A 97,157-nucleotide genomic window follows, 5' to 3' on the forward strand; every position below is an offset into this window, starting at 1 on the left:
CGGTTCGGCTACAAGAATATGTTGCACCTTCTAATAAAGCAGAAAAACAAATAGCGAACGCCTGGGCGGAAGTATTAGGAATTTCAAAAGTTGGAGTGCATGATGATTTCTTTACAATTGGTGGACATTCATTAAAAGTATTACGAGTCTTAACATTGTTAAAAGAAGATTTCTCACATTTAACAATTCAAGATTTCTTTAAAGAAAGAACGATATATGGATTAGCTCGAATTGAGCGAGAAGTAAAAGTAGAGAAAGAAGAAGTATTTCGTGAATATAAAGTGATTCACGAACCAGATACTATCACGTATGCAAACGTTTTGGAAGAAAACCAGATTTCAAATGTCTTTTTAACAGGAGCTACTGGTTATTTAGGATCACACATATTATATGAATTGTTGAGAGATACATCTGCTACTATTTATTGTTTAGTAAGACCAACTAAAGATGTGCAGCAAAGAATTATAGATACATTAACAGGCTACTTTAATGATATATGTGAAGAATGGTTACAGCGTATACAGGCCGTAGCTGGTGATCTTGGAGAAGAGTATCTTGGGATGAGCGAAGAAGAATTTATGTTCATCAGTTCTAAGATGGATACGATAATTCATTGCGGTGCAGATGTAAGACATTTTGGAGATGTAAAACAATTTGAAAATATAAATGTCCAAGGAACTAGCCGTATGCTAACATTAGCGGAGAAAGGTGCTACATTCCATTTTATTTCTACAATTGGTATCCCGTTAGAATTAGCGGTAGATCAATGGGATACATACATGAAAACTGGTGATTTTAATTACAGTGTAGACTTAGAGAATGTATATTCAAATAGTAAACTACAAGCGGAAAACATTGTTCGTGAAGCAATGAAAAATGGTTTGCGTGGAAATATTTATCGTGCAGGTAATTTAGCATGTCATTCAGAAACAGGTTCGTTCCAACAAAATATTGAAGGAAACGCATTTTATCGTCTTATTAAAACAATGCTATTAATTGGGAAAGCACCAAATGTGAAGTGGAAAGTTGATTTCACACCAATTGATTTTGCTAGTAAATCAATTGTATCGTATTTGCAAGATGCGCAAATTATAGGAGAGACGTTACATATTTGTCATCCACATCAAATTGAGTTTGAACAATTTATACAGCTAATTGGAGAGTGTGGATACAATCTTGAAATGGTTCCACTTTCAGAATATGTAAATACCGGACTTGCATTAGCGAAGGGAAATGAAGTAATAGCAGAGTTAATTGCTTCTCAAGTTGCAGGAGATGGAGCGCAGCAATCTGAAATTGTAATGGGTACGCGTAGAACGAATAAATGGATTAAGAAAAAAGAATTGATAGTACCAGCAATTAATAAAGAATTTATTCAGCAGTTATTAGCTCATGGTGAAAAAGTTGGTTATTTTCCAAAAATAATGAAATGATTATGCATGCTTTTGTTTGTTCAATAAAATAAATCATGCTACAATGAAAACGAATTAAGGACCGGGGAGCCAATTGGCTGAGAGGATGTAAGTAAACATCGACCCTCAACCTGATCTGGATAATGCCAGCGTAGGGAGTTACTTAAAGTGATGTAGCATATGTTATTCTGTAATAACTTGCATACAAGGCTTTCCTACGCAGTAGGAAAGCCTTTTCTTATTTTTGAAATTTATTTTTGAAATTTATTTTTATAAGGGGGATTTTATTATGTCACAACAAGTTACAATGTCATTTTCAGTAGTACCACAAGCAAAAACGAAAGATGTATATTCTGTTGTCGATAAAGCAATTGAAGTTGTGCAACAATCGGGAGTTCGTTATGAAGTAGGGGCAATGGAAACAACTTTGGAAGGAGAATTAGATGTACTTCTTGATGTCGTTAAACGTGCGCAACAAGCTTGCGTCGATGCTGGAGCAGAAGAAGTGATTACTTCTATTAAAATCCATTATCGTCCAAGCACTGGTGTAACGATAGATGAAAAGGTTTGGAAGTACCGTGATGAATATGCAAAACCAGAAGCAATCTAAACTTATTACAACTATTTGGCTTATCCTTCTCATTGCGATATGGGAAGGATCTGTTTCATTATTTAAAATCGAACCGTGGATTTTACCAAAGCCTTCTGCCATTGTTCAAGAATTAATTGGGATGAAAGATTTACTATTACCAAATACGATGCAAACACTGCAGGAAGTTATAATTGGACTATTCTTTGCAATTTTATTGGGGACGAGCATCGCAATTATTATGGACGTTATACCGTTATTTCGTATTTTAATAAATCCATTGCTCGTTATTTCGCAAACAATTCCAATTGTTGTACTTGCACCGCTATTTATTATTTGGTTTGGATATGGGATGTTGCCGAAAGTAATGGTCGTAATACTCGTTTGTTTCTTCCCAATTGCGCTTAGTATTTTAGAAGGTTTTCAAACAGTAGATAAAAACATGTTGAAACTGTTACAAACAATGAAGGCGACAAAATGGCAAGTTTACCAGAAAGTAAAATTTCCAGCAGTGCTTCCATACTTTTTCTCAGGTTTAAAAATTGCAGTTACATATAGCGTAATGGGGGCAATTATCGGAGAATGGCTCGGTGCAAGTGAAGGATTAGGCGTTATGCTTACGAGGGCTACAAAATCCTTTTTGACTGCCCGAGTATTTGGTGTTGCAGCAATCATCGTTATGGTGACATTATGCCTGTATTTTATCGTAGAGTTTATGGCAAGAATAACAGCACCATGGATATATAGAAAGGACGGCAGAAAATGAAAAAAGGTTTGAAAGTTATGTTAGCTGCCTTAGTAGCGGTAGGTGTGGCTGGATGTAATCCGGCAAAGAAAGAAGAAAGTGCAAGTAAAGATCAAAAAGTAAAAGTAGTATTAGATTGGTTTCCAAATACGAATCATACTGGCTTGTATGTAGCGCAAACGAAAGATTATTACAAAAAGCAAGGATTAGATGTAGAAATTATTCAACCAGGTGACAATGTAACAGCAGAGCAAATGATAGCATCAGGAAAAGCAGACTTCGCAATAAGCGCACAAGAAAATGTAACGTTAGCTCGTGTGGAAGGAATTCCTGTTGTATCTGTAGGAGCGATTATTCAGCATAACACTTCAGCGTTTGCATCGCTTAAGAAAGATAATATGACGTCACCGAAAGATTTTGAAGGTAAACGTTACGGCGGCTGGGGAGGACCAGCGGAAGAAGCGACATTAAAGACGATTATGGATAAACATCAAGCTGATTTTAATAAAGTTGAAAAAATCATCTTAGGACAAACAGATTTCTTTAAATCAATCGGTCGTGATGCAGATTTCGAATGGATTTATTACGGTTGGGATGGTATTGAAGCGAAGCGCCAAGGAAAAGAGTTAAATACGATTATGGTGAAGGACTTAGATCCAGCGCTTGATTTCTATAGTCCTGTTATTATTACGAGTGAAAAACATACGAAGCAAGATAAAGACTTTGTGAAAAAGTTTATGAGTGCAACGACAGAAGGTTATAATTTTGCAATTAAGGAACCGAAAGAGGCTGCTGATATTTTAATTAAAGCTGTTCCAGATGTAAATAAAGATTTAGTTCAAGAAAGCCAAAAATGGTTAAGTACGAAGTATCAAGATGATGCTAAAGCATGGGGAGTACAGAAGGAAGAAATTTGGACGAATTACATGAATTTCTTATATGACAACAAAGTTATTAAAAAGAAAATCGATGTAAAAGATGCTTTTACAAATGAATTCCTTCCAAGTGAAAAATGAGCGGATTACAAATAAAAAATATAGTGAAATCTTTTGACGGAAAGAATGTATTAGAGAATATTAGTGCCTCTATACAAGAGGGAGAGTTTGTTTCCTTTGTAGGACCGAGTGGTTGCGGGAAAAGCACATTATTAAACATGATTGCAAATGTTGAAAAACCAACAAGCGGGAACGTAACGTATAACGATAAGCAAGTACAAGAGCAAGATGTTGTTAGTTATATGCCACAACAAGATTTATTACTACCGTGGCGATCAGCTTTGCAAAATATCGTTCTTCCGTTAGAAATTGAAGGAAAGCCGAAAAAACAAAGGCTGACAGAAGGAATGGAAGCATTAAAGCAGTTCCAACTAGATGAATATGCAGACCATTATCCAGATGAATTATCTGGTGGTATGCGTCAAAGAATTAGTTTTCTGCGCACATATTTATGTGAAAAGCCAATTATGCTGCTGGATGAGCCTTTTGGTAAATTAGATGCATTTACAAAAATGGAAGTACATAGCTGGCTTTTAAACTCTTGGCATCAAGAAAAGCAAACAATCGTTATGGTGACACATGACTTAGATGAGGCAATCTTGCTTTCAGATCGCGTATTTATTTTATCTCAAAGACCAGCGTCAATAGTTGGCGAGGTACAAGTGAAATTACCTAGGCCGAGAACGATGGATATGTTAACATCACTCGAATTAAAAAAGGATAAAGAAGAGATTTTAAGTGTGTTAGCTCCTTATATGAAAAAATAGAAAAAGCTGATGTTTTAATTTTAGACGAACCGACTAATCATTTGGATGTAGAAACTAAGATGGCTTTACAGGAAGCGTTACAACAATACAAAGGAACGGTTTTAATTGTCTCACATGAACCTTCTTTCTATGAATCGTGGATAACAAAAGTATGGAATATAGAAGATTGGAATACTGAACAATATGAATAAAGAAAAGGCATTAGCTTTTAGGAGCTAATGCCTTTTCTTTGTGATTAACATGATTTTCGAGAACTCTTACATGAGAATTGTATGAAGAAGCACTCTTATGGTGCGCTTATAAGCGTGCTTTTTCTTTTGTTATATTTATAATACGAAAGCCTTTCCCTAACAGGTGACTATCTTTCTTTATATATATAGATAGTTCAAAATGGAATGAAAATAATTCCTTTATGTAAAGGATAATATGGATATTATAGGAAGACAATAGAAATTAAAGGAAATTCATGTAAAATTCAAATGAACTTCATATAAACTTCATATTAGAAATTAAATATAATTATAATAGGTTATTATGATATTTTTGATTTTTCGTAAAATTAAAAGTTTGAATTTAGGAGGTATTGCTCAAACCTAAATTCAAACTTTAGTGAATTAATTAATGGATATTACGTCTAGTTTTCGCTAATGACGGTATTTAAAAGTTCGGCAGGATTACCTGTTCCTGCACCGCCAATTGTAATAAATCCACCAGGAGGAATTTCACCATTCCATCCTGCGTTCGTAATTACATAATGATTATTTGTTTTACTACTAATTTTAGAATCCCAAACTTGTGTTAAATTACCGCTATAATCAAATTCTAATTTCCAATTTTTAATAGGAGTCGTTCCATTATTTTTGATTATAATCGAGAAGTTATAACCGCTGCCCCAATTCGAAGTGACTGAAAATGTAGCAGTACCATTTCCATCAGGAGGTGTCGTATTAGCTTCATCCGTTTTGACAGTAAGAGCGGTAGGTTGTGATTTATTTCCAGCAGCATCTTTGGCAATTATTGAAAATGTGTATTCCGTATTAGGTTTTAAGTTTTTAATTGTAATGCTATTTGTTGTTGTACTCCATTTCTCTTCTCCAGCAGTAATTTCATATTCCATAACTCCTACGTTATCAGTAGATGCAGTCCAGTTTAATTGAACTGAGTTTGAATTTTTATTCGTAACTACAACGTTTTTAACATTCGTTGGTGGCTCAGTATCTTTTTGACTAATAGGTCCACCAAGTAATTCTTTTACTAGCGTATCAAGTAATTTTGGACCACTGCAACTATATTTTGGACTTGTACGGCAATCTCCGCTTAGTTCCCAAAACATTGCTCCACTTAAACCTTTCGTCTTTATATAGTCTGTTTTGTATTTCATAGATTCATTGTCATCGTAGCTAATAAATGTGCCTGTAGTTGCATTATATAAATAAGGTACTTTAGCTGTGTCATTCCAGTAGCGTACAAAACCATTTTTATTAACGTAATTGGCTGCTAAATCACCGTAATCATACACACCTGTGTCACCGGTAGAATAATCATCCCAAGTACCTTTAGAAGCAAGTTTCCCATCACTACCTGGTTTGCAAGGTTGATATTGTCCGTTATTTTCTTTGCCACAACTTTTCCAGCCACGTCCGTAAAAGGGTACGCCTAATACTAGTTTATCGACTGGAACACCTTCATTTGTATAAACATTTATAGCACCATCTACGTAAAAATTCGTATTTGCTGCTGGGTCATTTGGATCCTTATATAGAGCTGCATTATGATTAGAAGTAGCTTCCCATCCGCCGTGGAAATCATATGTCATAATATTAATCCAATCGAGTATTTGAGAAATTTTCTTTAGCTCTGTATGATCAGCGTAGCGTTGGCTTGCGCCTGAAGCGATTGTTAGTAAATATTGTTTGCCATCTTCAGCACCTGCTTTATTCAAAGCATTTCGGACATCTTGAAGAAGGAGAGTGAAATTTTGTTTATCTTCAGGACGATAACTACCACCAGGAATCGTTTCAACGCCCGGATATTCCCAGTCTAAATCTACGCCATCAAACCCATATGCGCGAAGAAAAGCTACTGTAGATTCAGCAAATACTTTTCTTGTTTTTTCATCAGCGGCCATATCAGAAAAGCGGTTAGACCAAGTCCAGCCACCAACGGAAATAATTGTTTTTAAGTGAGGATATTTAGCTTTTAATCGTTTTAGTTCCCCGAAATTTCCGCAACGGGCATATTTATCGCAATCTTCCCAAGTTGTCCCTGAGCCAGGATACGATTTGGTAACATCAGCCCATGGTTCACCGAGTACGAGAGTACCATTAGGAACCTCTTTATTTTGCAATGGTACACCAGATTCTTTACAGTTCCACGTTTGTTTATTTGGATTATCAGGATGAGTAGAAGGGTTTCCATGTTTTCCATTCCAACAAATATCCGCGAAAGCATAGTTAAGGTGAGTAAGCTTTGATGCATCAATGTCAGCAACTTGATAATTACGTCCGTAAACGCCCCACGAAGGAAAGTACCCAACAATTTTTTGACTTTGCTTTGGTGAATCTGCTAATGCGAGATTTGGAGTAATAAAATTTGTGAGAAAAAGAGGTAAGAAAAGTAGTAGAGATAGTAATAGCAGTGTGAATTTTTGAGACCTCATAGCCATTTCTCCTTTCAAAATAAAAGATATATTTAAAGGCATACGCCAATAAACCAAAATGAATCTAGACGTATGAAACGTCTAGATAAAATGATCAGACATCACGAAGTCTATACAAGGGAGCTGGGGGTGATTAAATCGTAACAAATGTAAGATTTAGTGTAAACGCTTTATTAAGTTGAAAAAGACTTTCTCAATACAAAAAGGCTTGAATACAAACTATATATGAAAACGAAAGATTGGTATGGGAAGAAAAAGCTCATTATAAATAAATTTGAGAAAAAATTGTATGGAGCCAATTATTAAAGACGTAGAAAGATAAGGAAATATCATGTAAAATAATAGTAAAAATATGTAAAGGAGGGAATGGTGTGGATGTGTTTTTGAACATTGCTGAAGAAAAAATTCGACAAGCAATACGGAATGGTGATCTTGATTATCTTCCGGGAAAAGGAAAACCACTACAATTAGAAGATCTTTCAATGGTACCTCCAGAACTTAGAATGAGTTATAAAATTTTAAAAAATGCGGGAATGATTCCACCAGAAATGGAACTACAAAAAGATATATTAAAAATAGAGGATTTAATTGCTTGCTGTTATGATGAAGAAGAGAGAAAGAAATTACGAGAAGAGTTAACAGCAAAAACTCTTCGTTTTCAGCAGGTAATGGAAAAGAGAAAGATTAAAGATAGTTCAGCTTTTCGTATGTATCAAGGCAAATTATTTCGTAAATTACGCTAAGAGGGATAAGATGACTACATTTAAAACGATAGAAGAATTAGCGACCTATATCGAAGAACAACAATTGGTACTTCTGTTTATTAAAACGGAAAATTGTGGTGTTTGTGATGTTATGCTAAGAAAAGTAAATTGCGTATTAGAGAATTATGATTACGTAGAGAAAATAGAAATATTACTACAAGACATGCAAGAGATTGCGGGGCGATATGGAGTATTTACAGGGCCAACAATTTTATTATTTCATAATGGAAAAGAAATTCTTCGTGAATCACGCTTCATTTCACTTGAAAATCTAGAGAGGATCATTCAATTATTAGAGGAATAGGGGAGGCTTTTATATGGGATTTATTATTGTCATACTATTATTTGTTGTAGTTGGAATAATCGTAACAGCAGTTCGATCGAACAAAAAGAAGGTGAACTTGGCGAAACAAAATAACATACATAATTCATCTAACAGCTCATCACCATTATTTTTCTTTGCTGGATCGGATAATGATAGCTCGCATGATGGCGGTTCACATGATTGTGGAGGCTCTTTTGGGGGAGATAGCGGAGGAAGCTGCGGTGGCGGTGGGGATTGATGAAAATGCGCCTTATATAGGCGTATTTCTTTTTAAACAAACGTTTGATTAGTCGGCTTACATATACATAAACACAGTTAAACAAACGTTTGATTAATATTTTTAACATACTAAGGGGAATGGAAATGAAAAGGGAACCGAAAGTGAAAAATAAGGGGAAAGTAGTGTTATTTTTATTAGCTGCGGGAGGCGTATTTCTTGTTAAATTAGCATTTAAATTTGGAACAATACATATGATTCGAACTTGGTTTGAAAGTACGTTTTCTTAAATAAGGAATATAGCCTCTTGCGATAGAGGTTTTTGATTTGTTATTATTAGACTGAACGGTCGGTTTAAAGAGGTGTGAATATGAGAAGAAGCGCAGAAGAGATAAAGAAAGAAATTGCATACAAAGCAGAAAGTCTATTTTCACAGAAGGGCTACGCAGCTACATCTATGGAAGAGATTTGTGAAATTACAGAGCGAAGTAAAGGAAGTATTTATTATCACTTTAAAAGTAAAGAAGAATTATTTTTATTTGTAGTGAAACAGCATACGTATGATTGGCTTGAAAAATGGAATGAAAAAGAGAAGTTGTATAGCACTAGTACTGAAAAACTATATGGTCTCGCGGAATATCATGTAGAGGACATACAGCAACCAATTTCAAATGCCATAGAGGAATTCTCTATGAGTCAAGTTGTAAGTAAAGAGATTTTGGAGGAACTATTAGCTTTAACTAGAGAATCATATGTTATGTTTGAGAAATTAATTGAAGCAGGTATACAGTCTGGAGAGTTCCGTGAAGATAATACTCGTGATCTTATGTATATTGTGAATGGATTATTATCAGGGCTTGGAGTACTTTACTACGAGCTAGATTATAAAGAGTTGAAGCGTATTTATAAAAAGGCAATAGATGTATTGTTAAAAGGAATGGCAGCTGAATAATAGGTCAGTTGCTTTTCTTACAAAATAAATTAGACTGAACGGTCGGTTTGTGAAAGGGGAATGAAAATGAACGCTTTATTTAAAAACCGAGCATTTATGCTCGTTATGGCGTCTGATATTTTACAACAATTTGCAATTTGGATCAGAAATATGGCTCTTTTGTATTTTATAATGGAGCGAACGAATAATGATCCGGTTTCTGTTTCTTTGTTATCAGTTATGGAATATGCACCTATTTTTATTTTCTCGTTTATCGGTGGTGCGCTAGCTGATCGCTGGAATCCGAAAAGAACAATGGTCACTGGAGATGTGTTGAGTGTACTGTCTATTATAGGAATTGTCCTGTTGTTAAAGCTGGATTATTGGCAGGCTATATTTTTTGCAACACTCATTTCCGCGATTGTAGGTCAGTTTTCTCAACCCTCATCTTCCCGTATATTTAAGCGCTATGTAAAAGAAGAACAGGTAGCAAATGCGATTGCATTTAACCAAACATTACAGTCATTATTTCTAATTTTTGGACCAGTGGTAGGATCGCTTGTGTATACACAACTTGGTTTATTTACGTCACTATATAGCTTAATCATTTTATTTTTGTTATCTGCTATCGCCCTTTCATTTTTACCAAAATGGGTTGAAAAAGAGCAAGTGGCGAGAGATTCATTAAAAAATGATATAAAAGAAGGTTGGAAGTATGTTCTTCATACGAAAAATTTACGTATGATTACGATCACTTTCACCATTATAGGCTTAGCTGTTGGATTAACAACTCCATTAGAGGTGTTTCTTGTAATAGAACGCCTTGGAATGGAAAAGGAAGCAGTTCAATATTTAGCTGCAGCTGATGGAATAGGTATGTTAATTGGTGGTATTGTTGCTGCAATTTTCGCTTCAAAAGTGAATCCGAAAAAAATGTTTGTATTCGGTATGGGCATATTAGCAATGTCATTTTTAGTAGAAGGGCTATCTACATCATTTTGGATTACTAGTTTCATGAGGTTTGGAACAGGTATTTGTTTAGCTTGTGTTAATATTGTTGTCGGTACGCTTATGATTCAACTTGTACCAGAAAATATGGTTGGAAGAGTAAATGGGACGATTTTACCACTGTTTATGGGGGCAATGCTAATTGGAACTTCACTAGCTGGAGGATTAAAGGAACTAACTTCACTAGTTACTGTGTTTTGTATAGCAATGGCACTTATTTTATTAGCGATAGGGCCAGTTCTACGTATGCAAATAAAAAAAGAAGATGTTGCTAATAAAGAGGCACTAACAAATTCGTTAGCTTCGAAATAACTATTGTAAGGGAGCAATATTGCTCCCTTTTTCTTTGAGGAACTTTTGACAACTATATGAGCCAATTATATACTGATGTTGTAAAAACGATTTTACAGGTTAGGAGCAATGGTGTGAAAAATCAAATCTATGAATTACGCACTGAAAATAATATTTCACAAGGCGCATTAGCTGATAAATGTAAGGTTTCTAGACAAACGATAAATGCAATTGAGAATAATAAATATGATCCAAGTTTAGCGTTAGCATTCCGTTTAGCTGAAGTATTAGGAACAACTGTTGATAAATTATTTTTGTACAAGCAGTAGAGTCGTTCATTATAAGTCGCACCTTTAAAAATAAAAAAGATCCTCTTCTTATGAGAAGAGGATCTTTTCTTATAGCGTTTTAGTCTTTGGACTAGGTGGTGTAACGGATGTATTATTTTCTGGAACTCTAGTTAGTAAGAATCCTCCGATAATAAACAGAACAATAATACTAAGAACACCAGCGTTTGTTTTTCCTGTTAATTGGGTTGTAACACCGACTAATACCGGACCCATAATTGCGGCAAACTTGCCAAATATATTATAAAATCCGAAGAATTCATTAGCAGATTCTTTAGGTACTAGTTTTGCAAAGTATGAACGACTTAGTGCTTGAATACCACCTTGAGATGTAGCAACTAACATTGCTAAAATCCAAAAATCAAGTGTCGTTTTTAAAAAATAAGCATATGTGCAAATAATGATATAAATAATGATACCGACATATAACATTTTTTTACCAGTAAATGTTTCAGATAATTTTCCGTATAGTAAAGCAAATGGACAAGCGACAATTTGTGTTACAAATAATATGATTAATAGATTCGTTGCACTAATACCGAGATCGGTTCCGTAAGCGGTAGACATAGTAATAATTGTGTCGACTCCGTCAATATAGAAAAAGTAAGCGATTAGAAACATAAATACAGTTTTATATTCTTTAATATTTTTAAAAGTATCAGCAAGACGTTTGAAGCTCATTCTAATAGGTCTTGGATGACGCTCAATATAGTGTGTTTGCTCTACGTTTTTTAGCATTGGAATTGTAAATAATCCCCACCAAAGAGCTGTTATTGCAAAGGAAATTTGACTAGCAATGCCGACCGATAAGGGAATAGTTCCTTTTTGGGAAAGAATAATAAGAGCGATACAACCGATAAAAGGAATTGTACTCCCGATATAACCTAATGCAAATCCTCTTGTAGAAATTCGGTCCATTCTATCTTCAGAAGTGACGTCTACTAAAAATGCATCATAGAAAATGTTTGCTCCAGCAAAGCCGATTAAGGCGAGCATATAGCACCCTAGCAATAAGTACCACTGAGAGGTTGGAACGACTGCTAACATACTTGTAAATACGATACCGAGTCCAAAGAAGAATGTGAAAAAACGTTTTTTAAATCCTTTATAATCAGCAACTGTGCCAAGAATAGGAGCAAGTATAGAAATTAAAAGTGTTGCGAATGAGTTTGCATATCCCCAATATGCTGTTGAAGTTGCCCCAGATAAACCCGCTTCTTTTGCAGCTGCTTTAAAGTAAATTGGAAATAATGCAGTTGTAATGACGAGCGAATATACGGAGTTCGCCCAATCGTATAATATCCAGCTTTTTTCTTGTCTGGACATTTTTTTCATATAATGTTCCCCCTCAAATTTGTTTTACTAACAGTGTACAAAAATAAAAATTATAAAAAGAGAAACAATGATGAATTTTACATAACTTTTACATATATACACAGTTCTTTACAATTGGAGTAAATCCTCTACAATTGATCCGTCTGTTTCACCTAAGTGTAGACCGAGTAGTCTAGCGATAGTTGGGCCCTCATCAATAAGTCTCATATACGGTATGGTAATGCCGCTTTTTATCCCTTTCCCAGCAGCTATAAAAATTGTTTCATAGTTAGGTTTTGTTGGAGAGTATCCATGCGTACCAAATGTATATTTTTTACTAGGCGTAACATCTTTTGCAGTAATTTCTTTTATAAAATCTCCTGTATAGTTTTCAGTGAAATAATACCCCTCTTGTGCTTCTAACATAAATAAACAATTACCGTCTGCACCGCAGTCTTTCGCAGCTTCATCATGAAGTATAAATTCAATTCCGTTTTGTTTATTTTGAAGTAGTTCTTCAAGGAGTAGTTGTACCTCCCGAATTGTATCCGTATCATTTTTGTCCTTTACATATACATAGGCAGAGCCGTCGCAACTTTGGCAATAGGCTTTCCAGTCTACTAATTTTCTTTTTTTATTAAGAGATATAAGTCCTCTTTGATGGAATAGCACATTTAATTGTATGGATTTGTTTTCACTTAAAGCGCTATGATCACCAAGGGCAATAATTGTACTTTCTTCGTATAAGTCACTTTCTTTTAGTGCTTGAATAATTTTCCCTAGACGTTCGTCGTGTCTCTGGATAGCAGCTATTGTTTCGTTAGATTCAAAGCCGTGATAGTGTCTTTGTGTGTCTAGATCGGTGAAATGTACGAACATGATATTAGGCTTTTTCGTCTGGATTGTATGCACAGCAGAGGCGAGGACGAAATCATCCAGCTCTGGTTGTGATAAACCATTTCTTATATGGCCGAAACGACGATTTAAATCTAATTGGTATAGTGGGCTACCGCTAAATAAGGAAACTAACACTTGATTTTGCCAAGGTCTATTTGGAAAAATTTCTGGTAAATTGTAATCGATGTTCGCTCTTCCAGTAACAGGCCATAGAAGGGCAGCTGTCGTTAAATTTGCTTTGCGCGCTTCATCATACAATGTTGTTCCTTTTATTGATTTTCGGTACCAATGCCAATCAGGTGATTCACGCCCTGGTTGAAGTAACGTATTGCTAACAACACCGTGCTTGTTAGGGTAATTACCGGTTACGATTGTTGAGTGGCTTGGATATGTTACAGAAGGATAAATTGGTTCTACTTTTTCGACAACCGTGCCCTTTTTTATTAGAGATTGGAAATGAGGTAGTTTTTGTAGTATAGGAAAATCTAAAGCTGATAAACAGTCGAATGATAAAATAATGACATGGTTTGTTAATGCTTTATCCATAAAGTTCCCTCCTGATTATATAAAACCTATTCTTATATATTACTATTAATACCTAGTAATAAAAATATATTTTTATGTGAAAATTTATTATTTATTTTCAGAAAAATTAAACATATAATTAAGTATAAGGGAATCTATGGAAGGAGGAAACACTATGGATTGGTTAGATGGATTTGGTATCTTTTACATCATTGGCGGAATCACGATTATCCTTGTATTTGCTATTTCATATTTACTAAAGAAACGGTTTCCAGACAAACAGTTCGATATTATATTTGCACTTAGTTTAATACTTCTTTGCTTAGCGTCCTTTCCCGTTACAATGATTGTTATTGGTGGGTGGGAAGGAATGGGATATGGATTTATTGGTTTCTTCGTCCTACTTGGTACACTTATCGGTATGATTGCACATCAACTTGTGAAAATTACGCGGAAAAGCTACGTATAAAACTGCAAAAAATGAAAAGAATATATAAAAATAAGAAAATTAGCTATTGTTTTAAAAAAGAATTTGTATTATGATAATCAACAAATTTATTTCGTTATAACGATGAAAAAGGACTAGTACATGTTCAACCTTTTTAGCAGAGAGAGAATCCGTCAGGCTGAAAGATTCTTAAAAAGGCAATATGGAACCTGCCTTTGAGTTCTGCATATGCAGCGGGAATTTCCCGTTATCAAAAAGAGAGCATGCGCAATTTTTGTGCATGAATCAGGGTGGTAACGCCGACAAAGCTCGGTCCCTATTTAGGGACGCGGGCTTTTTTGTATTTTCTAGAAGGAGGAAGACTGACTATGGCAAAAGAACAAGTGCAAGCCATTACGAAGATGGAAGAGGACTTTGCGCAGTGGTATACCGATATTGTAAAAAAAGCCGAACTTGTTGATTATTCAAGTGTAAAAGGATGCATGATTTTACGTCCGTATGGTTATGCCTTATGGGAGAATATGCAGAAGGTGATGGATGAGAAGTTAAAAGAAACTGGCCATGAAAATGTATATATGCCAATGTTTATCCCAGAGAGTTTATTGCAAAAAGAGAAGGATCATGTTGAAGGATTTGCTCCTGAAGTAGCATGGGTTACGCATGGCGGAGATGAAAAGTTAGCGGAAAGACTTTGTGTACGTCCTACATCTGAAACTTTATTCTGTGAGCACTTTTCAAAAATTGTGCAATCCTATAATGATTTGCCAAAGTTATATAATCAGTGGTGTTCAGTAGTTCGTTGGGAGAAGACAACTAGGCCGTTCCTTCGTACGACTGAATTTTTATGGCAAGAGGGTCATACAATCCATGAAACGGCAGAAGAATCGCAGGCTGAAACATTAAATATTTTAAACTTATATGCTTCTTTCTGTGAGGATTATTTAGCAATACCAGTTATTAAAGGACAAAAAACAGAAAAAGAGAAGTTTGCTGGAGCAAAGGCAACTTATACAATTGAAAGTTTAATGCATGATGGAAAAGCACTTCAAACAGGAACCTCTCATAACTTTGGGACGAATTTCTCAGAAGCATTTGATATTAAGTTTTTAGATCGTAACGGTAAGTGGCAATATGTGCACCAAACATCTTGGGGTGTATCAACAAGAATGATAGGCGGGCTAATAATGGTTCATAGTGATAATAATGGACTTGTAATGCCACCAAAAGTCGCTCCAGTGCAAGTTGTTATTGTACCAATTGCTCAGCATAAAGAAGGAGTTTTAGCAAAAGCAACAGAGTTACAAGCACATATTCAAAAGGTTGCACGAGTAAAAATAGATGCTAGTAATAAAACACCAGGCTGGAAATTTAATGAGTATGAAATGAAGGGGATTCCAATTCGATTAGAAGTTGGCCCTAAAGATATTGAAAAGAATCAAGTTGTACTTGTAAGAAGAGATACGAAAGAAAAAGAGTTTGTACCAATGGATCAATTAGAAGAACGTATTCCAGCATTACTTGAAGAAATTCATATTGCTTTATTTAATAAAGCAAAAGCATTTCGCGATGAGAAGACGTATGTTGCGACAAATTTCGAAGAGATGAAAAAAATAGCTGATGAAAAGCAAGGCTTTATTAAGGCAATGTGGTGCGGGGAATTAGCTTGTGAAGAAAAACTAAAAGAAGAAGTTGGCGTATCTTCACGTTGTATGCCTTTTGAGCAAGAGTATTTAGCTGAAGAATGTATTTGTTGTGGTAAAGAAGCTAAACAAATGGTGTATTGGGGAAAAGCGTATTAATACTTTTTCTGATAGGTGATAAAAGGACTTTGGGCTGCATAATAAAATGTAATCCAAAGTCCTTTTTAGTTTTATACAGTATTTCATGTACTTTTTAGATGGAAGGATGTTGTTCTTATTTTACGTTTTTACGACGAATAAACAGTAACATACCAATTAGGAATGTTGAAAGCCCCATTAAAATAGATATAGGGTAATGCGTTGCAGTATTAGGTAATTTATCACCTTGTTTTTTCGTATTATCTTTTACATTACCCCCTTGAGAACCGTTGCCCTCCTGAGAATTGCTATCGCCTTTAACACGATTGCCACCTTGAGAGCCATTACCCCCTTGAGAACTGCTATCACCTTTAACACGATTGCCGCCTTGAGAGCCATTGCCGCCAGAACCGTTACCACCAGAACCGTTACCGCCAGAACCATTGCCACCAGAGCCATTGCCGCCAGAACCGTTACCGCCAGAACCATTGCCACTAGAGCCATTGCCGCCAGAACCGTTACCGCCAGAACCATTGCCACCAGAGCCATTGCCGCCAGAACCATTACCGCCAGAACCGTTGTCACCAGAGCCACTGCCGCCAGAACCGTTGCCACCAGAACCATTGCCACCAGAACCGCTGCCGTCAGAGCCACTACCACCAGAACCGTTACCGCCAGAACCATTGCCACCAGAACCGTTACCGCCAGAACCATTGCCACCAGAACCGTTACCGCCGGAACCATTACCGCCAGAACCGTTGTCACCAGAGCCACTGCCACCAGAACCATTGCCACCGGAACCGCTGCCGTCAGAGCCACTACCACCAGAACCGTTACCGCCGGAACCATTGCCACCAGAGCCACTGCCACCAGAACCGTTACCGCCAGAACCATTGTCACCAGAACCGTTACCGCCGGAACCATTGCCACCAGAACCGTTACCGCCAGAACCATTGTCACCAGAACCAGTATCGTCCTGAGAATCGTTATTTCCTGGAGGTATATTATTATCCTTTGAGTTTCCTTCTGCAAAATGATCGCTATTTTGTACAATAGCGTTTGTTAATGGTTGGAAGTTTTCAGTTGCAGCATTACCGATATTTAAACCGCTAAAAAAAGATAAAGAGAGTGTTGATGCTAAAATGAAGATTTTCGTCATGGTTTTCCTCCTAAGAGATTAATGTTCCATCTAAAATACATCCCTTTGTAATATTTCTTAGGAAAAAGAGTTTTATGCAAAAAAAACTATATATAGAAAAAGGTGGTGTATTTGTCAAAGCAGAAAAGAGTTAATGTAGATTTCCTACAAATAGTAGAGGGGGAGAATTTACATTCATAACGGTAGAGGAAGTGGCAGCAGATGAAAGAGTATATAGCGTTTGATATTGGCGGTACGCAAATTAAGTATGGTATTGTTTCAGAAATAGGGAGAGTATTAAAGCGTCAAACAGTTGCAACAGAAATTCATTTAGGCGGAGAACAAATTATTCAAAAACTTATATATGTATCCAAAAAAATAATGAATGAACATACTATTGCCGGAATCGGTATTAGCACTGCGGGAATTGTTGATATTAATAAAGGAATTGTGACGGGAGGTGCGGATCATATTCCGGGATATAGTACTATTCCTATTATTGATAGATTGCAAGAGATATTAAAAGTTCCAGTATCGATTGACAATGATGTGAATTGTGCAGCGTTTGGAGAAAAGTGGAATGGTAGTGGAAGAGAGAAAGATAACTTTATTATGCTCACCCTTGGAACAGGGATTGGGGGAGCAATTTTTATAGATGGAAAATTGTACCGAGGACATTCATTTAGTGCTGGTGAATGGGGGAATATGTTAATAGAAGAAAAAACGTTTGAAGAGGTTGCTTCGATTTCAGGATTAATTCGACTTGTAAGCAAATATAAAGGCAAAGGCAAGTGGAATGGGAAAAGAATTTTCGAGTTGTATGATAAAGGAGATCGGGAAGTTGCTCAAGCAGTTGGGATTTTCTTTAAACATTTGGCAATCGGAATTAGTAATCTTGCTTATATTTTTAATCCAGAAACGATTATTATTGGTGGAGGAATTACCGATAGAGGAAATGAGTTTTTAAAAGAAGTAAAAGAAGAGGTCAGTAAATACTTAAATCAAGAGATTTATAATAATTGTGAGATTGAACTTGCGCAAAACGGTAATTGTGCAGGAATGATTGGTGCTATTTACCACTTCTTACATCATCATAAGTAAATTATATGAATGTTTTCATATAACTGAGAATTTATCCTTTTTATCGCTAGGTAAATAATGCTACAATATAAGAGAAGAATACAATATTTTCCGATTCGGAAAATGCTTTGTAGAAAGGGAGAAACTTCATGCCTATTATTTTAGAAAAAGGTCAAAAGATCGATTTAACGAAAGGACAACCAAAAGTAGCAAAACTACAGGTTGGCTTAGGCTGGGATCCAATTGGGCAATCAGGTGGATTTCTGTCTTCATTATTTGGAAGTAAACCAAATGTAGATTGTGATGCATCTGTTGTTATGTTAGAAGGAGATCGTTTTTTAAACAAAAATGATTTAGTTTACTTCGGAAATAAACTTTCTACTTGTGGTAGTATTATTCATTCAGGAGATAATTTAACAGGTGAAGGCGCTGGTGATGACGAAACAATTTTCGTAGAATTACATAAAGTTCCAAGCCGTATTAATCGTTTAGTATTCGTTGTAAATATTTATGACTGTGTAAATCGTCGTCAAGATTTCGGGATGATTCGTAATGCATATATTCGTATTCAAAACCCGCAAACTGGTGAAGAATTAGCACGCTATAATTTATCGGATAATTATGCTGGCAAAACAACTCTAATTGCAGGTGAAATGTATCGTCACGGAAGTGAATGGAAGTTTTCAGCAGTTGGAGAAGGCACGCAAGATAAAAACTTAAGTGAGATTGTATCACGTTATCAATAAAATAACCGAGGAGGAATTGTATATGGCATCAATTTCATTGAAAAAGGGACAAAAGGTAGACTTAACAAAAACGAATCCAGGTCTTTCGAAAGTTCTTGTAGGACTTGGTTGGGACACGAATCGTTATGACGGACAAAACGATTTCGACTTAGATGTTAGTATTTTCTTAGTAGGCGCGAATGGTAAAGTTTCAGGAGCTGAAGATTTCGTTTTCTATAATAATCCAAAAGGTGCGAATGGTGCTGTAGAGCATTTAGGAGATAACCGCACTGGTGAAGGTGAAGGCGATGACGAAGCGATTAAAGTAGATTTGAAAAATGTTCCTGCTCACATCGAACGTATTTGTTTCACAATTACAATTTATGATGGAGAAGGCCGTAGCCAAAACTTCGGACAAGTTTCTAATTCTTTCGTACGTATTCTTGATGAAGAAAAGAATGCAGAATTAATTCGTTACGATTTAGGAGAAGATTTCTCTATTGAAACAGCCGTAGTAGTAGGTGAATTATATCGTCATGCAGGTGATTGGAAATTCAATGCAATCGGAAGTGGATTCCAAGGTGGATTAGCGTCTCTATGTAATAACTTTGGTTTAGATGTAGAGTAATAGATTTGATTTATATATCCATCGGTGAAATGTATGTTTACTGATGGATATATTTTTAAAGATAAAAATATAGAGGTGAATATAGATGGTTATTCAATTACAAAAAGGCCAGAAAATCGATTTAGGTAAGACAAGCCCTGGTTTAACAAAAGCAGTAATTGGTCTTGGATGGGATATTAAATCTTATGACGGCGGAGCCGATTTCGATTTAGATGCATCTGCCTTTTTATTAGATGCAAACGGAAAATGTGCGAAGGAAACTGATTTTATCTTCTATAATAATTTACAGTCTCCTTGTGGATCTGTTTTACATACAGGAGATAACCGTACAGGTGAAGGTGAAGGTGACGATGAGCAACTTGTTGTGGATTTGAAGAAAGTTCCAGCAGATGTGCACAGAATTGCTATTACAGTTACGATTTATGATGCAGAAGGCCGTAGTCAAAACTTTGGGCAAGTAGGAAATGCGTTTGTTCGTTTAGCGAATGAAGAAACGAGTGAAGAAGTTCTTCGTTTTGATTTAGGGGAAGATTTCTCCATCGAAACAGCAGTTGTCTTTTGTGAATTATACCGTCATAATGGACAGTGGAAGTTTAATGCAGTAGGAAGTGGATTCCAAGGTGGTTTAGGTGCGCTTGTAAGAGCGTATGGCTTGGATGCATAGAAAGGAAACGATATTCGTTTCCTTTTTTTGACCTTTCTATAAATCTAGCAAAGAATAGGGGATAAAGGTAAGATGAGTATTTTGCAAGGAATCCTTGATACGTATGCTCAGTTTTTCGACTTGGACATGTGGATTAAAGTGTTGCAGGATCCAGTATCTTGGGGATTAATTGGTACACTTGTTGTACTTGAAGGATTATTATCTGCTGATAACGCACTTGTGTTAGCGGTAATGGTAAAACATCTTCCGGAAGAAAAACGTAAAAAAGCATTATTCTATGGACTTATTGGAGCTTATGTGTTCCGCTTTATTGCGATTGGAATCGGAATGTTCTTAATTAAATTATGGTGGGTAAAACTTCTTGGTGCACTTTACCTTGCTTGGTTATCAGTAAAATACTTTATTGATAAGCGTAAAGGTGCAAGTGAAGAAGACGAAGCTCACGGTATGAATCAAAATAGTATTCTCTTTAGAATGTTTGGTGTCTTCTGGGGAACAGTTGCGATGGTTGAATTAATGGATATCGCATTCTCTGTAGATAGCGTACTTGCTGCATTTGGTGTATCTAATGAAGTTTGGATTTTACTATTAGGCGGAATGCTAGGTATTTTAATGATGCGTGGTATTGCTGGTGTATTCTTAAAATTGTTAGAGCGTATTCCAGAGCTTGAAACGACAGCATACATTTTAATCTTAATTATTGCAGCAAAAATGTTACTGTCTTTAATCGAGATTGAGATTAGTCATACACTATTCTTTATTATTTTAGTTGTAGCATTTGGAGCAACATTTATACTTCACTACATGAAGAATTCTGGACAAGCTAGAGAAGAAGTTGCAGCTACTAAAGAAGACAATAAATAATTGAAATGGGTTTGCTCGTTTTGCGAGCGCCCATTTTTTATAACCAAAAATAGTTTATAATAGAAGAAGGACTTAGAAAAAACGTAAATGTTTTTGGAGGTGAACTGTTGTGTTTTCACGTTTTACACTTCAACCATATGCATTAAAAGATGAATCAGATTTAAAGCAATTTGAAACGCTTTTAGAAAAACGCCCACAATATGAGCTGACAGAGAATGAGATGAAATTTAGTTATATAGCATGTCGAATCCTTGGCGTTCCTAATGATGTAGATGAATATTTTAATGAACTGTTTGATTATAGTGAAGCGAAAGGAATCGAAGTTTTACACGAACAAAATTTAAACAAAGTGATTGATTCGGAAAAGCTTCGTCATATTCAAGAAGTGTTCGGATTACATCAAGAAGCACCAAATGGTCTGACAGTAAATAGGCTAGTTGCACACTTATCTGGGAAACAACTTTTACCGAAAGTAGACAATCCTGATTTACAGCATTACATACATACGACGTTTATTTCACTATTGAAATTATATGAGAAGCAACATAATCAGTCGTTAAAGACAGAAGGCTTCCGTCGTTTCTTAATCGACATAATTAAACTAAGCGAAAATTACGTAGCGAAGTGGTTCTCTACGATTAATTATAAGAAACAAATGCCGCGTATCATTTGGTACGGTGATGCACAGGAAAGCCGTATATATTTCTTATACTTTCTTATTATGCTCGGTTGTGATGTGCTTTATTATCACCCAGAAGGAAAAGATGGATTTGAAAATATTGATGAAGAGGGAAGAACTTTTGTTGTATCTCATTCAAGTCGCATTTCGCTTGAACCATTCCCTGATCGTCGCCGTGAGCGTGTTGCAACAGTAGCGTATCAAGCTTCGAAAGAAATTGAACAAGTACTTCACCACGATAATTCACTGCTGTACAAGCCGTGGCAATTCCGTTCCTATACGCCTGTAGCTCGTACGTTAAAAACGACATATGATGAACTCTTTTTAATTACGAAAGAAAAGGCATTTGTACGCCCAACATTCTTTGTTGAAAATAAACATATTTATATTCCTTCTTTATTTGCGAAAATATCAGGCGTTTCAAAGAATGATAAAGAATATTTTCAACGATTAAAGGCTGTTACATCATTTGATAACAGTTTATTAATTAATACATTCCCGTTTACGAAAGAGCAAAAAGCAAACTTCCAATATCATTATCGAGATGCATTGGACCGAGCTGGAAAATTGCATCCTGATCTAATTATGAATAGCCATTGGTGGCCGCATAAGCGTTTACCGGAAGGTTTACAGCATGGGATTGCAGAGGCGATTATCCATACGTGCGAAAGTGAAATGTGCAAACCAATTGCGAAAGAGACGAAACAAGATGTAGCGCTATATGTTTTCGCACAACTTTCTCAAATACCACCGAATATTTTAGAACAGCTTGAGAAATTTGATTATTCACAAGATGTACCGAAAATTGTTATATTTAATAATGAGAAGAGCGGAGAATTAACTCGTTCTGACGCTGTTTTATTACTATTTTTGAATCAAATTGGAGTAGATGTATTCCATTTCAATCCAACGGGAAGAAACGATATTGAACCGTATATTGAAGCGGGGGCATTTGATTCACATTGGCTTGAAGAGGTTAATTTCGATCTTGAGTTTCATGGTTCATCAGCCTATAAAAATTTATCACAAACAATAAAAGGACTATTTCGTCCATTTTTATAAGGAAAGGGAGAATACCATATGAATAACCCAGTCGTACTAGATCCGAAAACAGAATTAAATGAACAAACAGCACAAGATGTTCGCTTACAACTTAGACAAGATGCGGATGTACAACGTATTTATAATGCGGTAGATATTAAAGATCAATTAGAATTAATTGAACTTGGAAAAGAACCTTCTATGGAAATTTCACGTTTTGCTGATCAAATTTTACATACAATGTCATTATCAAAGATAGAAGATTCTGGTGAATTATTAAAACAGCTTGGTAAAATTATGGACCGATTTGATAGTAAAGACTTTGCGGAAGAAAAAAGTGGTTTCTTCTCACGTATGTTCAAAAAAGCAGATAAAATGATAGAACAAATCTTTAGTAAATATCAAACGATGGGCCGCGAAATTGATAAAGTTTATGTGGAAATTACGAAGTACCAAGATGAGATGAAAAAATCAATTGGTACGTTAGATGGCTTGTATGAGCAAAACTTAAAATATTATTTAGACTTAGAGAAGTACGTAGTAGCAGGAGAAATGTTATTAGAGCGTTTAAATACAGAGTTAGTTCCGATGTATGAAGAGCGTGTACGTAATAATGATCAATTAGCAGGTATTGAATTAGAGTCGCTTAAAAACTCTGTTGAAATTTTAGAACAGCGTATTGACGATTTAGAAAAAGCACGTATGGTTGCGTTACTTACAGCACCACAAATTCGTATGATTCAACGTGGTAATAATAAATTAATTGGTAAAATCAATACAGCATTTATTACAACGATTCCTATCTTTAAAAATGGTATCATTCAAGCGGTAAATGCCAAGCGCCAAAAGCTTGTTGCAGATTCTATGGCTGAACTGGATCGCCGTACAAATGAATTACTTAAGAAAAATGCACAAAATATCGCAACGCAAAGTGTAGAAGTAGCGAGATTATCAGGTTCTTCTAGTATTAAGATGGAAACACTTGAGGAAACTTGGAACATTATTTCAAGAGGTATGCAAGAAACACAACAAATTGAAGAACAAAATAAACGTGAGCGTGAAGAAAGCCGCAAGCGTATGGCTACATTAACAGAGAATATCAAAAAAGAATTACAAGGATAAAGTGAAACTTTAATCAGTGGGGTTTTGTTCATCCCCACCGATTATTAGCCTTCACCAATTGGACATTTATGGGCAGTTAATCCATCACCTAACTTCTTTGCTCAAACTGAATTTTGAGGTGGGAGTTTTACTGCACGGAAAATAGTAGGATAAATGAAAAGGCAATGAGGACTATTCCTCATTGCCTTTTAGTTTCTCTTCACTAATTTAATAATCTCATTCAGAATAAGTGGAATGATACTTAATAAGAGAACAAATCCCCAATCTCGCATCGTTAATGCATGTACACCGAATATATTTGCAAGGGGCGGGATGGAGATGATACAAACTTGCATAAGAACACCGATAAGAAGGGAGAAAACTAAATATTTATTTGTAAAGATCCCAATTGAAAAAATTGATTTCGTTATTGAACGCAAGTTAAATGAATGAACGAGCTGAGAAAAACTAAGAACGACAAATGCCATCGTTTGAGCGTGTAATAGAGCATCGTCATCAATTCGCTCTGGGAAAAGAGGAAATAAATTTGTATCTCCAGTATAGAATTTTGCTCCGGCGATAAAAGCTATTAGCGTTAAAAGTCCAATGATAACTCCATTGAAAATCAGGAAAGGAACGCTGCCGCTAAATAAGCTTTCTTTTGCATGTCGTGGTTTTTCCTTCATCACATCTGGGTCTTCAGGATCAACCCCAAGTGATAATGCAGGCAGTGTATCTGTAATTAAATTCACCCACAAAATGTGAATAGGTCGTAGTGGTGTTGCCCAGCCGAGTAAAATGGCTAAAAATAAAGCGATAATTTCTCCGAAGTTACAAGAGAGTAGGAAGAGAATTGATTTTTTTATGTTGCGATAAATATTTCTACCTTCTTCAACGGCTTTCACGATAGATGAGAAATTATCATCTGTTAACACGACATCTGCTGCCCCTTTTGCAACGTCTGTTCCTGTAATGCCCATCGCTACGCCAACATCAGCTTGCTTTAAAGATGGTGCATCATTGACACCGTCACCAGTCATAGAAACGATATTTCCTTTCGCGCGTAATGCCTTTACAATTTTCACTTTATGCTCAGGAGAGACTCTAGCGAATACATTTAAATGATTAATTTTGCTAGCTAGTTCTGTATCAGAAACGTTATCTAATTCAGTTCCAATCATAATTTCCGATATTTCTTCAGCAATGCCAAGTTCTTTGGCAATTGCAAAGGCGGTATCTTTATGGTCACCAGTAATCATAACTGTGCGAATACCGGCTTTTTTACATTCTTTAATTGAATCTTTCACTTCAGTTCGTGGTGGATCAATCATACCGACAAGACCAATAAAGATAAGATTTTCTTCAAGATGATTTATATCCACATCGTTTGAATCGTATTGTTTAAATGCGAATGAAAGTACTCTTAAAGCTTCTTGAGACATTGATCCGGCAGCTTCTAATATTTGATTTTTATCAGAATCAGTTAAAATCTCGATTTTGCCGTTTTTAAAAATATGGGTACATCGAGGTAAGAGCTTATCAATAGCGCCTTTCGTCATGCTATAGTAACTTTCATTGTACATATGTACGGTTGACATCATTTTACGATCTGAATCAAAAGGTACTTCGTTAACACGTTCATGTATTTTTTCTAAATGATCTTTTTGCATGTTAAAAGTGGTTCCAGCAACGAGAAGTGCAATTTCAGTCGGGTCTCCCGTTTGTGATTCGTTATTGTAAGACGCATCATTACATAGCACCATATTTTCTAACAATAGACGTTGCGCATCATTATTTACATTTAAACTTTCTAAGCGATCATATGTGTTATCACTATAAAAGTGAGTAACGGTCATTTTATTTTGCGTTAACGTACCTGTTTTATCTGAACAAATAATTGTGACAGAACCGAGGGCTTCAACAGCTGGTAGTTTCCGAATGATAACGTTTTGTTTAATCATACGTTGCACACCAATTGCAAGAACGATGGAAACGATAGCTGGCAAACCTTCTGGAATAGCTGCAACGGCTAAACTAATTGCAGTCATAAACATTTCTAGTGTATCTCGTCCTTGTAAAAAGCCTATGAGAAACATCACGATACAAATAGCTACAGCAACAAAGCCTAAATACTTTCCGACTTGTGCTAAGCTTTTTTGAAGTGGTGTCATATCATCGTCAGCTTCATGTAACAAGGTAGCAATCTTACCAATTTGTGAGTTCATTCCAGTTTCAACAGCAACACCGACGCCTCGTCCATATGTAACAAGAGTAGACATAAAGGCCATGTTTTTTTGATCGCCGAGTGGTACTTGCTCATCACGTTGCATGGAAGGGTGGTAGATTGCATCTTTATCAACAGGGACAGATTCACCAGTTAGAGCAGATTCTTCAACTTTTAAATTTGCGGTTTCAATAAGGCGTAAATCGCATGGGATATATCGTCCGGCGTCGAGCATAACGATATCCCCTGGAACGACGTGCTCAGATGGAATTTCTTTTAGTTCACCATTTCTCTTGACGATAGCTTTAGGTGTTGCCATCTTTTTCAATGCCTCTAAAGCTTGTTCTGCTTTCGATTCTTGGACAACACCGATAACAGCATTTAAAACTACAACAAGCGCGATAATACTGGCATCCGCCCATTCACCTACAAAGGCAGAAATAAGGGCAGCAATAATAAGGACATATACGAGGACGTCATTAATTTGGGCGAAAATACGCTGCCATAAAGTGCGTTTTTGTTTTGTAGCTAATTCATTAGAACCGTATTGCTTTAAACGTTCACTTACAATCTCATCTGTTAAACCGTTTTGTTCGTTTGTTTCTAGGTCAATCAATGTTTGATCTTTCGTCTTACTGTACCAATTGCTCATAAGTAAGCACCTCCAGTAAAAACAGTTAGCAATGGTAGTGTTGCTATTATTTGTGAGTAGTATGTATGGAGAAAAAATCTAAGGTGAGGTTCTACTTCTATTGTACAATATTTTACAGTTGGTTGAGGGAAAGAGAAGAGTTGTCATGAATTTGTTGGAAATAAAAAAGAGCCTCATAATAAGAGAGGCTTTTTTACTTTTTAATTAATGTACCTAATTCTTCTGTAATAGCTTGCATTTCACTAATGCTGAATGTTTCACGTTTCATAACATGATCATAAATGTCACGTAAATCTTCGTACATTTCTTCGTTAAAACTAGCAGCTCTCATCGCTCCAGCATTAACCATACGTAATTTTTCTTTAATAGCTTCGACCATGTATTCAACGTTTTCTTCTGACTTTACGGATAAATCCACCGAAGTGTCCCCCTTTAAAATAACATAAGGCTATCTTAACATTTTTTATCATTTTCGTTAATGGATCTTTTCAATCCTATTAAATTAGTAGGGATTTCCTTTATATTTCATAATTGGTTGTTTATACTATAAGTATATATGAAGAAATGCACCAAGAAGGGAAGAAACAAAAACATGGTTCAAGTATTGTTTGTTTGTCTTGGGAACATTTGCCGTTCTCCGATGGCAGAAGCGATTTTTCGAAATCTTGTCGTAAAAGAGGGACTTGAAGAGAAAATTGTCATTGATTCTGCAGGAACTGGAGATTGGCATGTTGGTCATCCGCCACATAAAGGAACACAAAAAATTTTAAAAGAAAATGCAGTCACTTTTGAAGGAATTAAAGCAAGGCAAGTAGAAAAAGAAGACTTAACAAAGTTTGATTATATTATTGCCATGGACAACAAGAATATAGCAGATTTAAAAAGTTTAGGTAAAACTGGAGGCTATATTGGTAGGCTGTCCGACTTTGTTCCAGACGGTGGCTGGACAGACGTTCCTGACCCTTACTATACAGGGAATTTCCAAGAAGTATATGACCTTGTAACAGAAGGGTGTGCAAAGCTATTAGCTTTCATTCGAAATGAACAAGGAATATGAGGAAGCTTAGAAAGAAATACTTTCTAACATAAGAAATGAAAGGGTGAAGGAATATGGCAAAGAAAAATAATATTGCTCGAAACATTGCGATTGGTGTAGCGGCAGGTGTAGCTGTATCCATGTTAAAGAAAGAAAACCGTGAAAAAGTAAAAAATACAGCAGAAAAAGCAAAAACAAAGATGATTGAAATTGGTGAAAATGCAAAGATCAAAGAAAAAGTGCAAACTGTTACAGATAAAGGACGCGAACTTGCAGATTTCAATGTGGTAAAAGCGAAAGTAGCAGAAATTAAAAAATTAACGCCATCTGTTGTAGAGACGTTAAAAGAAACGAAAGAAATTTTTAGTAAGAAAAAAGTTGAGCCAGAAGAAAAGCCAGAAACGATTGAAATTCAAGCTGTATCTCCAAAGGTAGATGAGTTGAAAGTAGAAGAAGAGCCAATAGTTGCTGAAGATGGTGGTATGAAAGAAGCGCGTGAATTATTTATGAAAGACTCAAATGCAGTGGAAAAAAAAACTGAAGCGTACATTGAGTTAAAGCAAGATAAAGAAGAGAAGAAAAGCGTTTAAACATATATGAGAAAAATTTTAGAAAAGGTGAGAAGAAATCGTACTTATTCGTTTGGTAAAGATTTATATGACCGGACGATGCGCGATGATGTAGCGGGCTTGGCAGCACAGCTCGCTTATTTCTTCTTGCTTGCAATTTTTCCTGGGCTCGTTTTCTTAATTACGCTTCTTGGATTTATTCCCATTCAAACAGAGGATGTGCTTAGTTTATTAGAGGTTTATGTACCAGATGATGCAATGAACTTAATTGAGGTAAATGTAGATAAAGTTGTAAACCAGCAAAATGGTGGTTTATTATCATTTGGTTTATTATCCATGTTATGGTTTGCCTCAAATGGTGTTAATGCGGTTATGAATGCTTTTAACCGCGCTTATGACGTAAAGGAAACACGTTCTTTTATTACAACAAGAGCGTTATCAATTGTGTTTACATTAGCTATTATTTTTATGATTGTCTTTGCGTTAATTGTTCCGGTATTCGGACAAGTTATTGGAGCAGCAGTGTTTAAAGCACTCGGTTTATCAGATAGTTTTTCTTTCGTATGGAGCATTACACGATTAGTAGCGAGTTTCTTCGTACTATTTGCTTTGTTTAGTTTCTTATATACATTTGCACCAGATCGAAAGTTAAAAAGAAGAGAAGTTATTTCAGGGGCGTTATTTGCTACTGTAGGATGGATTGTGGTGTCTTACTCATTTGCTTATTATGTAGATAAGTTTGCGAATTACGCCAATACATATGGTGGTCTCGGTGGTATCATTATTTTAATGTTATGGTTTTATTTAACTGGATGGGTAATTTTACTTGGCGGTGAAATTAATGGTTTACTCCACCATTATAGAACCGGTGACAATAATTCCCGTAATGAATAATGAGTTCTTGTTCCATAATAAAAAGGAACAGGGGGGATATTTCATGAGTAATAATAAAAAGAACCATAATAATAAAAGTAATAATAAACAAAAGAGCAGTTCGCATCCAAAGCATAAAACGAGTAGCAGTGCGAACGGTCATAATAGCTATCACTAAAAAAAACGGGTCCTCTATGAGGGACCCGTTTTATTTGCTTCCTTTTAGTAATCGTAAGCCATTCAAAATGACAAGAATCGTACTTCCTTCATGACCAATAACACCGAATGGAAGAGCTAAAAATTGCAAGAAGTTTGAACAAATTAGCATGGCAATAACGGCTAGCGAAAAGATTACGTTTTGCTTCACAATACGGTTCATTCGTTTTGATAAACGAATTGCTTGGGAAAGGCGAGATAGTTCGTTCTTCATCAGTACAACATCTGCAGTTTCTAAAGCTACATCTGTTCCTTCTCCCATTGCGACACCAATGCTAGCAGTAGCTAGGGCAGGTGCATCATTTATACCGTCTCCAACCATTGCTACTGTACCGTATTTTTCTTTTAACTTTTTAATCGTTTCAACTTTTGTTTCTGGTAAGCATGATGCGTAATATTCCTTTATATTACTTTCAGAGGCAATTGCTTTTGCCGTTTCTTCATTATCTCCAGTAATCATAATTGCTTCGACACCAATGCTTTGTAAATCACGAATAGCAGCTATTGTTTCTTGGCGAAGCGTATCTTTTAAAGCGATAAGTCCAAGAATGCCTCCCTCATCACTAATATAAACGACAGTTTTACCTTCCTTTTCAAGTGAGGCAGAAATACCATTATGAAATGTTTTTGTTTCTTCACCGATAAAATCAGCTTTACCTATTTTATAAGCGTTGTTTTCGAATATTCCTTTTAGCCCAAAACCAGTTACATCTTCAACCTTTTCTGGTTTTTTTAATGTAATGTCGTACGCATGTTGTGCATATTTAACAATAGATTCAGCCAAAGGATGTGTAGAGTGACTTTCAATTGATGCTGTAATAGAAAGCACTTCTTTTTCTGTCATATTTTCTCGAACATATATATCTGTTACGGTAGGTTTTCCTTCTGTTAATGTTCCTGTTTTATCAAAGGCGATTGCTTTTACTGAAGCGAGACGTTCTAAATGTATGCCACCTTTAAAGAGAATCCCATTTCTTGCTCCGTTAGAAATGGCTGATAACGTTGCTGGTGTAATGGCAGCAACGAGTGCACAAGGAGATGCGACTACAAGTAAGATCATAGCGCGATAAAACGTTTCATTCCAGCTCCAGTCAAGTAAGAAATGAGGAACGAACATCATAAGCGCAACAACGAGTAGTACACCTTTTACGTATGTTCCTTCAAACTTTTCGATGAATAGTTGTGATGGTGATTTTTCACTTTGTGCACTTTGTACGAGACGGATAATCTTTTGGAATAATGTTTGATCGCTCGGCTTCGTAATTTTAACTTCGATAGCACCACGTAAATTTACAGTACCTGCAAATACTTCATCGCCATATCTTTTCTCATTTGGAATAGGTTCTCCCGTGATTGCTGCTTCATCGATATTTGTTTCACCGTTATGAATCGTACCGTCAGCAGGAACACGTTCACCTGGTTTAATTAAAATAATGTCGTTAATTTGTAACTCTCCAACAGGAATACGTTCCTCTGTTCCGTTGGAAATGCGTAATGCTTCTTCGGGTTGTAAGTCAAGAAGAGCGGAAATTTCTTTTTGGCTCTTACTTAATGTATAAGATTCCATAGCACCGCTGAGCGCAAAGATGAAGATTAAAATAGCCCCTTCTGCCCAGTAGCCAATAATTGCAGCACCGATAGCTGCAAAGAGCATTAGCATTTCAACATTTAGCTCTTTTTCTTCAATCGTATCTTCAATGCCTTCTTTAGCTTTTGCATATCCACCAACTATATAAGCAAGGATATAGCAAGTAATACCTACATTCATTGCATCGTTCTTTGTGAATAGCCAGCCAGCTAAAATAAAAATACTAGATGCCACTGCAAATACAAGTTCATAATGTTTTTTTAATGTGTCCCATAAAGAGGGATGAGAAATTGTTTCTTTTGCGTGTAACGTTTTTACTTCTGAGTTCATTACTACTCGCTCCTTCCGAATTCTTATTGAGAAAAATAATCAAAATCGAAACCCCTATAAAACGACGAAAGCTGCCATCCATAATGGATAGCAGCATTTCTGTTGAATCTGTTTTTAATAGTTATTATGTTGTAATTATTCTATAGTATATCATATGTTTTTATGAGATGGTACGGTTTTGTTTCAAGTATAAACGGAAAACTTGTGTTTTCGCAATTCCTTTGGTATATATGAATATTGTTCATAAAAAGGTCGGAAAGGAAGACAACAAGTGAAGACAGAGAAATTTTTTACCCATCCGATTGGCGTATTTATTGCTGCAATAGTAGCAACTTTTTTATGGGGAAGCGCATTTCCTTTTATTAAGTTAAGTTATGCTGAACTTGGAATTCAACCACAAGAAGTTGGAGAACAAATATTATTTGCCGGTTATCGTTTCTTGTTATCTGGAGTCATGCTCTTATTATTCTTTAAAGTGTTAGGAAAAGATATGAGCTTCAAAAAAGGAACGGGGAAACAGTTAATACAAATTGGTTTATTCCAAACGTTTCTTCAATATATATGTTTTTACATTGGAATGAGTTATAGTTCAGGAATTGAAGGAGCTATCATTTCAGGGACATCATCATTCTTTCAAATTTTACTCGCCCATTTTTTATATAAAGATGATGCTCTCAATATAAGAAAAATAATTGGGGTATCGATTGGTTTTTGTGGCGTCATTTTAGTAAATGTGCCGAGTGATGGTAGCTTATCATTTCATTTTGGAATCGGAAGCTTATTACTTCTTAGTGCAGCAATGCTGTATTCATATGGAAACATATTAGCAAAAGAAGGTAGTAAAACATTAGATGTTGGCTATATGACAGCATACCAAATGATGTTTGGTTCTATAGGATTATTATGTATAGGGGCTTTACAAGTTGGAGTCATGCCATTTACATTTAGTCTACATGCACTACTTATGCTGATTTATTTATCTTTCTTATCTGCAGCTGGTTTTTGCATTTGGAATACAATTATGAAGTACAACAAGGTTGGAAAAGTATCTATGTATATGTTCTTTATACCCGTATTTGGTGTGTTATTATCGAGCATGATTTTAGGTGAAGCAATTCATTCATTTGTGCTACTCGGTTTAGCATGTGTAGCCGCGGGAATTATTGTGGTAAATCGAACGCCAGCTAAGCAAAAAATGGAGCAAGAAAAACAAGTAGCATAGAGAGCAGAAAAGCGATTACAATGGAAGAACAGTACTGTTCTTCTTTTTTTTCATAGAAAAAGGATAATAGACTAAGTGTAACGAAAAAAGATACAAAAAGCATTTATTGAGGAGAACATGTTATGAATCTACTTTACATGGTGTTAATTGGGCAAATACTTCTTTTTTTAATTGGTGCAATTTATGCAATGCGGCAGACAAAAAGAACGAAAGATAATATGCCGTTACCTTTAGTAATCCGTCTTATTCTTAGTTTTTCTTTAACAGGTAGTGCAATTTGGATATGGTTACAAGATCCATCTGTAGAGTATAGTACGTGGGTTGCACTTGGTATGACTTTATCGACTGTGGGAGATTTGTTTATGGCTGGGCTGATTCCAATTGGTCACAGGTTAATTGGTGGGATGGTTACTTTCGCTCTTGCTCATTGTTTTTATGTAAAAGCATTTTTGCAAACAGGAATTTCGTGGAATGGTTTTTGGATTGGCTTACTCGTATATGGGCTCTTTCTAATTGTAGGATGGTTCTTCTTTATCCGAAATGATAAACAGGATAAATTGTTTACGATAGGAGCTCTAATTTACGGATTGTGGGTTGGAGGAATGGCTTGCTTTGCATTCGCCTTATATTATGAAAATACAGGAATATGGTGGATACCAGCGTTTGGTGGTTTACTGTTTGTGATTTCTGATTTTATTATTGGCGTGACAGATATCGGAGGACGTAAATTGAAGTATGAGCCACTTTGGATTTGGTTTACATATGTAGCTGCTCAAATGTGTATTGTATATGTGGGATTATAAAAAGATACTCTCAAAATAGTGAATAGACTATTTTGAGAGTATCTTTTTTGCTTGTTTAATTTGATCAGTATTACCATTTTGAAATTTCTAATATTATAATTTTATAATTCAGAATTTTGTAGAAAATCATCGGTCGTATTATTTATAATGAAAGTAAAAAGATGATGAGTTGGTGAAATGATGCAAAAGAAAAAACGTTGGCGTGAATTCTTTGGAACTATTGCAATTGCATGTTTATTGGTGTTTTTGGCGAAAATTTTTGTGTTTTTTCCGACGAATGTAAAAGGAGCATCCATGAGGCCGACGTTGCAAGATGGAGATAAGGTGATTGTTAATAAGCTAGCAAAACAATTTGAAAGCTATGGGAGAGAAGATATTATTGTTATGAAAACAGATAATTTTTATGTCAAAAGAGTGATTGGATTACCTGGAGATATAATTGAGATGAGAAATGATCAATTATATGTAAATTCTGAAGTGAAAGATGAAGAGTATTTGGATAGTAATAAAAAACAAGCAGAAAAAAAACTTATGAATTTAACAGAGGACTTTGGACCAATTACAGTTCCCGAAAATAAGATTTTTGTTATGGGAGATAATCGCTTAATAAGTAAAGATAGTAGAAATGGTTTAGGTTTTATTGATAGAGAAGATGTGTTAGGAAAGTTAGCAGGCATTTATTATCCGTTTGAACATATGAAAATAATAAAGTAAAAAACCAAGCAAATTTTAGTTTGCTTGGTTTTTTTTGTTAAACAGTAGGAGATTCGTTTGATACAAAAATATCTTCATGTTTCTTTGTAGTACTTAAAACGAATTTATGTTGTAGCAATTGTAGTTTAAATAACGCCAAAGGATCATGATATGTTTCTGGATTGCTTCTTAGCGTTGCTAATGTTTGCTCGTCTTCCTTTATCTCAAGTTGAGCTGCATCTACATTTTGTTTCAATATATTAAGTGGATCTTTGAAGAACATCATGATATCACGTTCTAATGCACCTTCAAATACTTCAAATTGAAGGAAGAATTGTTTTGAAATTGTGTGAGCAATTTCTGTATAGTCTTCTGTTTCAATATATTGTTTATATTTGTTGGCGAGCATAGATTGGTTTTTTTGCATATTACCAAATAATTTTCCGGCACTTTTTAAGAAAAACTGTGTCGGTGTAAAGCGTAATAAAATATTGATGTTCGTTACTGTAATTCGATTTGTCATTCGTACAACATCTCGATTCCAATCATCTAATAATTTGAAATCGCAAGGAAGTTTCATACGTTCTTCTTTATATAATTTATTAAACGTTTCACTCATTTCATCTAAATAAGCTTGAGCTTGAATAAATTCATTATGTGCTGTTTCAATCCATTCTTGAATAGACCCAGTAAATTTAGGAAGAAGTACCTGTTGTACATGCTTTTGAACTCGTTCATTCATTGCAGCATTTAATTCTTCATGAACTAATTTGAAATCACTATCTTCTTGAACAAGATCAGAGCAGCTCTGTAATAATTCAGGAATTTGAGAATGTATATCTCGTGTAATTTCTTCTTTCGTTAAAAGATAGGATTCGGTAATAGAACGAATTTTATCTTTTTCAAGAGCAGTAAGGTTATTAATAAATCCAGTAAGTTTCACTGAGATGTGTTTATTCCAGCGTACGGATTTTACTAATGTATTTTCTAATTCCACACGTTCATTTATGAGATAAGCAATGGTCTTTTGCGTAAACCATATTAGCTTTTCTATACGTTCTTTTTCTATATCGCGTTTTGCAAGATTAGAAAGAATAGATTCTGTTACATCTCCAAGTTGCTGGCTACTCTCTTGCGAAGGAGAGTATGGGAAGAATTGTGCATCTGGAAAATGTACTTTAAGTTTACTAATTAGTTTTTCATCAGTAGTCGTATTATTTGTGTGTGATACGAAGTGAATTTGTAAGTTTGGTACTTGTTCACGTAAATAAATTAACGTATCAATTTCTTGACTATGCAATGGTGAAGAAGAATTTAATACGTATACAAGGCTATCTGCTGCTTGTAAGTATTCAAAGTATGCATTGTTTTTATCCAATTGTCCTTGAATAGATGGTGTAATAAGAAATGTAAACTTATTTTTTCTTAAAAACCTACTTGGTAGCTTAATTTCTATACATTTTTTCTCAAGTTCTGACTGAGCAGATGTAGCCGTTATTTGATGGAATTCATCAAGGTTAGGGATATTTCTTATATCTAACTCGGTAAATTCTGTTATTTCAGTTTGACTAGCGTCTTTAAATAGAATAGGAGTTGTTAAAGTTTCAGTTAAGATGTTCTCTCCCAATATTGAATTAACAAATGATGTTTTATCATGGTCACTAGTTCCAGCTATTAGTATTGGTGTGACATTTAAATCACATAGTTCATGGACGAGTAGCGTAAATTGATGACTTAAATCTACATCATTTTTCTCAGCCCATACAGCGATTGTTTCGAATAAATGAGAAACTGTTTCCATATTTACATCTGCTTCAGCTGATGTATTAGAAAGTAAGGATCCAGCACTTTTTACGAGTAATGATTCTAAAGTTGTAGGTGAGACTTCATTCCATGCTAACACTGCTGCAGAGACAACTAGAGAATCTTTTGCTTTCGTTAAACTGAACCAATTTGTTAATAAATTTGGTACAAGTCCGTTTAATTCATGCATAAAATGATTTCCGGTAATTAATGCAAAGTATGTTTCTTGGTAGCGAGTAGAGATTTCATTCCAATCGTCATTATTGTCTGTTTCAATATGCAAGAATAAATGATTAATACTTTGAATCCAAGGAAGGTATAAGGATTCATGTTGATAGCTATTCCAAAGAGCAATAACAAGTTCTTTAAATTGAGCTTGATCAACAGCATATAGAGCTTTTAAAGACTCATAGAAATATTCAGGCTTAATATTTTTTGTAAATCCTTTGTTTATGTAAGTTATTAACGTATCAAACCAGTGTAAAGATTGTGTTCGGATACCTTCTTGAACAGCTAGTTCGATAGCGTTGTTCCAATCTTCTTGTTTTTCATAGAAAGAACGTGCAATTGCAGTAATATTTGGGTAATCCGGTTGGAATGCAACAGCTTCACTAATCGTCTTAAAAGCGAGTCCTAAACGATCTTGTTCGATATAAAGAGAAAGAAGTTGTAAGGAAACCTCCATCGTAAGAGTCGTATCTTCCGTTTGGATAGATTGATAAATTTCTTCTGCCTTTGGTAAGAATCCTAGTTCAAAATAAGCATCTGCAATATTTTTTGTCGCCCAAAGTGCAAGAGCATTATTTACTTTTTCCCATTTAAATATAGCTGCTTCAAAATCTTTATTTTGATAATAAAATTCACCTTGAGCAAATCGAATATTAGAAATGTTGGAGAATTCATTTTTAGATTCATTTATATATGCTTCACCGAGTACTTCCGATGCAGGAGTAGAAGTTTCTTCTGTTAAAAATGTTTTATAGTAAACTTTTTGAATAAATTGATTTTCAATGGTCATGTTCGTTCCCCCCTGTATAATTTAGAAAAATGATGTTGTATGTAAAAGGGTGTATGTTCTTTTAATAGGTAGAAGTTGCATTATATAGACCAAACTATGTTTTTGCTAGATATATCATTTTTCTTGAGAGTTAAACCGTTGCGAAAAGTAACTTTCCTTTATTGTAACAAAAAAACACGCATATGAATTTTTATTTTTTATCGGGTTATTTGCGGGCAATAAGAATCTAATCTCAAAATTGGTGAATGTAAGTGAGTTATGTGGAGTCGGGATGTCTGTAAAAGCAAGATTGGCATAGGTTAATAATTAGTAGAGGATGAACAAAACTCCCACTGAGTAAAGTTTTTCTTTATCTCTGTTAAAGGAAAGAATAGAAGTAGAGTTCATTATAAAAACAATGTATAGTGAATATGTATACCATGTTTGCCTTAAAGATAGAAAGGGTACAATGTGGAATAACGACCGTGCATAGGATGTGTCTTCCGAATGGAACAACATATTGGCGAGTTAATCGCGCATTATGGCTATTTTGGAATTGTTATAGCTTTGGCTGGTGGGATTGTCGGATTACCGATACCAGACGAGTTTTTATTGACCTTTGTTGGTTATAATGTTTCAAAAGGAGTTATGTCAGGAACTGCTGCTTTTTTAAGTGGGCTGGCTGGTGCGATGTTAGGGATCACGTTAAGCTACATATTAGGTTTAAAACTTGGGCTCCCTGTTTTAAAGAAATATGGGCCGAAAATTAGAATTAAAGAACATCACATTGAAAAAACACATATTTTATTTGAAAAATATGGGCCATTTCTTTTAATGATTGGTTATTTTATACCGGGCGTACGTCATTTAACAGCATATTTTGCTGGGGTATCAAATTTGACACTTTGGCGTTTTTGTTTGTACGCTTACGGTGGTGCGCTCATTTGGATAAGTGTTTTTATTGGGCTTGGCTGGAAGTTAGGCGAGAAGTGGCGCTTCGTTGAGTATAGTTTACATCATTATGGAATATGGATTTTATTAATTTCAGCAGTTGTTACATGTTTTGTATGGTTGTACATAAAGAAAAAGAAAAACCGCTAATAGCGGTTTTTTTAGCTGAAAGCAATAAATAATACACCAGCTGTAATAAAGACTACACCAACGCCGGTCATAAAGTTTAACTTTTCACCGAGGATAATCATAGCGAGAATGATAGAAAATACGACGCTTAATTTATCGACAGGAGCTACTTGTGAAACCTTTCCTGTTTTGAGGGCAAGAAAATAAAATAGCCATGAAGAAGCACCTGCAATCCCACTTAATGTGATAAATAGCAGTGCTTTTTTATTTAGCAGTACGTCGCCGATATTTTGAAATTTACCTTGTATGATAATAACGCCTATCATAAATAATGCCATAATAATAGATCGAATTGTTGTTGCAACGTTTGCATCGATGCCGTCTAAACCAAACTTTCCAAAAATCGATACAAGGGCAGCAGCAATTGCTGATAATAGTGCAAATAAGAGCCACGAACTCATAGTAAAATTCCTCCAATCTTACAGTATTATACATGAAAATGATTCTCATGTATAAAGTTGAAGCAATTGAGCTTATAGGAAGCACGACTTCAACTTAACTCCTTGCTCCACCTGAATTTTAAGGTGGGAGTTTTACTGCCTGTAAATAGTGGGCTAAATAGCGAAATAATCCCCACCTTATATTTTTAATAAGGTGGGGATTATTATACTACTCTGCAATTTCCTCATATAAAAAGTACGTTACATTATAAATATGTTCTACTTCATCGTCTGTCATAAACAGTAATTCGTCACGCTCAATCCCTTTTTTCTTTTCAATAAACTCAATCATGTTTTTGCGTTCTTCTCTCTTCATCAATTTTATTTCTCCTCTCAATCTGTTTTAATACAGTTTATTTAAGTTAATGCTATTATATAACAGAATCTTTAGAAAGTTCCACCTATTTTATTGTTTTTTTCAAAAGAACTTTTCGACAAAACAAGCCCACCTAAGGGGGGCTTGTTTTATTTTATAGTCGTAAAAACTCAGGCTCCGTCGTACCGGCACCATCGATGTAATAAATTGTGTCGGGGTTGATTTTTATCAATACGTAATTAGGGTCTTCAGGGCCGAGTAACCAACGTTTTAAGCTATTATTCCAAAACTTGTTTTTTAATGTCGAGTCTTCCTCAATTGAAGCCAATCCTTCAACTTCAATATAATCTTCATCTAATTTTTTCCCTTCTCGTCCGAGTAGTACATGGACATTAGGATTTTGTTCAATATCTGTTATCTTTTTTGATTGTCGATCTGTTGCAACATACAGTACAAAATCTTCATGGAAAAACATCATAAAGGCGCTATGAGGTTTCTCATTTCGTACTGTAGATAATACACCAGTACGTTGACCTTGAATAATAGTTGCGATTTTTTCTTTTAAGTGCATAATTTTAACCCCTTTTCACAATTTATAATTCTGTCTGTTTAAACAAGATAATTTAAATATCTTTCATACTGTTTTCTTCAATCCGATTTTTTAAACGTAATTGTGATGAAATCGGACAAGTTAGGAGAAGAATAATAATAATATTGAGGAGAAATACATACGATGGAAGGATGAAAAACATGTTTAATAAAATATTTCTTATAGTAGCGCTTATAGGTGTACCACTATCTGTACTTGGAAAAACACTTCATTGGCCAGAAACAATTATGTTCGCTGTGTATTGTGTTACGATTATCGCATTAGCTGGTTTTATGGGTAGAGCAACAGAGAGTCTAGCAATTGTTTCTGGTCCTAGAATAGGCGGATTATTAAATGCTACTTTCGGTAATGCTGTTGAACTTATCATTTCAATTTTTGCACTTCAAGCAGGGTTAATTGAAGTGGTGTTAGCTTCTTTAACGGGATCTGTACTTGGAAATTTATTATTAGTAGGAGGGTTATCCTTCTTTGTTGGAGGTCTTAAATACAAAAGACAAAGTTTTAATGTATATGATGCAAGGCATAATTCAGCTTTATTAATATTTGCTGTTGTTGTGGCCTTTGTTATTCCAGAGATCTTTTCAATGAAGATGGACGCTGGCAAGACGTATCAATTAAGTATAGGTGTTTCTATTATTATGATTATCATGTACCTTGCTGCATTACTATTTAAGTTAGTTACGCACCGTGGTGTATATCAACATAAAAGTGACGAAGTAGCGCATGAAGAAGAGCCAGAGTGGTCGAAAGGGAAGGCGCTACTTATTTTAGCGATAGCAACACTAGCGGTAGCTTATGTGTCAGAGGCACTCGTGCATACTTTTGAAACTGTTGCAAAGTCATTTGGCTGGTCAGAGTTATTTATAGGGGTTATTATCGTTGCAATTGTTGGGAATGCAGCGGAACATGCGTCTGCAATTATTATGGCTTATAAAAATAAAGTAAATATTGCAGTTGAAATTGCAATAGGCTCTACATTACAAATCGCCATGTTTGTTGCTCCTGTATTAGTATTACTATCTATGTTCTTCGCGCAAAGGATGCCTTTAGTATTTACCATACCAGAACTTGTGTCTATGATTACAGCCGTTTTCTTAACGATTGCGATTTCCAATGATGGAGATACAAACTGGTTTGAAGGAGGCACTTTACTAGCGGCGTATGTCATTATGGGAATTGGTTTTTATTTATTATGAAAAATAGGCATAACAATTGCGCTCAGAGAAAACAATAAACGAAGTAGTATATATACCTACATAGGAAGGAGCCAGACAGGTGAAACGAGTATACAGCATATGTCTTTCAACTATGGTCTCGTTTATTTTATTATTTCCTAACATGAGTTTTGCAAAGACAACAGTAGGAACAAAAATGCCTTCATCTGTTTTAAATATTTCAAAAGACAATACATTTCCAAATGATGCGCAAGATTTGCCACGTTTACAACCAAGTAAATTTGCTCAAGAGCTATTGAAAACGGCTAATATTAAAATTGAAAATCCAGACTTAATTCGGATGTTTAATGAAACGACAATTTCAAATGCGCCACTTGCAGTAGGGTATCGGGCAAAAATTTATTTAGGTCAATGGGCCTTACATTATGAATCAGTAGACACATCGATTAATTGGGAATATAAACAAGTGAATCGAAATGTGTATGATAATCGCGGAGGAGACCGTTTATATCCACTTCGCTATAAGCAAGAAACACAAAAGACGGTTGAAGGCGATTTAACAGCAGATATGAAAGATGCTGCAGATGTGAAAAAAATGATGCTTCTCAAAGCACTTGAAAAAGTACAATTACCTCTTTCGTTTAAGACAACTATTGGTTATGGTACTGGACATGAGCGTGTGTATAATATTAGTCCGAGTCAACTTGGATATTTATACGCTTATACACCAGCAGTAAATGAAAAGGGAAAAGTAACATTTGGAGAAGTGTATCTTGTATTAAAGGGAAATCAAAAAAGACTTGTTGTGAAAAATATTACTTCTCAAGGAATTGGAGCGGCAATTCCAATTCATGATCATTTGTTTTTTAAATTTATTTCTTCTTCTCACTCGCAATAACATAAAAAACGTCAGCTTATAAGCTGACGTTTTTTTTATAATGTAATGTTTGCTGTTTTTGATAAGAAATCTTCTGTCGGATAGTAGCTGTTTTTTACAAGAACATTTGGTCCAAGACATTTTACTGCAGGACAGTGGCAGCTTAATGATTTTGCTGTTTTTGAAGTGCTCCATTTTTCATACGCTTCTTGTAATGTGTTTGTTTGTATGTTTCCTAGAAGTGGAACATCACCAAAGTCCGTCACAATAATATTTCCATCGAAAATATTTACATTTAAACGAGAACGGCCATCTGGATCATTACGAACAGTTACATTTTTGCTCTCTTGCAATTTTTTAAATGTAGCTATGTCTTTTTCGTCATCGCTACAAGCATAGAAAGGTAACGTTCCAAATAACATCCATACATTTTCATCACGAATTTCTAGTAAATGCTCAATCGCATCACGAATTTCAGCTTTTGTTAAAATCTCTAGATTACTCGCGAAGTCACTTGGATACATTGGATGAACTTCATGACGTTTACAGCCCATCTCTTCGACGATTTGGCGGTGAATATGTTCAATATGTGGTAGAGTTCTTTTGTTTAGCATTGTTTCGGCCGATACAAGTACACCTGCATCTGATAGAGCCTTACTATTTGTAATCATTCTTTCAAATAATTTTGCACGTTGTTCGTAAGTAGGCTTACGCTCCATCATTGCAAATCCGCCTTCAACGAAGTCATCAATTGTTCCCCAGTTATGAGATATATGCAATACGTCTAAATAAGGAATAATCTGTTCGTAACGTGCTAAATCTATAGTTAAGTTAGAGTTGATTTGAGTGCGAACGCCTCGTTCATGGGCATATTTTAAGAGTGGTGTTACATAGTTGTCGACGGATTTTTTTGAAAGCATAGGTTCGCCGCCAGTAATACTTAAAGAACGTAAATGAGGAATCTCATCTAATCGTTTTAATAAAAGATCCATCGGAAGCGGATTTGGGTCTTTCGGCTGTAACGTGTAACCAACAGCGCAATGCTCACAGCGCATGTTGCATAACGTCGTCGTTGTAAATTCAACATTTGTTAATAGTAGTTTGCCGTACTCTTCAAGGTCCATATACGCTTCCCATGGATCGTAAGAAGGAGTAATCGGCTTCATTTTTTGTGATATCGTCATATGAAATACTCCTTTGACTATTGAAATAACAATTTGTCCATTCTCTATAATAGAAGAATATGTGCTTTTTATAAAGTGAAACTTTTTAGCATGGAAAGAGAGAGGGCTTACATTATAGTGGATGACTGTGACAAAATTGATGAAATTTCATGCCCATAGCAATCGTTTTTGCGGTATAATAAAAGCAACTCGAATTAAAAGGAGAGTGCCTTCATGGGAAAAGCAATTCAAGATAAAGATACACAATTAGTATATTTAAAAGAACGTTTAAATATGTTCATTGAAGTAATTGATACAATTGAACCTGAAGAAGTAGAATTAGAAGATGTAGATCGTCTTCTTGCAATGTTAGATGAATTAGAATTAAAATGTGAGCAATTTAAAAAAGACGAATAATATATTAAAAAGGCTACCAATTCCAATTTGGTAGCCTTTTTCTGTTCGGGTAATAGAAGGACGATAGAAAAAGAGGTATAATCAAGTTGTGAAAAATTTCATTTATGCTCTAATAGCGTGAAACAAATAAATAGCTAAAGAGCATAACAATTGAATTTTCAGCTCATAACGTTTTGGTAGCGTTCACAATTGAGGGGGAAGTAACAATGGAAAAGCTTCAAGAAAGCATGTATCAACTAATTGTTGAAACGTCAACGAACTTACCGAAAGATGTTCGTCGTGCGATTCAACAAGCGAAAGAGCGAGAAAATGCAGGGACTCGTTCTGCGATGGCACTTGGCACAATTACAAATAATATTAAAATGGCTGATGATAACATCTCGCCGATTTGCCAAGATACAGGGATGCCAACGTTTAAAATTTATACACCAGTTGGTGTGAATCAATTAAAGTTGAAGGAAGCTATCTATAATGCGCTTGAGCGGGCGACAAAAGATGGTAAACTTCGTCCCAATTCTGTTGATTCTCTTTTTGGAGATAATAGTGGAAATAATTTAGGACCAGGTACACCGGTGATTAAGTTTGAACAATGGGAAAAAGATTATATTGATGCACGTTTAATCCTAAAAGGTGGTGGCTGTGAGAATAAAAATATTCAATATAGCTTACCGTGTGAACTAGAAGGACTTGGACGAGCTGGCCGTGATTTAGAAGGGATTCGTAAATGCCTTCTTCATGCAGTATATCAAGCACAAGGGCAAGGATGTAGCGCTGGTGTAATTGGTGTTGGTATCGGGGGAGACCGCACATCAGGTTATGAATTGGCAAAAAATCAATTATTCCGTACATTAGATGATGTCAATCCAGTACCAGAGTTACAACATCTTGAAGAGTACGTATTAGAAAATGCGAATAAGCTTGGCATTGGTACGATGGGATTTGGCGGAGAAACAACTTTACTTGGTTGTAAAATTGGCGTCTATAATCGTTTGCCAGCTAGTTTCTATGTATCTGTTGCGTATAATTGCTGGGCATATCGTCGCCTTGGTGTGAAAATCCATCCTGAAACAGGAGACATTATGGATTGGCTATATCAAGAAGGTGAAGATACACTTCAGCATGAAGTACAAGAAAAAACAGAGCAACGTGAGATTGTATTACAAGCACCAATTACAGAAGAGCAAATTCGTGAACTTCACGTTGGTGATGTTGTAACAATTAATGGCATGATGTATACAGGTCGTGACGCAATACATAAGCATTTAATGGATAATGATTGTCCAGTAGATTTAAATGGACAAATTATTTACCACTGTGGTCCAGTTGTTGTGAAAGATGAAAATGACAATTGGCAAATTAAAGCGGCAGGTCCAACGACAAGTATTCGTGAAGAACCGTACCAAGGCGATATTATGAAGAAATTCGGTATTCGCGCTGTCATTGGAAAAGGCGGTATGGGTGCGAAAACATTAGCGGCTTTAGAAGAACACGGCGGTGTATATTTAAACGCAATCGGTGGTGCAGCGCAATATTATGCTGAATGTATTAAAGAAGTGAAAGATGTTGATTTCTTACAATTTGGTATTCCAGAAGCAATGTGGCATTTACGTATCGACGGGTTTAAAGCAGTTGTAACGATGGACTCGCATGGTAATAGCTTACATGCAGATGTTGATAAAACATCACTTGAAAAATTAGCTAGCTTTAAAGAGCCAGTATTTAAGTAAATAAAAAATGCATCTCGAATGATTCGAGATGCATTTTTTTGGTATATATAGAAAAACATGTTCAGCATGAAAGAATGCGTAGCAACAGAAACTACAAGTACGATTATATATGGAAAGGAGACTATTTATGAAATATAAATGGTTATATATCGGTCTCATTTTTTCAATTATGATGGCACTTGTTCCAGTTTCAGCACTGGCTTATACAAATACTCCACATAACTGGGGAATCCCGCGTCCTAAAAATGAAACAGTACCAGATGCAGGAAAGTTATATACAGATTTACTACAAAAAAATGGCGGGTTTTATTTAGGAGATACGAAGAAAAAAGATATTTATTTAACATTTGATAATGGATATGAGAATGGATACACAGGGAAAATATTAGATGTATTAAAAGAGAAAAAAGTACCAGCAACTTTCTTTGTAACGGGGCATTACATTAAAACGCAAAAAGATTTATTGTTAAGAATGAAGGATGAAGGACACATTATTGGAAACCATTCTTGGAGTCATCCTGATTTTACAGCGGTAAATGATGAGAAACTTCGTGAAGAATTAACGAGTGTAACGGAAGAAATTAAAAAAGTAACTGGGCAAAAAGAAGTGAAATATGTACGTCCTCCGCGCGGTGTATTTAGTGAAAGAACGTTAGCTCTTACGAAAGAAATGGGCTATTATAATGTATTTTGGTCACTTGCATTTTTGGATTGGAAAGTGGATCAGCAAAGAGGATGGCAATATGCGCATAATAATGTTATGACGATGATTCATCCAGGATCTATTTTATTACTTCATGCAATATCAAAAGATAATGCAGAAGCACTTGCGAAAATCATTGATGATTTGCGCGAGAAAGGGTATCATTTTAAAAGTCTAGATGACTTAGTAAAAGGCAATCAACCGTAAGCATGTATGCTTACGGTTTTCTCATGCTATAATGATGTGTAAAAAGGATGGGGAAACGTATGTGGAGCGAACATGTTACGTTAGAGTATCCGTATCATTTTGAAGAAGTATTAAAACGTTTATCTTTTGATCCTCTTAACGTCATTCAATTAGATGAGAAAGTTATTTATATCCCGCTTTGTATAGACGAGGAACAGGTTGTTGTTCGCTTACAAGGGATTGGTACTGTTCAAAATCCACAGTTTTGGATTTCTAGTCAGACAGGAGATCCAGAGAAAGTCATGAAACGAATGAGGGCCATTTTTCATTGGAATGAACCGTTTCAAGATATACAAAATCATTTTTTAAACACATCATTACGTCCACTATTTGAAACATATGCTTATACTCCAATTATTTTAGAATTTGATTATTTTGCTTGTCTGCTTCGCTGTATCATTCACCAACAAATAAATTTGAAATTTGCTACTGTGTTAACAGAACAATTTGTGAAACGGTATGGAACAGAGAAGAACGGTGTATTCTTTTTCCCCACTCCGGAAATAGTAGCAAATATTTCAATAGAAGAATTGAGAGAGCAGAAGTTTAGTCAGCGAAAGGCTGAATATATAGTAGGATTAGGTCGAAGTATTGTCAGTGGTACATTAAATTTAGCGAGTATAGAAAATGGGACGGAAGAAGACATTTCAGCACAATTGTTGCCAATTAGGGGAATTGGTGCATGGACAGTGCAAAACTTTTTAATGTTTGGGCTTGGACGGAAAAATATGTTCCCGAAAGCGGACATTGGGATTCAGCGTGCAGTGCAAGGTATATTTCAATTAGATGATAAACCTGATGATGCATTTTTAGAAAAAGTGAAACAAGAGTGTGAACCATACTGCAGTTATGCAGCGTTATATTTATGGAAAAGTATAGAGTAGAGGTGTAATAATGATACAAAAGCAACATGAGAGTAAGTTGGAAGTTGGTCAAACGTTTCCTGTGACAATTAAACGTCTTGGGATTAACGGAGAAGGCGTTGGTTATTTTAAGAGACAAGTTGTTTTTATTCCAGGGGCATTACCAGGAGAAGAAGTTGTTGCAGAAACAACGAAAATTCAGCGTGGCTTCGCTGAAGCGAAAGTGAAAAAAGTTCGTAAAGCTTCACCGCATCGTGTGAAAGCACCGTGTCCAGTATATGAGGAGTGTGGCGGTTGTCAGCTGCAACATTTAGATTATAAAGAACAATTGAATCAAAAGCGTGATATCGTTGTACAAGCATTTGAGAAGTACATGAAAAATAGTATGGAAGAGAAAATTCGCCCAACGCTTGGCATGGAAAATCCATGGCATTATCGTAATAAGAGTCAATTACAAGTGGGGCGTAAAGACGAAAAGGTTATTACAGGGCTGTATAAACAAAACTCACATCAGTTAATTGATATCGCTCACTGTATGATTCAACATAAAGCAACGAATGAAGCGACAAAAGTTGTAAGACGTATTTTAGAAAAATTAAATGTTTCTATTTACAATGAGAAAAAACAAAAAGGTTTAGTACGCACAATTGTAACACGTACTGCAGTTCAAACAGGGGAAGTACAAGTTACACTTATTACAACAAAAGAAGAATTACCAAATAAAGAACAATTTATTGCAGAAGTACAAAAACAGATGCCAGCGGTTAAATCAATTATGCAAAATGTAAACTGGCGTAAAACATCTGTTATTTTTGGCGACAAAACATTTAAATTAGCTGGAAAAGAAGTCATTCAAGAAACACTTGGCGATTTATCATTTGAATTATCAGCACGTGCATTCTTCCAGTTGAATCCAGAGCAAACAGTTGTTTTGTATAATGAAGCGAAAAAAGCAGCTGCGTTAACAGGAAACGAGAAGATTGTGGATGCGTACTGTGGTGTTGGTACAATCGGTCTTTGGCTTGCAAATGATGCAGCGGAAGTACGTGGTATGGATGTAATTCCAGAAGCAATTGCAGATGCAAGAAAAAATGCAAAGCGTCACGGATTTACAAATACGAAATATGAAGCAGGTAAAGCTGAACAATGGTTACCGAAATGGGTAAAAGAAGGATGGCGTCCAGATGTAATTGTTGTCGACCCACCACGTACAGGTTGCGATGATAAATTACTGGAAACAATTTTAAAAGTGAAGCCGAAACAAGTTGTGTACGTGTCTTGTAATCCTTCTTCATTAGCACGTGATGTACAAGCATTAATGAAGAGCTATGAAGTGGAGTATGTGCAACCAGTTGATATGTTCCCGCATACTGCGCATGTTGAGAATGTAGTTAGATTAAATTTGAAATAAGAAGGATTAAAAATGTTGATGTGGTTAACTACATCAACATTTTTTGTTATGTTAGTAGATAAATCACGTTACGTAATCAATATCCATACTTTCTGTATGGATTATATGAAATTATTTGCTGCACTCAAAAAAAATTTGTAAAAATATACAGTGTTCAGATTGTATAGACCACTCTGTATTAATAAATTACAATATGGATGTAACATAGCAAATTTGCTATAGAAAATAAGCTAAAAGGGAGAAGATTTATGAAAAAATGGTTGGCATTATTTGTTTTTGGGATGGTTTCTTTATTTGCAACTTCTGCACATGCGGAATCATATGAAACAACAAAAACATTAAAAGTATATGAAAGTCGTAGTTTTAATTCGCCTGTGAAAAAAGAACTGCAGCCAGGAGAAAGGGTTTATGTTACAAATCAACATCCTAGTGGATGGTGGAAGATAAGTGGTGGATTTATCGCACCAGAGGGCGCTAAAGTAGAAATTAATCGAACTTTTGAAGCTTTTGATTGGATTAATATGGACAGTGCGAAGTACGTATTTAGTCCTCAAACTGTTATTGCACGTGATGGTACACTAAGAGGTGAAATTTTGATTGATACATATTTGGGGCAGAAGTGGACAAGTGTAAATGGAATGCCACAAATAATGAAGCAGAATTTTGCAGCATACAGTAGCCCTGAAGCTAAAAATCCAGATGCTTGGTTCGCTCCACAAACGGTTAATATTTTGCAGACAAAAGAAAACGGTTGGTCTTTAATTAATACGTATTTAGGGCCAAAGTGGATTGTTCGTTATCCACACGTGGAACATATTAATCGTGATTTTTATGCATACAATGAACCTAAGTACATGCATCATGGTGTGAAATTCTCAGCCCAATCTGTAAGAGTACTTCAACAAGGAGAAAATGGTTGGAAGAAAATTAAGGCTGAGGTTGGAGAAAAATGGATTGCGCCACAAGGGTCTTATTACCATGTCCCAAATGTGTTTACAGCATTTGATCAACCTTTCGGTAGAGCAATCGGCACTTTTGCACCACAAACGGTATTTGTAGTTGAAGAATCTACAACATCATTTGGTTGGTTAAAAATTAGAACATACTTAGGAGATTCCTGGATTCGAACGAATCGTAATTAGTAAATAGATTACTTTATTCCTTTTAGAATGAAGTAACAATATGTTATAGTTCCCTCATATGGAAAAGCTGTATGAGGGATTATATTTTTAGGTCAATAAGACAAGGAGAATACGATGCATAATTATAAATTAACGATTCAGTACGACGGCGCACGTTTTAAAGGATGGCAACGTCTCGGTAATAACGATAATACAATTCAAGGAAAAATCGAAAGTGTCATATCTGAAATGGTCGGAAAAGAAATTGAAATTATCGGTTGTAGTAGAACAGACGCTGGTGTACATGCTTTGAATCAAGTTGCTAACTTTCAAAGTGATGAGAAGTTAGTGGAACATAAAGTGAAAAAATATTTAAATCAATATTTACCTAACGATATTAGCATTACGAATGTGGAAGAAGTACATGATCGTTTCCATGCTCGTTACAATTCTAAAGCAAAAACATATCTGTATAAAATTTGGAATGAAGAGCATACAAATCCATTTATGCGTAAATACAGCATGCATGTGAATAAAAAATTAAATGTGAAAAGCATGAAAGCAGCTGCAAAACATTTAGTTGGTTCACATGACTTTACTGCTTTTTCAAATGCGAAATCAAAGAAAAAATCTATGGTTCGAGAAGTATATACACTTGATGTGATGGAAGAGGCAGGGTTTGTACAAATTAGAGTAAGTGGTAACGGCTTCCTTCATAATATGGTAAGAAAAATTGTCGGGGCATTAATTGAAGTTGGATTAGGACAATTAGATGCTGAAGCAATTCCAAACATTTTAGAGGAAAAGCAGCGCAATCAAATTAATTGTCTTGCTGAGGCAAGTGGGTTGTATTTAGAGAATGTTGAGTTTTAATGGCAAATAAAAAAATCGGGCTAAGTAGCTCGATTTTTTTAGTATTAAGAAGATTTTTCGTTTTTTATACGTATCTTCAAATTCCAAAAAGTAGCAAGCATAATAGCTGCAAAGGAGCCAAAAATTGTTCCTAATAGCTTTGCATAAGGAGAGCTGCTTACATCGGCATTAATGAATAACATCATACAGAGCATGGCAGGGAAAAAGTATAAGTATTGTAATAACTTTAATTTTTTATCATTACTCATATATATAGCCCCTTTCTAGCATGTTATATGTTTATTATAACATATTTTACCAAGTCATTTTTACACTTGGAGACATGTTTATTTCATATGTGTAAATGCAGTTTTTTAATTCGATATTGTAAGTTTTGCCTACTTAATCCTAAAAATTTTGCAGCTTGTGAGATGTTGCCATGATTCTCTTTAAGAATTTGGTTAATGTAGTTCTTTTCCATTTTTTCTATTGTGTGTTTTAAAGTTTTAGGTGCATCAGTATTGTGAGTAGTTAGTGCATGTTGCATATTGAATTCTGTTTTTATTCGTTCGCGAAAGCGAGTAGGAAGATGAAACGCTGTAATGATGGTTTCATCTTCTATCAAGTTCATGGAACCTTCAATTATATGTTCCAACTCCCGTACGTTTCCAGGCCAATCGTAGGCATAGAAAAATTCTCTTACATTTACATCTACATCGGTTACGTTGAGCCCGAATTGAGTATTATATTTTTCAATAAAGTGCTGAACAAGAGCTGGAATATCTTCTTTTCTTTCACGTAAAGGCGGAAGACATAAAGTAACGACGCTTAATCGGTAATATAAGTCTTCCCTTAATCGATTATGTGCGATGGCTTCAAAGGGATCTTCATTGATAGTTGCTATAATGCGAACATCAATTTCTTTTTCGTGTGTACCTCCGATTCTTCGTATTGTTTTTTCTTGTATAGCCCGCAGCAACTTAGCTTGAAGTATTGGGCTTAATGAATTGATTTCATCTAATAACAAAGTTCCTCCGTTTGCTTCTTCGAATAAGCCTGATTTATCTATTGCTCCTGTAAAGGCACCTCGATTTGTGCCAAATAGTAGGCTTTCCATTAAGGTATCAGGTATAGCGGCACAGTTTTGTGAAATAAAGGGTTTTGTTGAACGCTGACTTTCATTATGGATGCTTTGTGCAAATAGTTCTTTACCAGTGCCTGTTTCTCCTACTAGAAGTATGGAGGAAGATGTACGAATTACTCTTTTTCCTTCTGTAATGATTGATTGAATGGCTTCAGAATCACCAATTATGTGATCAAAGGTAAATTTAGTGCTTTGTTTTCGAGAAGGACCTATTTTTATCGTTTGCTTTAAGTTACTAATTTCTTTTGATATTTCAATAGCGCCTTTAATTTTTCCATTTTCTATTATAGGGAAAGTATCGTTAATCGTTGTAATTTCTTGTCCTTTATTGTTAAAATACGTTTGTTTTATATTTTTCTTTGTTTTTCCAAATTTTAATGCCTCTATAAGAGTACTATTTTTATTTTCCTCAAATACGAATACTTCTAAAGGACTTTTATATAGCACATCTGAGCGCTCCATTGATTCAATTTCCATCATTTTGCGGTTATAGATAATCGTCTTACTTTCCTCATTAATAATATGAATTCCGATGTCGAGTTCATTGAGTAAAGTTTCATATAGCATATTCATTTCAATGATCTGTTTTAAATTAATTTCTTCTGTACGCATAGATTATCTTCTCCTCATTCCACCCTATGAAGACTGACTTTTTATAATTTTATTAAAATTCTTATAAAATCGCAAAAATTTTTTGCTATTTTCCTTTTAAAATCTCTGAAATGATAGAAAAATTTTGCGGTTATGAAGTTTTTTTTTTGAGAAACCTTCATTTTAAATAGGAATTGGAGATTGGTACGCATTTTGCATAAATAATAATTGATATATCTAAAGGAGGGATATGCAACGTTTCAGTACCAACTAATAAGAAGGAGGAGTGTATAAAGTGAAGACGGTTATAGAATGCGTGTATAGTCCTTGTTACGGGAAAGTAGAGAAGTTATTTGTTACGGAAAGTTCTTACGTATATGAGTGGGAGAAATTAGCATTAATTGAAACAATAGATAAACAGAAAGTAGAAATTAAGATAGGGATCAGTGGTTATATTGAATCATTAGAAGTAGTAGAAGGACAAGCTATTGCTGATCAAAAGTTATTAATAACAGTAAGGGATGACCTTTTAGTAACAGGCAGTGATTAATGTAAGTGACGTGTATTTTTGCTCTTTTAAATCATTATTTTTACGGTGAATAATTTTAAAAACGCTTACATTAAATGGGTTTACAAAGTGAAAAGGGGGGATTTATATGATGAATCAAAATCAAGGATTAAAAAGAGAATTGAAAAGCAGGCACATATTTATGATTGCACTTGGAGGCGTTATTGGTACCGGTCTTTTTTTAGGATCTGGGTATACAATTCATGAAGCTGGGCCTGGAGGAGCGATTGTAGCATATCTTGTTGGAGGATTTGTTATGTATTTAACGATGCTCTGTCTTGGAGAGTTAGCTGTTGCAATGCCTGACGCAGGATCTTATCAAACGTATGCGACAAAGCATATTTCTCCTGCAGCAGGTTATGTAGTTGGATGGATGTCATGGTTAAACTGGTCAGCTACGATAGGGATTGAACTAATTGCAGTTAGTATTTTAATGAAACGATGGTTTCCTGATGTACCTTCATGGATTTGGTGCGTAGTGTTTGCGGTACTCCTCTTTGCTATTAATGCGTTATCTTCAAGAAGTTTTGCGGAAGTTGAATTTTGGTTTGCAAGTATTAAAGTAATTACGATTATTGCATTTATTATTTTAGGCGGGGCAGCAATGTTTGGTTTTCTAGATATGAAAGGAAATGAACCAGCGCCGATGTTCTCTAGTTTTACTGATTATGGTGGATTGTTCCCCAATGGATTATCAGCCATTTTAATTACGATGATTGCAGTTAATTTTTCTTTCCAAGGAACAGAATTAGTTGGTATTGCAGCAGGTGAGAGTGAAAATCCAGAGAAAACAATCCCGAAGGCAATTAACAATACAGTTTGGCGTATACTTGTTTTCTTTGTACTATCTATTTTTATTCTTGCTGGACTATTCCCTTGGCAACAAGCGGGAGTAATTGAAAGTCCATTTGTAGTTGTATTTGATAAAATTGGTATTCCTTATGCAGCAGATATTATAAATTTTGTTATCATTACAGCAGTGCTATCCGTTGCGAATTCAGGGTTATATGCAACTTCTCGTATGCTATGGTCTATGTCTAATCAAGGAATGATTAGTCCGATTTTTGGTAAGTTATCTAAAAACGGTGTTCCTATTTATGCATTGATTGTAAGTACAATTGTAGGTTGCCTTTCATTACTATCAGGTATTTATGCGGAAGATACAGTTTATTTATGGCTACTTTCTATTGCCGGGTTCGGGGCGATATTAGTTTGGGCATCTATTGCTCTATCTAACTTATTAGCTAGAAGGTCATACATAAAGCAGGGCGGGGATGTGAAAGACTTGAAATTTAAAACACCACTGTATCCATTCGTACCACTTCTTGCGTTAGTATTAAATTTAACAGTAATCGTTGGAATGGCCTTTATTCCAGAACAAAGAATGGCATTGTATTGTGGTATTCCATTTATGATTGTTTGTTTACTGTTTTACCGTGCGACAAGAAATAAGGCACGTAAAGTAGAACATATTGAAAAGACAAATACGACGGAAGTAGAGAGCTTATAATATGAATTAATTTGGAGACTGTAAGATTTGTAAACAGTCTCTTTTTTTGTGAAAATAAAGCTGGAAACATACTATGTATGCAAAGGGGAATTAGCGATGAATCCAGAAGTTTCGCAGTTGTTAAAACAAATAGATTCAAGGAAAGAGGAATTGTTAGAACTTACAAAAACATTAATTCGTTTTGAAACACCAGCACCACCAGCGAGAAATACAAATGAAGCGCAAGAATTTGTTGCAGATTTTTTAAGAAAACGAAATTTTAGTATTGATAAATGGGATGTATATCCGAATGATCCGAACGTTGTCGGAGTTAAAAAAGGAATAAAAAGTAACTCATATAAAAGTCTTATTATTAATGGTCATATGGATGTAGCTGAAGTGTCAGCAGATGAGGCGTGGGAAACGAATCCATTTGATCCATTTATAAAAGATGGCTGGTTAGTTGGACGTGGTGCAGCTGATATGAAAAGTGGGCTGGCTGGAGCGCTATTTGCCATTCAACTTTTACAAGAAGCTGGTATTGAATTACCTGGAGATTTAATCTTTCAATCAGTAATAGGAGAAGAAGTTGGAGAGGCAGGTACACTTCAATGCTGCAGGCGAGGTTACGATGCTGATTTTGCAGTAGTAGTGGATACGAGCGATTTACATATGCAAGGACAAGGCGGTGTCATTACTGGATGGATTACAGTGAAAAGTCCGCAAACGTTTCATGATGCAACGCGCAGACAAATGATCCATGCTGGAGGATGTTTATTTGGAGCGAGTGCGATTGAAAAAATGATGAAAATTGTGCAAAGCTTACAAGAATTAGAGCGCCACTGGGCAGTTATGAAAACATATGAAGGCTATCCATCTGGAACAACAACAATTAATCCAGCTGTTATTGAGGGTGGAAGACATGCAGCTTTTATTGCGGATGAGTGCCGGTTATGGATAACAGTGCACTTTTATCCGAATGAAACACATGAACAAATAATAAAAGAAATTGAAGAGTATATTGGAAAGGTGGCAGCTGCCGATCCATGGTTAAGTGAAAATCCGCCACAATTTAAGTGGGGCGGAGAATCAATGATTGTGGATCGTGGCGAAATTTTCCCTTCTTTAGAAATAGATAGTGAACATACAGCTGTAAAAACGCTTAGCTCAGTACATGAATCAATTCTTTCTAAAAATGCAATTTTAGATATGTCTGCAACGGTAACGGATGGTGGTTGGTTTAGTGAATTTCATATTCCAGCGATTATATATGGACCAGGTACATTAGAAGAAGCACATTCTGTAAATGAGAAAGTTGAAGTTGAACAGTTAATTGAATTTACAAAAGTGATAACAGCATTTATATATGAATGGTGCCACACGGAAAAATAGATTTGTACAGTAAAATCGTACGAGTATGTATACTTGTACGATTTTTTATTGAACTATTTCAGTGTTGAATATAAACAACTGAAATAGTTCTTTATTTTTCTATGTCTTTCGTTTCATTTCAATTAATTTCTCTCTCGCTAATTCAACGGCAATCGCATCATCTAAATAGCCAATTGGAAAGAGATAGTCGGGAATAATATCTGTCGATAATATGAAATAAAGTAATGCGCTCCCAAGAACTGCACGTTCTTCTTTTGAAATGGTTTCATTACAAAATTGTTGATACATATCTGTTAATTGTTCAATAAAAGGACCAGCACTATCAATTTGCTCTAATTTGCTTGCAAAACTGTCATGAATACGTTTTTCGCCTTCTGTTGTCTGGGCATAGCGTTCGTAATTTTCGAGTTCTTGTTTTACGCGAGTTGTAGTGTAATCGAAATCGAATAAGTTAGAGGATTGCAGAGTTTGCTGAATGGTATCAAGAGATGTGTACATATCCGTCTTTTCTTTATTAATGTGAGGAGAATCAGGATACATTTCATCAAATAACAATTGGGGTGGAACTTGCAGACATTCTGCGAATTTTTGTAGGTGTTTTTGTTTTGGCGGTTGTTTACCATTCATAATTCTTGAGATTGTTGCGGGATCAATATTTGTAAGCATTCCGAGTTGGCGCATAGATAAGGCACGTTCTTTTAAAAGTTTTTTTATTAATCTACTAAGCCGCTCATTTGGATTTTCTTTAGGCATAGCGAAGGCACTCCTTTTTATTGTTGAAAAAATGTTGAGCATTTATTACATGTATATGAAACAGACAGGCACAGTTGCTCAACATTTTCATAAGATGCATGGAAAAGTGAGGAAAAGGGGTGGCTATTTATGAGTACGGCAGGTCTATTTTCAATTTTTTTAATCGGGATTGCTTCTAATTTAGATAATGCAGGTGTTGGGATTGCATATGGCATTCGTAAAATTAGAATTTCGTGGTTCAACAATTTTATCATCGCATTTTTTGGGTTTTTATTTACTTTATTAGCTGGATTTTTTGGGAACTGGATTGCGTTATTTATTTCAGAGTTTACAGCAAACCTGATTGGAGCGATAGTTTTAGGGATAATCGGGGTGTTTATTTTGTGCCAGCCTTTCTTGGGGCAAAGAAATACCGTAGGCTCTAAAGATGGTAATGTACTTATGGGAATTTTACGTGATCCAGAAAAAGCAGATTTTGATGGTTCTAAAACAATTAGTTTTTCAGAAGCAATTGTATTAGGGATTGCGTTGTCTATTAATAATATTGCAGGTGGATTTGATGCTGGGATAACAAATTTAAATCTTTGGCTTACAGCGACTATTTCTGGGGTGTTTAGTTTTATTTGTATTAGTGGTTTTGCGTATGTAGGAAAACGATTTTTAGCAGAATACTTAGGGAAATGGGCGACAATTATCGCAGGAGTGTTATTAATTCTTATTGGGATCGATCAGTTGTTGTAAGGAGAGTAGAAAACAAGGTTCGAGTATTTCCTTGGAAATACAGCAAGGGATTGCATATATCGACGTACTTTTCTCCATACTAATACGGATTTCTTTTAAGAAAGGGGGATTTGTATGGGACGCGGGAAAGCATTTGATCATAAGAAAAAAGGGCATGATCATCAACCACCTAAAGGTGCGTTCATTCATAAAGATGTAAATGAACATACTTTGGAAGAGGAAGAGCTACCAGTAAATATTGAGGCGTATAAAAATAGTTTAAAAAAACATTAAAAGCACCTACATAGGTGCTTTTTTACCGTATATCTTCAATTAATTGTTCCGATTCTTCATGCATACTGTACTCACTTAATACTTGAATGCAAAGCCATTTTAATTCCTCAATCGTATGCTCAAGTTCTTCAGGAAGCACGTGATAAATGTCTTCAAGTCCCATCCCGAAATGAATAAGTTCAAGTACTTGATCATCGATGTTCCGATCCATTAATAATTCAAGTACTTCTAAATTGAATATGTATCGGTGAGCTTCGTCGAGTGAAACAACTTTTAACTTCAAGCTTTCTACAATACTCAATATAAAAAGAAGGATTGTTTTTTCAAGAACAGGTTGTTTTCCCATTTGAAATATTAGTTTCATCTTTCACACCTCCACATATAGCGCTAGGTTGTACTATATTATTCAGGAGGGGGGAACAAATATGCATGATATAGAGAAACTTTCAGCACTGTTTTTATAAGAAGATTGATAACTCGCAAAATTGAGGTTTTGGCGAAATAAAAAATCCTGCTAGTATAGCAGGATAACTCGCGATTAAAAAATGCTCCAACCTTCTTGAGCAGAAAGAAGTTCAAGAATTTTAAAACCAGCAATACTATTTCCGTTTGCATCTAAAGCTGGTCCGAAAATACCGATTCCCATGTCTCCTTTTACGCAGCCAAAAATACCACCGGCTACACCGCTTTTTGCAGGAATACCAACACGAATTGCAAATTCACCAGATTCGTTATACATACCACATGTGACCATAAATGTTTTGCAAATTTTTGTAATATGTTTAGGGATGATTTGTTTCTTTTTATATGGATCATATCCATCCATTGCAAAAATTAAGCCGATACGTGCTAAATCGATGCAGTTTACTTCAACTGCGCATTGACGAGTATATAAATCCATAAGTTCTTCAATATCACAATCGATAATTCCGTTTTGTTTCATATAATAACAAAGTGAACGGTTTAGGTAAGCTGTCTCTAGTTCTGAATCGGCAACTTTAGAGGAATAATTAATAGTAGGATTATCTGTTATTTCACGTACAAAATGAAGAATACGTTCCATTTTTTCCTCGTTATCTTTTCCTTCTAACATGCTTGTAATAGCTAATGCTCCTGCATTTATCATTGGATTAAGGGGTTTGGACGGACTTGTCGTTTCTAACTTAATAATAGAATTAAATGGGTCACCCGTTGGTTCCATTCCAACTTTAGAAAATACATATTCTTCACCACGGTCTAAAAGGGCAAGGGCAAGTGTAATTACTTTGGAAATACTTTGAAGAGTAAATAGTGTTTGTGAGTTGCCTGCATGGATATATTCTGTTTCTTTATGGAAAATGGCAATCCCTAAATCGTCTGGATTTGCATTTCCTAGTTCGGGGATATAAGTAGCAAGTTTTCCTTTTTTTGTATATGGTTTTACTTGTTCTAACAACTGTTGTAAGTTGTTTGTTTCAATGCACTGCATAGTACCAACGCTCCTATTTTGAATTAACTAAGTTTACTTTTCCCGATATGCTCGGAAATAAATAATAACATGAAAAAGTGGAATGATAAAACGAAAGTTCAATGTGCTATAATAGGTCTTTCGTTTCGAGTATTCTGTATTTTAAAAAGGAGAATTTTCCTTTTATATAACAGTTTGGAAATAGGAGATTTATCCATAAAAAGTTCGGAAATAAAAACTACACATCTATACAACTATATGTTATTATGGTTATGTAATAGAAAGCGTTTTCTAAAGCGCACTTATAATGATAACGATTTCATAAATTAAATTAGGGGGAATTAAAATGTTGCAGTTTTTACAACGTATTGGTAAAGCTTTAATGCTTCCGATCGCAGTACTACCAGCAGCAGGATTATTGCTTCGTTTAGGGCAACCAGATGTATTTGATATTCCTGTTATGGCACAGGCCGGCGCAGCAGTTTTTGATAACTTAGCACTTATTTTTGCAATTGGTATTGCAATCGGTCTTTCAGTGGATGGTAGTGGTGCAGCAGGTCTTGCAGGTGCAATTGGTTATCTTGTTATGAAAAATAGTATTGATGCACTTAGCAAAGGGTATTCAACTGCTGAATTACAAGGTAAATTAGGTAAAGTCCAAGATTTAATAGGTAATAGCGCAAATGTAGATCCATCTAAGCTTGCGGATACAATGACACAAGTATCTAAGGCTGCTGAATTATCGACTAAAGTAGATATGAAAGTTTTAGGTGGTATTATTGTTGGTGTTATAGCAGGACTTCTTTATAATAAATTCCATAAGATTAAACTTCCAGAATGGTTAGGTTTCTTTGCTGGAAAACGTTTCGTTCCAATTGTTACATCAGTTGTGATGCTGATATTAGGAATTCTATTTGCACAAATTTGGCCAACAATTCAAAATGGTATTGATGCATTAGCTCATGGAATTGTTAATTTAGGTGCAATTGGTTCAGGATTATTTGGTTTATTAAACCGTTTATTAATCCCAATTGGTTTACACCACGTAATGAACACATACTTCTGGTTTGTATTTGGGGACTTTACAAATGCAGCAGGTAATGTTGTTAATGGTGATATTGCTCGTTTCCTTGCAGGTGACAAAACAGCAGGTATGTTTATGACTGGTTTCTTCCCAGTTATGATGTTCGGTTTACCAGCAGCATGTTTCGCAATGATTGCAGCTGCTAAACCAGAAAAGCGTAAAGCAGTTACTGGTATGTTAGCTGGTCTAGCATTAACTTCATTCTTAACTGGTATTACAGAGCCTATTGAATTCTCATTCATGTTCTTATCACCAGTATTATATGGTATTCATGCTGTACTAACAGGTCTTTCTTTATTCATTACAACATCACTTGGCATTCATGATGGTTTCTCATTTAGTGCCGGTGCAATCGATTATGCTTTAAACTTCGGTATTGCAACAAAACCAGTCTTACTAGCAGGTATCGGTTTAATTTACGCAGCAATTTATTTCATAGTATTCTACTTCTTAATTAAGAAGTTCGATTTAAAAACTCCTGGTCGTGAAGATGACGATGAGTTAGTTGAAGATGGTGATGCACCAGTTGCAGGTTCAATTGGTGAAACTTACGTAGCAGCTTTAGGCGGAAAAGAAAACTTAACAGTTATTGATAACTGTGCAACACGTCTACGCTTACAAGTAAAAGATGCTGGTCAAGTAAATGAAGCAGCATTAAAACGTGCTGGTGCAAAAGGTGTTATGAAATTAAGTAATACTAGTGTACAAGTTATCGTAGGTACAAATGTTGAATCTGTTGCCGATGATATGAAAAAACACGTATAAATAATGAGATAAGAGGATGTCCCAAAAGATTGATAACATCAATTTTTTAGAGGATATCCTCTTTTTTTGTTAATAATTTAACGGGAATCTTACTTTTGTAAATTTTCTTTTTCTTTTTTGTACATATAGGTTGGTAATATGTGCAGTGCGTGATAAAGTAGGGATGATATAGAATGGATTATCCATAATCTACTAAAACGAATCTTTAGTAGAGGAATTAAATTATTGGTGAGTAAGGGGAAAAAAGCAATTATGGATCAGGAAAAAAATAATGCGAATGGGAAAGCACATCGGCCGATTGTATACATAAAAAGAACAATCATTCTCGTCTTACTATTATCACTTGTATATTTCATGTATACAAAAATTGTTGCGCATAATAAGAAAGAAGAAACTTTAAAAGCGGCAGCAGAAATGAAGAAACAAGAAGAGTTAAAAAAGAAAGAAGAAAAAAAGAAACAAGAAGTACAGAAGCAAAAACAAAAAGAGCAGGAAGAACAAATGAAGCAAGCGCAAGCAGCGGAGAAACCTGCTGAAGGACCACCTCAAGAAATTAATGAAAACGCTCAATTGGACCAGTATTTACAAAACGCAGGATTTAGCGGGACAGCTGTTATTGTGAAGAACGGAAAAGTTCTTCTGAATAAAGGGTACGGTATGGCAAATAAAGAGCAGCAAGTACCGAATAATTCAGAGACGACTTTTTATATTGGTTCTATTTCAAAGGCGTTTGTAGCAACTGCTATTATGCAATTGAAAGATCAAAATAAATTACAAGTAGAAGATACTGTTGCGAAGTATATTCCAGATTTTCCACAAGGTAATAATATTCAGCTAAAACATCTATTAACACATACATCAGGGATTCCCGAATATGAGCAGGGAAAAGAAGATATTTCTCATGAAGAACTGATAAAGCGGATAGGAAATCAAAAGCGTATTGGTGGTCCGGGAGAGAAGTGGAAGTATTCTGATTCGAACTACTCTATACTTGCTTATATTGCAGAGAAGGTAAGTGGGCAGTCACTCGAAGAATATATTAAACAACATATTTTTGCTACTGCGGGTATGAAACATTCTGGCTTTGGCACAGCGTTAGAACAAACAAGATTCCCATCAACGGGTTATAAAATAGTAAATAATAATATGACAACACCTAATATTCCAAGCATGTCACAACTTTATGGTTGTGGTGATATATATACGAGTGCACATGATTTATATTTATTTAATGAGGCGTTATACTCTGGAAAATTAATTTCAAAAGAGAGTTACGATCAAATGTTTACGGGTGGAAAAAAGGATTACGGGTTTGGATGGTACGTAGATCCAGGAAGCTATTCGAATCATGGTGTAATGCCAGGTTGGAATTGCTTAAACGGATTTAGTAAAAATGGTAGTGTATATGTTGTTTTATTATCTAACATTCAAAATAATATTAAATCATTTGGTAAAGTGAATAATGACATTTATTCGATATTGCGGAATATTGAAGTGTAAGAAACTATCCTTTTGGATAGTTTTTTTTATGCTCTGAAACAAATATTTCTTTTAGAAAATGTATGTCTTACCTATCACAAAAATATCCATTTTGTATACATTAAGATGTATGGATGTAAAATTTTATAATCTAAAAATAATAGGAGGAGAAGTGTATGTGTCTGTTCAGAAAATATTGGCATAAATTATCAAGATTGTTTAATAGACAATTAGATTATTTTTTAGATAATAAGTTATTGCCTGCTGTGGAAAGACTTTTATTTTCACAAAACTTCGCGAGATTTATTCAAAGAAACTCTAAGCAAGCTACGGAAGAAGTTATTGAATCAAGTAGATTTCAATCTATTATTTGTAACATTTTAAAAGAATGCAATACATCACCTTTTAAAGAAATTGCAAAGCAGTATTTAGGTAAAAACGTAGAAATTACGGTGACAGTTGGACAATTAACAGGTGTTATTGTAGCAGTTGGTGATGACTTCTTAACATTGCAAGAAGGAATAGGAACAGAGGTTTTATTACCATTTATAAGTATTATATCAATTAAAGAAGCGTAAGAAAGGAGACTTATATATGTTATTTACTGATGAATTACGTAACCATGTTGGCGAACTAGTGCAAGTTGTGACAGCTGTAGAAATCATTGCAGGCGTTCTTTTATCTGTGACGGATGGGGCAGTAATTGTTCGTACTTCTCCTTCTTATGGACCACCAGAAGATGTAGTTGTGCGTATTCCTATTATTGCTTATGTTCGCTTGGAAGGGTAAGAGTGATACAAGTATGAGAGTGTCAGTTGTTATTCCAGTGCATAATGAAGCAAGTACTTTATCAAAAGTTTTAGTAGAGGTAAGAAAACTCGAACCATATGAAGTTATCATAGTAGATAATGGATCTACAGATGGGACGAAGGAAATAGCATTACAGCATAATTGCCGTGTGATTTATTATAGAGATTCTCTTGGTAATGATGTGGGACGGGCAATTGGTGCTAGAGAAGCAAAAGGTGAGATTGTTTTGTTTTTAGATGGTGATATCGTCATGAAAAGTGAAGAATTATACAATTTTATTAAAGGAATACGACAAGGGCATGAGATTGTTTTAAATAATTTAACATGGTCCGTTTACTTGAAGATGAGACCGCATTATACGACGGTTGGAAAATATATGTTAAATCGTTATTTGAACAAGAAAGAGTTTGTTGTAGGATCTTTAATTGCAATACCACATGCGATAAGTCGTAAAGTGATTGAAAAACTGGGGTGGTGGAATTTAGCAGATCCAGCATTATTTCAAGCGATGGCGATGTCTAGAGGAGTAGATATTTCTGATATGGCTTCAGTTGATGTCATCTACACAAATAAAGTTCGACCTGTGCATACTGGTACATCACCTGGCTCTCCTTATCCGAAAGCGACTAGTCGTATTATGGGTGATCATTTGCGAGCTTTACAATACGTAATCGAAACATATGGTAAACGCGGTGGTTTTTCAGAGAACAATAGAGATAGAGAGTTTGTAGGAAAGTATAAACCAGTTTTATTACAAAAGAATAAAGCGAAATATAGTGCCATTATCCCAGTATCAGAAGAGAAAATAACCATAAGGTCTGTTATAAAAGAAGTGAAAGAAGCAGGTGTAGATGAAATTATAGTTGTCGCGAATGGAGCAGATGTTGAGACTGTTAAACAGGCAAAGCTAGAGAATGTTATTGTTGTTGAATTTACGAAGGCGCTTGGACATAATGTAGCACGAGCAATAGGTGCCATGCATGCTACGGCAGATATTTGTTTATTCGTTGATAGTGATCTTGTTATTCCAGCAAAAAAACTCACTCTATTTTTACATGCTGTTGAAGATGGAAATGACGTGGTGTTAAATGATTTACAATGCTTATTAGATATGTTTCATCCAGCAGATCCAATTAGTATGGGAAAATACTTTGTGAATTTGATAGCGAAACGACCAGATTTATGGAATAACTCACTAACTGCTGTACCACATGCCATTCATAAGAAGGTAATAGAGAAAATAGGATATGATTCCCTTATCATTCCGCCATTAGCACAAGTGAAAGCTATTTTAGAAGGATTCTCTATTACAACAGTAGAGTTAGTAGATGTTATAAAAACAAATCGCATACGTCCAGAGCAACACGAATTTGTAAATGGGCGTATTTCAGCGTTTGATCGTATTTTCGGTGATCAACTTGAAGCGGTTGCGTATTTATTACAATGTACGGACGAACGTGGTGGTTTTACAGATGGAGATAGAGATAGAGATGTAATTCAACAATTGAGAAGGGAAGAAGAGAATACAAATGAATAGTAGTAAAGTAGCTATTATTGGGCTAGGGTATGTTGGCCTTCCTTTAGCGGTACATTTTGCAGAAAGAGGGCATACAGTACTTGGATTAGATAAAGATATTAGGAAAATAGACTCAATTATAAAAGGAGAAAGTTATATTCCGGATGTTTCTTCTAAAGAGTTACAAAGTTTATTGACGAAAAAAAAATTAACAGTAAATACACCGGATCAAGGCATTGCTGATTTTCAAAATAGTGATTATGTTATTGTCACTGTCCCGACTCCAATTAATGAACAAAGAGAACCAGACTTAAGTGCCCTCATTTCAGCTTCGCATTATATACAACAAAACCTTCAAAAAGGACAAACCTTCATTTTTGAAAGCTCCACATATCCAGGCACACTTGAAGAAGTCATCCTACCTATTATTTCTCAAAATGGTAAAAAGGTAGGGGAAGATTTCTATATCGGATATTCCCCTGAGAGAATTGATCCAGCAAATAGTCAATATTCAGTTCAAGCTATTCCAAAAGTTATTAGTGGACAAACAGAAAAGTGTAAACAAAAGGTACAGGATTTATATAGTACCATTTTTGACGAAGTTGTACCTGTTAGCTCTCCGAAAGTAGCAGAGATGTGCAAGCTATTTGAAAATATTCAGCGCTTAGTTAACATTTCTTTAGTAAATGAACTAAACACACTATGTGAAAGTTTAGGCATTGATTTTTATGAGGCCATTGAAGCGGCATCTACAAAACCATTTGGGTTTACTCCGTATTGGCCAGGGCCAGGGATAGGGGGACACTGTATTCCCGTAGACCCTTTATATTTTCAATGGAGAATAAAAAAGAATGGGGCAATTAGTCAATTAATTGAGGCTGCACATATAATTAATGAAGAAATGCCAGAGAAAATGGTCCGCAAAGTAAAAAGTGTGGTGCAATTACCTGCAACGGTGTTAATTGTAGGGATTGCGTATAAAAAAGATGTAAATGATTTGAGAGAATCACCAGCGTTACCGATTATTCAGTTATTAAGAAATCAAGGATACGAGATAGAATATCATGATCCTTATATTTCTTCCGCAGAAATTGGAGATAAGGTGTACCAATCTGTTTCTTTAGATGAAGAAAAAGTTAAAAAAGCGGATTGTATTTTAATTTTAACGGATCATTCTAATATTGATTGGAAGCTTTTTAAAGGAATGGATCGAGTAATAGATACACGCGGGATTGTAAAGAAGGTGAGTAAATGAGTAAGAAATGTTTAATTACAGGTGGGGCCGGATTTATCGGGTCGCATTTAGCTGAAGAGTTGATAAGAAGAGGTTATGAGGTCACTGTTGTGGATAACTTTTATAAAGGTAAAAATAAGTACCATAAAGAGTTAATGAAAGAAATCCGTGTTATTCCAATAAGTGTTTTAGATAAAAATTCTATTTATGAATTAGTAGATCAGCATGATGTCGTGTTTCATTTAGCAGCAATTTTAGGTGTGAAAACAACAATGGAAAAAAGTATAGAGCTCATAGAAACGAATTTTGATGGGACAAGAAATGTTTTACAAGCAGCGTTAAAAGGAAAGAAGAAAGTAGTTTTTGCTTCTACTTCAGAAGTATATGGTAAGGCCAAGCCGCCTTTCTCTGAAGAGGGAGATCGATTGTACGGGGCAACTTCTAAAATTCGTTGGAGTTATGCAGTTTGTAAAACGTTGGAAGAGACATTATGTTTAGGGTACGCATTAGAAGGTTTACCAGTAACGATTGTTCGATACTTTAATATTTATGGTCCAAGAGCGAAAGATGGTCCATATGCAGGAGTAATCCCGCGATTTATCCGCGCGGCACTGCAAGGAGAAGACATTCTCGTATATGGAGATGGAAAGCAGACACGTTGTTTTACGTATGTAAGTGATGCGGTAGAGGCAACGATTCGGGCAATGGATGAGAAGGTAAATGGTGAGATTATTAATATAGGTTCTGAGAATGAAAAGAGCATAAAAGAAGTAGCAGAAGTAATTAAAAAATTAACGAATTCTTCTTCGAAGATTGTCCAAGTGCCTTTTGAAGAAGTATATCCTCATGGTTTTGAAGAAATTCCAAATAGAAGACCAGATGTAACAAAATTAAAAGAGCTTGTTCAATTTCAGGCGAAAGTAACGTGGGGAAACGGATTGAAGGAAACAATTAAGTGGTTTCGTGAACAAAACAATGGCTAAGTCATTATCTGTTATTATTCCTGCATGTAATGAGGTCGATACGATTTCAGACGTTATTCAATCGGTAAGACCATTAAATCCAGTAGAAATCATTGTAGTAGCAAACGGTTGTAATGATGGAACAGAAGATGTTGCAGATCGTTTAGGGTGTAAAGTAATCAAGCATACAGAGCTACTAGGGAACGATGTTGGACGTGCAGTCGGCGCAAAACATGCGATAGGTGATGTATTACTATTCATAGATGGTGATTTTGCTATTCCAACTTCAAAATTAAAATTATTCCTTAATCCGATTTTATACGATCAGGCAGATATAGTTTTAAATAATTTGGATGCATTATTTTTAAAAAGGCAAAAAACCACTTCTATTACAGTATGGCGCCAAATATTAAATGCAATGTTAGAGCGTGAAGAATTAAAAATGAATTCTTTATTAGATGTACCTCATGCGCTGACGAAAGAAGTCGTTCAAAGCATCGGATATGAATGTTTTGTTAATCCTATTGTGGCTCATTTACGCCTAGTTCAAAGTAAATGGAGAATTAGTCGTCATTGTGCTATTGACGTTATTACGCCGAATAAATTTCGTCCATTCCAGCATGCTGCATATGGGACAAATCTTTCCCAATCTGAAAAAAGAATGATAGGTGATCATATAGAAGCAGTAGCAGAACGGATATTAAGCAGTGATGAGCGCGGAGGATATTATGATGGAAATAGGAAAAGGGATAGTGTCTATCATACTTTAAGTTTTGAAGAGTTTTATCAAGGGTGGGGTGTTACATCTGATTTCTATAAAGGAAAGCAACTATCGGTTGTTATTCCCGTACAAGATGAAGAGAAAACAATTGGAAACGTTATAGAAGAGCTTCGCAAAATTGAACCCTTCGAAATTATCGTTGTCGTAAATGGTTCGTCAGATAAAACGAAAAAAATTGCAAAAGACAAAGGGGCAACGACAATTGTATATAAAGAAGCACTCGGAAATGATGTGGGGCGCTCACTTGGAACGTATTTTGCAAAAGGAGAAATTGTGTTATTTATAGATGGCGATTTTGTTATTCCAGCGAGTGAGCTATATCCTTTTGCGAAAGCTATTGCAGATGGAACAGATGTTGCATTAAATGATCTAAATCATTATTTAGATTTAAGAGTACCGCTTCATCTTGTAACTGCATTTAAATATGCATTAAATTTAGCTTGTGATAGAAAAGATCTAGGCGTAGGCTCTCTTATCGCTGTACCGAATGCGTTTAGCCGTAAGTGTTTGAAAGAAATTGGGTATAGATCTTTACTGGCGCCGTGTGTAGCCCAAGTGAAAGCTATTCTTTCAGGATTTGAAGTTGCATGTGTAAGTCGTGTTGAGGTCGATAAGATGAACCGTATTCGTCCCAGTGAACATTTTGCTAAAATAGGTCATCCACCAGCTGTACTTCGAATTATAGGTGATCATATAGAAGGACTAGATCAAATAATTGCATTAACAGACAATCGTGGCGGATTCTATGATGGCAATAGAAAAAGAGATGTTTTATAGAAGTAACAAAAAAAGTGTACAACATGTGTACACTTTTTTGTTCTGTTATAAAAACTATAACAGATTAGGAGATAAGAGTATTACAGCTCTACAATGGGTATTGTTCTTATATTACAAAATAGGACTCGTATATAAGGATACCAAAAAAATACAATTAAGGAAAGGGTTAATTTTAAAGACTTTTAAATGAAGTTAACACTATATATATAGTGGTTTGCTCAACATTTCACAAACATGTCACAACTATTTCGTTCACTTTCGTAAAAAAGTAGTATTCTAAGTGTGTAAGCTGTTATATAAAAAATCTTAGTCCTGTACTAATCAAAAATGGAGGAGATTAGGATGACTCAAGTATTAGAAAATGTTAAAAACGCATGGGAAAACTTTAAAGGTGAAAAATGGAAAGCAGAGATTGATGTTCGCGATTTCATTTTAAATAATGTAAACGTTTTCGAAGGGGACGAATCTTTCTTAGCAGAAGCAACTGAAGCAACGAAACAACTTTGGGATCAAGTAATGGATTTAACAACGAAAGAACGTGAAAACGGTGGCGTTCTTGATATGGATACAAAAATTGTTTCTTCTATTACATCACATGACCCAGGATACTTAAATAAAGATATTGAAAAAGTAGTCGGTTTCCAAACTGATAAACCATTTAAACGTTCTTTACAACCATATGGTGGTATTCGTATGGCAGAACAAGCTTGTGAATCTTATGGATACGAAATGGATAAAGAACTTAGTCGTATTTTTAGAGAGTGGAGAAAAACTCATAACCAAGGTGTATTTGATGCATACACACCAGAAATGAGAAATGCACGTAAATCAGGTGTTATTACTGGTCTTCCAGATGCATACGGACGTGGACGTATTATCGGTGACTATCGCCGAGTAGCGTTATATGGTATTGATCATTTAATTGAAGCGAAAAAAGCTGATTTGAATTTAACTGGTGGTGTAATGAGCGAAGATACAATGCGTTTACGCGAAGAGTTATCTGAGCAAATGCGTGCACTTCAAGAGTTAAAAGAAATGGCTGCTTCTCATGGCTTCGATATTTCTAAGCCAGCAACAAATGCACAAGAAGCATTCCAATGGTTATACTTCGCATACCTTGCAGCGATTAAAGAGCAAAACGGAGCTGCAATGAGTCTTGGACGTACTTCTACATTCTTAGATATTTACATTGAAAGAGATTTAGCAAATGGTACTTTAACAGAAGAAGAAGTACAAGAAATTGTAGATCACTTCATTATGAAATTACGTCTTGTGAAATTCGCAAGAACACCTGATTATAATGAATTATTCTCTGGTGACCCAACTTGGGTAACTGAATCTATCGGTGGTATGGCATTAGATGGTCGTCCATTAGTAACAAAGAACTCATTCCGTTTCTTGCATACATTAGATAATTTAGGACCAGCTCCAGAACCAAACTTAACTGTTCTTTGGTCTAAACAATTACCAGAGAACTTTAAAAACTACTGTGCGAAAATGTCTATTAAAACATCAGCAATTCAATATGAAAATGATGACATTATGCGTCCTGAATACGGCGATGATTACGGTATTGCATGTTGCGTATCTGCAATGAGAATCGGTAAACAAATGCAGTTCTTCGGAGCTCGTGCAAACTTAGCGAAAGCATTATTATATGCGATTAACGGTGGTAAAGATGAAAAGTCAAAAGCACAAGTTGGTCCTGAGTACGCACCAATTACTTCTGAAGTATTAAATTATGAAGAAGTTATGCATAAGTTTGATATGACAATGGAATGGTTAGCGGGTCTATATTTAAACACATTAAATGTTATCCATTACATGCATGATAAATATAGCTATGAACGTATTGAAATGGCACTTCATGATACAAACGTTCTTCGTACAATGGCAACAGGTATCGCTGGTCTATCTGTAGTAGCAGATTCATTAAGTGCAATTAAGTACGCAAAAGTAAAACCAATTCGTGATGAAAATGGTATTGCAGTTGACTTCGAGATTGAAGGAGATTTCCCTAAATACGGTAACAATGATGATCGTGTAGATGAGATTGCTGTAAATCTTGTAAAAACATTTATGAATAAACTTCGTAAACATAAAACATACAGAAACTCTGTTCATACAATGTCAATCTTAACAATCACATCTAACGTTGTTTACGGTAAGAAAACTGGTAATACTCCAGATGGCCGCCGTACTGGAGAACCATTTGCACCAGGTGCGAACCCAATGCATGGACGCGATACAAAAGGTGCATTAGCTTCATTATTATCTGTGGCTAAATTACCATATGAAGATGCACAAGATGGTATTTCTAATACATTCTCTATTATTCCGAAAGCACTTGGTAAAGAAGATGATGTACAAGTACGTAACTTAGTATCAATGCTTGATGGCTATGCAGTAAAAGAAGGGCACCACTTAAATATTAACGTATTTAACCGTGAAACATTAATGGATGCAATGGAACATCCTGAGAAGTATCCACAATTAACAATTCGTGTATCTGGTTATGCTGTAAACTTTATTAAATTAACTCGTGAACAACAAATTGATGTAATTAACCGTACAATGCATGAAAGCATGTAAATGAAAAAGGTTTCCCTTCGCTCTTAATATATAGCGAAGGGAGGCTGTTTCAATAAAGGAGGAAGTAACATGGTAAAAGGAAGAATACATTCTGTAGAGTCTTGTGGTACTGTTGATGGCCCGGGGATTCGTTATGTCATATTTACACAAGGGTGTTTATTACGTTGTCAATATTGTCATAATGCTGATACGTGGGAAATCGGTAAAGGTAAAGAAATAACAGTTGAAGAAGTGATGCAGGATGTGACATGTTACCTTCCATTTATTGAAGCTTCCGGAGGCGGTATAACAGTTAGCGGTGGAGAGCCATTATTACAGCTAGACTTTTTAATTGAGTTGTTTAAAAAGTGTAAAGCGGCTGGTATCCATACAACAATCGACTCTTCTGGTGGTTGTTATTCTGAGGAACCAGAATTCCAAAATAAGCTAGATATTTTAATGGATTATACAGATTTAGTTTTATTGGATCTGAAACATATCGATTCCAAAAAGCATCGTAAATTAACAGGGAAATCAAATGAACATATTTTACAATTTGCTCGTTATTTATCGGATAAGAATAAACCGATTTGGGTACGACACGTATTAGTTCCTGGTGTTACGGATAATGAAGAGGATCTACAAAAACTATCTAGCTTTATTCAAAGTCTGTCTAATGTTCAAAAAGTTGAAGTGTTACCATATCATAAGCTTGGTGTATATAAATGGGAGGCGCTTGGACACAAGTATCCACTCGCAAATGTAGAACCACCTACTGAGAAAAATGTAGAACATGCTAAATATATTTTACAAGCGGTCTAATCCAAATATTGGATTAGGCTTTTTGCTTTCTTTACAATAAAATCTAGAGTATATATTGATAAAAGAGTATACTGAAAGTAGAATATCCATAATTTTGTACGGAATAAATGGAGAAATTTACATAATTGTAAAGGGAAATCAAAATAGTAAAAAGAATTAAGAAGTAAAAGAGTGAGTATCATGGAATAGAGAACATTTGTAAGTTATTGCGAAAGCTCTTATAGGAAAGTATAATGTAAAGATATGAGCACAGATAGGATTAAGGGGTCAATCTTATATGCTTTGCATATCCACGACAGGTACATAGCTGAAAGGGAATTATTAGAATCTGTTTATGTAATTTTTAAGGAAAATGTTTTTCCTATTGTCGTATATGCAATATGGAGAAACAAAAAGCTAGGAGTGGATTTGTTTGATAAAAAACCCCAAGGTTTTAATATTAACTGCACATTACGGTAATGGTCATGTGCAAGTAGCAAAAACATTAGAACAAACATTTCGCCAAAAAGGAATTGAAGATGTTATTGTATGCGACTTGTTTGGAGAATCACATCCATTTATAACTGACATTACAAAATATCTATATTTAAAAAGTTATACAATAGGAAAAGAATTATATCGTTTGTTTTATTACGGGGTAGAAAAAATTTATGATAAGAAAATAGCATCTTGGTATGCGAACTTTGGAAGAAAACGTTTGAAAACACTATTACAGGTGGAGAAACCAGATATTGTAATTAATACATTTCCAATTATCGCTGTACCAGAATTGAAGAAACAAACAGGTATTTCAATTCCTGTCTATAACGTATTAACGGATTTTTGCGTGCACAAAATATGGATTCATCGAGAAGTAGATCGTTATTTTGTTGCAACGGATCATGTGAAAGAATTGATGGTTGATATCGGTGTACCTGCGGAACAAATTGTTGAAACAGGAATTCCAATTCGGAGTAGTTTTGAGTTAAAGGTAAATCCAGAAATCATATATACTAAATATCAGTTATGTAAGAATAAAAAGATTTTACTAATTGTAGCAGGTGCTCATGGGGTATTAGGAAATGTAAAAGAACTATGCCAATCATTTATGTCAGTGCCTAATTTACAAGTAGTTGTCGTTTGTGGGAAAAATGAAGCTTTAAAACAGGATTTATTAAGTTTACAGAAGCAAAATTCCGATGCATTAAAAGTGTTTGGGTATGTTGAAAATATTGATGAATTATTCCGTGTTACTTCTTGTATGATTACGAAGCCAGGCGGAATAACATTAAGTGAAGCAGCAGCGTTGCAAGTACCTGTCATTTTATATAAGCCTGTTCCAGGACAAGAAAATGAAAATGCGATGTACTTTGAAAGAAAGGGAGCAGCAGTTGTCATTCGCGATGATAGTGAGGTTTTTGCAAAAACAGAGGCATTATTACAAGATGATGTGAAGCTTCTTCAAATGAAAGAAGCAATGAAAAGCATCTATCTTCCAGAGCCAGCTGGTCATATTGTAGATGCAATTTTGGCAGAAAATCATGCAGAACCGCGTCATATACCTATTAAATCACCTGCTCTTGCACAATCTTTTACTTAATATGAAACCCTCTTTGTATATGTAAAGAGGGTTCTTTATTATTTTCAAAGAAAATTCAGCCAGTTATCCACAAAAGGATTGCGCTTTCATTAAACAGTAAAGTCGGAATATTAACAACTATATCCACATTGTCCACAATTTTTAGAAAAATATCCACAATTAAAACAGCTGATATATGCTGTAATATAGAAAAATATTAAATGTTTTTGAAAATTACTAACAATTCTGTTGGTTTTGTGGATAAAGTTGTCCACAGCAAAAAAGCCCTTATGTATAAGGGGCTTTTTTGCTTACTTCTATCAATCGAGAAAATTATGTAATGAAAATGAATAATTAGGGGGGAAACTTCTAATTATTCATTTTCACTTTAAATGCTTTTCGAGCGATATCCTGCTGCACGATCTGCTTTTTGAAATTCGCGTTGATAGAGAACTTCTTGTGTACTAGATAATGTGTTTTTTGCTTTATCACGTTTCTTTTTATCCATTACAAATCACCTCGTGTCTTAAAGTTACTATTTATCGTTTCCAAAGACATGAGGGGATATACGCATATGGAAAATGTTAATGATTGATTATCATTTCAGAAAATTTAGATTATGCTTCTTTTAATTGATGAGCATCTTGGAAGGTTGTATCTCGCATTGTAGCAAGTGTGTATTGATCTTTTGGAATTTCATATAAGTTATATACTTCTTCGTTTGCGTTAATTTCATCATATACGGCTTTTCTTGTTTCGTTTGCTAGATTCACATATTGCAGTTTTTCTGCAGCTTTAATAGAACGAATATTTATTTTACGAATACGCATGAAAATTGTTTCAATATCTAATTCATAGAAAAGTTCACTAAAAAATGAATCTTTTGCCAATTTATTATAGCCTTTTCCATGATATGGTTTGCCAAGCCATGTCCCGAGAAATCCAGCTTTTTCTTGCACATCAAATAAAGTAATTGTTCCGATAGGGTTACCCCATTCATCTAAAATTGTGCGTGAAATTAATTCACCACGCTCTTCAGCTTCAATCGTTTGTTTTGTTAAGAATAAATATTCTTCATAAGAATAAGCCTTTTGACGCACAAAAGGGAAGACAGCTGGATCCACCATTAACTCGTATAGAACGTGGCTGTCGTGTAAGTCGCGTTTTTTCAACATACTAACTCCTCCTCACACGAGGGTAGCATGACGAAAAAACACCCCACCCTCGAAATTTTTATATCAATCTTTAAAAAATTTCGGGGTGGGAATCGAACCCACTAGAACCAGTTTCTAACGCTGGTGGCGCACCATTTGCCTTCCCCATTCATCAATTTGAAAATGATAATCACGACACAAATTGATTATGGTTTCATTCAGTTTATAATCGTATAATACTTTATCTAGTCAAAAAAATAAACTAGTTTTTTTTATTTTTTTTGTAAATTATTTTTCCATCAATCATAGTTAGTACAGGCTTGGCTAAATAATGGAAAGGATGATGAGTCCATAACACGAGATCGGCGTCTTTTCCAACCTCGATGCTTCCAATTCTATCCTCTAAACGCAAATTTCGCGCTGGGAATATGGTGATTCCTTCTAGTGCTGTTTTCTCGTCTAATCCTTCTCTTACTGCGACAGCGGCACAAATATTTAAATATTGAATGGGTGTATAAGGATGATCTGTTGTTATAGAAACTTCCACACCATTTTTAGATAATATATGGTAAGTATCCCATGTCTTGTTTTTTAGTTCGATTTTAGAACGACGTGTCAGAGTGGGACCAACTGAAACCTTCAAATTATGTTTCGAAAGCTCTTCAACAAGAAAGTGTCCTTCTGTACAATGTTCAATACGTAGATCGAGGTTGAATTCCGTTGCAAAGCGTAGCGCAGAACTAATATCATCTGCTCGGTGAGCGTGGATACGTACGGGTATTTCACGACGTAATGCTTTTAAAATAGGAAGCATTCGAAAATCAGCTTCGTGCCCGTAGTGTTGTGCTTCATAGAATGATTCCCGAAGTAACCCCATAATCCCCATACGTGTAATGGATTCTTTTGTTCCATTACTATGGACTTTTTTAGGATTTTCTCCAAAGGCAATCTTTAAACCAGCAGGTTCTTGAATAATCATATGATCAATACAAGTTCCAGCTGTTTTTATTACACAAGTAGTCCCCCCGATAATATTTTGACTGCCAGGCATAACGTGAACGGTTGTAATTCCGTTTTGTACAGCGTCTTGAAAGGCGATATCCAAAGGGTGGATTCCATCTAAAGAACGAATATGTGGTGTTGAAACTTCAGATGTTTCATTGGCATCATTTCCAGCCCAACCAGTGCCTTCATCATAGAGACCAAGGTGAGTATGGACATCAATAAAGCCAGGTAAGAGATGGAGTGCTCGTGCATCTATAACGGTCATATCTTGAGTAGGTTGAATAAAAGGTTTGACCTCGGTAATTCGCTCTCCTGTAACGAGTACATCGCCTTGAAACTTTTGAGATGTAATAGGGTATACAATGGCTTGTTTGAGCAATATTTTCATAGGTACCTCATTTCTGTTACTTTATAATGCTAATGGAAGTTAAGGGAAAGTAACTGAAAGGTTATTTGTATGGTAATGCTTCGGATCCTAGAAAATGAAAGTTTTGAAAGAGCCCATGTAAAATTGTGTTTTAGAAGTACTACATTGTATGCGAAAGTATATTTTGTAATGCATGGTCTATTGCCGGAAATGTGTATTGGTATCCATGTTCAATTGCCTTAATGGGTAATACACGTTGCCCTTCTAGTACAAGTATGCTCATTTCACCTAATAAAGTTTGAATGATAAATGAAGGTACAGGCAACCAATGAGGCTTGTTCATTATAGTTGCAATGTTTTCTCCAAATTCCTTCATTCTTATGGGTGTTGGTGCTGTCATATTAAGAGGACCATCAATTTCTTTTTTGTGTATGATGAAATCCATCATACGAACGACATCGTCTATATGAATCCATGATAACCATTGTTTCCCAGAACCAATGGTGCCGCCGATATAGAATTGATAGGGAAGTAGCATTTTTGGAAGAGCTCCTCCATTTGCACCTAATACGACTCCAAATCTTGCGTAGATTGTTCGTATTCCGAGAGAACGTGCTTTAGATGCTTCTTGTTCCCATGAATATACTGTATTTGCTAAAAAGTCATTTCCAGGATTCTCATGCTGTTCTGTAAAAGACTCTATTTCAGATGTTCCGTAGTATCCAATAGCACTTGCGTTAATAAATGTGTGTGGCTTTGTATGGAGTCCCTGCAATTGTTTAATGAGTCCTTTTGTTGTTTGAATTCTACTGTTTAAAATGGCTTTCTTTTGTTGCTTTGTCCATCTACTATTAATAGACTCTCCGGCTAGATTAATAACTACATCAATAGAAGAGAGGGGGAAGGTTTGTAAATCTGGTGTCCATTGAACATACTGAAGGTTAGGGTCGGAAGTTTCAGTAGTTTTTTTTCGTGTGAGAATGTAAACAGTATATCCTTTTTGAATAAAAAAAGTAGAAAGGGATTTACCGATAAAGCCTGTACCACCAGAAATTGCGATTTTCACAAGTATTTCCTCCTCATTATATATATTCTTGAAAAGAAAAAATGTTCCTCGACTATGTTAAAATAATAGAGAGGTGAGAGTATGGCTGTCATTACAAAAATAGAAGTACAAAAACGATCGAAAGAACGATTTAATATTTATATTGATAAAGGTCAAGGCGAAGAGTACGGATTTAGTGTGGATCAAGTAATCTTAATAAAACATGGATTACAAAAGGGCTTAGAAATTGATGAAATCGAGTTAGGGAATATTTTGTACAATGAAGAAGTACAAAAAGCATATTTACAAGCAATCTCCTATTTATCCTATCAAATGAGAACAAAACAAGAAATAGAAGATTTTTTACGAAAAAAAGAAGTGGGACAGGCCATCATCTCTGAAGTCGTTTCGAAATTATTACATGACCGATATATTAATGATAAAGAGTATGCTGTTTTATATACGCGAACGCAAAGTAATGTGAATCGAAAAGGTCCAACTGTTATTAAAAGAGAGTTATTAAATAAAGGTGTTCAGGATTTAATTATTACACATAGTTTACAAGAATATCCGAAGGAAAAGCAAATTGAGAATGCCTTGTTTCTCATAGAGAAGAAGAAAAAATCTTATCAAAAACATTCTTTTTTACAAATGAAACTAAAGTTAGATGAGATGCTTGTTCGAAAAGGATATTCTAGAGAAGTAATTCAAATTTGTTTGGAAGAATTGAAAGACGAAAAAGATGACGAAAAGCAACAAGAAGCGTTACACTATCATGGGAATAAATATTATGAGAAATATAAGAAGCATGATGGATGGACATTTGAAAACAAGATGAAACAAGCGTTATATCGAAAAGGATTCTCTATTGATGAAATCGAGATATTTTTGCAAATGAAACGCGAAGAGGAATGAGGAGAATAAGATGAATATGCCAAAACGCTACAGTGAAATGACACCGCATGAGCTAAGGGAAGAAATTGGCGCTTTGAAGGAGCAAGCAGTAAAAGCTGAGCAGCTTGGGATTGTCAATGAATTTGATGTATTAATGAGAAAAATGGCAATGGCTCGTGCTTATATGACGGATATAAACAAGTTCCATATTGGTGAAACATATGAATTAGTAGAAGAACCTGGTGTATTATTTAAAATTACGTATTTCAATGGGGTATTTGCTTGGGGATATAAGCAAAATGATAATGAAGAGATTGGCATACCAATTTCCTTATTGCAAGAAAAATAAAAACCAGAGAGCACATATCTCTCTGGTTTTCATCTTTGGTAGGCGTTAAAGGAGATAGGAGATTCTAAAATTGGCGTTTTTTACATTCATTTGCCAATATAATGAGAGACTGGGTTTGTTGCGTCTGTCCGTTAACTTGCGCTTTCGCATGTTTTGGACGAGTCCACGTATGGTTAAATAATTCAGAACGACTATCTAAGCGATCACGGTAGCTCATCTTTATCACCTCGTGTAGGAAGTTAATTTAATTTGTACTACTCTTCCTGCTGATTTGCAGCACGCATACGTTCTTGTGGGTGCGTGTTAATTGTGCCGTTAGGTCGTTTCGAAGCGAAGCGTGATTTCGCTTTCGGTTGACCGTCGATTTTGCTGTTGTTTTTTGACTCAGACCAAAATTCGGCTTGTTTACCCATTGCGAACGCCCTCCTCATTATCGGTTGATACCTTTTTAAGAAGTATCAATTATAGAATGTGCAAAATTGAAGAAACTATCCTTTAGAAATGAAGGGATAAATAGGTAAAAGGAGATTATAATATGAATGATATTTATGAAACATTAACGAAAGAATTATTAGACAAGAATGACAAGCTTTCTTACGCACAAGCTCGTGCGTGGGTTGAGTTACTATGGGAAGATTTTCAAACAACTTATGCAAAATCAGGTCGTTATCAAGGCGATGAAATGACGGAACAAGTGGTACGATCATGGATTAATAATCATGGTGTACGCCTTCATGAAATGCGGACAAATAATCCGAAGTATAGTCATTTAATTAATCAAGAAGATCATTTGAAACATTAAAAAAAGCGACTTAAGTCGCTTTTTTTAATGTGGAAGTAATTCCAGTTTTTTTCGAAGCTTTTCTTCACTAAAGATCCATCCTGTATAGGAATTAATAATATTTAAATTGTGGTCGAGCTGAACGATTGCAACAAATGGATAATAATCTTTACTTCGATATCGTAAATCAATGAATCGTACTTCATAATAATGGTCATGATCAAAAATATCCCAGCGATATACAGGAGAGAAAGATAGGAAGGCTGAGATGTTTTCATCTTGTTTAGCTGCTCGCATAATATTGTTGTCTGGGAACGGTACCCGATCGAACTTGTCATATATCATGATGTTACCACGGTGCCATCTCGCAACGTAGTAATAATCAGCCGTAACGACTGCTAAATGGTAATGATAAAATCGGTAAGAAGGAGAAATGATAATCTTTTCGACATTTTTGAAACGTTTGTGTACAACGCTTCTTATATTTCTGTGCATCATAATCCGTCCGATATAGTAAACAATCATTAATATATATGCCGCTAAAGCTGTATATCCCTTATGAGAACCAACGAGCATGCAAGCAATTGCAAGTATATGGATAAAGAAAATTACGGTATCGAATGTATTAATTATGCCAAGTGCGACCCATTTTTTTGTGAAAGGTCGTAATGCTTGTGTACCATAGGCGTTGAAAATATCTACAAAGACGTGAAGAAAGACGGCAATAAATGACCAAAGTAGTAGATGAAGATATGGAGCTTCTGAAAAGAAGGCGAAAGAGATGCCACTTATAAGGAATGACCAAAGAATTACCGCTGGAATAGAATGAGTAATCCCACGATGATTTCTTATATATTTAGCGTTATTACGCAATTTTAGAACTGTGTCAATGTCAGGAATGTTGGAACCAGCAATTGTAGCAAGCATAACAGCTTGGGGGCCAATATCACTTTGTGCTATGGCTGGATCTAATGTTGCTAAGCTACCTAAAGTGATACCCATAACAAGGTGAGTGGCTGTGTCCATAGAAATCCACCTCCGTTTTTTATTAATGTAACTCTTTTTATTCGATACCTCAAGTCCTTTGCCTTCTATTTCCTATGTCATCTTACTTAAATTTTTTCCTAAAATCTTTATAATAGTACTTATATGCAAAAAAATGAGGGGGATCAAGTTTGACACTTGAAATACTAAACAATTTTAATATAGAGCAGTTTCAAAATGATTTAATTGGTTGGTTTGAAGAAGAACAGCGTGACTTACCGTGGAGAAAGAATAAAGATCCATACCGTGTTTGGGTTTCTGAAATTATGTTGCAGCAAACAAGAGTAGAAGCTGTAAAACCATATTACGCAAATTTTATGGGGAAGTTTCCTACACTTGAAGCGTTAGCGAACGCAGATGATGAAGAAGTATTAAAAGCATGGGAAGGTTTAGGATATTATTCTAGAGCACGTAATTTACATGCGGCAGTAAAAGAGGTAAAAGAAGTATACGGCGGGGTTGTACCAAGTGATGTAAAGAAAATTGAAAAGTTAAAAGGAGTAGGACCATATACAAAAGGTGCTATTTTAAGTATCGCATATGGTATACCAGAGCCGGCAGTTGATGGAAATGTTATGCGTGTATTATCTCGTATTTTATCAGTATGGGATGATATTGCAAAACCAAAGACTCGAAAAGTTTTTGAAGAGATTGTGCGTGAAATTATTTCAGTAGAAAACCCATCTTATTTTAATCAAGGATTGATGGAATTAGGTGCATTGATTTGTATTCCTAAAAATCCATCGTGCTTACTTTGTCCTGTGCGTGAGCATTGCAGAGGATATGCTGAAGGTGTTCAAAAAGAATTACCAGTAAAAAGTAAAGCGAAAGCTCCTAAAATGGTACCTATTGTTGCAGGCGTACTTCAAACTGAAGACGGTCGTTACGTTATTAATAAACGTCCAAGTACAGGTTTGTTAGCTAACATGTGGGAGTTTCCTAATGCTGAACTTGGAGAAGGTATTCGAAATCAGAAGGAACAGCTTATAGATTATATGAAAGAAAAATTTGAGATCGAGGTTTCTATTGATGAATACGCAATGAATGTACAACATACGTTTACACATCGTACTTGGGATATATTTGTATTTTACGGAAAAGTAACCGGTAATATTGTTGATACAGATACATTAAAATTTGTATCGAAAGAGGTATTTGAGCAATTACCTTTCTCAAAATCACACCGTACTATTTATGAAAATTGTGTGGAGAAAATTACAATGCAATAAATAAAAAAGTGTTCCCAATCTAGGGAACACTTTTTTAATCGTAAGAAATTTTTGTCCCATGAGTCCAACTAGCTTCACCTTCTTGTAAGCCGCCTCTTGATTCAATTTCTACTACAATTTCTTTGTAAATACTCTGCCCTTCTACATTTAAATAAGGCAGAACCTGTTGTAGTGAGTGATGAAAATAAGCTAATTCATCTTCTTTCCATTCATTTTTTGAAATCATCGTTAGTTCAGTCATATCGCGTCCTATATACATATTTCCACCTCCATTTCTTATAGTTTGAATAAGTAACAAAAGATATATGCGGAAATTATTCAAAAGAAAATTACGGATAGCTTCTAAGTGAATTGGTTACATTATTGATTGTGGAGGTGAGAAAGATGAGTAAAAAACAACAAGGTTATAACAAGGCAACTTCTGGTGCTAGCATTCAAAGTACAAATGCTAGTTATGGTACAGAATTTGCTACTGAAACAAATGTACAAGCAGTAAAACAAGCAAACGCACAATCAGAAGCAAAGAAAGCACAAGCTTCTGGTGCACAAAGTGCAAACGCTAGTTATGGTACAGAATTTGCAACTGAAACAGACGTGCATGCTGTGAAAAAACAAAATGCTAAGTCAGCTGCAAAACAATCACAATCTTCTAGCTCAAATCAGTAATGAAAGAAAAACACTTCTCTAATTCGGGAGAAGTGTTTTCTTTTTGCGTGGATCGTTGTAATGAAAAGAAAGCGAACGACATAACTTCTAATAAGTCAACAAATGTAGTCAAAGGAGAAGGAAGTTAACAATTAGAATTATGTAATTAGGAATAATAACTGATGAATAAGTCCAAAAGGGGGTAAGTAATGAACGATTTTGATAAGTTGGTAGGGGAGCAATTAGAAACGATGGATGAATTGTTAAAGTTACAAGCACATCTAGAGAAGTATCAACAAATTGAAATGAATGAAAAAGATACGTGCGATAAAAAAGAACTGCATTTTATCCGCCAGGAAATATATAGAACAGAAGTAGCGTTGAAGATGTTACATGAGAAATTTGAAGAGCAAACGAATAGTGTAATTCAATCTTTTGCAACTGAAAAAATGATTTCAAATTTAGGATAAGATATATTGTTATCTTTAGGTGAAAAGTCCTTCTTTGTATGGAAATAGAGAAGGGCTTTTTCTATTACATGTCCTCGCTTATAAATAATACAGTACAATCCTTTTATCTCCTAAGAAGCGGTGGGGCATAGTATTCAACGATAAACCTCCTACATATTCAGTTTGAAAAATAGAGTCTTATCCCTTTAGTTTTAAAATTTCGACAAAAAAGTTATAATAGAAAAAAAGTGAATGCCGTTCAAAGGGCATTTGCAGTTGAAAGAAGGGAGCATATATGGGATTTCCCAAAGAAGGAGAAAAAGTACAAATACATAGTTATAAACATAATGGCTCCATTCATAGAATGTGGGAAGAAACAACAATTTTAAAAGGGACACAGAGTCTTGTAATCGGAGCGAATGATCGTACAGTAGTTACAGAATCGGATGGCCGAACATGGATTACTCGTGAACCAGCAATTTGCTATTTTCATGCCAACTATTGGTTTAATGTGATTGGGATGCTTAGGGAAGATGGCGTATATTATTATTGTAATTTAAGCTCACCTTTTGCGTATGATCCTGAAGCATTAAAGTATATTGATTATGATTTAGATATTAAAGTATATCCAGATATGACATATACGCTTCTAGATGAAGATGAGTATGAAAAACATAGTGAAATTATGCAGTATCCACCTGTTATTGATACAATTTTAAAACGAAATGTAGCACATTTAACACAGTGGATTCATCAAAGAAAAGGTCCATTTGCACCAGATTTCGTAGATATGTGGTATGAACGATATTTAATGTACAGAAATTAAAACAAACCTGCAGGGGGCTTCCCGGCAGGTTTGTCCTATTAGAGGGGGGATTATGTGCAAGGCATAAAAAGATATTTACAATTTGTTAAACCATATCGGTGGCTTATTGCTATTACAATTATTATTGGACTAGTTAAGTTCGGTATCCCACTTATTATGCCGTGGTTATTAAAGTATATTATCGATGATGTAATTCAAGGCGCTGGCTCACTTCAAGATAAAACATCTCAATTAATAACAGCGATTGGAATTGCTTTCTTTATTTTTGCGGTATTAAGACCACCGATTGAATATTATCGTCAATATTTCGCCCAACGTATCGCAAATACAATACTGTATGATTTGCGGAAGCATATTTTCGGTCACTTACAAAAGTTAAGTTTACGTTATTACTCCAATACAAAAACAGGGGAGATTATTTCGCGTGTCATCCATGATGTAGAACAAACGAAAGATTTTGTAATTACTGGTTTGATGAACGTCTGGTTAGATACTGCAACAATTGCTATTGCTATCATTGTTATGTTTTCTATGAATATAAAATTAACATTTGTTGCGTTATTGATTTTACCTATTTATGTAATTGCAGTGAAATATTTTTTCGGACGTCTTCGGAAATTGACGAAAGAGCGTTCACAAGCGTTAGCGACGATGCAAGGGTATTTGCATGAACGTATTCAAGGAATGCAAGTGACACGTAGCTTTGCGTTAGAAGAGTATGAGGGGAAGCAGTTTGAAAAAAGAAATAATGAATTTTTAACGAAAGCATTAACCCATACAAGTTGGACGGCAAGAACATTTTCGGCAGTAAATACGTTAACCGATTTAGGTCCGTTACTTGTGATTGGTTTTGCAGCATATGAAGTAATTCAAGGACAGTTAACGCTAGGAACGATGGTAGCTTTTGTTGGATATATGGATAGTTTATATAGTCCGCTTCGCCGCCTTGTTAATTCATCTACAACATTAACACAATCTTTTGCATCGATGGACCGTGTGTTTGAACTGTTAGATGAAAAATACGATATTGTTAATGTGCCAAATGCGGTACAAACGAAAAAATTAAATGGAGAAATTGTATTTGACAATGTTTCTTTTCGTTATAATGTAGATGAAAAAGAGATATTACACAACTTGTCATTAACTATGCAGCCTGGAGAGAAAGTAGCGCTTGTAGGAGCAAGTGGGGGAGGAAAGTCATCTCTTGCTAGTTTGATCCCGCGTTTCTATGATGTTTCTGAAGGCACGGTTTATGTAGATGGCATAGATGTAAGAAAGTATAATATGAGAAATTTGCGTAGTCATATTGGAATTGTACTGCAAGATAATTTATTGTTTAGCGATACAATTGGAGCTAATATTTTATATGGAAATCCGAAGGCTACAGAGAAAGAGGTGATTGCAGCTGCTAAAGCTGCGCAAATTCATGATTTTATTATAGACTTACCAGATGGTTATAATACTGTCGTTGGAGAACGTGGTGTGAAGCTATCGGGCGGGCAAAGACAACGCGTGGCAATTGCACGAGTGTTTCTAAAGAATCCTTCGGTACTTATATTAGATGAAGCAACTTCAGCATTAGATTTAGAAAATGAAAGGTATATTCAAGAGGCGCTTCAGACGTTAGCTGCTGACCGGACAACGATTATAATTGCACATCGATTAGCGACGATTACGCATGTTGATACGATTATTTACATTGAAGACGGTGAGATTAAAGAGACTGGTTCTCATGAAGAGTTAATGCAAAAAAGAGGATTTTATTACAATTTATATCAACTTCAACATATAACAGAAACAGCTCCTTTAGCATAAAAGGAGCTGTTTTTTTATTCGTCTTCTTTTTTATCATCGATTTGGAGTTCTTTTTCTGGTTTATGGTATGTGTAGAAGCTATCTACAAGCAAATCTAAATGCTCTACTTCTTCACTATAGTTAATGATGGAAGAAATAAGAGGGAAGAGATGTAACCATGTTTTATATGCTTCTTCATCGTCTTTATTTTGATATTCCATAAAGATATCAATTAATTCTTGTTTACCTGTTTCAACTTCATCAAGCATTTCGACTGATTGTTGTTTTTTTGCTTTACCAATAAATTTTAATAAAACTTGTTCATGATAATGCGTTAATGAGTCAAGTTCGTTTTGGATAGATTCCTGAAATTCTTCCGGCATATAGCGCAGTTCATTTTCAGTACGGTGTAATGATTTTAACGTACTTAAAGCACGGCTTGTTGTCGCTAACATTTGTCTGAATAAAACGAGCTTACGAATTTTTGCGAACTTTACTTTTTTCGTGTAGCTTCTTTCTTCTTTATACAGCAAATAGTAATGGTTTAGTTTGATCATTTTTTCTTTCATACGATCAATATCAGTTTTTAGCGTTGTAAAATCAGAAGCCTGCCTGCTATTCATTCGAATCCATTTTACAATTTCTTCTGTATTATCAACGATACGATGATAAAGTTTTGTTTCATATTTTGGCGGCATAAATACTAAATTTACAAGTGAAGCCGCAATAATACCAATCATAATCGTCGCAAATCGAAGTAAGGCAAAACTAAAGAAATCTTCGCCTTGATACTCCATAATGGCGATAACTGTTACTAAAGCAATTGATATTGTGTTTTCTAATCGTAATTGTAATGTAAGAGCAATTACTAATATACATGTTAATCCAATAATAAAAGGATTATGTCCAAAAGCAGTAGCAAATGCGATAGCAAATATCGCACCAATTACATTTGCTTGAATTTGTTCAAGTGCTGTTAAATAAGAACGGTATACAGACGGTTGAACAGCAAAGATAGCTGAAATTCCCGCAAATACCGGACTCGGTAATTGAAGTAAAATACAAGCAAATAAAGCTAACGTGATGGCAATACCCGTTTTTAAAATGCGAGCACCAAGTTTCATACCCTTAATAAGATCCTTTCTCTTGTCATAATGAATGTACAACATGATACTATACATTCATTACAATATGTTAGCAAGTGATATTTTAGTGACGTTAAAAGAAATTAGTGTTCATTTTATCCCGCTAATTGTGAGTAGTAAGATTCACGCCTCAAAATTCAGAAGCTGGATGCCGGTAAACGTCCGATTGGTGTAGGCTAATTAAAGTTTCACTTTATAATTTTTCCTAATTCCTTTTAAACATCAGTTTTTAGTAAAAAAACCTGCTGAATTTCAGCAGGTCTCAAATTGTTACTATAGATTACTATGAGAAGCGTACTTCGTCAATTTTTTCTTAATAATGAAAATTACTCATTTTACTCTGTTGAGATAGATGGATCTGCCTGTTCTTTTTTCGGGATAATCTCAAAAAACTTGTTCTGTATATCATCTAATAATGGTGTTAACAAAGCAACTTCCTCATATTGCTCGTGCTCGTTTAGTACACGAATATAGTCTAGCAATAATTCAGTTACATCTTTCAAACCATTTTTACTAATTGGTTGTAATGTAACATTTGCGCCTTTTGCGATTCTTCTTTTTAAGGCCTGTTCTGTTAAGCCTAAGTTTGAATCACGACGCAAATAAACAACACCGCCAGTCATGCCAGCGCAAATCCATGGACCAGGGTCACCTAAAACAAGCGCTCGCCCGTTTGTCATATATTCAAAAGCAAAACCTTTAATATTGGAGTATGCACCTATATTTCCTTGCTCTTTTTCACGGAGTGGTTTTGTTATTCTACCTCCAATTATCATGTCTGCCCCAGAAAGGCGAATGCCAGCGCGAGCATCAGCGTTCCCTTGTACGTATAGTGCCCCTTTTTGTGCACCATATCCAAATCCTTTTCCGACAGAACCGTTATAATATACTCCGTCTTTTCCTTTTGATTTCGTTATATAAATCCCACCACCAAAGGAAGTTTTACCAATGCCATCTTGTGCGCCGCCATTTACGTGTATAAATAAATTTTCACTATTGTAAGCACCTAACCCATTTCCGGGAATAGAACCATCCGTATACTTTAATGTAAGTGGTTCAAGTTGAGTAGCTTCATATAGTTTACTGCGAACGCGATAACATGATTCTAGACCACCCATAACGCGTTGCTCTACACCAACGCCTACCAATTCTTTTGAGTCAGCGGAATGAACTGTCTTAAATTGTTTTTCCGGTACGCCTTCTGTTGTTGTAACAGATGGATGTTCTATTATTTGTAGTAAATTACGTAAGTTTAATAAATTTTCGCCTCGAACTTGCTCTAATAAATCAGAACGCCCAACAATTGCTTGTAAATTTGTATAACCAAGCTGTCCTGTTAATCGTTTTAGTTCTACACCGAAAGAGGTGAATAAATTTAGCAGGCCAGCAACTGCGCTTTCTAATTCGCGTGGGACGAAGCGGCGTAACCCATGTTCTTTTGCTTGTGCTTCAGACTCGATTTGTGTCGCAATTCCAACATGGCAAGTATCTAGATGGCACCCACGGCAAGTAGTACAGCCGATTGCAATCATTGATAGTGTGCCAAATCCAATACGGTTTGCTCCGAGGAGCATGATTTTCAAGGCATCATTTACACTTCGAATACCACCATCTGCCCAAATCTCTACTTTATGTCTCATGCTTGCTTCTAATAAAGCGTTGTGAGCGGCTTTAACACCAATTTCTACAGGGAGACCTACATGCTGCAATGCGTGAATACGTGCAGCGCCTGTTCCGCCATCGAATCCGCTAATGTTAATAAAATCAGCGCCAGCTTTGGCGATACCGACAGCAATTGTTCCGATATTAGGAACAACAGGGACTTTCACGGCTACTTTGGCAAGTTGATTAGCTGTTTTAATTTCTGTAATCATTTGAGCTAAATCTTCAATTGAATAAATATCATGGTTATTAGAAGGCGAAATTAAATCTGAGCCGATTGTCGCATTACGTGCTTCAGCGATTTTGGCTGTCACTTTTGAACCAGGTAAATGCCCACCTTCCCCAGGCTTTGCGCCTTGACCGATTTTGATTTCAATTAAGTTTGATGAGTTTAGTAGTTCGGCATTTACTCCAAATCGCCCAGATGCTACTTGTTGTCCACGTGTATGTGGATATTTTCCAATCATATCTTTAATTTCGCCGCCTTCACCGTTCAAGCTAATCATATTTAGCTGATCGGCTGCTTCTGCATATGCGCGAAAGGCAATTTCGTTTTGAGAACCAAATGACATAGAACTAATAATAAATGGTAAATTATGATTTTTGATGCCGATAGATACTTCTTCAGTTGGAACGACATGTTTTGTTTGTTTCGTTTGAACAAGGTGTCTGATTGCGATTGGATTATTCTCTTCTAGTTCACTTAACTTGTCACGGTAATCATCATAAGAATTTCCTTTTGCAACATCGCCGATTGCTTTCCAAATTCGCGGGAATATATGAAATGATTTTCGCATTCTAATTTTAGGATTGTTATAATCCTCTGCTCGTATTTTTGCATCTTCAACAAGTGATTCAAGTGAAAAGGCTAAATCATTTGAACCGAAGAAATTTGTAATCTGTAATATATTTGCGATTTCTTCATGTAATCCAATAGATGAATAGAGACGTCCGTAACCACGTAACTCATGAATTCCAATTGTTGAAATGACTTTTTCTAATCCTTTATTAAGTGCATTATATAGATTCGTAATTGGTGTTTTTGTTCCATCATTTACAGTCGCGAATAATAAATATGGATTAATACCATCTGCTCCTAATCCATATAGCGTGACAATGTCATGTAAGGAGCGAAGAGCACCAGAACGTATAACGAGAGAACAATTGCGGCGTAATTTATTTTCACTTAATGCTTGATGTACTTTAGCAGTAACTAAATGTGGATCAATCCACAATCGTTCATTTAGATGGGCTTTGGCGTCATCTAATACTAGTAGGGAAGCGCCATTGTTAACAGCAGCTATCGCTTCAGAACTAATGCGGCTTAATGCGCATTGCAGAGTTTCTGACGAGCTGAATGTAGCAGAGATTGTGGCGATAGAGTTATGAGTCTTAAATAGCTCTATGAGTTGTTCGTACGTAATTGTGTGTAATTCCTCTGCAATAGGTTGTGCCACGCTGCCTTCTAAAATAATTGGTGAAAGCATTTCAACTACAAATGGCCGTTTTGCGCCGCTTAATAAACTTGGACGCTCTCCAAGTACAGTACGTGTAGAGAAGTGTTCAATTTCACGGTCACGGTCAATTGCAGGGTTTGTAACAACAGCTACACTTTCTTTAATAAAGTCAGCGATATTTCGTCTATCAGTATCGAGTGCGGCAAGTGGTGAGTCATGCCCAAGTGAGCGTATTGGCTCAACGCCTTTTGTTGCCATCTGTTCAAGAAGTTGAATATGTTCTCGGTCCCATCCGAAAGCGACGTATTGTTTCGTTTCAACTTGAACAGAATCACATAGCCCTTGGATTTTTTTCGTTTCAGGGATAGATAAATTTAAATGGTAATTGGTAGTATCAATTCGCTTTTTAAAACGGTTATATACTTGGATTTGATATTTGTCATATTCATAAAGAACAAGTTCATCTTGTTCATTCCATTTTAATCCGACTTTTTCTCCAGGAGCGAGTGGTTTTGGTTCTGCTACATATTTAGTTGGTGATACAACTCCAGGTTCAGAAGAGAAAATATAAGAGCTCTCTGTCTCTACTTTCCATACTGGGCGTAATCCAAGGGAATCAACGCTGAAAACAGCTTCATCTTTAAAACGGGAAATGATGCCAGCTGGTCCTTGTGCAAAATGTCCCCATGCTTCACGTATATACGTATATAAATCTTGTAAAGGTGTTTCATAAAGTTTAATTTCATTAATAATTGGTGGGAATAGAATTTCCATTGCTTCAAATAAGCTGTAGCCGTATTGAACAAGTAGGGTTTCTAAGGTGCGGTTTAAATCTTGAGAGTCACTGCCTCCTGCAGTAAGTGGTACATCAATCATTTCAGCTTGATCGCGTAATTTCGCAATTGTGTTAATTTCACCATTATGTCCGAGAATGCTAAATGGTTGTACACGAAAAAAATTAGATAATGTATTAGTAGAGTAGCGGTTATGTCCTAATGTCATAGTTGAAGCGATAAGCGGATGTTGTAAATCATTATAGTAGGCAACAAGCGTATCACCAGCACCTAGAACTTTATATACAACATGATCATGACTTAATGAAGCAACATGAATTGCTTCGTTTTCCTCTATTTTTATTGTGACAGAAAATAATGTTTGCTCAATATTTATAATTTCGTTTTCTGCGATAAGGGCAACTTGCCAAAATAAAGGTTCTTCTTGTTTACCAAGTGGACCGAGCGCATCTGAGTTTGTTGCATCGTCACTTTCGAAAATAATAGTAAAGTTTTTGTTGTTTAATTGCGTACGAATATAATCTTTTAAGGCAGTAATGTTTTCTTTTTTATTTAGAAAAAAATGTCCAACGATAAAGTGGGGATGATCCACAATCGTTGGATTATATCCGCTACTTTTTAGTTTTTCATTCCAAAGTGTTTTTGGTATATCAATGTGAATGCCGATGCCATCGCCCTCGCCATTAATGAAACCAGCTCTATGATTCATTTTGACGAGTGATTGTATGCAAAGGTCAATGTTTTCTTTTGTAGCAATTTTTCGTTTCTCCATAACGGAAACGATTCCACACGCATCATGTTCTGCATTTCTATAATCTCGAAATAAAGACGGTGTCCATGTATTTTTTTTATTGAGCATCCGTCAATCCCCCCTTTTGTAAAAGTTAGAATAATCTTACTATTTAAGGCGCAAATCACCTTGTACACAGAGATAGTAATGCTGTAAAAGAATATAAAACAGATAATTATGAATAATTATACTATTAATACGTAATTTATGAAATAGAAAAAAGGAAAAAAGAAAGGTGAGCTTTCTTTTTTCCTTTTAATGACGGGATTATTTATTGTCTGCTAGGGCAGCAAATGCTCTGCCGACAGCTTCGATTGTATATTCAATATCTTCTTTTGTATGTTCTGTAGTTAAGAACCATGCCTCGTATTTAGAAGGTGCTAAGTTAACTCCTTCTTGAAGCATAAGCTTGAAGAATTTACCGAACATTTCACCGTCTGTATCTTGTGCGGCATCGTAATCTTCAATTGTATTAGTTGTGAAGTATACAGTTAAAGCCCCTTTTAGACGATTTAATGTAATGTCGATATTATGTTTCGCTGCTTGCTCTAAAATTCCTTTTTCAAGCATTGCACCAAGTTCATCTAATTTCTCATAAAGCCCTTCTTGTTGAAGTACTTCTAGACAAGCGATACCTGATGCCATAGAAGCAGGGTTTCCTGCCATTGTACCAGCTTGGTATGCAGGTCCAAGCGGAGCAACTTGTTCCATAATTTCTTTCTTACCACCGTAAGCACCGATTGGTAAGCCACCGCCAATAACTTTACCAAGCGCTGTTAAGTCAGGTGTAACACCAAGTAAGTCTTGAGCACCGCCGTACATAAAGCGAAAAGCAGTAATAACTTCATCATAAATTACTAGTGCGCCAGCTTCGTGAACAAGTTCATTCACTTTTTCAAGGAATCCAGGTTTAGGCTCTACAATACCGAAGTTTCCAACGATCGGTTCTACAAGGATAGCTGCTACTTCATGACCCCATTTATCTAAAGCTTCTTTTAAAGTTTCTACATTGTTAAATGGAACGGTAATAACTTCTTGTGCGATACTTTGTGGTACGCCAGCTGAGTCAGGAGTTCCTAAAGTAGAAGGGCCAGATCCAGCTGCCACAAGTACTAAATCAGAATGACCGTGGTAACAACCAGCAAATTTCATGATTTTTGTGCGACCTGTATAAGCACGAGCAACACGAATCGTTGTCATCACTGCTTCTGTACCAGAGTTTACGAAACGGACTTTATCTAATGCAGGCATTGCTTCTTTTAACATTTTTGCGAATTTTACCTCTAGCGCTGTTGGTGTTCCATAAAGTACCCCATTTTCAGCAGCTGTTGTAATTGCTTTTGTTATATGCGGATGAGCATGTCCAGTAATAATAGGACCGTATGCTGCTAAATAATCGATATATTTATTTCCGTCTACATCCCAGAAATAAGCGCCTTTCCCACGTTCCATAGCAACAGGAGCGCCGCCGCCAACTGCTTTAAAAGAACGAGAAGGACTGTTAACACCGCCAACGATATGCTCTAAAGCTTCTTTATGTAATGCTTCTGACTTTGTGAAATTCACTACAATTCATCTCCTTACAAAAATCTATGTATTATTCTAACATGTTTTTCGAAAAGACGTATTGTTTGTGATAGCGAAGGCAGTTGGGTAAACTATTCGTTGTGACATTTAGGAGGGGGGTCCGATTATGAAATCGGTAATTGAGGTACAAGGGTTACGTAAAGAGTTTACAGCCTATTCAAGTCGTCCGGGCTTAAAGGGTGCATTTCGCGATTTATTAAATCGTAATTATAAAATAGTACCAGCAGTAAATGATGTATCTTTTACTGTAAAGCAAGGTGAAATGGTTGGTTATATCGGTGAGAACGGTGCTGGTAAATCAACAACAATTAAAATGCTTACGGGGATTTTAACTCCGACATCAGGGCAAATCACAGTAAATGGAATGAACCCACATAAACAAAGAGAAGAATTTGTAAGAACAATTGGTGTTGTTTTTGGACAGCGTTCGCAACTTTGGTGGGATATTGCAGTACAAGAATCGTTTCGTTTATTAAAGAAAGTGTATGGTGTATCAGACGCTCAGTATAAGGAGCATATGGAGCACGTAATTGAAACGTTAGATATAGGGCCCTTATTAGATAAACCAGTTCGAAAATTATCTCTTGGTCAAAGGATGCGTTGTGAATTAGCGGCAGCCTTAATTCATAATCCACCGTTATTATTTTTAGATGAGCCAACAATTGGGTTAGATGTACTTGTGAAATTGAAAATACGTGAATTTTTAAAAGAAATGAATGAACGTTATAAAACAACAATTTTATTAACAACACACGATATTACTGATATTGAAGCTTTATGTGAGCGCGTTATCATGCTGGATGAAGGAAATATTATGTATGACGGTTCTTTAAATAATCTTCGTACGCAGTGGGGAGCGGAGAAGGAAATTCACTTTCAGTTTGTTGCACCAGTTTCCTATCAGGCTTTATCAATGGTTATGCCAGATAATCATGTCGTTTGGTCGAAAGCAAAAGAGGAAAATGCATGGGTTGCAAAAATTCCGAATGAAGAAGTTATTATTTCAATGCTTATTTCTAAAGTAGTACAAGCCTTTCAAATTAAAGATTTAAAAATTAACGAAGTGTCTACAGAGGAAATTATTCGTAACATTTATGAAGAGGGTATTACGCATGGGTAAGTATATTGAAATGATTCGAATTCGCTTTTTAATGATGCTTGCGTATCGTACAAATTACTATAGCGGGATTTTAATTTATACGATTAATATCGGTGCTTACTATTTTTTATGGCAAGCAATTTATAGCGGAAAAGAGAATATTGAAAGTTTATCTATTTCGCAAATGACCACGTATATCGCAATCGCGTGGATGGCACGTGCCTTCTATTTTAATAATATAGATAGGGAAATTGCGATGGAGATTCAAGAAGGACGTGTGGCTGTAGAATTAATTCGTCCATATAACTATTTGGGAATGAAAGTTATGCAAGGTCTTGGCGAGGGAATATTCCGTTTTGCCTTCTTTTCCATTCCAGGCATGGTTATCGTTACGTTATTATTTTCGTTGCAAATTACAACAAATTTTCAAACTTGGTTATATTTCTTCTTATCTTTAATATTTAGTTTTATTATTAATACACAAATTAATTTAATGACGGGAATGCTTACGTTTTTCCTATTTAATAATAGTGGGATTATGTATGCAAAACGCGTTGTTATTGATTTATTTTCAGGTCTATTATTACCAATTAGTTTTTATCCGCTATGGGCCCAAAAAGCAATGATGTTTTTACCGTTTCAGGCTATTAGTTATATTCCAAGTATGATTTTTTCTGAAGGTATACAGGGGAGTAAGTTGTATGAGGCTTTAGTATTTCAAGTGATTTGGGCGATTGTACTTATTATTCCAATTGTACTCATGTGGAGAACGGCGAGAAAACGTCTAATTGTACAAGGGGGATGATGAGATGCTATATATAAACTTATTTTTACAATATGCAAGTCAATATATAAAAACAAAATTGGAGTATCGAGGCGATTTTATCGTTGGTTTACTTTCTGATTTATCGCTTCAAGCAGTTAATTTAATATTTATTCTCGTTGTATTTGGGCATACACAAGCATTGAAGGGATGGAGTCGAGAAGAAGTAATCTTTATTTATGGTTTCTTTTTAGTACCATTTGCCATCTTTTCAGCTTTCTTTAATATATGGGATTTTAATGATCGATACATTATTAAAGGGGAGATGGATCGTGTATTAACGCGGCCGATCCATAGCCTATTTCAAATTATATTAGAAAGAATGGAACTTGAATCTTTAATTGGAGCTATTACAGGGATTGTTGTAATGGGATATGCAGCTGTGGAGTTACAATTATCTTTTTACTGGTATGATTTCTTCTTATTTATATTGATGGTAGGAGGAGGAGCACTTGTATATGGAGGTATATTTGTTACGCTGGCGAGCCTTGGTTTTTGGTCGGATGCGAAAAGTTCAATTATGCCTCTTATGTATAACATAGGTAATTACGGGCGCTATCCTGTTAATATTTATAATCGTGTAATTCGTTTCATTTTAACGTTTGTTTTACCGTTTGCGTTTGTTGGAGTATATCCAGCGGCATACTTTTTAAGAAAAACAGAATGGAATAGTTATGCATTTGCGACGCCAATTGTTGGTGTTATCTGTTTTACGATTGCAATCACCCTCTGGAACCAAGGGGTAAAAAGGTATCGTGGCGCGGGTAATTAATTATAGAAGCTTGTTCGTTTCTAAGGGATAAATCAGTTCTCCATCTCATACATATAAAATGAGGTGGAGGACATGTTATGGGGATTTATTCTATTAATTGCAGCAATCGCTATTTTGAAAAGTGTCCAATTATTATGGAGTTCCTATTCGGATTCAACGCGTTTTTTTTCGCTCTATAATTTGGCCACATTATTTTTAATCTATACAACAGTACTAATCGCATTTGGATTAAGTTACGTTGTATTAGAGGAAATGGGTTTCGCAGTTTTGAAAGAGGACGGAGAAAGTTTGAACGCTCATTCTTTTCAACTCGTCGAAGTTTGTTTATATTTTAGCGCAGTTACTCTATTGTCTGTTGGATATGGTGACATATCTCCGATTGGAATTGGGCGATGGATTGCAATCGCAGAAGCGCTAATTGGATATACACTCCCTTTTGCTTTTGTGATGAGGTCTGTAATAGACAATGAAAAATAAGGAAGCATTTGTTATAGTAAAGGAAAAGAGTAGGAGTGATAACTATGATTACAGTAGGAGAAATGGCACCAGAATTCACATTAGAGGGAAGTAACGGAGAAGAAGTTCGCCTAGCTGATTTCCGCGGTAAAAATGTAGTTCTCTATTTTTATCCGAAAGATATGACGCCAGGATGTACAACTGAAGCATGTGATTTTCGTGATGCGTATGGAGTATTTCAAGAGAAGGATACGGTTATTCTTGGAGTAAGTCCTGATTCAGCGAATAGACATTTGAAATTCATTGAGAAACATGAATTGCCATTTACACTTTTAGTAGATGAAGATCATAAAGTAGCAGAGTTATACGATGTTTGGAAGTTAAAAAAGAACTTTGGGAAAGAGTATATGGGAATCGAGCGTTCTACATTCCTTATTAATAAAGACGGTGAACTTGTAAAAGAGTGGCGTAAAGTGAAAGTGAAAGGACATATTGAGGATGTTCTTTCTTATATAAAATAAATCTACATTGGAGATAAAATATGCAGAAACAAGGCAAGTGTCTATACATATTTTACTGCCTTACATAAAGTGGAAGTGTAGGGCATACCTCCTCAGATGATAGTATTCCAAGTGCGATTATGTCGCACTTTTTTCTATGGAATATATGAAGAAAAAAGGGAAAGATACATATAAACAAGTCCTGAATATAAAAATAAACTACATACTTATAGTAGAAATATTGACGATTTATAAGAAAAGGAGTACACTCTTTATAAGAATTATAAAATAATAATCCGTATAGAATCGGGGTGCATGACGGTGGTCAAAGAAGAATTAAAAGAAGCGCTAGAAATGCTGAAAAATACGGGTGTACGCATTACTCCACAGCGTCATGCTATTTTAGAGTACCTTGTGGAATCAATGACGCACCCAACAGCGGATGATATTTATAAAGCATTAGAAGGTAAGTTTCCAAATATGAGTGTTGCAACTGTCTATAATAACTTACGTGTGTTTAAAGAGGTTGGACTTGTAAAGGAATTAACTTATGGAGACGCTTCAAGTAGATTTGATTATGTTACAAGTCAACATTATCATGTGATTTGCGAAAAATGTGGTAAGATTGTTGATTTTCCTTATGGAGGCTTGGAAAAGCTGGAAGAGGAAGCTGCGAAAACGACAGGCTTCGTTATCAATAGTCATCGCTTAGAAATTTATGGCGTTTGTCCAGAGTGTCATAAGGCGTAATATATAATAAAGAAAGAGGCTGACGGCTATACGTCAGCCTCTTTCTTTATTATATAAGGATTAGCGTGAGGTTAATCGGGATTTACAGTGCTAAGTTAGTAAGAAGGGTTAGATAAAAGTTTGTCGAATTTACTTTGTATTGGTGGAAATGAATTCTTGGAGGGGACATTTTGAAGAAATATGAGATTAAAAATAACATTCCAACATTGGAAGAATATAAATATTTATGTGATTCTGTGGGATGGACTAACTATATGAACTTTGAGGTGGCGGAAATATCACTTCAAAATTCGATTTACTGTATAACAGTCAAGGATAATAATCAAATCATCGGCATGGGGAGAATTGTTGGTGATGGGGCTATCTATTTCTATATTCAAGATATAGTGGTTCATCCAGATTATCAAAAGAATGGTATTGGAAAGAAAATAATGAATACTTTAGTAGAATACTTAAATGGGAATACTCCAGATAAAGCATTCATTGGTTTGTTTGCGTCGCAAGGTAAAACATCATTCTACGAAAAATATGATTTTAAAGATTATTCGCCTAATATGACAGGGATGTTTACTGTTATTTCGAAAAAATAGGTGTAATAAATTTAATAAAACAATTAAAAAGTTGATTTTTTAAGAAATCAACTTTTTAATGAGTTGAAACGTTTGTAGTGTTGCAAATTCGTATTTCCCTTGATACTTATGATTTATAACTCTTCTTATTATACTTTTCATCAAATTCTTTTCCTTCTAGATCTCGATCTAGTGTTAAAGGTTGATTGCAGTGCATACATGCATCGATACGGCCGAGCATTTTGGTTGGCTTATCACAGCTTGGACAAATAATTTGGATAGTCTTAGTAGATAACATACCAATCCAAAAGTAAACGACAGTGCTAGCGATAACAGCTAAAAAGCCAACCATCATAAACGTTGTCATAATAATAATGTTTTCGCGGAAAAAGACACCTAAGTATGCAATGAAGAG

98 protein-coding genes, 2 pseudogenes, 1 riboswitch and 1 other annotated feature (2 of these 102 cut by a window edge) are annotated in these 97,157 nt (G+C 35.4%); of the genes and pseudogenes, 71 read left to right on the forward strand and 29 right to left on the reverse strand.

The window, feature by feature from the left end:
* The 6 genes and pseudogenes from M1D73_RS02210 to M1D73_RS02235 all read left to right on the forward strand — a co-directional run.
* Nucleotides 1-1,433, forward strand: the final stretch of a protein-coding gene (locus M1D73_RS02210) for a non-ribosomal peptide synthetase family protein (RefSeq protein WP_481157987.1). It extends 2,149 nt beyond the left edge of the window; 1,433 of the gene's 3,582 nt are visible here — the last part of the coding sequence; the start codon falls outside the window, past its left edge; its stop codon occupies nucleotides 1,431-1,433.
* A 52-nt stretch (nucleotides 1,434-1,485) separates the two neighbouring features.
* Nucleotides 1,486-1,587: riboswitch (TPP riboswitch) on the forward strand.
* A gap of 114 nt (nucleotides 1,588-1,701) precedes the next feature.
* A complete protein-coding gene (locus tag M1D73_RS02215) occupies nucleotides 1,702-2,022 on the forward strand; it encodes an MTH1187 family thiamine-binding protein (RefSeq protein ID WP_000082906.1) in 321 nt (106 codons plus the stop codon).
* Nucleotides 1,994-2,767: an ABC transporter permease gene (locus tag M1D73_RS02220; protein ID WP_001057166.1), complete on the forward strand. Its 774-nt coding sequence runs from the start codon at nucleotides 1,994-1,996 to the stop codon at nucleotides 2,765-2,767. The genes M1D73_RS02215 and M1D73_RS02220 overlap by 29 nt, the downstream gene beginning before the upstream one ends.
* Nucleotides 2,764-3,762, forward strand: coding sequence for an ABC transporter substrate-binding protein (locus M1D73_RS02225; protein WP_000715573.1), 999 nt, complete (start codon nucleotides 2,764-2,766; stop codon nucleotides 3,760-3,762). Before M1D73_RS02220 ends, M1D73_RS02225 begins: the two co-directional genes overlap by 4 nt.
* Nucleotides 3,759-4,508, forward strand: a complete 750-nt coding sequence (locus M1D73_RS02230; protein WP_000016088.1) for an ABC transporter ATP-binding protein — start codon at nucleotides 3,759-3,761, stop codon at nucleotides 4,506-4,508. The genes M1D73_RS02225 and M1D73_RS02230 overlap by 4 nt, the downstream gene beginning before the upstream one ends.
* Nucleotides 4,505-4,699, forward strand: a pseudogene (locus M1D73_RS02235) (P-loop NTPase family protein); the annotation flags it as partial. The gene M1D73_RS02230 and the pseudogene M1D73_RS02235, both read left to right, overlap by 4 nt.
* A 443-nt stretch (nucleotides 4,700-5,142) precedes the next feature.
* Here the strand turns inward: M1D73_RS02235 and M1D73_RS02240 are convergent.
* Entirely contained in the window at nucleotides 5,143-7,167 is a 2,025-nt protein-coding gene (locus M1D73_RS02240) for a glycosyl hydrolase family 18 protein (RefSeq protein ID WP_121868418.1), read from the reverse strand.
* Between the two features lie 371 nt (nucleotides 7,168-7,538).
* Here M1D73_RS02240 and M1D73_RS02245 point away from each other — a divergent pair, with 371 nt between their 5' ends.
* From M1D73_RS02245 to M1D73_RS02275, 7 genes are all read left to right on the forward strand, one after another.
* Nucleotides 7,539-7,910 (forward strand): DnaJ family domain-containing protein, encoded by a 372-nt coding sequence (locus M1D73_RS02245; protein WP_000382376.1) that lies wholly within the window; start codon nucleotides 7,539-7,541, stop codon nucleotides 7,908-7,910.
* A 10-nt stretch (nucleotides 7,911-7,920) separates the two neighbouring features.
* A complete protein-coding gene (locus tag M1D73_RS02250; protein WP_481157988.1) occupies nucleotides 7,921-8,235 on the forward strand; it encodes a thioredoxin family protein in 315 nt (104 codons plus the stop codon).
* Nucleotides 8,236-8,248: 13 nt separating this feature from the next.
* Entirely contained in the window at nucleotides 8,249-8,494 is a 246-nt protein-coding gene (locus M1D73_RS02255; protein ID WP_000505774.1) for a hypothetical protein, read from the forward strand.
* Between the two features lie 125 nt (nucleotides 8,495-8,619).
* Nucleotides 8,620-8,763: a hypothetical protein gene (locus M1D73_RS02260; RefSeq protein WP_000817981.1), complete on the forward strand. Its 144-nt coding sequence runs from the start codon at nucleotides 8,620-8,622 to the stop codon at nucleotides 8,761-8,763.
* Between the two features lie 80 nt (nucleotides 8,764-8,843).
* Nucleotides 8,844-9,425, forward strand: a complete 582-nt coding sequence (locus tag M1D73_RS02265) for a TetR/AcrR family transcriptional regulator (protein WP_001254439.1) — start codon at nucleotides 8,844-8,846, stop codon at nucleotides 9,423-9,425.
* A 66-nt stretch (nucleotides 9,426-9,491) separates the two neighbouring features.
* Entirely contained in the window at nucleotides 9,492-10,724 is a 1,233-nt protein-coding gene (locus tag M1D73_RS02270; protein ID WP_000992579.1) for an MFS transporter, read from the forward strand.
* 56 nt (nucleotides 10,725-10,780) lie between these two features.
* Complete coding sequence (locus tag M1D73_RS02275; protein ID WP_002023181.1) at nucleotides 10,781-11,032, forward strand: helix-turn-helix transcriptional regulator; 252 nt, start codon at nucleotides 10,781-10,783, stop codon at nucleotides 11,030-11,032.
* A gap of 69 nt (nucleotides 11,033-11,101) precedes the next feature.
* Here the strand turns inward: M1D73_RS02275 and M1D73_RS02280 are convergent, their stop codons facing one another.
* Nucleotides 11,102-12,385: an MFS transporter gene (locus M1D73_RS02280; RefSeq protein WP_000738812.1), complete on the reverse strand. Its 1,284-nt coding sequence runs from the start codon at nucleotides 12,383-12,385 to the stop codon at nucleotides 11,102-11,104.
* Between the two features lie 108 nt (nucleotides 12,386-12,493).
* Nucleotides 12,494-13,807 carry an alkaline phosphatase family protein gene (locus M1D73_RS02285; RefSeq protein WP_000356407.1) on the reverse strand — a complete coding sequence of 438 codons (1,314 nt, stop codon included), beginning with the start codon at nucleotides 13,805-13,807 and terminating at the stop codon, nucleotides 12,494-12,496.
* Nucleotides 13,808-13,961: 154 nt separating this feature from the next.
* Here M1D73_RS02285 and M1D73_RS02290 point away from each other — a divergent pair, with 154 nt between their 5' ends.
* Both M1D73_RS02290 and proS read left to right on the forward strand, forming a co-directional pair.
* Nucleotides 13,962-14,255 carry a YesK-like family protein gene (locus M1D73_RS02290; RefSeq protein WP_000383850.1) on the forward strand — a complete coding sequence of 98 codons (294 nt, stop codon included), beginning with the start codon at nucleotides 13,962-13,964 and terminating at the stop codon, nucleotides 14,253-14,255.
* 93 nt (nucleotides 14,256-14,348) lie between these two features.
* Nucleotides 14,349-14,555, forward strand: a binding site (T-box leader).
* 47 nt (nucleotides 14,556-14,602) lie between these two features.
* The gene (gene proS, locus M1D73_RS02295; RefSeq protein WP_098212573.1) at nucleotides 14,603-16,033 is read left to right on the forward strand and encodes a proline--tRNA ligase; all 1,431 of its coding nucleotides are present in this window, start codon (nucleotides 14,603-14,605) and stop codon (nucleotides 16,031-16,033) included.
* Between the two features lie 115 nt (nucleotides 16,034-16,148).
* Here proS and M1D73_RS02300 read toward each other — a convergent pair whose 3' ends face one another.
* Complete coding sequence (locus tag M1D73_RS02300) at nucleotides 16,149-17,171, reverse strand: LPXTG cell wall anchor domain-containing protein (protein ID WP_243341360.1); 1,023 nt, start codon at nucleotides 17,169-17,171, stop codon at nucleotides 16,149-16,151.
* Between the two features lie 201 nt (nucleotides 17,172-17,372).
* Here M1D73_RS02300 and M1D73_RS02305 point away from each other — a divergent pair, with 201 nt between their 5' ends.
* The 7 genes from M1D73_RS02305 to M1D73_RS02335 all read left to right on the forward strand — a co-directional run bounded on the left by M1D73_RS02305 (nucleotide 17,373) and on the right by M1D73_RS02335 (nucleotide 23,953).
* Nucleotides 17,373-18,251, forward strand: coding sequence for an ROK family protein (locus tag M1D73_RS02305; protein WP_000666116.1), 879 nt, complete (start codon nucleotides 17,373-17,375; stop codon nucleotides 18,249-18,251).
* A 128-nt stretch (nucleotides 18,252-18,379) separates the two neighbouring features.
* Nucleotides 18,380-18,976, forward strand: coding sequence for a TerD family protein (locus M1D73_RS02310; RefSeq protein ID WP_001121586.1), 597 nt, complete (start codon nucleotides 18,380-18,382; stop codon nucleotides 18,974-18,976).
* A 22-nt stretch (nucleotides 18,977-18,998) separates the two neighbouring features.
* Nucleotides 18,999-19,583 carry a TerD family protein gene (locus tag M1D73_RS02315; RefSeq protein ID WP_000146726.1) on the forward strand — a complete coding sequence of 195 codons (585 nt, stop codon included), beginning with the start codon at nucleotides 18,999-19,001 and terminating at the stop codon, nucleotides 19,581-19,583.
* Nucleotides 19,584-19,668: 85 nt separating this feature from the next.
* Nucleotides 19,669-20,247, forward strand: coding sequence for a TerD family protein (locus M1D73_RS02320; RefSeq protein WP_000236641.1), 579 nt, complete (start codon nucleotides 19,669-19,671; stop codon nucleotides 20,245-20,247).
* Between the two features lie 72 nt (nucleotides 20,248-20,319).
* Entirely contained in the window at nucleotides 20,320-21,111 is a 792-nt protein-coding gene (locus M1D73_RS02325) for a TerC family protein (protein ID WP_000025704.1), read from the forward strand.
* A 109-nt stretch (nucleotides 21,112-21,220) separates the two neighbouring features.
* Nucleotides 21,221-22,852, forward strand: a complete 1,632-nt coding sequence (locus M1D73_RS02330) for a YceG family protein (protein WP_000492859.1) — start codon at nucleotides 21,221-21,223, stop codon at nucleotides 22,850-22,852.
* Between the two features lie 18 nt (nucleotides 22,853-22,870).
* The gene (locus M1D73_RS02335) at nucleotides 22,871-23,953 is read left to right on the forward strand and encodes a toxic anion resistance protein (RefSeq protein ID WP_001064409.1); all 1,083 of its coding nucleotides are present in this window, start codon (nucleotides 22,871-22,873) and stop codon (nucleotides 23,951-23,953) included.
* Nucleotides 23,954-24,141: 188 nt separating this feature from the next.
* Here the strand turns inward: M1D73_RS02335 and M1D73_RS02340 are convergent, their stop codons facing one another.
* Entirely contained in the window at nucleotides 24,142-26,808 is a 2,667-nt protein-coding gene (locus M1D73_RS02340) for a cation-translocating P-type ATPase (protein WP_121868420.1), read from the reverse strand.
* 193 nt (nucleotides 26,809-27,001) lie between these two features.
* Nucleotides 27,002-27,226 (reverse strand): DUF1128 domain-containing protein, encoded by a 225-nt coding sequence (locus M1D73_RS02345; RefSeq protein WP_000366196.1) that lies wholly within the window; start codon nucleotides 27,224-27,226, stop codon nucleotides 27,002-27,004.
* A 174-nt stretch (nucleotides 27,227-27,400) separates the two neighbouring features.
* Here M1D73_RS02345 and M1D73_RS02350 point away from each other — a divergent pair, with 174 nt between their 5' ends.
* Genes M1D73_RS02350 through M1D73_RS02360 form a run of 3 tightly spaced genes read left to right on the forward strand, consistent with a single transcriptional unit; the run spans nucleotide 27,401 to nucleotide 29,307 of the window.
* A complete protein-coding gene (locus M1D73_RS02350; RefSeq protein WP_000250916.1) occupies nucleotides 27,401-27,865 on the forward strand; it encodes a low molecular weight protein-tyrosine-phosphatase in 465 nt (154 codons plus the stop codon).
* Nucleotides 27,866-27,918: 53 nt separating this feature from the next.
* Nucleotides 27,919-28,434: a DUF4075 domain-containing protein gene (locus tag M1D73_RS02355; protein WP_001085389.1), complete on the forward strand. Its 516-nt coding sequence runs from the start codon at nucleotides 27,919-27,921 to the stop codon at nucleotides 28,432-28,434.
* A gap of 6 nt (nucleotides 28,435-28,440) precedes the next feature.
* Nucleotides 28,441-29,307 (forward strand): YihY/virulence factor BrkB family protein, encoded by an 867-nt coding sequence (locus M1D73_RS02360; protein WP_001226536.1) that lies wholly within the window; start codon nucleotides 28,441-28,443, stop codon nucleotides 29,305-29,307.
* A gap of 187 nt (nucleotides 29,308-29,494) precedes the next feature.
* On the opposite strand, the gene M1D73_RS02365 is transcribed toward M1D73_RS02360, so the two are convergent.
* Nucleotides 29,495-31,420 (reverse strand): heavy metal translocating P-type ATPase, encoded by a 1,926-nt coding sequence (locus tag M1D73_RS02365; RefSeq protein ID WP_001083759.1) that lies wholly within the window; start codon nucleotides 31,418-31,420, stop codon nucleotides 29,495-29,497.
* 271 nt (nucleotides 31,421-31,691) lie between these two features.
* Here M1D73_RS02365 and M1D73_RS02370 point away from each other — a divergent pair, with 271 nt between their 5' ends.
* The 3 genes from M1D73_RS02370 (at nucleotide 31,692) to lepB (ending at nucleotide 34,159) form a co-directional block, all read left to right on the forward strand.
* Entirely contained in the window at nucleotides 31,692-32,642 is a 951-nt protein-coding gene (locus M1D73_RS02370; protein WP_000845696.1) for a DMT family transporter, read from the forward strand.
* A 122-nt stretch (nucleotides 32,643-32,764) separates the two neighbouring features.
* Nucleotides 32,765-33,445 carry a lysoplasmalogenase gene (locus M1D73_RS02375; protein WP_098212570.1) on the forward strand — a complete coding sequence of 227 codons (681 nt, stop codon included), beginning with the start codon at nucleotides 32,765-32,767 and terminating at the stop codon, nucleotides 33,443-33,445.
* Between the two features lie 177 nt (nucleotides 33,446-33,622).
* Complete coding sequence (lepB, locus tag M1D73_RS02380; RefSeq protein ID WP_000983303.1) at nucleotides 33,623-34,159, forward strand: signal peptidase I; 537 nt, start codon at nucleotides 33,623-33,625, stop codon at nucleotides 34,157-34,159.
* A gap of 37 nt (nucleotides 34,160-34,196) precedes the next feature.
* Here lepB and M1D73_RS02385 read toward each other — a convergent pair whose 3' ends face one another.
* Nucleotides 34,197-36,959, reverse strand: coding sequence for a tetratricopeptide repeat protein (locus M1D73_RS02385; protein ID WP_000151418.1), 2,763 nt, complete (start codon nucleotides 36,957-36,959; stop codon nucleotides 34,197-34,199).
* Nucleotides 36,960-37,445: 486 nt separating this feature from the next.
* Between M1D73_RS02385 and M1D73_RS02390 the strand changes: the two genes are divergently transcribed.
* Nucleotides 37,446-38,039, forward strand: coding sequence for a DedA family protein (locus M1D73_RS02390; RefSeq protein WP_000434872.1), 594 nt, complete (start codon nucleotides 37,446-37,448; stop codon nucleotides 38,037-38,039).
* Nucleotides 38,040-38,050: 11 nt separating this feature from the next.
* Here the strand turns inward: M1D73_RS02390 and M1D73_RS02395 are convergent, their stop codons facing one another.
* The 3 genes from M1D73_RS02395 to M1D73_RS02405 form a co-directional block, all read right to left on the reverse strand.
* A complete protein-coding gene (locus tag M1D73_RS02395; protein ID WP_000100295.1) occupies nucleotides 38,051-38,479 on the reverse strand; it encodes an EamA family transporter in 429 nt (142 codons plus the stop codon).
* Between the two features lie 208 nt (nucleotides 38,480-38,687).
* The gene (locus tag M1D73_RS02400) at nucleotides 38,688-38,834 is read right to left on the reverse strand and encodes a BH0509 family protein (protein WP_000817786.1); all 147 of its coding nucleotides are present in this window, start codon (nucleotides 38,832-38,834) and stop codon (nucleotides 38,688-38,690) included.
* 154 nt (nucleotides 38,835-38,988) lie between these two features.
* Nucleotides 38,989-39,405, reverse strand: coding sequence for a pyridoxamine 5'-phosphate oxidase family protein (locus tag M1D73_RS02405; RefSeq protein ID WP_000550220.1), 417 nt, complete (start codon nucleotides 39,403-39,405; stop codon nucleotides 38,989-38,991).
* A 179-nt stretch (nucleotides 39,406-39,584) separates the two neighbouring features.
* Between M1D73_RS02405 and cax the strand changes: the two genes are divergently transcribed.
* Nucleotides 39,585-40,640, forward strand: coding sequence for a calcium/proton exchanger (gene cax, locus M1D73_RS02410; RefSeq protein WP_000482137.1), 1,056 nt, complete (start codon nucleotides 39,585-39,587; stop codon nucleotides 40,638-40,640).
* Between the two features lie 79 nt (nucleotides 40,641-40,719).
* On the forward strand, nucleotides 40,720-41,517 hold the full coding sequence (locus tag M1D73_RS02415; protein WP_002083605.1) for a YfkD famly protein: 798 nt from the start codon (nucleotides 40,720-40,722) through the stop codon (nucleotides 41,515-41,517).
* 35 nt (nucleotides 41,518-41,552) lie between these two features.
* On the opposite strand, the gene yfkAB is transcribed toward M1D73_RS02415, so the two are convergent.
* Entirely contained in the window at nucleotides 41,553-42,680 is a 1,128-nt protein-coding gene (gene yfkAB / locus M1D73_RS02420; protein ID WP_000156016.1) for a radical SAM/CxCxxxxC motif protein YfkAB, read from the reverse strand.
* Between the two features lie 213 nt (nucleotides 42,681-42,893).
* Here yfkAB and M1D73_RS02425 point away from each other — a divergent pair, with 213 nt between their 5' ends.
* The 7 genes from M1D73_RS02425 to truA all read left to right on the forward strand — a co-directional run bounded on the left by M1D73_RS02425 (nucleotide 42,894) and on the right by truA (nucleotide 50,020).
* Nucleotides 42,894-43,076 (forward strand): SE1561 family protein, encoded by a 183-nt coding sequence (locus M1D73_RS02425; RefSeq protein WP_000513558.1) that lies wholly within the window; start codon nucleotides 42,894-42,896, stop codon nucleotides 43,074-43,076.
* A gap of 206 nt (nucleotides 43,077-43,282) precedes the next feature.
* Nucleotides 43,283-44,803, forward strand: coding sequence for a class I fumarate hydratase (fumA, locus tag M1D73_RS02430; RefSeq protein ID WP_481157989.1), 1,521 nt, complete (start codon nucleotides 43,283-43,285; stop codon nucleotides 44,801-44,803).
* Between the two features lie 127 nt (nucleotides 44,804-44,930).
* Nucleotides 44,931-45,713 (forward strand): delta-lactam-biosynthetic de-N-acetylase, encoded by a 783-nt coding sequence (gene pdaA, locus M1D73_RS02435; RefSeq protein ID WP_000875956.1) that lies wholly within the window; start codon nucleotides 44,931-44,933, stop codon nucleotides 45,711-45,713.
* A gap of 59 nt (nucleotides 45,714-45,772) precedes the next feature.
* Complete coding sequence (locus tag M1D73_RS02440; protein WP_000269422.1) at nucleotides 45,773-46,636, forward strand: DNA-3-methyladenine glycosylase family protein; 864 nt, start codon at nucleotides 45,773-45,775, stop codon at nucleotides 46,634-46,636.
* A 10-nt stretch (nucleotides 46,637-46,646) separates the two neighbouring features.
* Nucleotides 46,647-48,026 carry a 23S rRNA (uracil(1939)-C(5))-methyltransferase RlmD gene (gene rlmD / locus M1D73_RS02445; protein WP_000615207.1) on the forward strand — a complete coding sequence of 460 codons (1,380 nt, stop codon included), beginning with the start codon at nucleotides 46,647-46,649 and terminating at the stop codon, nucleotides 48,024-48,026.
* Between the two features lie 248 nt (nucleotides 48,027-48,274).
* On the forward strand, nucleotides 48,275-49,168 hold the full coding sequence (locus M1D73_RS02450) for an S-layer protein (protein WP_000758930.1): 894 nt from the start codon (nucleotides 48,275-48,277) through the stop codon (nucleotides 49,166-49,168).
* 114 nt (nucleotides 49,169-49,282) lie between these two features.
* The gene (gene truA / locus M1D73_RS02455; RefSeq protein ID WP_000553118.1) at nucleotides 49,283-50,020 is read left to right on the forward strand and encodes a tRNA pseudouridine(38-40) synthase TruA; all 738 of its coding nucleotides are present in this window, start codon (nucleotides 49,283-49,285) and stop codon (nucleotides 50,018-50,020) included.
* A 44-nt stretch (nucleotides 50,021-50,064) separates the two neighbouring features.
* Here truA and M1D73_RS02460 read toward each other — a convergent pair whose 3' ends face one another.
* Both M1D73_RS02460 and M1D73_RS02465 read right to left on the reverse strand, forming a co-directional pair.
* Nucleotides 50,065-50,268 carry a hypothetical protein gene (locus M1D73_RS02460; protein ID WP_000063863.1) on the reverse strand — a complete coding sequence of 68 codons (204 nt, stop codon included), beginning with the start codon at nucleotides 50,266-50,268 and terminating at the stop codon, nucleotides 50,065-50,067.
* 83 nt (nucleotides 50,269-50,351) lie between these two features.
* Nucleotides 50,352-51,755, reverse strand: a complete 1,404-nt coding sequence (locus tag M1D73_RS02465; RefSeq protein WP_086400885.1) for a sigma-54 interaction domain-containing protein — start codon at nucleotides 51,753-51,755, stop codon at nucleotides 50,352-50,354.
* A 274-nt stretch (nucleotides 51,756-52,029) separates the two neighbouring features.
* On the opposite strand from M1D73_RS02465, the gene M1D73_RS02470 reads away from it, so the two are divergent.
* The 3 genes from M1D73_RS02470 (at nucleotide 52,030) to M1D73_RS02480 (ending at nucleotide 55,183) form a co-directional block, all read left to right on the forward strand.
* A complete protein-coding gene (locus M1D73_RS02470) occupies nucleotides 52,030-52,284 on the forward strand; it encodes a biotin/lipoyl attachment domain-containing protein (protein WP_000859480.1) in 255 nt (84 codons plus the stop codon).
* 106 nt (nucleotides 52,285-52,390) lie between these two features.
* The gene (locus M1D73_RS02475) at nucleotides 52,391-53,812 is read left to right on the forward strand and encodes an amino acid permease (RefSeq protein ID WP_000981861.1); all 1,422 of its coding nucleotides are present in this window, start codon (nucleotides 52,391-52,393) and stop codon (nucleotides 53,810-53,812) included.
* Between the two features lie 96 nt (nucleotides 53,813-53,908).
* On the forward strand, nucleotides 53,909-55,183 hold the full coding sequence (locus tag M1D73_RS02480; protein WP_001067758.1) for an acetylornithine deacetylase: 1,275 nt from the start codon (nucleotides 53,909-53,911) through the stop codon (nucleotides 55,181-55,183).
* Nucleotides 55,184-55,282: 99 nt separating this feature from the next.
* On the opposite strand, the gene M1D73_RS02485 is transcribed toward M1D73_RS02480, so the two are convergent.
* Entirely contained in the window at nucleotides 55,283-55,936 is a 654-nt protein-coding gene (locus M1D73_RS02485) for a helix-turn-helix domain-containing protein (protein WP_001123716.1), read from the reverse strand.
* A gap of 129 nt (nucleotides 55,937-56,065) precedes the next feature.
* On the opposite strand from M1D73_RS02485, the gene ytaF reads away from it, so the two are divergent.
* Nucleotides 56,066-56,677, forward strand: a complete 612-nt coding sequence (gene ytaF, locus M1D73_RS02490; RefSeq protein ID WP_000100723.1) for a sporulation membrane protein YtaF — start codon at nucleotides 56,066-56,068, stop codon at nucleotides 56,675-56,677.
* Between the two features lie 114 nt (nucleotides 56,678-56,791).
* The gene (locus tag M1D73_RS02495) at nucleotides 56,792-56,950 is read left to right on the forward strand and encodes a hypothetical protein (protein ID WP_000532409.1); all 159 of its coding nucleotides are present in this window, start codon (nucleotides 56,792-56,794) and stop codon (nucleotides 56,948-56,950) included.
* 22 nt (nucleotides 56,951-56,972) lie between these two features.
* Here M1D73_RS02495 and M1D73_RS02500 read toward each other — a convergent pair whose 3' ends face one another.
* Together M1D73_RS02500 and glsA are read right to left on the reverse strand one after the other, a co-directional pair.
* On the reverse strand, nucleotides 56,973-57,314 hold the full coding sequence (locus M1D73_RS02500; RefSeq protein WP_000766604.1) for a DUF3969 family protein: 342 nt from the start codon (nucleotides 57,312-57,314) through the stop codon (nucleotides 56,973-56,975).
* A gap of 174 nt (nucleotides 57,315-57,488) precedes the next feature.
* Complete coding sequence (glsA, locus tag M1D73_RS02505; RefSeq protein WP_001149861.1) at nucleotides 57,489-58,418, reverse strand: glutaminase A; 930 nt, start codon at nucleotides 58,416-58,418, stop codon at nucleotides 57,489-57,491.
* Between the two features lie 69 nt (nucleotides 58,419-58,487).
* Here glsA and M1D73_RS02510 point away from each other — a divergent pair.
* From M1D73_RS02510 to M1D73_RS02570, 13 genes and pseudogenes are all read left to right on the forward strand, one after another.
* Nucleotides 58,488-58,602 (forward strand): annotated as a pseudogene (locus tag M1D73_RS02510) (transcriptional regulator).
* Between the two features lie 141 nt (nucleotides 58,603-58,743).
* The gene (gene nagE / locus M1D73_RS02515) at nucleotides 58,744-60,246 is read left to right on the forward strand and encodes an N-acetylglucosamine-specific PTS transporter subunit IIBC (RefSeq protein ID WP_000938900.1); all 1,503 of its coding nucleotides are present in this window, start codon (nucleotides 58,744-58,746) and stop codon (nucleotides 60,244-60,246) included.
* Between the two features lie 252 nt (nucleotides 60,247-60,498).
* Nucleotides 60,499-61,746 carry a serine hydrolase domain-containing protein gene (locus M1D73_RS02520; RefSeq protein ID WP_000371812.1) on the forward strand — a complete coding sequence of 416 codons (1,248 nt, stop codon included), beginning with the start codon at nucleotides 60,499-60,501 and terminating at the stop codon, nucleotides 61,744-61,746.
* A gap of 155 nt (nucleotides 61,747-61,901) precedes the next feature.
* On the forward strand, nucleotides 61,902-62,303 hold the full coding sequence (locus tag M1D73_RS02525; RefSeq protein WP_000335530.1) for a hypothetical protein: 402 nt from the start codon (nucleotides 61,902-61,904) through the stop codon (nucleotides 62,301-62,303).
* A gap of 16 nt (nucleotides 62,304-62,319) precedes the next feature.
* Nucleotides 62,320-62,514 (forward strand): LSm family protein, encoded by a 195-nt coding sequence (locus tag M1D73_RS02530; protein WP_000899469.1) that lies wholly within the window; start codon nucleotides 62,320-62,322, stop codon nucleotides 62,512-62,514.
* A 13-nt stretch (nucleotides 62,515-62,527) separates the two neighbouring features.
* A complete protein-coding gene (locus M1D73_RS02535; RefSeq protein ID WP_001266465.1) occupies nucleotides 62,528-64,072 on the forward strand; it encodes a glycosyltransferase family 2 protein in 1,545 nt (514 codons plus the stop codon).
* Nucleotides 64,065-65,306: a nucleotide sugar dehydrogenase gene (locus M1D73_RS02540; RefSeq protein WP_001088925.1), complete on the forward strand. Its 1,242-nt coding sequence runs from the start codon at nucleotides 64,065-64,067 to the stop codon at nucleotides 65,304-65,306. Before M1D73_RS02535 ends, M1D73_RS02540 begins: the two co-directional genes overlap by 8 nt.
* Nucleotides 65,303-66,268, forward strand: coding sequence for an NAD-dependent epimerase/dehydratase family protein (locus tag M1D73_RS02545; protein WP_098212569.1), 966 nt, complete (start codon nucleotides 65,303-65,305; stop codon nucleotides 66,266-66,268). Before M1D73_RS02540 ends, M1D73_RS02545 begins: the two co-directional genes overlap by 4 nt.
* A complete protein-coding gene (locus M1D73_RS02550; RefSeq protein WP_002164788.1) occupies nucleotides 66,261-67,805 on the forward strand; it encodes a glycosyltransferase family 2 protein in 1,545 nt (514 codons plus the stop codon). Before M1D73_RS02545 ends, M1D73_RS02550 begins: the two co-directional genes overlap by 8 nt.
* A complete protein-coding gene (locus M1D73_RS02555) occupies nucleotides 67,774-67,995 on the forward strand; it encodes a hypothetical protein (protein ID WP_002094217.1) in 222 nt (73 codons plus the stop codon). The genes M1D73_RS02550 and M1D73_RS02555 overlap by 32 nt, the downstream gene beginning before the upstream one ends.
* 152 nt (nucleotides 67,996-68,147) lie before the next feature.
* On the forward strand, nucleotides 68,148-70,397 hold the full coding sequence (pflB, locus tag M1D73_RS02560) for a formate C-acetyltransferase (RefSeq protein WP_000195471.1): 2,250 nt from the start codon (nucleotides 68,148-68,150) through the stop codon (nucleotides 70,395-70,397).
* Between the two features lie 69 nt (nucleotides 70,398-70,466).
* A complete protein-coding gene (pflA, locus tag M1D73_RS02565) occupies nucleotides 70,467-71,198 on the forward strand; it encodes a pyruvate formate-lyase-activating protein (RefSeq protein ID WP_000238459.1) in 732 nt (243 codons plus the stop codon).
* A gap of 412 nt (nucleotides 71,199-71,610) precedes the next feature.
* Nucleotides 71,611-72,777, forward strand: coding sequence for a diglucosyl diacylglycerol synthase (locus M1D73_RS02570; RefSeq protein ID WP_000594691.1), 1,167 nt, complete (start codon nucleotides 71,611-71,613; stop codon nucleotides 72,775-72,777).
* A gap of 367 nt (nucleotides 72,778-73,144) precedes the next feature.
* Here M1D73_RS02570 and M1D73_RS02575 read toward each other — a convergent pair whose 3' ends face one another.
* From M1D73_RS02575 to M1D73_RS02590, 4 genes are all read right to left on the reverse strand, one after another.
* Nucleotides 73,145-73,264 (reverse strand): YfhE family protein, encoded by a 120-nt coding sequence (locus tag M1D73_RS02575; RefSeq protein WP_000358482.1) that lies wholly within the window; start codon nucleotides 73,262-73,264, stop codon nucleotides 73,145-73,147.
* Nucleotides 73,265-73,373: 109 nt separating this feature from the next.
* Nucleotides 73,374-73,931: a GNAT family N-acetyltransferase gene (locus M1D73_RS02580; RefSeq protein ID WP_000914737.1), complete on the reverse strand. Its 558-nt coding sequence runs from the start codon at nucleotides 73,929-73,931 to the stop codon at nucleotides 73,374-73,376.
* A 241-nt stretch (nucleotides 73,932-74,172) separates the two neighbouring features.
* Complete coding sequence (locus tag M1D73_RS02585; RefSeq protein ID WP_000698319.1) at nucleotides 74,173-75,303, reverse strand: amidohydrolase; 1,131 nt, start codon at nucleotides 75,301-75,303, stop codon at nucleotides 74,173-74,175.
* Nucleotides 75,304-75,442: 139 nt separating this feature from the next.
* Nucleotides 75,443-76,348 carry a TIGR01777 family oxidoreductase gene (locus tag M1D73_RS02590; protein ID WP_481157990.1) on the reverse strand — a complete coding sequence of 302 codons (906 nt, stop codon included), beginning with the start codon at nucleotides 76,346-76,348 and terminating at the stop codon, nucleotides 75,443-75,445.
* Between the two features lie 81 nt (nucleotides 76,349-76,429).
* Between M1D73_RS02590 and recX the strand changes: the two genes are divergently transcribed.
* A complete protein-coding gene (gene recX / locus M1D73_RS02595; RefSeq protein WP_000268502.1) occupies nucleotides 76,430-77,242 on the forward strand; it encodes a recombination regulator RecX in 813 nt (270 codons plus the stop codon).
* Between the two features lie 10 nt (nucleotides 77,243-77,252).
* Entirely contained in the window at nucleotides 77,253-77,570 is a 318-nt protein-coding gene (locus M1D73_RS02600; RefSeq protein WP_001057020.1) for a YfhH family protein, read from the forward strand.
* A 64-nt stretch (nucleotides 77,571-77,634) separates the two neighbouring features.
* Here the strand turns inward: M1D73_RS02600 and M1D73_RS02605 are convergent, their stop codons facing one another.
* Together M1D73_RS02605 and M1D73_RS02610 are read right to left on the reverse strand one after the other, a co-directional pair.
* The gene (locus M1D73_RS02605) at nucleotides 77,635-77,787 is read right to left on the reverse strand and encodes a YpzG family protein (RefSeq protein WP_000122093.1); all 153 of its coding nucleotides are present in this window, start codon (nucleotides 77,785-77,787) and stop codon (nucleotides 77,635-77,637) included.
* Nucleotides 77,788-77,824: 37 nt separating this feature from the next.
* The gene (locus tag M1D73_RS02610) at nucleotides 77,825-77,983 is read right to left on the reverse strand and encodes a small, acid-soluble spore protein K (RefSeq protein WP_000517891.1); all 159 of its coding nucleotides are present in this window, start codon (nucleotides 77,981-77,983) and stop codon (nucleotides 77,825-77,827) included.
* Between the two features lie 122 nt (nucleotides 77,984-78,105).
* Here M1D73_RS02610 and M1D73_RS02615 point away from each other — a divergent pair, with 122 nt between their 5' ends.
* Entirely contained in the window at nucleotides 78,106-78,372 is a 267-nt protein-coding gene (locus tag M1D73_RS02615; protein ID WP_000998166.1) for a YfhJ family protein, read from the forward strand.
* A gap of 24 nt (nucleotides 78,373-78,396) precedes the next feature.
* On the opposite strand, the gene M1D73_RS02620 is transcribed toward M1D73_RS02615, so the two are convergent.
* Nucleotides 78,397-79,377 carry a metal-dependent hydrolase gene (locus tag M1D73_RS02620; protein WP_000379111.1) on the reverse strand — a complete coding sequence of 327 codons (981 nt, stop codon included), beginning with the start codon at nucleotides 79,375-79,377 and terminating at the stop codon, nucleotides 78,397-78,399.
* Nucleotides 79,378-79,526: 149 nt separating this feature from the next.
* On the opposite strand from M1D73_RS02620, the gene mutY reads away from it, so the two are divergent.
* On the forward strand, nucleotides 79,527-80,624 hold the full coding sequence (mutY, locus tag M1D73_RS02625; protein ID WP_086401029.1) for an A/G-specific adenine glycosylase: 1,098 nt from the start codon (nucleotides 79,527-79,529) through the stop codon (nucleotides 80,622-80,624).
* 34 nt (nucleotides 80,625-80,658) lie between these two features.
* On the opposite strand, the gene M1D73_RS02630 is transcribed toward mutY, so the two are convergent.
* Nucleotides 80,659-80,883 (reverse strand): hypothetical protein, encoded by a 225-nt coding sequence (locus tag M1D73_RS02630; RefSeq protein WP_000275436.1) that lies wholly within the window; start codon nucleotides 80,881-80,883, stop codon nucleotides 80,659-80,661.
* A 125-nt stretch (nucleotides 80,884-81,008) separates the two neighbouring features.
* Between M1D73_RS02630 and M1D73_RS02635 the strand changes: the two genes are divergently transcribed.
* The 4 genes from M1D73_RS02635 (at nucleotide 81,009) to M1D73_RS02650 (ending at nucleotide 84,359) form a co-directional block, all read left to right on the forward strand.
* Nucleotides 81,009-81,290 carry a gamma-type small acid-soluble spore protein gene (locus tag M1D73_RS02635; protein ID WP_000039035.1) on the forward strand — a complete coding sequence of 94 codons (282 nt, stop codon included), beginning with the start codon at nucleotides 81,009-81,011 and terminating at the stop codon, nucleotides 81,288-81,290.
* Nucleotides 81,291-81,478: 188 nt separating this feature from the next.
* Nucleotides 81,479-81,739 carry a YgaB family protein gene (locus M1D73_RS02640; RefSeq protein ID WP_000997575.1) on the forward strand — a complete coding sequence of 87 codons (261 nt, stop codon included), beginning with the start codon at nucleotides 81,479-81,481 and terminating at the stop codon, nucleotides 81,737-81,739.
* Nucleotides 81,740-82,013: 274 nt separating this feature from the next.
* Nucleotides 82,014-82,544, forward strand: coding sequence for a nucleoside tri-diphosphate phosphatase (gene ntdP / locus M1D73_RS02645; protein ID WP_000506622.1), 531 nt, complete (start codon nucleotides 82,014-82,016; stop codon nucleotides 82,542-82,544).
* Between the two features lie 54 nt (nucleotides 82,545-82,598).
* Entirely contained in the window at nucleotides 82,599-84,359 is a 1,761-nt protein-coding gene (locus M1D73_RS02650; RefSeq protein WP_001161599.1) for an ABC transporter ATP-binding protein, read from the forward strand.
* A 14-nt stretch (nucleotides 84,360-84,373) separates the two neighbouring features.
* On the opposite strand, the gene M1D73_RS02655 is transcribed toward M1D73_RS02650, so the two are convergent.
* The 3 genes from M1D73_RS02655 to hemL all read right to left on the reverse strand — a co-directional run bounded on the left by M1D73_RS02655 (nucleotide 84,374) and on the right by hemL (nucleotide 91,752).
* On the reverse strand, nucleotides 84,374-85,462 hold the full coding sequence (locus M1D73_RS02655) for an aromatic acid exporter family protein (RefSeq protein WP_000765787.1): 1,089 nt from the start codon (nucleotides 85,460-85,462) through the stop codon (nucleotides 84,374-84,376).
* Between the two features lie 356 nt (nucleotides 85,463-85,818).
* Nucleotides 85,819-90,255 carry a glutamate synthase-related protein gene (locus M1D73_RS02660; protein WP_000932763.1) on the reverse strand — a complete coding sequence of 1,479 codons (4,437 nt, stop codon included), beginning with the start codon at nucleotides 90,253-90,255 and terminating at the stop codon, nucleotides 85,819-85,821.
* A 198-nt stretch (nucleotides 90,256-90,453) separates the two neighbouring features.
* Nucleotides 90,454-91,752: a glutamate-1-semialdehyde-2,1-aminomutase gene (gene hemL / locus M1D73_RS02665; protein ID WP_001011863.1), complete on the reverse strand. Its 1,299-nt coding sequence runs from the start codon at nucleotides 91,750-91,752 to the stop codon at nucleotides 90,454-90,456.
* A 127-nt stretch (nucleotides 91,753-91,879) separates the two neighbouring features.
* On the opposite strand from hemL, the gene M1D73_RS02670 reads away from it, so the two are divergent.
* The 7 genes from M1D73_RS02670 (at nucleotide 91,880) to M1D73_RS02700 (ending at nucleotide 96,763) form a co-directional block, all read left to right on the forward strand.
* The gene (locus M1D73_RS02670) at nucleotides 91,880-92,893 is read left to right on the forward strand and encodes an ABC transporter ATP-binding protein (RefSeq protein WP_000843655.1); all 1,014 of its coding nucleotides are present in this window, start codon (nucleotides 91,880-91,882) and stop codon (nucleotides 92,891-92,893) included.
* Nucleotides 92,886-93,677: an ABC transporter permease gene (locus M1D73_RS02675; protein ID WP_000521519.1), complete on the forward strand. Its 792-nt coding sequence runs from the start codon at nucleotides 92,886-92,888 to the stop codon at nucleotides 93,675-93,677. The genes M1D73_RS02670 and M1D73_RS02675 overlap by 8 nt, the downstream gene beginning before the upstream one ends.
* 4 nt (nucleotides 93,678-93,681) lie before the next feature.
* A complete protein-coding gene (locus M1D73_RS02680; RefSeq protein ID WP_000965773.1) occupies nucleotides 93,682-94,467 on the forward strand; it encodes an ABC transporter permease in 786 nt (261 codons plus the stop codon).
* Nucleotides 94,468-94,539: 72 nt separating this feature from the next.
* On the forward strand, nucleotides 94,540-94,944 hold the full coding sequence (locus M1D73_RS02685; RefSeq protein ID WP_000964343.1) for a potassium channel family protein: 405 nt from the start codon (nucleotides 94,540-94,542) through the stop codon (nucleotides 94,942-94,944).
* 44 nt (nucleotides 94,945-94,988) lie between these two features.
* On the forward strand, nucleotides 94,989-95,444 hold the full coding sequence (gene bcp, locus M1D73_RS02690; protein WP_000633710.1) for a thioredoxin-dependent thiol peroxidase: 456 nt from the start codon (nucleotides 94,989-94,991) through the stop codon (nucleotides 95,442-95,444).
* 300 nt (nucleotides 95,445-95,744) lie between these two features.
* Entirely contained in the window at nucleotides 95,745-96,173 is a 429-nt protein-coding gene (perR, locus tag M1D73_RS02695) for a peroxide-responsive transcriptional repressor PerR (RefSeq protein ID WP_000237829.1), read from the forward strand.
* Between the two features lie 170 nt (nucleotides 96,174-96,343).
* Complete coding sequence (locus M1D73_RS02700) at nucleotides 96,344-96,763, forward strand: GNAT family N-acetyltransferase (protein WP_000759735.1); 420 nt, start codon at nucleotides 96,344-96,346, stop codon at nucleotides 96,761-96,763.
* 106 nt (nucleotides 96,764-96,869) lie between these two features.
* On the opposite strand, the gene M1D73_RS02705 is transcribed toward M1D73_RS02700, so the two are convergent.
* Nucleotides 96,870-97,157, reverse strand: the 3' portion of a protein-coding gene (locus tag M1D73_RS02705) for a YgzB family protein (RefSeq protein WP_086401030.1). 69 nt of this gene lie beyond the right edge of the window; the window shows 288 of its 357 coding nt (coding positions 70-357); its start codon lies beyond the right edge, outside the window; its stop codon occupies nucleotides 96,870-96,872.

The organism is Bacillus sp. PK3-067, from assembly GCF_056738645.1.

Coding starts and splice junctions, on each gene's coding strand:
- M1D73_RS02685 (WP_000964343.1), top strand. CDS start 94,540: ATGTTATGGGGATTTATTCTATTAATTGCAGCAATCGCTATTTTGAAA.
- pdaA (WP_000875956.1), top strand. CDS start 44,931: ATGAAATATAAATGGTTATATATCGGTCTCATTTTTTCAATTATGATG.
- M1D73_RS02365 (WP_001083759.1), bottom strand. CDS start 31,420: ATGAACTCAGAAGTAAAAACGTTACACGCAAAAGAAACAATTTCTCAT.
- M1D73_RS02230 (WP_000016088.1), top strand. CDS start 3,759: ATGAGCGGATTACAAATAAAAAATATAGTGAAATCTTTTGACGGAAAG.
- M1D73_RS02535 (WP_001266465.1), top strand. CDS start 62,528: ATGAGAGTGTCAGTTGTTATTCCAGTGCATAATGAAGCAAGTACTTTA.
- M1D73_RS02350 (WP_000250916.1), top strand. CDS start 27,401: ATGGTTCAAGTATTGTTTGTTTGTCTTGGGAACATTTGCCGTTCTCCG.
- M1D73_RS02655 (WP_000765787.1), bottom strand. CDS start 85,462: ATGAAACTTGGTGCTCGCATTTTAAAAACGGGTATTGCCATCACGTTA.
- M1D73_RS02275 (WP_002023181.1), top strand. CDS start 10,781: ATGAGCCAATTATATACTGATGTTGTAAAAACGATTTTACAGGTTAGG.
- M1D73_RS02500 (WP_000766604.1), bottom strand. CDS start 57,314: ATGAAACTAATATTTCAAATGGGAAAACAACCTGTTCTTGAAAAAACA.
- M1D73_RS02675 (WP_000521519.1), top strand. CDS start 92,886: ATGGGTAAGTATATTGAAATGATTCGAATTCGCTTTTTAATGATGCTT.
- yfkAB (WP_000156016.1), bottom strand. CDS start 42,680: ATGACGATATCACAAAAAATGAAGCCGATTACTCCTTCTTACGATCCA.
- truA (WP_000553118.1), top strand. CDS start 49,283: ATGCATAATTATAAATTAACGATTCAGTACGACGGCGCACGTTTTAAA.
- M1D73_RS02460 (WP_000063863.1), bottom strand. CDS start 50,268: ATGAGTAATGATAAAAAATTAAAGTTATTACAATACTTATACTTTTTC.
- M1D73_RS02640 (WP_000997575.1), top strand. CDS start 81,479: ATGAACGATTTTGATAAGTTGGTAGGGGAGCAATTAGAAACGATGGAT.
- lepB (WP_000983303.1), top strand. CDS start 33,623: ATGATGCAAAAGAAAAAACGTTGGCGTGAATTCTTTGGAACTATTGCA.
- recX (WP_000268502.1), top strand. CDS start 76,430: ATGGCTGTCATTACAAAAATAGAAGTACAAAAACGATCGAAAGAACGA.
- ytaF (WP_000100723.1), top strand. CDS start 56,066: ATGAGTACGGCAGGTCTATTTTCAATTTTTTTAATCGGGATTGCTTCT.
- M1D73_RS02280 (WP_000738812.1), bottom strand. CDS start 12,385: ATGAAAAAAATGTCCAGACAAGAAAAAAGCTGGATATTATACGATTGG.
- M1D73_RS02305 (WP_000666116.1), top strand. CDS start 17,373: ATGAAAGAGTATATAGCGTTTGATATTGGCGGTACGCAAATTAAGTAT.
- M1D73_RS02670 (WP_000843655.1), top strand. CDS start 91,880: ATGAAATCGGTAATTGAGGTACAAGGGTTACGTAAAGAGTTTACAGCC.
- M1D73_RS02325 (WP_000025704.1), top strand. CDS start 20,320: ATGAGTATTTTGCAAGGAATCCTTGATACGTATGCTCAGTTTTTCGAC.
- M1D73_RS02620 (WP_000379111.1), bottom strand. CDS start 79,377: ATGGACACAGCCACTCACCTTGTTATGGGTATCACTTTAGGTAGCTTA.
- M1D73_RS02615 (WP_000998166.1), top strand. CDS start 78,106: ATGAATGATATTTATGAAACATTAACGAAAGAATTATTAGACAAGAAT.
- M1D73_RS02575 (WP_000358482.1), bottom strand. CDS start 73,264: ATGGATAAAAAGAAACGTGATAAAGCAAAAAACACATTATCTAGTACA.
- M1D73_RS02260 (WP_000817981.1), top strand. CDS start 8,620: ATGAAAAGGGAACCGAAAGTGAAAAATAAGGGGAAAGTAGTGTTATTT.
- M1D73_RS02320 (WP_000236641.1), top strand. CDS start 19,669: ATGGTTATTCAATTACAAAAAGGCCAGAAAATCGATTTAGGTAAGACA.
- M1D73_RS02335 (WP_001064409.1), top strand. CDS start 22,871: ATGAATAACCCAGTCGTACTAGATCCGAAAACAGAATTAAATGAACAA.
- M1D73_RS02495 (WP_000532409.1), top strand. CDS start 56,792: ATGGGACGCGGGAAAGCATTTGATCATAAGAAAAAAGGGCATGATCAT.
- M1D73_RS02240 (WP_121868418.1), bottom strand. CDS start 7,167: ATGAGGTCTCAAAAATTCACACTGCTATTACTATCTCTACTACTTTTC.
- M1D73_RS02375 (WP_098212570.1), top strand. CDS start 32,765: ATGAATCTACTTTACATGGTGTTAATTGGGCAAATACTTCTTTTTTTA.
- M1D73_RS02270 (WP_000992579.1), top strand. CDS start 9,492: ATGAACGCTTTATTTAAAAACCGAGCATTTATGCTCGTTATGGCGTCT.
- M1D73_RS02290 (WP_000383850.1), top strand. CDS start 13,962: ATGGATTGGTTAGATGGATTTGGTATCTTTTACATCATTGGCGGAATC.
- nagE (WP_000938900.1), top strand. CDS start 58,744: ATGTTGCAGTTTTTACAACGTATTGGTAAAGCTTTAATGCTTCCGATC.
- M1D73_RS02310 (WP_001121586.1), top strand. CDS start 18,380: ATGCCTATTATTTTAGAAAAAGGTCAAAAGATCGATTTAACGAAAGGA.
- M1D73_RS02550 (WP_002164788.1), top strand. CDS start 66,261: ATGGCTAAGTCATTATCTGTTATTATTCCTGCATGTAATGAGGTCGAT.
- fumA (WP_481157989.1), top strand. CDS start 43,283: ATGGAAAAGCTTCAAGAAAGCATGTATCAACTAATTGTTGAAACGTCA.
- M1D73_RS02285 (WP_000356407.1), bottom strand. CDS start 13,807: ATGGATAAAGCATTAACAAACCATGTCATTATTTTATCATTCGACTGT.
- M1D73_RS02355 (WP_001085389.1), top strand. CDS start 27,919: ATGGCAAAGAAAAATAATATTGCTCGAAACATTGCGATTGGTGTAGCG.
- M1D73_RS02360 (WP_001226536.1), top strand. CDS start 28,441: ATGAGAAAAATTTTAGAAAAGGTGAGAAGAAATCGTACTTATTCGTTT.
- M1D73_RS02465 (WP_086400885.1), bottom strand. CDS start 51,755: ATGCGTACAGAAGAAATTAATTTAAAACAGATCATTGAAATGAATATG.
- M1D73_RS02215 (WP_000082906.1), top strand. CDS start 1,702: ATGTCACAACAAGTTACAATGTCATTTTCAGTAGTACCACAAGCAAAA.
- M1D73_RS02545 (WP_098212569.1), top strand. CDS start 65,303: ATGAGTAAGAAATGTTTAATTACAGGTGGGGCCGGATTTATCGGGTCG.
- M1D73_RS02520 (WP_000371812.1), top strand. CDS start 60,499: ATGGATCAGGAAAAAAATAATGCGAATGGGAAAGCACATCGGCCGATT.
- M1D73_RS02385 (WP_000151418.1), bottom strand. CDS start 36,959: ATGACCATTGAAAATCAATTTATTCAAAAAGTTTACTATAAAACATTT.
- glsA (WP_001149861.1), bottom strand. CDS start 58,418: ATGCAGTGCATTGAAACAAACAACTTACAACAGTTGTTAGAACAAGTA.
- M1D73_RS02405 (WP_000550220.1), bottom strand. CDS start 39,405: ATGCACTTAAAAGAAAAAATCGCAACTATTATTCAAGGTCAACGTACT.
- M1D73_RS02635 (WP_000039035.1), top strand. CDS start 81,009: ATGAGTAAAAAACAACAAGGTTATAACAAGGCAACTTCTGGTGCTAGC.
- proS (WP_098212573.1), top strand. CDS start 14,603: ATGGCAAAAGAACAAGTGCAAGCCATTACGAAGATGGAAGAGGACTTT.
- M1D73_RS02540 (WP_001088925.1), top strand. CDS start 64,065: ATGAATAGTAGTAAAGTAGCTATTATTGGGCTAGGGTATGTTGGCCTT.
- M1D73_RS02475 (WP_000981861.1), top strand. CDS start 52,391: ATGATGAATCAAAATCAAGGATTAAAAAGAGAATTGAAAAGCAGGCAC.
- M1D73_RS02600 (WP_001057020.1), top strand. CDS start 77,253: ATGAATATGCCAAAACGCTACAGTGAAATGACACCGCATGAGCTAAGG.
- M1D73_RS02660 (WP_000932763.1), bottom strand. CDS start 90,255: ATGCTCAATAAAAAAAATACATGGACACCGTCTTTATTTCGAGATTAT.
- M1D73_RS02255 (WP_000505774.1), top strand. CDS start 8,249: ATGGGATTTATTATTGTCATACTATTATTTGTTGTAGTTGGAATAATC.
- M1D73_RS02395 (WP_000100295.1), bottom strand. CDS start 38,479: ATGAGTTCGTGGCTCTTATTTGCACTATTATCAGCAATTGCTGCTGCC.
- M1D73_RS02680 (WP_000965773.1), top strand. CDS start 93,682: ATGCTATATATAAACTTATTTTTACAATATGCAAGTCAATATATAAAA.
- M1D73_RS02555 (WP_002094217.1), top strand. CDS start 67,774: ATGATGGCAATAGAAAAAGAGATGTTTTATAGAAGTAACAAAAAAAGT.
- M1D73_RS02340 (WP_121868420.1), bottom strand. CDS start 26,808: ATGAGCAATTGGTACAGTAAGACGAAAGATCAAACATTGATTGACCTA.
- M1D73_RS02450 (WP_000758930.1), top strand. CDS start 48,275: ATGAAAAAATGGTTGGCATTATTTGTTTTTGGGATGGTTTCTTTATTT.
- M1D73_RS02300 (WP_243341360.1), bottom strand. CDS start 17,171: ATGACGAAAATCTTCATTTTAGCATCAACACTCTCTTTATCTTTTTTT.
- M1D73_RS02525 (WP_000335530.1), top strand. CDS start 61,902: ATGTGTCTGTTCAGAAAATATTGGCATAAATTATCAAGATTGTTTAAT.
- M1D73_RS02265 (WP_001254439.1), top strand. CDS start 8,844: ATGAGAAGAAGCGCAGAAGAGATAAAGAAAGAAATTGCATACAAAGCA.
- M1D73_RS02315 (WP_000146726.1), top strand. CDS start 18,999: ATGGCATCAATTTCATTGAAAAAGGGACAAAAGGTAGACTTAACAAAA.
- M1D73_RS02225 (WP_000715573.1), top strand. CDS start 2,764: ATGAAAAAAGGTTTGAAAGTTATGTTAGCTGCCTTAGTAGCGGTAGGT.
- M1D73_RS02390 (WP_000434872.1), top strand. CDS start 37,446: ATGGAACAACATATTGGCGAGTTAATCGCGCATTATGGCTATTTTGGA.
- M1D73_RS02400 (WP_000817786.1), bottom strand. CDS start 38,834: ATGAAGAGAGAAGAACGCAAAAACATGATTGAGTTTATTGAAAAGAAA.
- M1D73_RS02440 (WP_000269422.1), top strand. CDS start 45,773: ATGTGGAGCGAACATGTTACGTTAGAGTATCCGTATCATTTTGAAGAA.
- M1D73_RS02585 (WP_000698319.1), bottom strand. CDS start 75,303: ATGAAAATATTGCTCAAACAAGCCATTGTATACCCTATTACATCTCAA.
- M1D73_RS02480 (WP_001067758.1), top strand. CDS start 53,909: ATGAATCCAGAAGTTTCGCAGTTGTTAAAACAAATAGATTCAAGGAAA.
- M1D73_RS02425 (WP_000513558.1), top strand. CDS start 42,894: ATGGGAAAAGCAATTCAAGATAAAGATACACAATTAGTATATTTAAAA.
- cax (WP_000482137.1), top strand. CDS start 39,585: ATGTTTAATAAAATATTTCTTATAGTAGCGCTTATAGGTGTACCACTA.
- M1D73_RS02485 (WP_001123716.1), bottom strand. CDS start 55,936: ATGCCTAAAGAAAATCCAAATGAGCGGCTTAGTAGATTAATAAAAAAA.
- M1D73_RS02610 (WP_000517891.1), bottom strand. CDS start 77,983: ATGGGTAAACAAGCCGAATTTTGGTCTGAGTCAAAAAACAACAGCAAA.
- rlmD (WP_000615207.1), top strand. CDS start 46,647: ATGATACAAAAGCAACATGAGAGTAAGTTGGAAGTTGGTCAAACGTTT.
- M1D73_RS02605 (WP_000122093.1), bottom strand. CDS start 77,787: ATGAGCTACCGTGATCGCTTAGATAGTCGTTCTGAATTATTTAACCAT.
- pflA (WP_000238459.1), top strand. CDS start 70,467: ATGGTAAAAGGAAGAATACATTCTGTAGAGTCTTGTGGTACTGTTGAT.
- M1D73_RS02530 (WP_000899469.1), top strand. CDS start 62,320: ATGTTATTTACTGATGAATTACGTAACCATGTTGGCGAACTAGTGCAA.
- ntdP (WP_000506622.1), top strand. CDS start 82,014: ATGGGATTTCCCAAAGAAGGAGAAAAAGTACAAATACATAGTTATAAA.
- bcp (WP_000633710.1), top strand. CDS start 94,989: ATGATTACAGTAGGAGAAATGGCACCAGAATTCACATTAGAGGGAAGT.
- M1D73_RS02220 (WP_001057166.1), top strand. CDS start 1,994: ATGAATATGCAAAACCAGAAGCAATCTAAACTTATTACAACTATTTGG.
- M1D73_RS02580 (WP_000914737.1), bottom strand. CDS start 73,931: ATGTTGAAAAAACGCGACTTACACGACAGCCACGTTCTATACGAGTTA.
- pflB (WP_000195471.1), top strand. CDS start 68,148: ATGACTCAAGTATTAGAAAATGTTAAAAACGCATGGGAAAACTTTAAA.
- M1D73_RS02250 (WP_481157988.1), top strand. CDS start 7,921: ATGACTACATTTAAAACGATAGAAGAATTAGCGACCTATATCGAAGAA.
- M1D73_RS02630 (WP_000275436.1), bottom strand. CDS start 80,883: ATGTATATAGGACGCGATATGACTGAACTAACGATGATTTCAAAAAAT.